Origin of the sequence: Burkholderia sp. AU33545, from assembly GCF_020419685.1 — a bacterium.
GTDB classification, from domain to species: Bacteria; Pseudomonadota; Gammaproteobacteria; order Burkholderiales; family Burkholderiaceae; genus Burkholderia; species Burkholderia diffusa.
In genome coordinates this window covers 1-113686 of the sequence record NZ_JAIZRQ010000001.1, presented here as the reverse complement: position 1 = coordinate 113686, position 113686 = coordinate 1, and the positions used below count along the sequence as shown (strand labels likewise).

Below are 113686 nucleotides of genomic sequence, written 5' to 3'. Positions count from 1 at the left end.
TGCCGATCTCGCCGATCGGATCGGCCAGCGACGCAACCTGGCGCAGGCCTTCGACCATCGTCTTCAGCGCCTTGTCCGACAGCGTCAGGCGGTCGATGAACGCCGCATCGAGCCCCTTTTCACGGGCACGGACGACGTCGCGTGCATTCGCATCCTTCAGCGCCTGCGCGTCGCGCTCGATCGCGCGGGCCACGGCGTCGAGCGCCGCGTTCTTCGCGGCCGTGCTGGCGCGCGCCATCGCGCGCGAAGCGTGCCGGGCACGGCGGCCCAGGTCCGTCATGTACTGGTCGATATCCATCGTGTGACTCGAAAAGCGAGCCGCTTGGCGCGGCGTGAATTCGTGGGAAGCGTGGAGCGCGGCGGCAAGCGGGCCGCGCCAGCTATCGGAACATTGTAAGCGGGTTGCGATGCGTGCGCTGAAGGCCCGGACGGGGCTTAACGACGCACGCGACCCGCGGTCGGCGGTCGCTCGCCGCGCGCGCCCGCTACCGTCATCGCGAGCTGGAACAGGCCGTCCCACGGATCGGGCGGTGGATCGTCCTGCGTGCGGCGGCCCGGTGCGACGGCCGACAGCCCCTTCACCTGCCGGTCGAGCTTCGCGGCGAACGCGAGCGCCTTCTCGAGAACCGCTTCCGACACGCGATTCAGCGCAGGGCCGATCAGCCGTTCGCGCGGCCCCCATACGCGGTTCTCGCGCAGCAGCGTGGCGAGCGGCTTGCCGGCCGTCGCCCCGCGCTTGATCCGCAACAGCGTGCGCAATTCCTCTACGACGGCCCACATCACGAGCACGATCGCCTCGCCCTCGCCCTTCAACCCGTCGATCATCCGCGCGAGCCGTGCTGCGTCGCCCGCGAGCATCGCCTCATTCAGCTTGAAGACGTCGTAGCGCGCGACGTTCAACACCGCGTCGTGCACCTGCTCGAACGACAGCACGCCCTGCGGATAGAGCAGCCCAAGCTTCTGGATTTCCTGGTGCGCGGCGAGCAGGTTGCCCTCGACGCGCTCCGCGATGAACTGCAGCGCACGCCGGCCATCGTCGCCGGCCGCGACGCGCTGGCCCTGCATCGACAGACGCTGGCCGATCCAGTTCGGCAGTTGCGCGCGGTCGACCGGATCGATCTTCAGCGCGACGCCGCCGTTCTGCAGCGCGGTAAACCACGCGGATTTCTGCGTGGCCGCATCGAGACGCGGCAACGTGACGAGCATCAGCGCGTCGGGATTGGGCGTGGCCGCGAGCGTCTTCAGCGCGTCGGCGCCTTCCTTGCCGGGCTTGCCCGACGGAATGCGCAACTCGATCAGCTGACGCTCGCCGAACAGCGACATCGCCTGGGTCGCGCCGAGCAGCACGCTCCAGTCGAAGCCGCGCTCGACCGTGTGCACCGAACGTTCGGTGAAGCCGGCCGCGCGCGCAGCCGCACGAATGCGGTCGCACGCTTCCTGCGCGAGCAGCGGCTCGTCGCCGTAGACGGTGTAGAGTCCGGCCACCCCCTTCGCGAGGTGCGGCTCCAGCGCATCAAGTCGCAATTGCATCGGTGCGTGCGCCGTCGATCAGAGCGGCGGTGGCGGCAGGGGCGCGCCCGGCGCGACGCCCGGCACCACGTCCTCCGGCGCCGGCGTCAGCGAGTGGACGATCGCGAGACGCCGCATCAGCTGGTCGACCGCGTCGTTCTGCATGTCCGCGTACAGGATGTCGGCTTCCTGCGCCTTCGCGTTCGTGTACTGGTCGCTGTACGTCATCGCGCGGTTCAGCGCGATCGCGCTCGGCGGGATCAGCACGGTGCCGTCCTTGCTCGTCAGCGTGTAGTTCAGCGTATAGAACAGCGCGTATTCCTGCGCCGACCCATACTTGTTGAGCGTCAGCGTGTTCTGCCCGCGCGACTCCCACATGCGCAGCACGGCGTCGGCGTCGTCCGCCGACTTGACGATCTTCGTGTCGCTGCCGGCCTCGACGAGACGCGTCAGCCGCGCCTCGACGGGCGCGGGCGCGCCGGCCACCAGCAGGTGCTTGAACGCATAGTCCTGCTGGCCGCGCAGCTGGAAGCCGCATGCCGACAGCGCGACCGCGCTGCCGACGAGCATCAAAAACGATCTGCGGATCACCTTCGCTCCTTCTGGGTACGTCAGACGGCCGGCGGCCGTCAGACGACGATGTTCACGAGGCGGCCCGGCACGACGACGATCTTCTTCGCCGGCTTGCCGTCGCTGAACTTCGCGAACGCGTCGTCGGCCACCGCCGCTGCTTCGATCGCCTCGCGGCTCGCGTCCTTCGCGACCTTCAACGCGCCGCGCACCTTGCCGTTCACCTGCAGCACGAGTTCGATCTCGGCCTGCTCGAGCGCGGCCTCGTCGACCTTCGGCCACGGTGCATCGAGCAGCGGGCCGAATTCGTCCGCGTAGCCGAGCGCCTTCCACAGCTCGAACGTGACGTGCGGCACGACCGGATACAGCACGCGCAGCAGCACGCCGTACGTTTCGCGCAGCACGCCGGGCGTCGCGCCCTTCGCGCCGTCGATCGCGTTCAGCATCTTCATCGCGGCCGACACGACCGTGTTGTATTGCAGACGCTGGTAGTCGAAATCAGCCTGCTTCAGCACGCTGTAGATCTCGCGGCGCAGTGCCTTGTCGGCGTCGCCGAGCGCGGCCGCGTCGAAGCCCGCACGCGCGGCGAGCGCTTCACGATTCGTCGCGCCGAAGCTCCACACGCGGCGCAGGAAGCGGCTCGCGCCCTCGACGCCCGCGCCCGACCACTCGAGCTGCTGCTCGGGCGGTGCGGCGAACATCGTGAACAGGCGCGCGGTATCCGCGCCGTACTGGTCGATCAGCACCTGCGGATCGACGCCGTTGTTCTTCGACTTCGACATCTTCTCGATGCCGCCGAGCACGACCGGCTGGCCGTCGGTGTTCAGCGTCGCGCCGACCGGGCGGCCCTTGTCGTCGTGCGTGACCGTCACGTCGGCCGGGTTGTACCAGGTCTTCTTGCCCGCCGCGTCTTCGCGGTAGAACGTCTCGTTCAGCACCATGCCCTGCGTCAGCAGGTTCTTCGCCGGCTCGCCGAACTTCACGAGGCCGAGGTCGCGCATCACCTTGGTCCAGAAGCGCGAATACAGCAGGTGCAGGATCGCATGCTCGATGCCGCCGATGTACTGATCCATCGGCATCCAGTAATCGGTGCGCGCGTCGACCATCGTCTCGGCGTCCGGCGCCGTGTAGCGCGAGAAGTACCACGACGAATCGACGAACGTGTCCATCGTGTCGGTTTCGCGCTTCGCGGCCGCGCCGCACTTCGGGCACGTGCAGTTCAGGAACGCCTCCGACTTCGCGAGCGGGTTGCCCGAGCCGTCCGGCACGAGGTCTTCCGGCAGTACGACCGGCAGGTCCTGCTCCGGCACCGGCACGTCGCCGCACGACGGGCAATGGATGATCGGGATCGGCGTGCCCCAGTAGCGCTGGCGCGACACGCCCCAGTCGCGCAGGCGCCACGTGACCTGCTTGTCGCCGAAGCCGCCGGCCTTCAGGTCGGCCGCGATCGCATCGACCGCCGCGCCATATGCCAGGCCGTCGTACTTGCCGCTGTTGACGCAGACCGCGACTTCCTTGTCGCCGTACCACTCCTGCCAAGCGTCGAGCGAGTACGTCTGGCCTTCGGCCGCGATCACCTGCTTGATCGGCAGGTCGTATTTCTTCGCGAACGCGAAGTCGCGCTCGTCGTGTGCCGGCACGCCCATCACCGCGCCTTCGCCGTAGCTCATCAGCACGTAGTTGCCGATCCACACCTCGACGGGTTCGCCCGTCAGCGGATGCGTGACCGAGAAGCCCGTCGCGACGCCTTTCTTCTCCATCGTCGCGACGTCAGCCTCGGCGACGCCGCCGCGCTTGCATTCGTCGATGAACGCCTGCAGTTCCGGCTTGCCCTGCGCAAGGCGCGTGGCGAGCGGATGCTCGGCCGCGACCGCGCAGAACGTGACGCCCATGATCGTGTCGGCACGCGTCGTGAACACGCGCAGCAGCTTCTTCTCGCCGTCGAGTTCGTACGGGAAGCCGAAGTTCACGCCGAAGCTCTTGCCGATCCAGTTCTGCTGCATGATCTTCACGCGCTCGGGCCAGCCGAGGCCGTCGAGATCGTTCAGCAGCTCATCCGCGTACTGCGTGATCCGCAGGTAGTACATCGGAATCTCGCGCTTTTCGACGAGCGCGCCCGAGCGCCAGCCGCGGCCGTCGATCACCTGCTCGTTCGCGAGCACGGTCTGGTCGACCGGGTCCCAGTTCACGGTGCCCGTCTTCTTGTACGCGATGCCCTTCTCGAGCATCTTCAGGAACAGCCACTGGTTCCACTTGTAGTAGTCGGGCTTGCACGTCGCGATCTCGCGCGACCAGTCGATCGCGAGGCCCATCGACTGCATCTGGCCCTTCATGTAGTCGATGTTGTCGTAGGTCCACTTCGCGGGCGGCACGCCGTTCGCCATCGCGGCGTTCTCGGCCGGCATCCCGAACGCATCCCAGCCCATCGGCATCAGCGTGTTGTAGCCGTTCATCCGCAGATAGCGGTACATCACGTCGTTGATCGTGTAGTTGCGCACGTGACCCATGTGCAGCTTGCCGGACGGGTACGGCAGCATCGACACGCAGTAGAACTTCGGCTTCTGCGAGTCTTCCTTCGTCTTGTAGGCATCGGCTGCGCGCCAGTCGCCCTGGGCGGCGGCTTCGACGTCGGCGGGTACGTATCTCTCGTGCATGGTGTGGTTCGGACTAGGCTTTAAGCGGCGCGCCACGAGGCGGGCACGCGGAAGTGGACGAAATCGGGCAGCCCGGCGGCGGGAGCAGGCTCACGGTTCTCGGGCCTGCCTCATGGTTCCGGATATTCGCCGGGTAACCCGGAGGGTCTCCAGGTTACCCGGCGAAACCCTGCCAACCGGGCGGAAACGACGATTATACCGTCCGTGGCGGGCGGGACGGCCGGTCTCGCGGGCCGGCCATGCATTCTTGCCCGCCCCCGGCGCGCGGGCGGGCTGCGCGTCAGCGTGCCGCGCCCGTGGCCGCCGGTGCGGCGGCACCCGTCGGCGGCACGTCGGTGACGAAGCCGATCCGCGTGAGGCCCGCGGCCTGCGCGGCGCCCATCACCTGCGCGATCACCTCGTAGCGGGTCGCGCGCGATGCGCGCAGCCGCAACTCGGGCGGCGCGGCGCCCGCGGCGGCGGCCCGGAAGCGCGCCGGCAGCGCGTCGAGTGCGACGGGCGCGTCGTCCCAGTAGAGTTTGCCGGCGTCGTCGATCGACAGCGTGACCGATTGCGGCGTGTCGCGCGCGACGCTGGCCGCGACCTTCGGCAGGTCGAGCCGGATCGCGTGCGTCATCAGCGGCGCGGTGATGATGAAGATGACGAGCAGCACGAGCATCACGTCGATCAGCGGCGTCATGTTGATCTCCGCCATCGGCGCGGACGTCTTGTGGTGCTCCAGTCCGCCGAATGCCATGGTCGCTCCTCCGGAATGCGCGCGTCAGGCTTCCTGCGCGCACACGAACACGTGCAGGTCGCGCGCGAAGCCGTCGAGTTCCTCGGCGAGCTGGCGCACGAGCCGCCCGAGGATGTTGTAGGCGAGCACTGCGGGGATCGCGACGACCAGCCCGAACGCGGTCATGATCAGCGCCTCGCCGACCGGCCCCGCGACGTTCTCGATCTGCGCCTGCCCGCTCGCGGCGATGCTGCCGAGCGCGTGATAGATGCCCCATACGGTGCCGAGCAGGCCGACGAACGGCGCGGTGCTGCCGATCGACGCGAGCAGCACCTGACCGAACTCGAGACGGCGCTGCGAGCGCAGCATCGCGTGACGCAGCGCGCGCAGCACGCGTTCGCTGCGCTCGACACGCGCGGCGAGCGCGGCCGGATCATGTTCGTCGGCCGCATCGCGCGCCGCTTCGGCGAGCGGTACGAACACGCGCTCGCGATCGGCACCGGCGAGCGCGGCGATGCCCGCGTCGAGCGACGCCGCGCGCCAGAAAGAGGCGAGCGCCCGCGGCCCCTGGCGCTTCGCGCGGACCAGCAGCCAGGCTTTCATGAGGAGGAAGCACCAGCTGGCGACGGACATCGCCAGCAGCACGTAGGCGACGGCGTGCGTGATCGCATCGCCGCTTTCGAGGTAGTGGACAACGCCGGTGGGAATCGCCATCGGAGTTTCCCCGTGAGGGTCAGCGCAGGCCGAGCACGTCCTGCATGTCGAACAGGCCGGCGCCGCGCGCCGACAGGAAACGGACCGCACGCAGCGCGCCCTGCGCGTACGATACGCGGCTCGACGACTTGTGCGTGATCTCGATCCGTTCGCCGATCCCGGCGAACAGCACGGTGTGATCGCCGACGATGTCGCCGCCGCGCACGGCCGCAAAGCCGATCGTCGACGGATCGCGTTCGCCCGTCACGCCCTGGCGGCCGTACACCGCGCATTCGTCGAGCGAGCGCCCGAGCGCGCCGGCAACGGCCTCGCCCATCATCAGCGCGGTGCCCGACGGCGCGTCGACCTTGTGACGGTGGTGCGCCTCGATGATCTCGATGTCGTAGCCGTGCGAGAAATGCTTTGCCGCGAATTCGAGCAGCTTCAGCGTGACGTTCACGCCGACGCTCATGTTCGCCGCGAACACGATGCCGATCTTGCCTGCCGCGGCCTGCAGCTCGGCCTTCTGCTCGGCGGTGAAGCCGGTCGTGCCGATCACGAGCTTCACGTCGTGGCGCAGCGCGGCCGCGACGTGCGCGATCGTGCCTTCCGGCCGCGTGAAGTCGATCAGGTAGTCGGCCTGCGCGAATACGGCGTCGAGGTCGTCGGTCAGCTTGATCCCGGTTTCCTTGCCGAGGAACGCGCCCGCGTCCTGACCGAGGAACGGCGAATCGGCGCGGTCGAGCGCGCCGACGAGCTGCGCGTCGGAATCGTTGAGAACGGCTTCGATCAGCATACGGCCCATACGGCCCGATGCACCGGCAATCGCAATCTTCATGGCTTTCTACACGACAGGTCTAAAAGCGGGCGGCGCATGCCGCCCTGTTTCCGCTCGCCGGCCGCTTACTGCGACTGGGCCGGCGCGGTGAGCGGCTGGTTCTGCAGGTTGTCCGAACCCCGCGGGCCGACCGGCGGCGACGCCTCGTTCGACACGTTCGGCTGCGGCGGGCGATGGAACTGGAATTGCGGCTGGATCGCCGGCGCGGCGCCCGGCGGCTGGCCGCCCGGCACCGGCGCGCCGCCCGAAGCCTGCGCGGACGGCGTGAAGCGGCGGGCGGTCGTGCCCTGCCCCGACACCTGGTTGGTCGCGCGGTTCGCCGCGCGCGCCGCCTGGGCGTTGGCATCCTGGTCGACCGCCACGCCGGAAACCGGCTCGGCGGATGCGGTCGCGGCCGCCTGCGCGGCGCTCGCGGCAGCAGCGGCTTCGGACGCCTTCTTCGCCGCGGCCGCGGCCTTCGCCTTCTTGCCGCCGCGATCGCCGTCGATATCGGCCAGCAGGTCGAGTTCGGAAGGCAGGTTCTCGGCACCCGTCCAGCTCGCGAGGCGATCGCCCGAGAACGTCAGCACGAGGTCGCGCTGCTGGACGATCGACGTCGAGCCGCGCTTGAAGTAAAAGAGGTAATCCCAGCGGTCGGCATGAAACATGTCCGACAGCAGCGGCGTGCCGAGCAGCGCGCGGACCTGCTCGCGCGTCATTCCGGCCTGCAGCTGCGCGGCCTTCTCCTGCGACACGAAGTTGCCCTGCACGACAGTGATCCGATAGGGCGTGATGCTCTGCGCGATGCGCTGCGTCACGCTGTCGTACGACGAACAACCAGCCAGCGCGGCAACGGCGGCGGCAGCGATGATGGCACTCCGCATGCGACTCCTCTGAAGGTGCGAAAGAGATTCCGGGAACATTTCCGTCACCGTGCAGGCCCGCGTCGCGGGCCGCGCGTGTTTCTGGAACGGCGAAAAGCCGGTAACATTGAAGCCCTGCATTGTACTCTAGGGATGCCTAGCCATGACCAATCCGACGGATCTCAAGAATATCGGGCTAAAGGCCACCCTACCGCGCCTCAAGATTCTCGAGATCTTCCAGCAAAGCCCGGTGCGTCACCTGACGGCCGAAGACGTCTACCGGAATCTGCTCAACGAGCAGCTCGACATCGGGCTCGCCACCGTTTATCGCGTGCTGACGCAGTTCGAGCAGGCCGGCCTGCTCACGCGCAGCAACTTCGAATCCGGCAAGGCCGTGTTCGAACTGAACGAAGGCTCGCACCACGATCACCTCGTCTGCCTCGATTGCGGCCGCGTCGAGGAATTCTTCGACGCCGAGATCGAAGGTCGCCAGCAGGCGATCGCGAAGGAGCGCGGCTTCCGGCTCCAGGAACACTCGCTCGCGATGTACGGCTCCTGCACGACCGAGAACTGCCCGCACCGCAAGCACTGATCCGCACGCATCACGCCTGCGCCACGGCCCGGCCGGCATCTCGCCGCCCGGGCCGTGTTGTTTTCGGGATCGGAATGGAAAAGGCCCGCACGTTGCGTGCGGGCCGGTTCGGGAAAGTTTCCAATTGTGAGCGGCGAGCCATGCCGCCGCCGCACGGTGCGCGATGCTCGACGCCCGATGCCACCTTCGCCGCGCGTCAGGCCGCGCTCGCGCACGCCGGCGCGAACTCGAGCGCCCACGCGTCGTCGAGCGGAATCTCGTCGCAGTTCGGCTGCGGGCCGCCGCGGTCGACGATCACGAAGTCGCTGACCGCGTCGAGCGCAAGCAGCGGATGGTGCCAGACGCCCTTCGCGTAGTTCACGCCCTGCCAGCCTTCGGCGAGAAACGCGCGCATCGCGTCGGGCCGGAACTCGCCGGCCGGCGCGACGACGATCGCGTAGCGCGACACGGCCGCGAGCGGAATGAACGCCTGGCTGCCGTGAGGATGGCGCTCCATCAGCGTGATCGCGACCGGCAGCGCGCGCGGCTGCGCGCGAAACACGCTGACGAGCGGCCGGCCGCCATCCGCGCAGACGTCGATCGTCGCGAGATCGTGGAAGCGCTCGGTCGTGCCGCCGTTGATCGGGAAGTGCCGCGCGCCTTCGAGCGCGATCACGTCGCCGAACGGCGCGAACGCCTCGCGGGTCAAGCGCTCGACGCGCAGGATGTGTGGTCCGCTCATGCCGATGCCTCCTTCAAGCCGGCTCGCCCCACAGACGCAGGCGCGACACGCCGCCGTCCGGGAAGATGTTGAAACGCACGTGCGTGACGGGGCCGAGTGCCGCGAGCTGGTCGAACGTATGCACGTGGTCCATCTGCAGCTTCTGCTCGCCGAGCAGCTCGGCCCAGAACATCGACTGCGTGACGAGCGAATCGTCGGTGCCACCCACGACCCGCGCGGCCTGCAGCGAACAGCGGTCGGGGAAGTTGCCCTTGAAGAACGCCGTATCGACCTCGACGCGCCGGATGATGCCCGGCCGCGCCAGCGCGACGATCGCCCAGTCGTTGCCGGGCTCGCGGCGGCGCCGCGTTTCCCAGCCGTCGCCCATGTTCGCGCCGCGCCCCGGCATCAGCATCTGCGAGGCCGGACCGAAGTGCTGGTTGTTCGCGGCCACCAGGTAGCCGCCGTTCTCGATCGCCGCGAGATCGACGAGCTCGCCGGCCGGCACGTGGCGCCAGTCGCGCTGCGGCTGGCCGTACACGCGCAGCCGCGCGAGCCCGCCGTCCGGATACAGGTTCACACGCAGATGCGTGACCGGCTGCGCATCGTCAACGCTCACGTAGTGGTGCGAATTGCCCTGCAGCGTCGTCGCTGGGACGATCGTGCGCCATTCGGCGTCGTCCGGCGGCGTGTCCCCGTCCACCGCGCATGCCTCGATCGACGCGGCCGGCGGGAAGTTGCCGGTGAAGTGGCTCGTATCGAGATCGACGCCGTGAATCACGCCCGGCCGCGCGAGCCGGACCACGCAGAAGTCGTGGCCGGTGGTGCGCTTGCGGCGCGTTTCCCAGCCGTCCATCCACTTGCCGTGGTCGTCGTACTTGCCGGGAATGAAGACGGCCGGCTCGGGATTCAGCATGCGCTCCTTCGGCGCGAAGAATTCGTCGCTGGCGAAAAGCGCCTGCGCGCCCAGGCGCGGGTCGGCGAGGTTCATGTAGCGCCGCGTGAAGGCCGGCGCGTTCGGATCGAGGATGGGGGCTGCCATGTCGTCTCCATTATCTTGATGAGGGCCGGCGCATCGTCGCGTCGGCCGCAGGGAATTCGTTCGCGCGAAGCGGCCGGGGAAGCCGCTTCGCGCGAGGGCGCTCAGAGCGCGTGGGCCTGGTCGCCGGCGACCGGTGCGGCGCTCGCCTGTTCGTCGGCCACGTAGCGCAGTTCGCGGTTCAGCACGCGCGTCGCGCGGGCCCGGTCGATGTCGTTCTCCCACACGGCGACGACCACCGTCGCGACGCAGTTGCCGATCAGGTTGGTCAGCGCGCGGGCGATGCCGACGAACCAGTCGACCGGCAGGATCAGCACGAGGCCGAGCACCGGAATCGCAGGAATCGCCGACAGCGTCGCCGCGAGGATCACGATCGCCGAACCCGGAATCCCGTGCGCGCCCTTCGACGTGACGAGCGACACCAGCAGCACGACGATCAGGTCATGCGTGGACAGCGGCGTATTGGTGGCCTGCGCGATGAACAGCACGGCGAGCGTCAGGTAGATCGAGAAGCCGTCGAGGTTGAACGAATAGCCGGTCGGGATCACCAGGCCGACCGTCGAATCCTTGATGCCCATGTATTCGAGCTTGCTCATCACCTGCGGCAGCACCGCGTCCGACGACGCCGTGCCGAGCACGATCGACAGTTCCTCGCGCAGGTAGCGGATCAGCTTGAACACCGAGAAGCCCGCGATGCGCATCACGATGCCGAGCACGACCGTGACGAACACGATGCAGCTCAGGTAGAACACCGCGACGAGGTAGCCGAGCTGCTTGAGCGACGCGACGCCGTACTTGCCGGTCGTGAACGCGATCGCGCCCAGCACGCCGAGCGGAGCGAGCTTGATGATGAAGCCGATGATGCGGAAGAACACGTGCGACAGCTCCTCGATCAGGCTGTTCACGCGCTGCGCCTTGTCGCCGAGCAGCGACAGCGCCGAGCCGAACAGCACCGCGAACACGAGGATCTGCAGGATGTCGCCCTTCGCGAACGCGTCGATCGCGGTCTCGGGGATGATCTTCATCAGGTAGCCGGCCGTGTCCTTCAGGCTTTCGGCGTTCTTCGCGTACGACGAGAGCGAGGCCGCGTCGAGCGAGTGCAGGTCGATGTTCATCCCGACGCCCGGGCGCGTCAGCCACGCGAGGACGAGCCCGATGCCGAGCGCGATCGTCGTCATCACCTCGAAGTAGACGACCGCCTTCAGGCCGACCCGGCCGACCTTCTTCAGGTCGCCCGCATTGGCCATCCCGCTGACCACGACGCAGAACACGATCGGGCCGATGACCATCTTGATGAGCTTCAGGAAGCCGTCGCCGAGCGGTCGCAGCGACTCGGCGAAATGCGGGAAGAACGCGCCGAGCGCGACCCCCAGGATTAATGCGACGACTACCCGGCCAAACAGCGAATTGAGGAATTTCGACACGGCGCTCTCCCGATCCAACGGTTGCAGTTTCGTCTGTTCATACTGGTAAGACCAGTGATGTTATGGTGGATAGTAGGAAGCCGATATAGTCGCGTCAAGGGCGAACAAAATAGGGATTTCCCGCCCATGCAGGGGCGGATCGTGACTTTCCCGTAGGCCGGTCATGCACCGCGCGCAGGCGGATTACAATGCCGGTCAGACCGGCCATCGTTCACATCATGAAAAACGTTCCGCACACCGTGACCGACGCCGCCATCGCGACGATCCGCGACCGGATCGAGGCAGGCGTGTATCCGGTCGGCAGCCTGCTGCCGGCCCAGCGCCAGCTCTCCGAGGAGCTGGAGATCAGCCGCGCGTCGCTGCGCGAGGCGCTCTCCACGCTCGAGGCGCTCGGGATGCTGCGCATCCGCGCCGGCAAGGGCGTGTATGTCGAAAGCGCCCAGGCGACGGCCGCCCATCCGTGGCAATTCGCCGAGCAGTCGTCGCCGCCCGACACGTACCAGATGCGCTATGCGCTCGAAGGATTCGCCGCGCGGATGGCCGCGCACGTCGTCACCGACGACGACATCGCATGGTTCGAGGACAACCTCGCCGATCTGTACGTCGCGCTGACCGACAGCGCACTCGACGAAGCGTCGCGGCTCGACTTCGACTTCCACATGCGGATCATCCATCTCGCGGGCAACGCGGCGATCGAGTCGGTGCTGCGCAGCAGCGCGGACATCATGAAGGAAAGCCAGCGCATGCCGTTCTACCGGCGCGAGCTGCTACTGTCGACGTGGCACGAGCACCGCGCGATCGTCGACGCGCTGATCGCCCGCGATGCGGCCGCGGCCGGTACGGCGATCGAGACGCACATCGAGAACGCCGCGCAACGCGCGGGCATCTTCTTCCCGACGCCGGGCACCTGACGCGGCCGTCGGCCGGCGGTCCCGGCCGCCGCGGCAGCTCATTCTCCGGTCGTGCCCGGTCATCCCCGCCGAAGGATCGCGATACGCGAGCGCGCGCGTGACGCGCATGGACCTCGCCGAATTCGGTGAGCTGCACCGCGCGGCAAGTCACGCAGTCGCCCGCTTTCGCGCCGGCCAATGAAACAGGCGCGCTCCGCAAATCGCGGGCGTGCCTTTTCTGCATGCGCGCCGTCGCGCCATCAGCAGGCGATCATGCCCCCTCGTGCGTGAAATCGATCAGCACCTTCATCGCACGCTGCCGGTCACCGGCCAGCTCGAACGCGCGGTTCGCGTCGCGCATCGGGAACACGCCCGTCACGGCCGGGCGCAAGTCGACGCGCTGCGCATTGATCAGCTGCACCGCGAGCGCGAATTCCGCATGGAAGCGGAATGAACCGCATATCGACAGTTCCTTCGCGACCACGACGTTCTGCGGCAGGCTGACATCGCCGCCGAGCCCGAGTTGCACGACGACGCCGCGCGGCCGCATCACGTCGAGGCCGTCGCGCAATGCGCGCCCGTTGCCCGAACACTCGATCATCACGTCGAACGTCCCCTTGTCGGCACCGTAGCGCGCGACCCAGCCGGTGTCCGTCGACGCGTTGATCGCGTGATCCGCGCCGAGCGCGCGGGCAACCCGGAGCGGCGCATCGACCACGTCGGTCGCGACGATCTCCGCCGCGCCGTGCACGCGCGCCGCCGCGACCGCCAGCACGCCGATGGGCCCGCACCCGGACACGAGCACGCGGCGGCCGATCAGCGGGCCCGCGCGCGACACCGCATGAAGCCCGACCGCGAACGGCTCGGCGAGCGCCGCGAGCGACAGCGGCACATGGTCCGACACCTTCACGCACTGCGCGGCATCGCACACGAGCGCGTTGCGAAATGCGCCCTGCACGTGCGGCATGCGCATCGCGCTGCCATAGAAGCGCATGTCGAGACACTGGTTCGGAAGCCCTTCCAGGCAGTAGCGGCACGCGCCGCACGGGCGGCTCGGATTCACCGCGACGCGATCGCCGACCGTCACCGACGTCACGTCCGGCGCAACGGCCGCCACCGTGCCGGCCACTTCATGGCCGAGCACCATCGGCTGCTGCAGCCGGATCGCGCCGAAGCCGCCGTGCCGGAAGTAATGGAGGTCGGAGCCGCAGATGCCGCCCATTGCGACATCGACGCGCACCTGGCCCGGGCCGATCTCGCCCGCGTCCTGCTCTTCGAGCCGCAGGTCGTTCGGACCGTGAATCACGAGACACATGCAACGCATACGCATGACGTTCTCCTATACGGCGCTGGTCAGGCCGCCGTCGACGAACAGCGTCTGGCCGTTCACGAAATCGGATGCGGCCGATGCGAGGAAGATCGCGGCGCCGCACAGCTCGTCGACGCGTCCCCAGCGGCCGGCCGGCGTGCGCTTGCAGAGCCATTCGGAGAACGCCGCGTCGTCGACCAGCGCGCGGTTCAGCTCCGTCTCGAAATAGCCTGGCGCGAGGCCGTTCGCCTGGATGCCGTGACGCGCCCAGTCGGCGCACATCCCTTTCGTCAGCATCCGCACCGCGCCCTTCGTCGCCGCATACGGCGCGATCGTCGGCCGCGCAAGCTCGCTCTGCACCGAGCAGATGTTGATGATCTTGCCGCGGCCGCGCGCGATCATGTGGCGCGCCACCGCCTGCGCGACGTTGAACACGCCGTCGAGATTCACGCGCATCAGCGCGTGCCAGTCGTCCGGCTCGAATGCATCGAGCGGCGCGCGGCGCTGGATGCCCGCGTTGTTCACGAGGATGTCGATCGCGCCGACGCGCGCCTCGAAATCGTCGATCGCCGCACGCACCTGCGCATGCTCGGCGACGTCGAACACCGCGTAATCGGCCGCGAAACCTTCCTCGCGGAAATGGTGCGCGAGCGTCGCGGCCTTCTCCTCATTACGGTCGTTGATCACGATCGCCGCGCCGGCTTCCGCGAGCCCGCGGGCGAGTGTCAGCCCGATCCCGCGTCCGGAACCCGTGATCAGTGCGCGGCGGCCGTCCAGCCGGAACCGGTCAAGCGCGTTGCTCATGCATGTCTCCTCGTGCCATCGAGCCGACCGCCGGTCGCGGCCGGTCTCGCGATGAGCGTATCTTCGGCGCTCGGCCGGGGCCGCGCCAATGGTCTTTTTTGATCCGGTTATCATGAAATCCGATCACCGTCCGCTGCCGCCCGCCCACCATGGAACTCAAGCAATTGCGCGCCTTCGTCACGCTCGCTGAAGAGCTGCATTTCGGGCGCGCCGCGCAGCGCCTGTTCATCGTGCAGTCCGCGCTGAGCATGCAGATCAAGGCGCTCGAGGAAGATCTGGGCGCACGCCTGTTCGAGCGCGACCGCCACAAGGTCGAACTCAGCGATACCGGACGCGTGTTCCTGCCCGAGGCGCGGGCGACGCTGCAGCAAGCCGCGCGTGCGGAGCAGATGGCGCGGCTGTCGAGCCGCGGCGAGATCGGCACGCTGCGCATCGCGTTCGTGTCGTCCGTGCTGCCGGCGCTGCTGCCGGCCGTGCTGCGCACGATGCGCGAGCGCTATCCGCTGATCGCGCTCGAATTGAAGGATCTGCCGACGCCCGACCAGATCGCCGCGCTGCGCGACCGGCGCATCGATTTCGGAATGATCCGGCTGCCGGCCGCGTATGCGGGAATCGACACGCGCGTGGTGCTCGAGGAAGGCTCCGTCGTCGCGCTGCCGCTCGACCATCCGCTTGCCGCGCACGAGACGATCACGCCGGCCGCGTTGCGCGGACAGCCCGCGTTCGTGCTCGCGCGCCGCTACGCGCCTGGCTTTCACGACGACATGCTGCTCGCGCTGAACCGCGCGGGCACGACGCTCGAGATCGCGCAGGAGTTCGGGGAATTCACGACGATGCTCGCGCTCGTCGCGGCCGGGATGGGAATCGGGCTGATGCCGGCGGAAGCCGCGAGCGCGTTGCCGCCGAACGTGCTCGCGCGGCCGCTCGACCTGGCCGGGCACCGGACCGGCATCGGGCTCGCGTGGACCGACCTCGACAGCCCGCTGAAGCGCGCGTTCGTCGACGCGCTCGAACACGTGACGGCGAACGCCGGGCAATAAAAAAGCCCGGCCGGAAAAACAGGGCCGGGCTCGTTCGTCACGCCGGCCGCCTTGCGGCGGCCGCGCGACGTGCGGGATTACTTCGCGTTCGCGAACGCGACTGCCGTATCCAGCATGCGGTTCGAGAAACCCCACTCGTTGTCGTACCAGCTCGACACCTTGACGAGGCGGCCCGACACCTTGGTCAGCGTCGCGTCGAACGTCGACGAAGCCGGGTTGTGGTTGAAGTCGATCGACACCAGCGGCGCATCGTTGTAGCCGAGGATACCCTTCAGCGCGCCTTCCGATGCTTCCTTCATGATCGCGTTGACTTCCTCGACCGTCGTGTCACGCTTCGCGATGAACGACAGGTCGACGATCGACACGTTGATCGTCGGGACGCGGATCGCGTAGCCGTCGAGCTTGCCGTTCAGTTCCGGCAGCACGAGGCCGACGGCGGACGCAGCGCCCGTCTTCGTCGGGATCTGGCTGTGGGTGGCCGAACGCGCGCGGCGCAGGTCTTCGTGGTACACGTCCGTCAGCACCTGGTCGTTCGTGTACGCGTGGATCGTCGTCATCAGGCCGGTTTCGAGGCCGATCTTGTCGTTCAGCGGCTTGACGAGCGGCGCGAGGCAGTTCGTCGTGCACGATGCGTTCGAGATGACGGTGTGCTCGGCCTTCAGCACGTCGTGGTTCACGCCGTAGACGATCGTCGCGTCGACGTCCTTGCCGCCCGGCGCCGAGATGATCACCTTCTTCGCGCCGCCCTTCAGGTGCGCGCTCGCCTTTTCCTTCGTCGTGAAGAAGCCCGTGCATTCCATCACGACGTCGACGCCCAGCTCGCCCCACGGCAGTTCGGCCGGGTTGCGGTTCGCCAGCACGCGGATCTTGTCGCCGTTCACGACGAGGTAGTCGCCGTCGACCGACACTTCGCCCGGGAACTTGCCGTGCGCGGTGTCGTACTGGGTCAGGTGCGCGTTGGTCTTCGCATCGCCCAGGTCGTTGATCGCGACGATCTCGAGATCGTGCTTCTTGCCGTTTTCATAAAACGCGCGCAGCGTGTTGCGGCCGATACGGCCGTAGCCGTTGATTGCGACGCGAATCGTCATGGTCTATCTCCTGATGGCTGAAAAAATTCGTTTCGTGCAGCTTCACGGTGCGACGCGCGCGGGGGTAGCGCGCGTCGCGAATGGTTTTAGGCCAGCACGGCCTTCGCGGTCTCGACGACGTGCTCGACAGTGAAGCCGAAGTACTTGAACAGCACGCCGGCCGGGGCCGATTCGCCGAACGTGTCGATCCCGACGACGCCGCCTTCGAGGCCGACGTACTTGTGCCAGAACGCGGTCACGCCCGCTTCGATCGCGACGCGGCGCACGCCGTGCGGCAGCACGCGTTCGCGGTATTCGGCGTCCTGGCGGTCAAACACGTTGGTCGACGGCATCGACACGACGCGGGCTGCGATGCCCTGCTGCGCGAGCGGCTCGACGGCCTTCATCGCGAGTTCGACTTCCGAGCCCGTCGCGATCAGGATGATCTTGCGCGCGACGATCTCTTCGTCCCAGTCCTTCAGCACGTAGCCGCCCTTCTCGATGTTCGCGATCTGCGAATCCGTGCGCGGGTTGAACGCGAGGTTCTGGCGGCTGAAGATCAGGCTCGACGGACGGTCTGCGGCAACCGCGTGGGTCCATGCGACGGCCGTCTCGACCGTGTCGGCCGGACGCCATACGTCGTGGTTCGGGATCAGGCGCAGGCTCGACACGTGCTCGATCGACTGGTGCGTCGGGCCGTCTTCGCCGAGGCCGATCGAATCGTGCGTGAACACGAAGATCGACGGGACCTTCATCAGCGCGGCGACGCGCAGCGCGTTGCGGCTGTAGTCGGAGAACGTCAGGAACGTGCCGCCGAACGGCTTGTGGCCGCCGTGCAGCGCGAGGCCGTTGATCGCGGCGCTCATGCCGAATTCGCGCACGCCGTAGTTGATGTGGTTGCCCAGCACGACGCCCGCGCCTTCCGGATTCGCGCGGACCGCCTTCGACGCCTTCCAGTTGGTCAGGTTCGAGCCGGTCAGGTCGGCCGAGCCGCCGAGCAGTTCCGGCAGTGCGGCAGCCAGCCCTTCGATCGCCTGCTGCGATGCCTTGCGGGTCGCGACCGTCTCGGCGCGCTCGTTCGCGCCGGCGATGATCGCCGCGGCCTTCTCGGCCCAGTCGGCCGGCAGCTTGTTGGCCATCCGGCGCTCGAATTCGGCGGCTTCTGCCGGGAATTTCGCGCGATATTGCGCGAACGTCGCGTCCCAGTCGGACTCGGCACGCTTGCCGGCTTCCTTCGCGTCCCATGCCGCATAGACTTCCTGCGGAATCACGAACGGCTCCCACTTCCAGCCGAGCGCTTCGCGCGTCTTCGCGATTTCTTCCGCGCCGAGCGCAGCGCCATGCACGTCGTGGCCGCCGGCCTTGGTCGCCGCGCCCTTGCCGATCACCGTCTTGCAGCAGATCAGCGTCGGCTTGTCCGACAGCTTCGCCTTCGCGATCGCCGCGTCGACCGCGTCGACGTCATGGCCGTTCACGTTCGGGATCACGTTCCAGCCGTAGGCCTCGAAACGCTTCGGGGTGTCGTCGTGGAACCAGTTGACGACGTCGCCGTCGATCGAGATGCCGTTGTCGTCGTACAGCGCGATCAGCTTGTTCAGCTTCAGCGTGCCCGCGAGCGAGCAGGCTTCGTGCGAGATGCCTTCCATCAGGCAGCCGTCGCCGAGGAATACGTACGTGTGGTGATCGACGATCTTCGCGCCGTCACGGTTGAACTCGTCGGCCATCAGCGCTTCGCCGAGCGCCATGCCGACCGCGTTCGCGAGACCCTGGCCGAGCGGGCCGGTGGTCGTCTCGACGCCCGGGGTGATGCCGTATTCCGGATGGCCCGGCGTCTTCGAATGCAGCTGGCGGAAGTTCTTCAGTTCTTCCATCGGCAGGTCGTAGCCGGTCAGGTGCAGCAGCGCGTAAAGCAGCATCGAGCCATGGCCGTTCGACAGCACGAAGCGGTCGCGGTCTGCCCAGTGCGGGTTCGTCGGGTTGTGCTTCAGGTGGCGCGACCAGAGCGCAACGCCGATTTCGGCCATGCCCATCGGCATGCCGGGGTGGCCGGAGTTCGCTTGCTGGACGGCGTCCATCGCGAGCGCACGGATCGCGTTGGCCATCAGGGTGGTAGAGGCGGGAGACGAAGTCGTCATGTCGAGTCCGGAGAACGAGTCGAGGAAACGGGGGCACGGCGGCATCCGGAAGCTCGAGCGTCAATCGTTCCCGGCGCGCGGTGCGGCGCCTGACGGACGCGAAGCGGACGGAGCCTACGGACGGGGCTGCAAAGCTCGTCATTTTAACAGATGGGCTGACATTTCCCTTGTCGGCGCGCGCTGTTCCGGCACGCTTTTCCGCGGAACCGCACGCCTCCTATAATTCAGGCGTCGGAACTGCCCGCCCCGAGCGGCCCGCCCGTGAACACGACCCTTCTCTTCCATCCCACGCCCGACGCCGCGTACGGCTTCCCGAACGCACGCCGGCTCGCGCACGTCGCGTCGCCGCACCAGCGCATCGAAGTCTGGGACACCCCGCAGCTCGGCCGCCTCTTCACGCTGGACGGACGGCCGATGACGTCGGTCGGCGACGAATACGTGTACCACGAGTGCATGACGCATCCGGCCGCGCTCGCGCATCCGTGCCCGCGCAAGGCGCTCGTGCTCGGCGGCGGCGATGGCGGCGCGGCGCGTCAGCTGCTCAAGCACGCGTGCATCGAGCGGATCGTCGTCGCGGAACTCGACGACGAGGTGGTCGGCATGGCGCGCCGCTATCTCGACGACGTGCATCAGGGCGCGCTCGACGACCCGCGCGTCGAGGTCGTGATCGGCGACGCCGCGCGTTTCGTCACGTCGACCGTCGAGCATTTCGACCTCGTCGTGTTCGACCTCACGCCACCCGATTCGCCGGCGGCGGGCCTCTATACGCGCGAGTTCTACGCGCGACTCAAGCGGATCCTCACGCCGTGCGGCGCGATCTCGATGCATCTCGGCTCGCCGGTGTTTCACACGGCGCGCATCGCCGCGCTGCTCGCCGACCTGCGCGCGAGCTTCGCGGTCGTCGATCCGTTGTCCGCGCACGTGCCGCTATACGGATCCCAATGGCTGATGGCGATCGCGAGCGACACGCTCGATGCGGCCGCGCTGTTCGCGCACGACATCGACGAGCGTCTCGCCGCGCGCCGCGTGCAGGGACTGCGCTACTACGATGCGCGACTCCATGCAGCCCTCTTTGCCCTGCCGCGCGCGCTGCGCGATACACTGGGCGCTCGCCGCTGAGCTTCCGGGCGGACGCATCGTTCTGCGGGCTGGCCGCGCTTTCTCCCCCGCTCGACCCGCGACGAACGGGCCCGGAACGATGCACGCGGGCAGCCGGCGTATCCTCGGCACCGTACCGGGCGCCCGCGCGCCAATACCCGTTGGACTGCAAAACATGGGACCGGAGTAACCGCTCAAGCGCCAACACCGTTCGACAGGAGATTTCATGACCGATCCACGTCCGGCCGACGTGCCTTGGTTGACGCCTTACCTGGCCGTGCGCAATGCGCATGCGGCCATCGAGTTCTTCCAGGCCGCATTCGGCTTCGAGTTGCGCGACGTCCTCGACGAGGACGGCGCGATCATGCACGTGGAGATGACCTACCGCGGGCAACTGATCGTGATGTTCGCGCCCGAAGGCGCGTTCGGCTCCACCGCGCTCACGCCGAAGAGTGCGGGCGCAACCGCCCCGCAGTCGTTTTACCTGTATGTCGACGACGTCGACGCAACCTGGCAGCGCGCGCTCGATGCGGGCGCGAAATCGCTGACCGCACCACAAGACCAATTCTGGGGCGACCGCTTCGCGCAGATCGAGGATCTCGACGGCTATCGCTGGGCGCTCGCGCGCCGCCTGAGCGCATGAACGGAGCCGCGATACGCATGAGTGAAGCCACCACCACCGCGGCCGTGCCGCGCTTTTTCGTCGAGGCGGCGCTGCGCACCGACGCGACGCTCGCGTTGCCGGCCGACGTCGCGCGTCACGCGCAAGTGCTGCGGCTGCAGCCCGGCGACGCGCTGGCGCTGTTCGACGGCAGCGGCGGCCAGTACCGCGCGCGGCTCGTCGAGATCGACAAGCGCAGCGCGCTCGCGCAGATCGAAGCGTTCGACCCGTCCGAGGCCGAGCCGCCCTATCGCGTGACGCTCGCGCAAGGCATCGCCGGCGGCGACAAGATGGACTGGGTGATCGAGAAGGCCGTCGAGCTCGGCGTCGCGGCGGTCGTGCCGCTGTCGACCGCGCGCGGCGTCGTGAAACTGTCGGGGGAGCGCGCGGACAAGCGCGTTGCGCACTGGCGCGGCGTCGTGCGCGCGTCGTGCGAACAATGCGGGCGCAACCGCGTGCCCGACGTCGCGCCGGTACGCGGCTTCGGCGCCTGGCTCGACACGCTGCCGGCCGCGCCGTCCGACGGCGAACTGCGGCTGCTGCTGTCGCCGCGCGCGAGCATCCCGTTCGCGTCGCTGCCCGACGCGCCGCCCGCGGCGGCAGTCACGCTGCTGATAGGCCCCGAGGGCGGGCTGTCGCCGGACGAGGAAAATGCGGCACGCGCACACGGGTTCACCGCATTGTCGCTCGGCCCGCGCGTGCTGCGCACCGAGACGGCCGGCGCGGCTGTGCTCGCGGCGCTGGCCGCGCGCTGGGGCGGCTGGTGACGAACCCGACGTGCCGCGACCCGCGGCGCCCCGGCACGCGGGGTCGCCACTTGAATGCGGCGCGTTTCGATCTTGCGGCTTGCTGCGACTTGCCGCTCGACGAGCGGTGCGGCATCAGGTTGGACAATGCGTCGAGCACCGGCGTCAGCACGTGTTGCACGCGGCCGGTTGCCCAGTCGACATCGAGGCCGTCAAGATCGATCGTGCCCGTCATCGAGCGCGTCACCGGCGACGCATCCGGCACCTCCGTCCTGCCTGCGTCGCGCGGACGCAAAAAAGCCCGCGCGAGGCGGGCCTTTTGCCGGATCGGCCGCGTTCGGGCGGCCGACAGATTCGCGCTTTACGCGAACGAATAGAACACGCGGAACGCGACCTTGCGCTCGGCCCAGAATTCGGCGGCTTCGCGGAACACGTCGAGCAGCGTCTCGCGCCCTTCCTTGTCGAATTTCTGCGCGATCGGCAGCCCTTCCAGGACGATCACGAAACCGGGCTGCGCGCCGGCCTTCGCGACGAGGTCGGTCAGGCAGTCGTACAGCGCATCGTAGTTCTTCCCGAAATGCTTCGGAAACAGGAACGACGTCGCGATCGTCTCCATCACTTCCTGCTTCGACTGCGCGGCGCCGCAATATGCATACAGGAAATGCTGGCCGAGCCGGCTGGCTTCGTCGGCAAGATCCTGCACGCGGAACGCGCGGATCGACTGCACGAGATTGGGTCGCACGGTCGTGAAAAGGCTCATAGGCTCCTCGTTCGATGAAAGCCCGGGCTCGGCTTCCTGTTGCTCCGGGCCGCCGCCGGCCTGTGCCGCCGCGTGGAGTTGCATCACGCGCTGAAACAGATTGCCGTCGCCGGCCGCGAACAGTTCCGCCGCCGCCGTATCGTGCGCGTAGATGGAGTCGCTCATGCCGTTCATCCCGAAGTCATTCAACAATACGTTTAAAACTGTTGTAGTGGTCGTCCGTGTAATAACAGTTGTCGATCCGGCGCAATGGCCCGCCGCAGACGATCCGGCGCGCGCCGCGATTGCGTGCGCGCGGCGTCGGCACCGTGTACTCGTGGTAGTAGCCGCGCTTCGCCTTCGGCAGGATCCGCTCGCGGTTGCCGAAGACGACGCCGTCTTTCTCGTACGGATAGGGGCCACCGGCGCCGATCAGGCCAAGCGTGGTCACGGCCTCGCGCGGCAGACGGGCGGTCGGGATCGTATCGACCCCGCCGACGGCCAGGTCGGCCGAAACGGCCTGCCGTGCGTAAGCGGCGGAAACCAGACTGCCCGTCGGCGTACCGACGATACCCATCGCGAACATCGCGAAGACGGACGCGAGCGCGCCGTTGCGGAGCCACTTGCGTGCCATGAACCAGGGTTCCCGCTGTTAAATCAAGTAGTTGACGACCAACCAAAGGCGTTAGCGTAGCGCTATTGTCCGCGCGAATCAATGTTCGTTTGGGAATCGAAAGGCTGGCGCCGCCCGGAATCGTGCATTTTTTACCGAAACAAGACTACATATATCTTACATGAGATAAAATACCGGCGGCATCTCTCGTATGGCAAGACCCTGCCTCCTTGCCACGCTCGCTACCCGGAGTGGAGAGATGCTGCTGCTGCTTGCGGGAAGCGCGTTTGCGCCCTGCCCGACGGCGTGCCCTTTGCGGGCACGCCTCTTTTTGCTTTTGTTTACAATTTCGCCCGGCGCGCGGCACCGGTTCGACCGTTGCCGCGCGGTTCGTTCCGGCTCAGCGTGCGGCGTTCACGTCGGCGACCAGCAGCGCCGCCATGTTGACGATGCGGCGAACGGTCGCCGATTCGGTCAGCACGTGCACCGGCTGGGCTGCGCCCAGCAGGATCGGCCCGATCGCGATGTTGTTGCCGGCGGCCGTCTTCAGCAGGTTGTACGCGATGTTCGCGGCATCGATGTTCGGCAGGATCAGCAAGTTCGCATCGCCTTCCAGCGTCGATTCGGGCAGGATTTCCTTGCGCAGCGCCGCGTCGAGCGCGACGTCGCCGTGCATTTCGCCGTCGACCTTCAACTCCGGCGCACGTTCCTGCAGGATCGCGAGCGTATCGCGCATCTTCTGCGCCGAAGGCGCGTTGCTCGTGCCGAAATTCGAGTGCGACAGCAGCGCGACCTTCGGCTCGATGCCGAACCGGCGCACTTCTTCCGCGGCCATGATCGTGATCTCGGCAAGTTGCTCCGGGGTCGGATCGACGTTCACGTGCGTGTCGACGAGGAAGATCTGGCGGCCCGGCAGCACGAGGCCGTTCATCGCCGCGTACACGCTGCAGCCAGGGCGCTTGCCGATCACCTGGTCGATGAAGTGAAGGTGGCGGTGGGTGGTGCTGATCGTGCCGCAGATCATCCCGTCCGCTTCGCCCTTCTTCACCAGCATCGAGCCGATCAGCGTCGTGCGGCGGCGCATCTCGACACGGGCCAGCTGCTCGCTGATGCCCTTGCGCGCCATCATCTTGTAGTACGTCTGCCAGAAGTCGCGGTAGCGCTCGTCGTGTTCGGTGTTGACGACCGTGAAGTCGGTGCCCGGCGTGAGGCGCAGGCCGTAGCGCTGGATACGGTGCTCGATCACCGACGGACGGCCGATCAGGATCGGCGTCGCGAGCTTCTCGTCGACGATGATCTGGACGGCGCGCAGCACGCGCTCTTCCTCGCCTTCCGCGAACACGACGCGCTTCTTCTCCGCCGGCGCGCTGCGCGCGAGCTGGAAGATCGGCTTCATCGTCGTGCCGCTGTGGTACACGAATTGCTGGAGGTGAACGCGGTACGCCTCCATGTCCTCGATCGGGCGCGTCGCGACGCCACCGTCCATCGCGGCCTGCGCGACGGCCGGCGCGATCTTGACGATCAGGCGCGGATCGAACGGCTTCGGAATCAGGTATTCGGGCCCGAACGACAGGTCCTGGATCCCGTATGCGGTCGCGACGATGTCGCTCTGCTCGTGCTGCGCGAGTTCGGCGATCGCGTTGACGGCCGCGATCTCCATTTCACGCGTGATCGTCGTCGCACCGACGTCGAGCGCGCCGCGGAAGATGAACGGGAAGCACAGGACGTTGTTGACCTGGTTCGGATAGTCGGTGCGGCCGGTCGCGAGGATCGCGTCGGGGCGCACTTCGAGTGCCGCTTCCGGCAGGATTTCCGGCGTCGGGTTCGCGAGCGCGAGGATCAGCGGGCGCTCGGCCATGCCCTTCACCATCTCCGGCTTCAGCACGCCGGCGGCCGACAGGCCGAGGAAGATGTCCGCGCCGTCGATCACCTCGGCCAGCGTGCGGGCGTCGGTTTCGCGGGCGAAACGCTCCTTGTCCGGATCCATCAGCTCGGTGCGGCCCTTGTAGACCACGCCGGCCAGGTCGGTCACGGTGATGTTCTCGAGCGGCAGGCCGATGTCAACCAGCAGGTCCAGGCACGCGAGCGCGGCCGCACCCGCGCCGGACGCGACGAGCTTCACCTTCTTGATGTCCTTGCCGACGACCTTGAGGCCGTTCGTGACGGCCGCGGCCACGACGATCGCGGTGCCGTGCTGGTCGTCGTGGAACACCGGGATCTTCATCCGCTTGCGCGCTTCGCGCTCGACGATGAAGCAGTCCGGCGCCTTGATGTCTTCCAGGTTGATCCCGCCGAAAGTCGGCTCCAGCGCGGCGATCACGTCGACCAGCTTGTGCGGGTCCGACTCGTTCAGCTCGATGTCGAACACGTCGATGCCGGCGAACTTCTTGAACAGTACGGCCTTGCCTTCCATCACCGGCTTCGACGCGAGCGGGCCGATGTTGCCGAGCCCGAGCACCGCGGTGCCGTTCGTGACGACGCCGACCAGGTTGCTGCGCGCGGTGAAGCGCGCGGCGTTCAGCGGGTTCTCGACGATCTCCTCGCACGCGTAGGCGACACCCGGCGAATATGCGAGCGCGAGGTCGCGCTGGTTGATCATCTGCTTGGTCGGGGCGATCGCGATTTTCCCCGGCGTCGGGAATTCGTGATAGTCGAGTGCGGCTTCGCGGAGCTTGGCTTTGGAGGAGGCTTGGGTCGACATGTGTCTCTTGACGGGCGGATTAGAATAACTGTTCGACGGCATTGTAGCGCCAATCGAAGGCCCCCAGACCGGCGATTCGGGTGCGACAGCCGCGACAAAAATGTACTGAACGGTGCAGGAACGGCGCCGTTCGCTGCGTACAATGCCGTTCCCTTCACCGCTTCCGGGTCCGTCCGCCGTGCCAGCCGCCCTGTCCGAGTTTTCGCTGATCGATCGCTTCTTCGCGCGCCGCGCGGCCCGGGGGGCGCGTGCGTCGACGCTCGGCATTGGCGACGATTGCGCGCTGATCGCCCCTCGATCCGGCAAATTGCTGGCCATTTCGACGGACATGCTGGTCGAAGGCCGCCATTTCTTCCCCGATGTCGCGCCCGACGCGCTCGGCCACAAGACGCTCGCGGTCAACCTGTCGGATCTCGCGGCGATGGGTGCCGAGCCGCGCGCGTTCACGCTCGCGTGCGCACTGCCGCGCGCGGACGCGGCGTGGCTCGAGGCGTTCAGCAACGGGCTGTTCGCGCTCGCCGAGCGGTTCGGCTGCGAACTGATCGGCGGCGACACGACGAGCGGGCCGCTGAACCTGTGCGTGACCGTGTTCGGCGAAGTCTCGCCTGACGCGGCGTTGCGGCGCGATGCCGCGCGTGACGGCGACGACGTCTGGGTGTCCGGCACGCTCGGCGACGCCCGTGCTGGGCTCGGACTCGCGCGCGGCGAATGGACCGCCGGCGCGGACGAAGCCGCCGTGTTCCGGCAGGCGCTCGAGCGTCCCGAGCCGCGCATCGCGCTCGGGCTTGCGCTCGCGGGCGTCGCACATGCGGCGCTCGACATCTCGGACGGCCTCGCCGGCGACTTGCAGCACATCCTGACCCGCTCGAACGTGCGCGCCGAGATCGACGCCGACGCGGTGCCGCGCTCGGCCGCGCTCGCGACGCTGCCGCCCGACGTGCAGCGACGCTGCATGCTCGCCGGCGGCGACGACTACGAACTGTGCTTCACCGCGCCGGCCGCGGCCCGCGCGACGATCGAGGCAGCGGGCGCGAGCGCCGGCGTCCGGGTGACGCGAGTCGGTACAATACGCGCGTTGTCCTCGCCGTCGGAGCAGCCCGCGATCGCGTGGCGCGACGCCGCCGGCGCCCCCCTGACTCTCACGTTGCACGGTTTCGACCACTTCCATGCAGACTGACCCGACCGGGCAATCCGCGGCCGCGCCCGGCGCCGCCCGGAACGTGCCGCAGCGCGCCACGGCGCGATTCATGCTGTCGCACCCGGCGCACATCGTGTCGCTCGGCTTCGGCAGCGGGCTCGCGCCGTTCATGCCCGGCACGTTCGGCTCGCTGTTCGGCTGGCTCACGTTCGTGGTGCTCAATCGCTACCTGACGGTGCCCGAATGGTGGGCGCTGATCGCGGTCGGCTTCGCGGCGGGCACGTGGATCACCGGTTTCACCGCACGAAAGATGGGCACGTCCGATCCGGGCGCCGTCGTCTGGGACGAAATCGTCGCGATCTGGCTCGTGATGCTGTTCGTCACGCCCGCGACCTTCATCGGCCAGTTGTGGGCGTTCGTCGTGTTCCGCTTCTTCGACATGCTCAAGCCGCCGCCGATCCGCTATTTCGACCGTCGCGTGAAAGGCGGGCTCGGCATCATGGTCGACGACCTGATCGCCGCGTTCATGACGCTGCTCGTGATCGCCGCCTGGCGCTCCGTCGTCGGCTGACCGATTTCCCGACTCCCCGTTCCCGACGCGCATGCCAACCGATTCCGTCGTCCATCAGCTTGCGATCCGCGCAGGCAACAAGCTGCGTGACGAGCACCTGTCGCTCGCCACCGCCGAATCCTGCACGGGCGGCATGATCGCTGCCGCGATCACCGACATCTCCGGCAGCAGCCAGTGGTTCGAGCGCGGCTTCGTCACCTACTCGAACCAGGCGAAGATCGACATGATCGGCGTTCCACCCGACCTGATCGAGAAACACGGCGCCGTCAGCGAGCCGGTCGCACGCGCGATGGCCGAAGGTGCGCTGCGCAACAGCCGCGCGCAGGTCGCGCTGTCCGTCACCGGCATCGCCGGTCCCGCCGGCGGCAGCGAGAAGAAGCCGGTCGGCACCGTGTCGTTCGCATGGAGCAACCGGCTGCATACCGACGTCGAGACCCTCGTGTTCAAGGGCGACCGCGAGCAGATCCGCGCACAGGCGGCCGCGCATGCACTGCGCGGGCTGCTGAAGCTGCTCGACGAGCGCGAAGGCTGATTCGCCGGCGCAGCGGCAGGGGCGGCCGCCCCTGCCCGCCGACTGAATTGCGTCGGGCTTCACGACGATCCAGTTCTTGTCCGCCGTGACCGGCAGGCCGAGCGCCTTCTGCCGCGCGGGCATGCGGTGGGCAAGCGACGGGAAAGTTGTTCGCGTGCGCCAGGATGGCAGACACGCGAAGCAGGCGCGCGGCCCGCGGATGCGGGCTCGGCGGTGAAAGGCCGCCCGGGCGGGCGGCCTGCGTTTCAGCGCTATTTCAGCGATGCGCGTTGATCGTATCGCGCGTCTTCTGCGCGGCGAGCGCGGCGGCTTCGGCGAAGTCCTCGCCCTTGCTCGCGTACAGGATCGCGCGCGACGAGTTGATCATCATCCCGGTGCCGTCGGCGGTGCGGCCCGCGTTGACGGTCGCCTGCACGTCGCCGCCCTGTGCGCCGATGCCGGGGATCAGGAGCGGCATGTCGCCGACGATCCCGCGCACGATCTCGATTTCCTTCGGGAACGTCGCACCGACCACGAGGCCGAGCTGGCCGTTCTTCGCATTCCACTTGTTCGCCGCGAGGTCGGCCACGACCTGGTACAGCGGCCGGCCGTTGGTGTCGAGGAACTGCAGGTCCGACCCGCCCGGGTTGGACGTGCGGCACAGCACGATCACGCCCTTGCCTTCATGCTCGAAGTACGGCTCCACCGAGTCGTAGCCCATGTACGGGTTCACCGTGACCGCGTCCGCGCGATAACGCTCGAACGCCTCGCGCGCGTACTGCTCGGCCGTGCTGCCGATGTCGCCGCGCTTCGCGTCGAGGATCACGGGCAGCCCCGGATGCTGGAGGTGGATGTGCGCGATCAGGCGCTCGAGCTGATCTTCCGCGCGATGCGCGGCGAAGTACGCGATCTGCGGCTTGAACGCACTCGCGTATTGCGCGGTCGCGTCGACGATCTGCCGGCAGAATTCGAAGATCGCGTCGGGCTGGCCGTCGAACTGCACGGGAAAGCGCGACGGCTCGGGGTCGAGGCCGACGCACAGCAGCGAATTCGTGCGCTGCCACGCGGCGCGCAGCGATTCGATGAAAGTAAGCGGGGAAGACATGGCGGATACTCGCGGCAAACCGTTGGTAGACCGCGTATTTTACCCGCGTCGCCGGCGTCCTTCGCGCGCGGCGGCGTCGATGCGCGCATCGGACCGCTCGACGGTGAATGCGAAACGCCGCGTGAGCCGCTCGCCCGGCGCGAGCAGCGTCATCCCGTGCGCGGCCGCGCCGCCCGGCAGGTTCACCGCATTGATCGGATGATCGACCGGCTCGAAGCAGAAAAAATGCTCGCCGGGCGGCGTATAGAGCACGTACGCATCGGCGTCGGCCGCGATCGTCAACAACAGCCCGCGGCGCGGCCAGCTCACCGTCGCGTGGCCGCCCCAGCCGGTGAACGCATGATTGACGAGCGTCGCCGGCAACGGATACGCGACGCCGAACTGCCAGGCCGGCGGCACGCTCACGTGCCGCACCGGCAGGAAATCCGTACCCGACAGCCACAGGCCGCCCGCGGCCGCGGCCAGCTCGGTCGCGTCGTCGCGCACGAGGAACGGATGCATGCCGAGCCCGAACGGCAGCCGTGCACGCCCCGCGTTTTCGATCGTCAGCGCGATCGACAGCGTCGTATCGTCGAGCGCGAACGACTGGATCGCGCGAAACGCGTACGGCGCGCCGCTCGCGCGATCGAGCGACAGCTGCAGCGTCGTGTCGGTTGCGTCGTCCACCTGCCACGGCGCGAGCCAGCCGTCGCCGTGAATCGGCAATGGTTCGTCGCGGCGGTTGCGCGGCACCGCGACGCTGCGCCCGTCGCATTCGAAACGGCCGTTGCCGATCCGGTTCGAGTACGGCAGCAGCGGATAGCAGGCGAGCGCGTTCGGATCCGTCGCCGTTTCCGGGTGCTCGCAACGCCGGAACACCGGCACCAGCGCGCCGTGATCGCCGCGCCAGTCGAAGCGCGCGATGCCGCCGCCCAGATGCGGCAGCACGTCGAGCCGCAGCGCCGCATTCGACAGCGTGACGACCGCCGCATGCGCGGTGCCGACGCCCTGCGCGAACGCGGCGGTCTGCGGGCCGGCGCTGACGGGCTGCGCGGCGGCAGCCAGGCGCGCGCGGCGCGACTGGCTCGTGGACGACGATGCGCGCGAGGACGTGGCGGTCATGGTGAGCTCCTTTCCTTCGTCGATGAAGTGATACGGGTCGTCGCGCGATGCCGCGCGAATTCGAACATCGGCAATCAGGCCCAGCCGCCGTCGACCACCACGTCCTGCGCGGTGATCATCCGGCTGTCGTCGGCCGCGAGAAACAGCGCCATGCGCGCGAGATCGTCCGGCAGCAGCTCGGCGTCGATGCACTGGCCGGCCTTGATCGCCGCACGGCCCGCGTCGTCGAGCCAGAGCTTGCGCTGCTTGTCGGTCATCACCCAGCCGGGCACCAGCGAATTCACGCGGATTCCGAACGAGCCGAGATCGCGCGCGAGCCCACGCGTGAGGCCCTGCACGGCCGCCTTCGCCATCACGTAGACGGGGTAGCCGCCGTTCTTCAGCATCCAGCTGATCGAACCGAGATTGATGATCGCGCCGCCGCCGCGCTGCTTCATGTCGTCGATCACCGCCTGCGCGGCGAAGAACTGATGGCGCAGATTCACCGCGATGCCCGCGTCGAACGACTCGGGCGTCACGTCGCCGATCGCGTGGCGCGTATCGTTCGCCGCGTTGTTCACGAGCACGGCGATCGCGCCGATGCGCGCGCGGATCGCGTCGATCGCATGGCGCAGCGCGTCGATGTCGGTCAGGTCGCACGGGATGAACAGCGGCGCGTGGTGCACGTCCTGCGCCTGCGCGAGGGTTTCCGCGAGCGCCTGGCCCGCGTGCGCGTCGAGATCGACGAACGCCACGCGCGCGCCCTGCCGCGCGAAATGCTCGACGAACGCCGCGCCGATCCCGGTCGCGCCGCCGGTGATCAGCACCGCGCGATCCTCGAGGCTCGGGTAGCGCGCATAGCGTGCGTCGCTCGCGGCGCGCGAATCCTGCGCGGAAGTTTCGATGGTCATGCGAATCGTCTCCGTGGAATCGGTCAGTCGCGTACGCCGCGGTTCTTCAGCTGGTCGAGCAACACGGCCGCGAGCAGGATCGCGCCGCGCACCAGATACTGATAGAACGCGTCGATGTTCAGCAGGTTCATCACGTTCTCGACGGTGCCCATGATCAGCACGCCGATCACGACGCCCGAGATCGTCGCGCGGCCGCCCATCAGCGACACGCCGCCGAGCACGCACGCGGAGATCACGTTCAGCTCGAAGCCCTGCGCCGCGTTCGGCTGGCCCGACGTGATGCGCGATGCGAGGATCACGCCGGCGAGCGCCGTCACCGCGCCCTGGATCAGGAAGATGTAGACGCGCGTGCGTTCGACGTTGATCCCCGCGAGGCGCGACGCCTCGGGGTTGCCGCCGATCGCGAGCGTGTTGCGGCCGTACACGGTCTGGTTCAGCAGCACGCCGAACACGATGAAGCACATCAGCGTGACCCAGATCGGCAGCGATACGCCGAAGAGCGACAGCCCGCCGAGCGCGATGAACGTATCCGACGACACGCCGACCGCCTGCCCCTTCGACACGATGAAGCCGAGCCCGCGCACGATTTCCATCGTCGCGAGCGTCGTGATCAGCGCGTTGATGCGCAGGTACGCGATCACCGCGCCGTTCACGAAGCCGATCGCCGCCCCGGCCGCGACCGCCGCGACGATCGCGACGAACGTGTTGTCGGTCGCATTCAGCACCATCGCGCACAGCACGCCCGAGAACGCGACGGTCGAGCCGATCGACAGGTCGAAGTCGCGCGAGGCCAGACAGAACATCATCGTGCACGCGACCATCCCGATCTGCGAGATCGACAGCGCGAGGCCGAGCATGTTGTCGATCGAGAAGAAGTGATCGACCGTCAGCGACATCGTCACGAACATCACCGCGAAGATCGCGATCAGGCTGTATTCGGTGAGGTGCTGCCACCACTTCTGGCGGTCGCTCTGTTGTGGAACCAGCGCGTCGGCCGACGGCTTCACGGCTGCGCTGGCGAGGTTTTCCCTGACTTGCATGTTGTGTCTCCTGCTCCTGCGTCGCGCGGCCCGCGCCGCGCTTGATCGATTCGAATGTCGTGCGTCGCCCGAGGCGACCTGAAACCGCGTCAGGCCGCCTCGACGACGCTGGTCTGCGGCAGCGCGAGGCTCAGCACCGCATGCTCGTTCGCCTGCTCGCGCGGCAGCTCGCCCGCGATGCGGCCTTCGCGCATCACGACGATGCGGTCGGACACGCCGAGCACTTCCGGCAGTTCCGACGACACCATCACGATCGCGCAGCCGCGCTCCGCGAGCCGGTAGATCACGTCGTAGATCTCGTGCTTCGCGCCGACGTCGATGCCGCGCGTCGGCTCGTCGAGGATCACGACCTTCAGGTCGGGCTCCGCGAGCCAGCGCGACAGGATCGCCTTCTGCTGGTTGCCGCCCGACAGGAAGCGGATCTTCTGCCGCCGGTTCGGCGTCTTGATCTTCAGCCGCTGGATGAAGCGGTCGGCCGTTTCGTTTTCGGTCTTGCGGTCGATGAACAGGCCCGCGCGCAGCGAATGACGGCGGCAGCTGATGTTGATGTTCTCCGCGACCGACGCCATCGCAATGATCCCTTCCTCCTTGCGGTCTTCCGGGCACAGCACGATGCCGTGACGGATCGCGTCGCCGGTGCGCTTCACGTCGATGCGCTTGCCGTCGAGCGTCAGCGCGCCCGCGCGTCGGCGGTCCGCGCCGTACACGAGCCGCATCAGTTCGCTGCGCCCCGCGCCGACCAGCCCGAAGAAGCCGACGATCTCGCCCGCACGCACCGAGAAGCTCGCCGGTTCGCGCAACGCGGGGCCGTCGACGCCTTCGGCCGAAAACCGCACGTCGCCGAGCGCACGCGGCGCGTAGTGGTAAATGTCCGCGATCTCGCGCCCGACCATCTCGGCGACCAGCCGCTCGCGCGGCACGTCGGCGAGCGATTCGTGCGACGCGATCTTGCGCCCGTCGCGAAAGATCGTGCACGCATCGCACAGCCGGTAGATCTCGTCCATCCGGTGCGAGATGTAGATCAGCGCGCGGCCCTGCGCGCGCAGGTCGTCGACGAGCTTGAACAACACCTCGGTCTCGCGATGCGACAGCGAGCTCGTCGGTTCGTCGAGCGCGATCACGCGCGCGTTGCGCATCAGCGCCTTGCAGATCTCGACCATCTGCCGCTGCGCGATCGACAGCCGCCCGAGTTTCGCGTCGGGATCGAGATCGACGCCCATCGCCTCGAGCCGTTCGCGCACATGGCGCTTCGCCTCGCCCTTCCTCACCCAGCCGAGCGCGTTCGGCAGGCGGCCGAGCAACAGGTTCTCCGCGACCGTCAGGTCGGGCACGTACTGCAGTTCCTGGTGAATCACCGCAACGCCGGCCGCGATCGACGCGGCCGCACTCGAAAAATGCACGGGCTGGCCGTCGACCAGCACGCTGCCCGCATCGGGCTGGTATTCGCCGCCGAGAATCTTCAGCAGCGTCGACTTGCCCGCGCCGTTCTCGCCCATCAGGCCATGCACCTCGCCCGCGTGCACGTCGAACGAGATGCCGTCGAGTGCGCGCACGCCGGGAAATACCTTGCCGATATTGTCAAAACGCAGTGCCGCTGACACGTCGTCTCCCTACTTGCAGTTCCATCGATCGCCGGCCGCCGCATCGCCGCGGCAGCCGGCGGGCGGCTTACTTCGATGCGAGCCCCATCTCGTCGCGCACCTTCGACACGTTGTCGCGCGTCGCGAGCATGCCCGTCGTCAGCGTCAGCGCCGGCGGTGCCTTGCCCTGCGTGATCCACGCGTACATCAGGTCCGAGGTTTCCTCGCCATGGCGCTTCGGGCTGATGATCACGGTGCCGTAGAAGCCCGTCGGCTGCGGCTTCTTGAATTCGTTCAGCGCCGATTCGGAACCACCGATGCCGATGCCGATCATGTTGTCCGCCTTGAAGCCGCGCCCTTCGGCCGCGCGCACCGCGCCGAGCACGGCCTCGTCGTTCAGGCCGTACGCCACCCAGTGCTTGAACTGCGGGTTCTTGGTGAGCGCGATGTTCGCTGCGTTGAACGCGTTCTCGGTGTCGGTCTTCGCCTGCGGCGCCGCGATCACGTTCGCCTTCGGGAAGCCGGCCGCCACCAGCGCGTCGGTCGCGCCGCTCGTGCGGTCGTGCGCGGTCGGCAGCTGCTCGTAGGTGATGTCGATCGCGCCGACGTCCTTCATGTCCCAGCCGCGCTTCTTGATCTCGGCCGCGATGCCGTCGCCGACCTGCTTGCCGATGTTGTACGCGGAGATCCCCATGTGCGGCACCGCCTCGATCGGCTTGCCCGCGCCGTCGACGAGGCGGTCATCGACCGTCATCATCTTCAGGTTGTGCGACTTCGCCTTCGCGACGATGCCCGGCCCGAGCTTCACGTCGGGCGTGCAGATGATGAAGCCCTGCGCCTTCTGCGCGGACAGGTTGTCGATCGCGCTCATCACCTTCTCGCCCGACGGCGCGCCGATCTTCACGAGCGTGAAGCCCTTGTTCTTCGCCGCGATCTCGGCGAACTTCCACTCGTCCTGGAACCACGGCTCTTCCGGCTGCTTCACCAGGAAGCCGATCTTGACCGGGTCGGCCGCATGCGCGACCGGGCTTCCGATCACCACTGCCGCCGCGGCGGCCAGCGTTACGAAGGTTCTGCGTTTCATCTCCAGTGTCTCCTTGTCTTCATCGAACGGAATACAGCCGCTTGTTGGTTTCGACGCAGCGTGCGCGCGGCCGTCGCACGTGCGGTCTGTCGAATCGTTGCGTCAGTCGTGGTACAGCGCCGCGCGCCCGCCGTCGACGGTGATGCAAGCCGCATTGATGAACGGCGCCTCGTCGGAGGCGAGAAACACGGCCGTCATCGCGACTTCTTCCGGCTTGCCGATCCGCTTCATCGGCTGCAGCGCGAGCGTCTCGGCGCGCGCCGCGGCCGGGTCGGCCTGCGCGTCCCACCAGTCGCGCGTGAGCTGCGTCTCGATGTAACCGGGCGCGATCGCGTTCACGCGCACGTTGCGCGCCGCGTATTCGATGCCGAGCGCACGCGTGAGGCCCAGCACGCCGTGTTTCGCGACGGGGTACGGAAAGCAGCCCGGGATGATCCGGAACGCATGCGTCGACGCGATGTTCACGATGCTGCCGCGGCCGCGTTCGACCATCCCAGGCAGCGCCGCGCGGCAGCCGTGCCATACGCCGTCGAGGTCGACCGCGAAGCAGCGGCGCCAGTCTTCGTCCGTCATCGTCAGCGGATCGGCGAACACATTGATGCCCGCGTTGTTCACGAGCACGTCGAGCGGGCCGAATGCGGCTTCGGTCTGCGCGAGCGCGTCGCGCACCGAATCCTGCCGCGCGACATCCGCATGCAGCGGCAGCACGCGCGCGCCGTCGACGTCGTCGGCGATCGCCGCGGCCGTACGCTGCGCTTGCGGGAAATCGAGGTCGACGAGCGCGACGGCCGCGCCCTCGCGCGCGAACGCCTGCGCGATCGCGGCGCCGATCCCGCGGCCGGCGCCCGTCACCATCGCGACCTTGCCCGCGAGACGTCCCATCATGCGGCTCCGCCGCGCGCCACGCGCAGGCCGGCCTGGAACGCGCGCGCATTCGCCACGGTCGCCTCCGCCGACTGGCCGGGCCGGTACAGCGCCGAACCGAGCCCGAAGCCGTTGGCGCCGGCCGCGAGGAACGGCTGCATGTTGTCCGGAGAAATTCCGCCGACGGGAATCAGCGGCACCGCGCGGTCGATCACCGCACGCCACGCCTTCACGACGGGCACGCCGAGCTGCTCGGCCGGGAACATCTTCAGCACGTCGGCGCCGTTCGCGAGCGCGGCAAACGCCTCGGTCGGCGTCGCGACGCCCGGTGCGCTCGCGAGCCCGCGCTCGCGCGCACGGCGGATCACGGCCGCGTCGCTGTGCGGCATCACGATCAGCGTGCCGCCCGCGTCCTGCACGCGGTCGACATGCTCGGCGCGCAGCACGGTGCCAGCGCCGACGATCATGTCGTCGGGTAGCGCGCGGCGCAGCGCCGCGATGCTGCCGAACGGATCGGGCGAGTTGAGCGGCACCTCGACGATCCGGAAGCCAGCTTCGTGCAGCGCAAGCCCGTGGTCAGCCGCTTCGGCGAGCGTGATGCCGCGCATGATCGCGATCAGCGGGCACGCGTCGAACGCGCGCATCAGTGCGGCGTGCGGCGTGTATGGTGCGGGCAGCGTAAGGTCGGACGACATCGGCGGTTCCTCTTCAATCGATTCATTGGTCAGCGCAGACGGGCTCGCCATCCGCGCGCACGAGCCCGGCGCGCGACGCGATCCACCACAAGCCGCGCTCTGTCGCCTGAGCGACGACACGCGCATGCGTGCAGCCGAACACGCTCAACGCGTCGACGTAGCGCGCGCACAATCCGTCGTCGCCGATCAGCAGCAGCGGCTGGTTCGCGAGCGCGACACCGCGTTCCGCCAGCATCGCGTCAAGTGCGTTCAGCTCATGGCCGATCAGCAGGCCTGACAGGTAATCGCCCTGCGCATCGGGCGCGAGCCGGTCGGTCAGGCCGAGCGTGCGCGTGCTGAAGATCGTCGCGAGCAACCCCGCGCGCTGCGCACCGCGGGCCACCGCGACGCCGCGCGCGAATGCCGCGCGGTCGGGCGACGCGCTCGCGCGCATCGTGCGGCCGAGGATCGTGTGATCGCGCAGCGCCGCGAACAACTCGCCGGTCATGAAGGTCTGGAAGCGCTCGATGAGCCCGTCCTTCACCCATGCCCACTTCGCATGCGTGCCCGGCAATCCGATCAGTACGCCTGAACGATCTGCATCAAGCATGGGATCGTTCGCGAGTGCGCCGAATATCTGCGTTTCTTCGCCGCGCATCACGTCGGGCAACTCGCCCGTCGCGATCACGCCCGGCACGATCGACACCGTCGTGCCGCGCGACGTCGTCACCGTGACGAGCCCCGCGACGAGCGCGTCGGCACCGGCCGGCACCTGGACGTACGGCGCCTCGCGCCAGCCCTGTGCGCTGCCGACCATCCCGGCGGCCAGCACCGGCACGCCCGGCGCGCGGTCGAGCCAGTCGCCGCACGCTTCCTCGAACACGACGTCGAAGGCTCGCGCGCCGCCGGCCGGCACATGCATCACGCCCGCGGCGCGGCTGCGCGTGTCGAGCAGCGCACCGTGCGCGTCGAACAGATACGCGCGCAGCGACGTCGTGCCCCAGTCGAGCGCGATCAGCGACGGTGCGGCGCAGGAGGCGTCCGGAGCGGTCCGGGTCGAATTGGTCATCGTTTGATCCTGCGGGTACCCTGCGGCGGGCTCCAGCCCAGTTCCGCGGAAATGGCTCGCGCTTCGCGCTGCACGAGCGGAATCAGTTCGTCCATCCGGTCGTGCGGCATGTACGGAATCGTGCTCGCGACCGATACGGCCGCGACGATCGCGCCCGACGCGTCGCGGATCGGCGCGGCTACGCAACGGATCGACGCCTCGTTTTCCTCGAGGTCGAACGTGTAGCCGCCGGCCGCGTAATGCGCCATGCGCTGCAGGAACGCGCTCGTCTCGGGCCGGTTGTCCGGCTTGAAGTTGACGCCGGCCAGCGCGCGCCGCGCGGCTTCGAACAGCGAGCGCCACAGGTCCGGATCGAGGTCGAGCATCATCGCCTTGCCGATGCCGGTCGATGCGAGCGGCATCCGGTGGCCGACACGCGAGCGCATCTCGAGGCCGCGCGTGCCGGGGATCTTGTCGATGTACAGCACGTCATCGCCGTCGCGCACGCCGAGGTGGATCGTGTCGAGCGTCGCTTCGGCGAGCGCCTCGAGGTGCGGCCGCGCGACCGCCGTGAGCGGCATCTGTTCGAGCGCGATCGTGCCGAGCTCGATCAGCTTCGGGCCGAGCAGGTAGCCGCCCTGCACCTGGCGCAGGTAGCGCGCCTGCACGAGGCTGCTGACGAGACGGTGCGTCGTGCTGCGCGTCGTGCCGAGCGCGGCGCCGATCGCACGCATGTCGCGCGCGCCGTTCGCGATCGCTTCGAGGATCGCGAGACCGCGCAACAGCGTCTGCGTACCGGCCTGCTGCGCGGTGAGGTCGAGCGGCGTGCTGGTCGCGCCGATGGAGTCGGTGAGCGGCGCATCGCCCGGCGTCGCGCGCCGGGCGTCGAGAGCAAGGGAATCGGGCATCTTGGTCATGGAACGGGTTTCTTCAGCCGAATCGGTGAAGCCGCTGTCGCGACGCCGGAACGAGGCCGGACGTCGCGGCAACGCGGCGGTCGATGCACCGAGGAAAGCGCCCGGCGAACTTCATGGAATGTGTCTCCGTGTGCGTCGGGCGCCGCGCGATGCGTGGGTCCGAAGCTGTCGATGTGCTTCGGATTGTAGGAGCGCACGCACTCGTCTCCAATATTTGAATGCGTTGCCCAGATAATGAGATAAACCGACAAAGGTCGCGAAACGGTCGCGCCATGCGCACGGGGGCGGAACCCGACGCGTCGCGGGTCCCGCCCCCGTTGGTCATGCACGCCGCGCTTACTGCTGGTTCGTGCTGCGCGCCTGCATGTAGCGCTGCACGTCGGAGAACGACACGCGACCGTTACCGCTCGCGTCGATCTGCCGGAAGTGATTCGCGACATAGCCGAGGCCGGCCGCGCGCGCCTGCGCTTCGGTGATCGAACCGGTGTTCTGCGTATCGGCCGCGCCGAACTGCCGCGCGAGTTTGCGCACCACCTGCGCGTGCAGCGCGGCGCCCGTCGTCTGCGTGCCGGCGGTCGGCTTGCGCGCGGCCGGCGGCACGTACGGATCGCCGAGCTGCGCCTGGCGCGCGCGCGCCGGGGTGGCGGCGTCGCTCGCCTGCGCGAACGCGGACACCGATGCGGATGCTGCAACGCCGGCGCATGCGAGCGCGGCGGCAACGACGATGAAACGTTTCTTCATGTCAGGCTCCAGTCTGGAATGGGGTCGTCGACGGCCGGCGAACGGCGCCGCCACGGGCGCGCGTCGCCAGGCCCGCACATCGCATCAGTGCGCGGCCGCGTTGTAGAAGGTCACGAGGTCGGCCTTCTCCTGCGGACGCGACGTATCGTCGAGATAGACCATGTGTCCACCCTGATAGTCCTTGATCGTCAGGTTCGGTTGCGAGCCGAGCCGGGCGAGGTCGAGCTCGGTCTGGTAGAACGGCGTCGCGATGTCGTGATACCCGTTCAGCGACAGCACCTTCAGCGACGGATTCAGCGTCAGCGCAGCCGCAAGATCGGGAATCGTGTCGGGCATCGCGAGGCCGTCGTGCGTCCAGTCCCAGGTCTGGATCGCATTGCTGCTCAGCGAATACGCCGACTGCGCGCTGTACTTGAGCACGTTCGGCAGGTAGCTGCCGATCGTGTCGGTGAACGGCTTCGTGATGAACGTGCTCGACGGGTCGCCGTCCGCCGCGAGCGGGCTCGACGACGGCACGTTCACGCGCGCGTCGTAGCGGCCGATCAGCGTGCCCGGAATCAGCGACACCTGGAAGCTGTTGTCGAAGAAGGTCGGGACGACGTTGAAGTCCGCGTTCCACAGCGTCTGCTTCACGCCGGTCGAATTCACCATCGTCGTGACGAGCGTCGGCGGGGGCGGCGTGTGGCTCGCGAGATACGCGTTCACGGCGGGCACGTAGCTGCCGGCCGTCAGCTGACGCATCTGGTCCGCATATTGCGGCAGGCTCGACGGGTTCGGGTTGTCGAGTTGGTAGTACGCGCCGACCGTGCCGTAGGACGGCACGAAGCCCGCGCAACTCACGGGGCTCGCCCCGTTGTTCGAGTTGCCGACATAGTCGCTCGCCATGTCGCAGTTCGCGTTGTAGTTCAGGATCGACGACTGCAGCACGATGCCGTCGAGCTTCACGCCGGCCGTCTCGAGCAGGTTCGCGAGCACGTCGGTGCGCGGCGTGCCGTACGACTCGCCGAACAGGTACTTCGGCGAATCGTTGCGCTGGTTCACGGCGATGTAGCGCGTCACGAAGTCGCGGAACGCGCCGCCGTCCTGGTCGACGCCCCAGAACGTCTGGTTCGTGTTCGGCGCGATCGCCTCCGAGAAGCCGGTGCCGATCGCATCGACGAACACGAGGTCGGTCGTGTCGAGCAGGCTTTCCGCGTTGTCGACGAACGGGAACGTCGACGCGTTCGCGTTCGGGTCGCCCGTCTGGATCCGTTTCGGACCGAACGAGCCGAGATGCAGCCACACTGATGCGGAGCCGGGGCCGCCGTTATACAGGAACGTGACGGGCCGCTTCGCCGCGGGCTGGTTGTCGGCGGTGTACGCGACGTAGAAGAACGATGCTTCGGGCGCGCCCGTCTGCGGATTGCGTGCGACGAGGTGGCCGGCGGTCGCCGTGTAGCGAATCGTCTTGCCGTTCAGCGTGATCTGGTGATGGGTGACGGCGGCCTTTTCGACCGCGGCGGACGCGTCGAGCGACGCGGTCGCGCTCGACGAATAACTGTTGGGATCGTTGTACGGCTTGTCCACCTGAGCGGCGGGATCGGCTGAATTGTCGGTACCTGCTGCCGAGGACGACGTCACGTCGTCGTTGCAGGCCGTCAGAATCAGCGAAGAGAACACAACCCCCAACAACAGCTTCGCTTTGCTCGCTGGCATCGTCGCTTTCCTTCTCTCGAATGTTTTTTGTGTCGAGCAGCCGGGTGAGCCGCCCCCCGCCTCGATTGCGGCCGATAAGCCGAGGCGCTGGCCAATATACGTGAGCGGGTCGGCTTTGAAAAATTTGGAAATATTTGATCGACGCTCGGTGCGGCGCACACCTTTCAGGAATACTTCAATTCACGAACCGTTGTGTTTCAACAGTCTTTCAATTGCTTTCGCCTCTACCCGAAAACACTCAAACCGCGCGGATTTCGTGCCATATCGGCAAACAAATTCTCGCGCGGGCGGGCATTGCTCAGTAAAGCGAAATAGATGAATTCGTCTAATGGATGCGTCCCGAAATGCGGGCGACACGAATGCGCTGCAGCGCACCAATGGCGCGCCGGCGACGGAACGGACAATGTCACGGCGCGAGCGCGCCGCTCACTGCGATTGCGGAAGTTCGGCCGCGCCCATCCGGCGGGCAATCACGGCCGCGCGCTGCGCCTGGTAGGCCGAGCCGCGGTGCGCGTCGAACCAGCGCGGCTTCGGCAGCATCACCGCGAGACGCGCCGACTGCCACGCGCCGAGCCGGCTCGCGGGAATCCTGTAGTAATAGCGGGCGGCGGCCTCGGCACCGTACACGCCGCGGCCCCATTCGACGGAATTCAGGTAGATCTCGAAGATCCGCTCCTTGTCGAGCACCGTCTCGAGCATCCACGTGATGATCAGCTCCTGCCCCTTGCGGATGTAGCTCTTCTCGCGCGACAGGAACAGGTTGCGCGCGAGCTGCTGCGTGATCGTCGACCCGCCCGCGACGATCCGTCCGCGCGCCTTGTTCTTCTCCCACGCCTGCAGGATCGCGTCGACGTCGTAGCCGTTGTTGGTCGCGAAGGTCGAATCCTCCGACGCGATCAGCGCGCGCTTCAGGTTGCGCGAGATCTGGTCGTACGGCACCCACTGGTGCTGGATCCGCGCGGGCGGATTGTCGCGCGACAGCCACCATGCGTCGGTCCGCATGAACGCGGTGGAACCCGGATTGATGAACGACCACAGCGCGATCTGCACGAGATAGAACAGCTGCGTCGCGAGCCACGCGCCCGCGAACACCGAACCCGCATAGACGATCCAGCGGGTCGGGCTGATGGTCCGCGTGCGCTGCGTGCCGCTTACCGCCACCACCTGTCGCGCTCCGGTCAGGCCGCCGCGAGCGCCTGGCGCAGCGCGGCCAGCACCGGTGCACCGTCCGGCCGCACGCCGCGCCAGATGAAGAACGATTCGGCCGCCTGCTCGACCAGCATCCCGAGCCCGTCGGCCGTGCGCGCGCCGAGCGACGCCGCATGCTGCATGAACACGGTCGGCTGCGCGCCGTACATCATGTCGTACGCGAGCGTGCCCGGGCCGAACGCGGCCGCGTCGCACTCCGGCAGCGCCGCGTCGAGGCTGCCGGCCGTCGCGTTGACGATCACGTCGTACGGCTCCGCACGCACGGTGTCCGGGCCGCCGCCCGACAGCACGCAGCCCGCATCGTGCGCGGCCTGCGTGAACTGACCGACGAGCGCCTCGGCCTTGCTCGCGGTGCGGTTCACGATCGTGATCGACAGCGGCGCGCGCTCGAGCATCGGCAACACGACGCCACGCGCCGCGCCGCCTGCGCCGAGCAACAGGATGCGCGCACCCGCAAGCGACACGCCGAGGTTCGATTCGATGTCGCGCACGAGACCCACGCCGTCCGTGTTGTCACCGTAGATGCGGCCGTCGGCTTCGATGCGCAGCGTGTTCACCGCGCCCGCCGCCGCCGCGCGCGGCGACAGTGTATCGGCGAGCGCATGCGCGTCGAGCTTGAACGGCACCGTCACGTTCGCGCCGCGTCCGCCTTCGGCGACGAACGCGCGCACGGCGGCCCCGAAGCCGTCGACCGGCGCGAGCCGGTGCTCGTAGACGATCGCCTCGCCCGTCTGCGCGGCGAACTGCGCGTGGATGAACGGCGACTTGCTGTGCGCCACCGGATTGCCGAACACCACGTAGCGGTCGGCGCCGCTCGTCGACGCGGCTGCGTTCATGATGCGCGCCCCTCTTCGCTTTCCTGGCCGGTGCCGTTCGCGGCCTCGCCGTCTTCGACCGCCGCGCCGTCCGCTTCGGCGAGTGCCTCGGCCTCGGTTTCGGCCGACGCGTCTTCCGCATCGACCAGCGTGTCGTCGCCGCCTTCGGTCTCGTCTTCGTCTTCGGCCGCGTCGCCGCTCGTCACGGTCGGCGCGTCAAGCACGTTCAGCAGTCGCACCGACGCCTCGATCGTCAGCTCGTCGAGCGACATCACGTCGAGCAGCACGCGCGTGCCGCGCGCATGCACGCCGAGCCCCGGCACATGCAGCAGCAGCGGAATTTCCTCGAGGCGCACCAGGTCGCCCTTCACGACGCTCGCGACGACCTGCTTCTTCTGCTCCTGCGCGAGCCAGCGCAGGCACCAGAAGTACTCCATCCGGCGCTGGTAGTCGGCGTAAGCGGTATAGGTGTCGTCGAAGCCCTGCACGACCGCGTACAGGTCGGCGTCCTTCGGCTTGAACGGCGCGGCGAGCTTGGCCGTGACGCCGTGCTGCACGCATGCGAGCAACTGCCACTGGTTCACCAGGTCGACATAGCGGCGCAGCGGCGACGTGCTCCACGCGTACTGAGCGACACCGAGGCCTTCGTGCGGCGCGGCCGTCGTCTGCATCCGCGTGCGCTTCGGGCCCGGCGCGCCGAAGCCGCGCTGCGAGCGGTAGATGCCCGGCACCGTGTGATCGTGCAGGAACGCGCCCCACGTCGAGTTCGCGAGGATCGCGAGCTCCGACACGATCAGGTCGAGCGGCGACCCGCGGCGGCGCGGCGTGATCGTCACGTGCTCGCCTTCGACGTAGAAGTTGTAGTCGGTGTTGCGCTGCACTTCGCGCTTCAGGCCATAGCCCGCGCGCGCGACCTGGCGCTTCTCGAACAGCGCCTGCGCGAGCGGCCACAGCACGGCGATGTCGTCCTTGTGCGGGTAGTCGCCGGTGCCGGCCGCGAGCGTCTCTTCATTGACGAGCTCGTCGAGCGTGTTGTGGCGCAGGTTGTTCTTCACGAACACGAGTTCGGCACGCGTCTCGTTCGCGACGATCTCCTGCGTCTCGCGGTTGACGATGATGTACAGCGACAGCGCCGGACGGTAATCGCCTTCCTTCAGCGTGAACACGTCGACGACGTCGTCCGGCAGCATCGTGATCTTGTCGCCCGGCATGTAGACGGTCGACAGGCGTGCGCGCGCGATCGCGTCGACCGCGTCGCCGCGCACGATGCCGAGCGCCGGCGCCGCGATGTGCACGCCGATCCGCACGCGACCGTCGGACAGGTGTTCGACCGAGAACGCGTCGTCGATTTCGGTCGTCGTGATGTCGTCGATCGAGAACGCCTCGACGTCCGCGCGCGGCAGGTCGTCCGGCAGCGGGCCGACCGTGACGGCGGGGAAGCCCGTGCCGTGCGGGAAGAATTCCGCGAGGAAGCGCGCCTCGTGCAGCGCACGCGGCGACGCGATGCCGCCGCAGTCGAGCATCAACCGCGCCGGCGACACGCCGCGCGCCCCGGCCGCCGCTTCCATCGCCTTGTATTCGATCGCGTTCTTGTCCGGCCGCGTCAGCAGCCCGAGCACCTTGCCCGCGAACGCTTCCGGCAGCTTGCCGGCCTTCAGTTCCTCTTCATACTGCGCCTGGACGAGCGCCTGCTGACGCTTGCGCTCGAGCGACGCGAGCGCCATCTTGAGCTGATCTTCCGGCGCCCGCTGATACTGGCCGCGCCCCTTGCGGCGGAAGTAGACGGGCGAGCCGTGCAGCCGCAGCACCAGCGCCGCGCGCTCGACCGGGCCATAGGTCGCGCCGAAATATTCCGAGGCCAGCGCCGTATACGCGAACTCCTCGGCCGGCGCGCATTCCCACAGGAAATCCAGGTCGATCTGCTGCGCGGCCGTGTCGGCTTCCTGCATCAGCTCGCCGGCGGCCGGCTTCTCGAATTCGATCAGCACGTCCTTTGCACGCACCTTCGCGCGCCGCCCGCCGGGCAATTCGACCTGAAACGCGTCGCCCTGGCGCGACAGCACGCTGCCCGCCTTGAAACTGCCCGATTCCTCGAAGAAAACGTTCACTCAGTACTCTCGTTCAGACTGCCGGGCGCCGCATCGGCGGCGCCGCATGATGATGGGAATTCGATCGGCATGACGCCGGGTTCATGACGTTCTTTCGTCGCAAAAGGCGAGAACGTCGTCGATATAGTCGGCAAATTCACTGATTCCATGATCGCTGCCTTCGATCACGCGCGTTTTCGCGCCCGGGTAATGGGCGAGCATCTCGCGGTAGTCCAGCACTTCGTCGCCAGTCGCCGCGAACAGATAGTAGCGTTCGGGCCGCGAAATCGCCGGCACGCGCAGCGCATCGAGCTCGTGCAGGTGACGGCGTTCGACGACGATCGACCCGCCGCCGTGCCACAGCGGCTGTTCGCCCAGATACTGTTCGAGGTCGCGCTGCGGCACGATCGCCGGATTCAGCACCACCGCCTTCCAGCCGTGCTTTTCGGCGAGCCAGGTTGCGTAGTAGCCGCCGAGCGAGCTGCCGATCACCGTCACGTCGCGCGCACCGGCCACCTCGGCTTCCGCGACGGCGATCGCCTCGAGCGGCGATACCGACAGCGACGGGCAGCGCCACTCGTGCGTGCGACCGAGTTCGGCCATGCGCGCGGCGAGGAGCCGCGACTTCTGCGACTCCGGCGACGACCGGAATCCGTGCAGGTACAGGATCACGCGCGGCTCCCGAGCGCGTCGAGCAGCTTCTGGTGCACGCCGCCGAAGCCGCCATTGCTCATCACGAGCACGTGGTCGCCCGGGCGCGCGGCCTCGACGACCGATTTCACCAACAGGTGGAGATCGTCGAACGCGCGGGCCTTGTCGCCGAGCGGCGCGAGCGCGTCACCGAGGTTCCAGCCGAGCGCGTCGCGCCCGGTCGGGGCACCGTAGCCGAACACCAGGTCGGCGTCGGCGAGGCTTGCCGGCAATTGCGCCTTCATCACACCGAGCTTCATCGTGTTCGAACGCGGCTCGAGCACGGCGAGAATGCGGGAATTTTGGCGGCCGATGCGTGCACGAAGGCCGGCGATCGTCGTTTCGATCGCGGTCGGATGGTGCGCGAAGTCGTCGTAGACGGTCACGCCGTCCACGCTGCCGCGCACTTCCATGCGCCGCTTCACGTTGCGGAACGATGCGAGGGATTCGGCGGCCTGCGCGGGCGGCACGCCGACGTGGCGCGCGGCGGCGATCGCCGCGAGCGCGTTCATCCGGTTGTGGTCGCCCTGCACCTGCCACGCGACTTCACCGACGCGCTCGGCCTGCGCGTACACCGCGAAACGCTCGTCGACCGGCACGCCGTCTTCGGCCGGGAGCGCCTGCCAGCCGCCGTCGACGCCGAAGCGCTCGACCTCGCTCCAGCAGCCGCGCGCGAGCACGCGCTCCAGCGCGTCCGAGCGGCCGTTGGTCACGATCCGGCCGACGCCCGGCACGGTGCGCACGAGGTGATGGAATTGCGTCTCGATCGCGGCGAGATCCGGGAAGATGTCGGCGTGATCGAATTCGAGATTGTTGAGCACCGCGGTGCGCGGCCGGTAGTGGACGAACTTCGAGCGCTTGTCGAAGAACGCAGTATCGTATTCGTCGGCCTCGATCACGAAGAAACTCGAATCGGTCAGCCGCGCCGACACACCGAAGTTCAGCGGCACACCGCCGATCAGGAAGCCCGGGTTCAGGCCGGCATCTTCCAGCAACCACGCGAGCATCGACGACGTGGTCGTCTTGCCGTGCGTGCCCGCGACCGCCAGCACCCATTTACCGGCCAGCACGTGCTCGCCGAGCCATTGCGGGCCCGATACATACGGCAGGCCGCGATCGAGGATCGCCTCCATCAGCGGGTTGCCGCGCGTGACGACGTTGCCGATCACGAACAGGTCGGGCTTCAGCTCGATCTGCTCGGCGCCGTAGCCCTCGATCAGCGTGATGCCCTGCGCCTCGAGCTGCGTGCTCATCGGCGGATAGACGCCCGTGTCGCAACCCGTCACCGTGTGGCCCGCCTCGCGCGCGAGCACGGCGAGACCGCCCATGAAGGTGCCGCAGATGCCAAGAATGTGGATGTGCATAGATGAATGCTTTCGCGCCGCCGGGCGCCGTCGATTCGGAAAGGAAGGTCTGCGGCACGCCGGACAGGCCGCCCGGCCAACGACTTTCGCCGCGACACAAAGACCGTCATTGTAACTGACGGCCCGCCCTGCCCGGCGGCCCGAACGATGGATCCGAACGCCGCGCGGCGCGGCGGGCGGCACCCGGCCGCACCGCGTTCGGCCGTGGCGGCGATCGAGTATGATTGCCGGATCATGTCTCGCAAACCTCTTGTCGACCCGCGGCGCGCCCGCGAGGAAATTGCCCAGTCCGCCGCCCGCCTGATCGCGGAGGACGGCCTCGATTACGCCAGCGCGAAACGCAAGGCCGCGCGCCAGTTGTTCGGCGATACGCGCGTTGCCGGCGAATGGCTGCCTGATAACGATCTGATCGAGGAAGAACTGCGCGAGTACCTCGCCCTGTTCCAGAGCGACACGCAGCCGGACGAGCTGCGCCGCCTGCGCGAGATCGCGCTCGACTGGATGCGCCGGCTCGCCGAGTTCAATCCGTACGTGACGGGCGCGGTGCTGAACGGCACCGCGAACGCGCATTCGGACATCCATTTGCAGATATTCACCGACAACCCGAAGGACGTCGCGATCTATCTGCTGAACCAGAACGTTCAGTACGACGTGTCCGAAACGCGGCATTTCGCCGGTCGCGCCGACGTCGAGACGCTCAGCTTCCTGTGGCGCCCGCGGCGCGACGTGGACGCGATCGGCATTCACGTCGCGCTCTACGCGAGCGACGACCTGCGCGGCGCGGTCAAGGCCGACGCCCGCGGCCGGGTCGCCCGGGCCGACGCCACCGCGTTGCGCGCGCTGCTCGAGGCCAGCAACGCCCCTTCCGAACCGGAATGATTCAACGATGATGATGAAACGCATGTTGGCGCTCGCGGTGGTCGCGGCCGCCGCCGTCGCCGGCGGAATCGCCGCCGGCCATTGGTTCCGCGGCGGCAGCGCCGATGACGGCGTCGCCGTCGCCGCACCCGCCGCGAACGGCAGCCCGGTCGACCAGCTCTGGGCCGCGTCGCTGACCGGTGTCGACGGCAAGCCGGCGTCGCTCGCTTCCTTCAAGGGCCAGAAGGTCGTGGTCAATTTCTGGGCGTCATGGTGCGGTCCGTGCGTCGAAGAGATGCCGGAGCTCGTCGCGCTGTCGCACCAATACAAGCAGAAGGGGATCCGTTTCATCGGGATCGGCGTCGATTCCGACCAGAACGTGAAGAACTTTCTGCAGAAGGTGAAGGTCGACTATCCGGTTTTCGTCAGCGGTTATGCGGGCGCCGATCTGGCCCGTAATTTTGGAAATACCGCCGGCGCGCTGCCGTTTACGGTCGTCATCGACGAAACCGGCAAGATTCGCGAGACAAAATTGGGACAAATCCAACCGGCCGAGCTGAAAAAGACCCTCGACGCGTTGTGATCGCCCTGAACGGCTGCCTGCGCGTTGGCGGCGATTTGTGCGTCGATCGCCGCAATTTCACGTGAATTCGCTGATACTTTGCGGCCGCACCGGTAATTCTTGCAGGTCCGGCGCGCCCGGCCGTTCGGCAAAACTAGACAAATTTCTCTAAATAGCGCTAAAGTTCGCGCAATTCCGCAGAAATAGAAGCGACCATGACACGATTGCTGGTGCTGCACGGCCCCAACCTGAACCTTCTCGGCACCCGGGAACCGGAGGTGTACGGCCGCGTCACGCTCGCGCAGATCGATCAAGCGCTTGCCGCGCGGGCGCAGGAGGCCGGCGCCGAACTGTCGTCGTTCCAGAGCAACCATGAAGGCGCGCTCGTCGACCGCATCCAGGCCGCGCGGGAGGAACAGACCGATTTCATCCTGATCAATCCCGCCGCGTATACGCACACGAGCGTCGCGATCCGGGACGCGATCGCCGGCGTTGGCATCCCGTTCGTCGAGGTTCATCTGTCGAACGTGCACCGCCGCGAAGCCTTCAGGCATCACTCCTACTTTTCCGACCAGGCCGAAGGCGTGATCTGCGGGCTCGGCTGGAAAGGTTATCTGTACGCGCTCGAGTACGCGCTCGACAAGCTGCAAGGCGCGTCGCGCGGCTGATTTCGCGATCTAGATTCAGCGCCGGTCCCACCGGCGCTTTCACGTATTGAAAGGGGAATTCCCGATGGATCTTCGTAAGCTGAAAACTCTGATCGACCTCGTCTCCGAATCCGGCATCTCCGAGCTGGAAGTGACGGAAGGCGAAGGCAAGGTGCGTATCGTCAAGAACGCGCCGCCGGTCTATGTCCAGCCGACGGGCGGATTTGCCCCGCAGGTCAGCGCGCCGGCCCCGGCGGTCGCGCTGCCGGCCGAAGGCGCGGCTGCCGCGCCGGCCGCGGGCGCCGCTGCTGCGCCCGCCGTGCCGCAAGGCCACGTCGTGACGTCGCCGATGGTCGGCACGTTCTATCGCGCGCCGTCGCCGGGCGCGGACCCGTTCGTCCAGGTGGGCGACACGGTCAAGGAAGGCCAGACGATCTGCATCATCGAAGCAATGAAGCTGCTCAACGAGATCGAATCGGACAAGGCCGGCGTGATCAAGGAAATCCTCGTCGAGAACGGCCAGGCCGTCGAATACGGCCAGCCGCTTTTCGTGATCGGCTAAGTCCGCCGCGCGGCCTGCGGGCCGCGCGCCGCCGATGCTCGCCAGGCGCCGTTCGCGCGCCCCTCGAAGAGACGAATACTCGCTATGTTTGAAAAAATCCTCATTGCCAACCGCGGTGAAATCGCGCTGCGCATCCAGCGCGCGTGCCGCGAACTCGGCGTCAAGACGGTGGTCGTCTACTCGGAAGCCGACAAGGAAGCCAAGTACGTGCGCCTCGCGGACGAAGCCGTCTGTATCGGCCCGGCCCCGTCGAACCTGAGCTACCTGAACATGCCGGCGCTGATCAGCGCCGCGGAAGTCACCGATGCCGAGGCGATCCACCCCGGCTACGGCTTCCTGTCGGAGAACGCCGACTTCGCGGAACGCGTCGAGCAGTCGGGCTTCACGTTCATCGGCCCGCGCCCGGAAACGATCCGCATGATGGGTGACAAGGTCACCGCGAAGCAGACGATGATCAAGACCGGCGTGCCGTGCGTGCCGGGCTCGGAAGGCGCGTTGCCGGACGATCCGAAGGAGATCGTGAAGATTGCGCGCGCGATCGGCTATCCGGTCATCATCAAGGCGGCGGGCGGCGGCGGCGGGCGCGGGATGCGCGTCGTGCACACCGAGGCCGCGCTCGTCAACGCGGTCAACATGACCCGCGAGGAAGCCGGCCGTGCGTTCGGCAACCCGCAGGTGTACATGGAGAAGTTCCTCGAGAACCCGCGCCACATCGAGATCCAGGTACTGTCGGACGCGCACAAGAACGCGATCTGGCTCGGCGAGCGCGACTGCTCGATGCAGCGCCGTCACCAGAAGGTGATCGAGGAAGCGCCGGCGCCCGGCATTCCGCGCCGCCTGATCGAGCGCATCGGCGACCGCTGCGCGGACGCGTGCAAGAAGATGGGCTATCTCGGCGCGGGCACGTTCGAATTCCTGTACGAGAACAACGAGTTCTACTTCATCGAGATGAACACGCGCGTGCAGGTCGAGCATCCGGTGTCGGAGCTGATCACGGGCGTCGACATCGTCCAGGAACAGATCCGCATCGCGGCCGGCGAGAAGCTCGCGCTGCGCCAGCGCGACATCCAGTTCCGTGGACATGCGATCGAATGCCGGATCAACGCCGAAGATCCGTTCAAGTTCACGCCGTCGCCGGGCCGGATCACGTCGTGGCATACGCCGGGCGGTCCCGGCGTGCGCGTCGATTCGCATGCGTACAATGGCTATTTCGTGCCGCCGAACTATGATTCGATGATCGGCAAGCTGATCACCTACGGCGCGACGCGCGACCAGGCGATCCGCCGGATGCGCATCGCGCTGTCGGAGATGGTCGTCGAAGGCATCCAGACCAACATCCCGCTGCACCGCGAGCTGATGATCGACTCGAAGTTCGTCGAAGGCGGCACCAGCATCCATTACCTCGAAAACCGGCTCGCGCAGAAGCAGCAGGTCGCACCGGAAGAAGCGTAAGCATGAGTTATCGCGAACTCGTCGTCGAACTGGCCCGTGAGCATGCGGAGGCGCTGTCCGACGCACTGCTCGACCTCGGCGCGCTGTCGGTGTCCGTCGAGGACGCCGACGCCGACACGCCCGACGAACAGCCGCTCTTCGGCGAGCCGGGCCTCGTGCCCGAACGCACCGCGTGGCAGCACTCGCGCGTGATCGCGCTGCTGTCGCCCGATCACGAGCCGGCCGTGCTGCTCGCGGCGGCCGCGAACGAGATCGGCATCGCCGATACGCCGAAGTTCGACGTGCGCGAAGTCGAGGAGCAGGACTGGGTGCGGCTCACGCAGTCGCAGTTCGAGCCGATTCCGATCGGCGAGCGGATCTGGGTCGTGCCGTCGTGGCACGACGCACCCGACCCCGACGCACTGATCCTCGAACTCGACCCCGGTCTCGCATTCGGCACGGGCAGCCACCCGACCACGCGCCTGTGCATGGAATGGCTCGAACAGTCGGTCAAGCCCGGCCAGTCCGTGCTCGACTACGGCTGCGGCTCGGGCATCCTCGCGATCCTCGCGAAGAAATGCGGGGCGAACCCCGTGGTCGGCATCGACATCGATCCGCAAGCGGTCGAATCGGCGCGACAGAACAGCGAACGCAACCATGCAGAAGTGACGTACGGGCTGCCCGACGCGTGCCCGGGCGGAGAATTCGACATCGTCGTCGCCAACATCCTGTCGAACCCGCTGAAGCTGATGGCGTCGATGCTCGCATCGAAGGTGAAACCGGGCGGGCGCATCGCGCTGTCGGGCGTGCTCGCGCGCCAGGCGGACGAAGTCGCGGCCGTCTATGCGCGCTATGTCGACATCTCGGTCTGGCGCGAACACGAAGGTTGGGTATGCCTCGCCGGAACGCGGCGGGAAAGCCATTAGAATAGCGCTGTCCTTCACTTTGGCCAGCAGGCCGCCCGGCTCGACATGCTTCTTGCGACGCGCTGCCCTCATTGCGAAACCGTCTTCCGGCTGCAGCAGGAACAGCTCTCGCTGCATGACGGGCTCGTGCGCTGCGGACACTGCCATCAGGTCTTCAACGCGTCGCAGTCGCTCGTTCCCGAACCGGCACGGCAGCCCGAGCCGGCGCTGACCGAAGCGGCACCGGCCGGGCCGGCCGCCGCCGAACCGCAACACGAAGCCGCGCCCGTGCGGCTCTTCACCACCGACGCACCGGTCGAGCCGGCGCCCGGTTCCGACTACAAGCCCGAAGGCTGGGACATGTGGGCGCCGTGGCTCGATGCCGGCGTCGACCCATCCCTGCAGCACAACGTACAGACCGTGCGCACCGAGCCGCTGGTGCCGCTCGCGCTGCCGGCCATGGACGCCGGTGTCGTCCACCTCTCCGGCACGCCCGCCCCGATCGCATCGGCCCCCGCCGAACTGCACGCTGTCGCGTCGGCCGAGCCGGACTTGGCGGGGCACGAAACCGATTCATCCGGCACGTCGCGGGCCACGGCATCCGCCGAACCCGACCTGCGCGAACCGCGCTTCGTCGCGCACACGCCGTCGGCCACCGACGCGGACGAACCCATCGGCAACGCGCACTTCTCCGTACCCGACGACGAACACGCACCGCGCGAACCGCGCTTCGCATTCACGCCGGCGCAAGCCGTCCCTGAATACGATGCCAACGCCGACGCGCGCGCCGCCGGACCGGCCGCGGCCGCCAGCGAAACGGCTGCCCAACCGGCCGCCAGATCGGCCGCGCCCTTCCCCGCCACACTGGCCGACGACGATCGCCCGCACTTCGCCGTGACCCGCGAGACGCGCGCGCCCGAGCGACGCGGGATGCTCGGCGGCTTTTTCGGCGGACTCGTCGCTGCCGCGCTCGCGGTGCTGCTCGTCGCGCAACTCGCGTGGTGGCAGCGCGAAACCGTGATGATCTACTGGCCGGTCACGCAGGGCTGGTTCCGGCAGGCGTGCGCGCCGCTCGGCTGCACGGTCACGCCGCCGCGCGCGATCGACGGCCTGCGGCTCGACGCGGCCGACCTGCGCCAGCTCGACGGCCCGCGCGTGCTGGAGTTGAAGGTACCGCTGACGAACCGCTACCGCGTCGCACTCGCCTATCCGTCTCTCGAGCTGACGCTGCTCGACGACACGAATCACGTGACCGTGCGCCGCGTGCTTGCGCCGCGCGACTACGTCCGCCCGGGCACGCCGATCGACGCCGGGCTGCCGCCCGGCACGACGCGGACGATGGTCGTCCGTCTCGACACGAACGGCGCGCCCGCCTCGAATTTCCGCGTCCAGATCTTCTATCCGTGACGCCCCGCGGCGCGTGCATGCGCGCCGTCTCAACCCGCGCGCCGCAGCGGCGCGCTATTTCGGAGCACGAACATGAGCAAAGTTACGCTGGGTGGCAACCCGATCGATCTCGCCGGCACGTTCCCGGCCGTCGGCTCGCAAGCCCCCGACTTCAAGCTGGTCGGCAAGGACCTCGCCGATCTGTCGCTCGCCAGCTTCGCCGGCAAGCGCAAGGTGCTGAACATCGTCCCGAGCCTCGACACGCCGACCTGCGCGACGTCGACCCGCAAGTTCAACGAAGCCGCGTCGTCGCTCGACAACACCGTCGTGATCGTCGTATCCGGCGACCTGCCGTTCGCCGCCACGCGCTTCTGCACGACGGAAGGCCTCGCGAACGTCGTGACGGCTTCGACGTTCCGCGGCGCCCGCGCGTTCGCGAACGCGTACGGCGTCGACGTGACGAGCGGCCCGCTGAATGGCCTGACGGCCCGCGCGGTCGTCGTGCTCGACGCGCAGGACAAGGTGATCCACGCGGAACTCGTCGGCGAGATCAAGGACGAGCCGAATTACGACGCAGCGCTCGCCGCACTGAAGTAACCCGCTGCCACCCGGCCCTGCCGCGCGAGGCCCGACGGCCTCGGCGCACCGGCCGGGCGGCCGCTTCCTTTTGCTCTCTACAGGAACGCACGCCTTGACTACGCTGATTTGCGGCTCGCTCGCCTACGACAACATCATGACCTTCGAAGGCCGGTTTCGCGAGCACATCCTGCCCGACCAGGTTCACCTGCTGAACGTGAGCTTCCTCGTGCCGACGATGCGTCGCGAATTCGGCGGTTGCGCGGGGAACATCGCTTACGCGCTGCACATGCTCGGCGGCGACGCGCGCATCATGGCGACGGTCGGCGCGAACGACGCCGATCGCTATCTCGAGCGTCTCGACAGCCTCGGCCTGTCCAAGGCCAGCGTGCGCGTGGTGCCCGAAACGCATACCGCGCAGGCGATGATCACGACCGATCTCGAGAACAACCAGATCACCGCATTCCACCCGGGCGCGATGATGCAGTCGCACCTGAACCGCGCGGACGAAGTGTCGGGCGTGAAGCTCGGCATCGTCGCGCCGGACGGCTTCGACGGGATGGTCCAGCACGCCGAGCAATTCGCGAAGGCCGGCATCCCGTTCATCTTCGATCCGGGCCAGGGTCTGCCGCTGTTCGATGGTGCGACGCTGCGCCGCATCATTGAACTCGCGACCTTCGTCGCGGTCAACGACTACGAAGGCAAGCTCGTCAGCGACAAGACGGGCTGGTCCGAACAGGAAATCGCCAGCCGGGTTCATGCGTTGATCATCACGCGCGGCGAGCACGGCGCCACCATTCTTCACAAAAACGGCGAAGAACAGATTCCGGTTGTGCAAGCCGAGCGTGTCGTCGATCCGACCGGCTGCGGCGACGCCTTCCGGGGCGGCCTGCTGTACGGCATCGAGAATGGCCTCGACTGGGCAACGACGGGCCGCCTCGCGAGCCTGATGGGCTCGATCAAGATCGCCCACCAGGGGCCTCAAACTTACGCACTGACGCGCGCCGAAATCGACGCGCGTTTCGAGGCTGCCTTCGGGTACAGTCTCAAATGAATATTGTGGGAGAGTAAAAATGTTGACCAAGAAAACCCTCACGCTCACCGCCATGCTGACGGCCACGCTCACGCTCGCGGGCTGCTTCACGGCGCCGGGCTCCGCAGATGTCTATAGCGTCGGCCAGGCGCAGCGCGAACAAACCGTTCGCATGGGCACCGTCGAGAGCGTCCGTGCCGTGCGCATCCAGTCCGACGGCGGCGGCAGCGCGATCGGCACGCTCGGTGGCGGTGCGCTCGGCGCGGTCGCGGGCAGCGCGATCGGCGGCGGCAAGGGGTCGATCCTGACGGCCATCGCGGGCGGTCTCGTCGGCGCGGTCGCGGGCAACGCGGTCGGCGAAAACCTCAGCACGGCGAACGGTGTCGAAATCACCGTGCGCCTCGACAACGGCGACCTGCGCTCGATCACGCAGGCGGCGAGCGGCGAAATGTTCCGCGCCGGCGAGCGTGTGCGACTGCTGTCGAGCGGCGGCGTCACGCGCGTCACGCACTAACGAGCATCCTCAGCACGCGGCGCAAGCCGCGGTCGAACGCATGTGCGAAGCTGCACATGCGTTTTTTTTCGTTCGTGCCCGGCAACCGGTCGACACATCGATGAATACGGACGAAAAAAATCCCGCCACCTGAGCCAGATGGCGGGACCGATTGAGTAGCGCTACTCAACCCGCGGACACCACGTGAGTGTCCGGGTGGTACTGGTCAGCCGCGATTACGGACGGCTGCCGGTCGGGAACGGCCATGCCGCTGCCGGGTTGAGCGCGGTCTTCACGCCCGATGCCGGCGCGACCGATGCGGTCGACGCGGTGGTTGCCGGTGCAGCCTTCTTCACGACGGCCTTCTTCGGAGCAGCAGCCTTCTTCGCAGGGGCGGCGGCCTTCGGTGCGGCAGCAGCCTTCGGTGCGGCGGCAGCCTTCTTGGCAGGCGCAGCCTTCTTCGCAGGGGCAGCCTTCTTCGCAGCAGCCTTCTTCGCAGGCGCAGCCTTCTTGGCGGCAGCCTTCTTCGCCGGTGCTGCCTTCTTCGCAGCAGCCTTCTTAGCCGGTGCTGCCTTCTTCGCAGCAACCTTCTTCACTGCGACCTTCTTCGCAGCAACCTTCTTCGCTGCGGCCTTCTTCGCCGGTGCTGCCTTCTTCGCGGCAACCTTCTTCACCGCGACTTTCTTCGCAGCGACCTTCTTGGCTGCAACCTTCTTCGTTGCGACCTTCTTTGCCGCGACCTTCTTCGCAGCGGCCTTCTTCGCCGGTGCTGCCTTCTTCGCGGCAACCTTCTTCACCGCGACCTTCTTCGCAGCAACCTTCTTCACTGCAGCGGCCTTCTTCGCCGGAGCAGCAGCCTTCTTCGCAACGGTCTTCTTGGCAGCGACCTTCTTAGCAGCCGGTTTCTTCTTGGCAGTAGCCATGTTGTTCTCCTTCAGGTTCAGATGAGAGTCAGTTCAAACTACACCCTTCGTCAAAACCCGCTTCCCGCGGACGCTGTTCAGGACGTGCGCTTCGAAGCGGGCTATTCATCGGCGTACGCGGATACCACGCGCTTACGCTAATGAATACGGTATGGCGCGCGTGACCCCATGGCCTCGCGCGCCAAATCAAGTCGGTAGCCGGCGCACCTCGCGCCGCTACCCCTAATCGCTTGATCAAGCGGACCGCCACACGGCTGCCCGCTTTTTCCGGAGGGAAGTTTGCCCATCCCACTGAAGGGTTCGCAAAGTGCCGATCATGTCGTTGGGCCGTTAAGGCACCGGGCATGCTTTGCATCAGGCGTTCTTGCTCCTAAACCTTGGGCCGGGGCCGAGAGGCCGCCGGCTGCTCCATCATGTGACGGGTTCGCTGCTGCGGGTTATTCCCAGGACAGCGCACCGCCCGTCTGATACTCGATCACACGCGTCTCGAAGAAGTTGCGTTCCTTCTTCAGGTCGATCATCTCGCTCATCCACGGGAACGGGTTTTCCTCGTTCGGGAACAGCGGATCGAGGCCGATCTGCTGGCAACGACGGTTGCTGATGAAGCGCAAATAGCTCTTGAACATCGACGCGTTCAGACCCAGCACGCCGCGCGGCATCGTGTCCTCGGCGTAGCGGTATTCGAGTTCGACAGCCTGCTTGAACAGCTCGCGGATCTCGGCACGGAATTCCGCGGTCCAGAGATGCGGGTTCTCGAGCTTGATCTGGTTGATCAGGTCAATGCCGAAATTGCAGTGCATCGACTCGTCACGCAGGATGTACTGATATTGCTCTGCAGCACCCGTCATCTTGTTCTGGCGGCCGAGTGCGAGGATCTGCGTGAAGCCGACATAGAAGAACAGGCCTTCCATGATGCAGGCGAACACGATCAGCGACTTCAGCAGCTTCTGATCCGCTTCGAGCGTGCCGGTCTTGAAGGCCGGATCCGTCAGCGTGTGGATGAACGGGATCAGGAATTCGTCCTTCGCGCGGATCGACGTGACCTCGTGGTACGCGTTGAAGATCTCGCCTTCGTCGAGACCGAGCGATTCGACAATGTATTGATACGCGTGCGTGTGGATCGCTTCCTCGAACGCCTGGCGCAGCAGAAACTGCCGGCATTCGGGCGCCGTGATGTGGCGGTACGTGCCGAGCACGATGTTGTTCGCGGCGAGCGAATCGGCCGTCACGAAGAAACCGAGGTTGCGCTTGACGATGCGGCGCTCGTCCTCGGTCAGACCGTTCGGGTCCTTCCACAGTGCGATGTCGCGGGACATGTTGATTTCCTGCGGCATCCAGTGGTTCGCGCAACCCGCCAGATACTTTTCCCACGCCCACTTGTACTTGAACGGCACCAGCTGATTGACGTCAGTCTGGCCGTTGATGATGCGCTTGTCGGCGACATTGACCCGCGCTTCCGAACCGCCAGCGGGAACAGCCGATGCTTGCGGCGGCACCGCAAGATCGCCTTCGAAAATGTCGCGGACCTGATGGGCGGCAGGCGTTGCAGCCTGCAGTCCGACAGCCATCCCTGCGGAGGTGCGCATCGCGTTTTGCTGCGCTCCGCTCGCGGGGGTTACGGCAGTCTTCTCGTCATCCCAGTTGAGCATAAATTCTCACCATCAATTTAGAACGGTTTGTACCATCTTTTCCTGAGCGATAAAAGGGTTCGCTCACGAAAAATCCTTTTTTCGATTCGCGTTGCGACCTCGATACAACACTTTGAGCAACGCATCGTCGTTCATGCAGAGCGCGACGCGTGTCACGCATGTATCGCGAGGTGCGCTCGACGCATCGAACGCTGATCGAAACGCGACGTCGTCGGGGATGTTTCGATCGCTTGTCACTGCCTGCAACGCAAGTGTCGCGTTACAGATTCCTTATCATTTTTTTAGTTGAGAGCGGCGCACACTTCAACCTCGATCGGTTGCCGTGCGCGCCGCCCGAACCTTCTTCAGGTCATGCGCGCCAGTGTTACTGGCAGGCTTCGCACTCGTCGAAGCCCGGATCGCCCGGACGCATCGTGCACACCGGACCATCTGCTTCGACAGGCGCCAGCGCCGGTGCCGCATTGACCGCGCCCGACGATGCATCGCCGCCCGCCGCACCGAAGCCGCCTGCCGCGCCTTGCGCGCCGCCGCTGCTCGAGCCGCCGCTCGTCGGCACTGCGTTCAGCGCGCCGTGTGCGACCGTCGACTTCTCGACGTGCGTCGCCGCCATCGTGCGGAGGTAGTAGGTCGTCTTCAGGCCGCGCAGCCATGCGAGCTTGTAGACCTCGTCGAGCTTCTTGCCCGACGCGCCGCCCATGTAGATGTTCAGCGACTGCGCCTGGTCGATCCACTTCTGGCGACGCGACGCCGCTTCGACCAGCCACGTCGGGTCGACTTCGAACGCGGTCGCGTAGATCGCGCGCAGGTCGGCCGGGATGCGGTCGATGCGCGACAGCATGCCGTCGAAGTACTTCAGGTCGGCGACCATCACTTCGTCCCACAGGCCGCGTTCCTTCAGGTCGCGAACGAGGTACTCGTTTACCACCGTGAATTCGCCCGACAGGTTCGACTTCACGTACAGGTTCTGGAAGGTCGGCTCGATACAGGCCGACACGCCGATGATGTTCGAGATCGTCGCCGTCGGGGCGATCGCGACGCAGTTCGAGTTGCGCATGCCGTGGGCGGCGATCCGCGAACGCAGCGTCGTCCAGTCGAGCGACTCGGACGTGTCGACCTCGACGTAGCCGCCGCGCGCTTCGGCCAGCAGCTTCAGCGTGTCCTGCGGGAGGATGCCGCGATCCCACAGCGAGCCGCGGTAGCTCGAGTAGCGGCCGCGTTCCTCGGCCAGTTCGGTTGACGCGTGGTACGCGTAGTAGCAGACGGCTTCCATCGAACGGTCGGCGAACTCGACCGCCGCTTCCGACGCGTACGGCGTGCGCAGCAGGTGCAGGCAGTCCTGGAAGCCCATGATGCCCATGCCGACCGGGCGGTGCTTCAGGTTCGAGTTACGCGCCTTCGGCACCGCGTAGTAGTTGATGTCGATCACATTGTCGAGCATACGCATCGCGACGCTGATCGTGCGCTTCAGCTTGTCGTGGTCGAGCGCGTAGCTGCCGTCTGCCTGCTTCACCAGGTGAGCGACCAGGTTCACCGAGCCGAGGTTGCACACCGCGATTTCGGTGTCGCTCGTGTTCAGCGTGATTTCCGTGCACAGGTTCGACGAGTGGACGACGCCGACGTGCTGCTGCGGCGAGCGCACGTTGCACGGATCCTTGAACGTGATCCACGGGTGGCCCGTCTCGAACAGCATGCCGAGCATCTTGCGCCAGAGCTGCGCCGCCGGGATCTTCTTGAACAGCTTGATCTCGCCGCGCGCGACCTTCTCTTCGTAAGCCGTGTAAGCCTTCTCGAAATCGGCGCCGAACTTGTCGTGCAGGTCCGGGCAGGTCGACGGCGAGAACAACGTCCAGTCGGCGCCTTCCATCACGCGCTTCATGAACAGGTCGGGAATCCAGTTCGCCGTGTTCATGTCATGCGTACGGCGGCGATCGTCGCCCGTGTTCTTGCGCAGCTCGAGGAACTCCTCGATGTCGAGGTGCCAGGATTCGAGGTACGCGCAGACCGCGCCCTTGCGCTTGCCGCCCTGGTTGACCGCGACGGCCGTGTCGTTCACGACCTTCAGGAACGGGACCACGCCTTGCGACTTGCCGTTCGTACCCTTGATATGCGAGCCGAGTGCGCGCACGCGCGTCCAGTCGTTGCCGAGACCGCCGGCGAACTTCGACAGCAGCGCGTTTTCCTTCAGCGCTTCATAGATGCCGTCGAGATCGTCCGCGACCGTCGTCAGGTAGCACGACGACAGTTGCGAGCGGTGGGTGCCCGAGTTGAACAGCGTCGGCGTCGAGCTCATGAAGTCGAAGCTCGACAGCACGTTGTAGAACTCGATCGCGCGCGTTTCGCGGTCGATCTCGTTCAGCGACAGGCCCATCGCAACGCGCATGAAGAAAGCCTGCGGCATTTCGATGCGGGTGCCTTCGACGTGCAGGAAGTAGCGGTCGTACAGCGTCTGCAGGCCGAGGTAGCCGAATTGCAGATCGCGGTTCGCGTCGAGCGCTTCGCCCAGACGCTTCAGGTCGAACTGCAGCAGCTTGTCGTCGAGCAGGCCGGCGTCGACGCCGCGCTTCAGGAACTGCGGGAAGTATTCGGCGTAGCGGGTCGACATCTCGGCCTGGAGCACTTCCTCGCCGAGGATCTCGCGACGGATCGTGTGCAGCAGGATGCGGGCCGTGACCTGGCTGTATGCCGGATCCTTTTCGATCATCGTGCGCGCAGCGAGGATCGCCGAGTCGTAGACCTGGCTCATCGGCACGCCGTCGTACAGGTTCTTCACCGTTTCGGCGACGATCGGGTCAGGGTTAACCGCAGCGCCGAGGCCGTCGCACGACGACACGATCAGCGCACGCAGCGCGTTCAGGTCGAGCGGACGCGTGACGCCGTTGTCGACGACGTTGATACCGGTGCTCGACTCGCCGCCCGCGGCTGCTGCTTCCTCGCCCGCATGCTGACGCTCCAGGTGACGCTTCTCGCGATACAGCACGTACGCACGCGCGACGTTGTGCTCACCGCCGCGCATCAGCGCGAGCTCGACCTGGTCCTGGATGTCTTCGATATGGAACGTACCGCCGTTCGGACGGCTGCGCACGAGCGCGCGCACGACGTTGTGCGTCAGTTGCTCGACGAGTTCGCGTACGCGCGCCGATGCCGCGCCCTGCCCGCCGTTGACGGCCAGGAAAGCCTTGGTCACCGCAATCGCGATCTTCGAAGGCTCGAACGACACCACGCTGCCGTTGCGGCGGATCACCTTGTAGTCGGCGAACGTGGCCTGCGGCGCGAGCGCCTGCGCGCCCTGTTCGGTCCCGCCGAGCGGACGGCTCGAGGCGCTCTCGTACTGGGACGTCGCGTTGTCGGTGGTTTGCATGTGCAAAGCTCCTGGTGTTGGATGGTGCGGAGAGAACCGCGGATTAAAACGAACGCTGCGCAATGGCGTGCGCGAGCGGTAAGAGGCGAGCGATGCGTCGGGGAAGCCGGTTCGGTCGATGCGCGACAACCGTTCCGGTCGTGTGCTTCGTCATGTGTACCCTGCCCCGTCGAAGTTCGCTGCGCTTGATCGCGACGCCCGGACCGCCCGGCCTGGCGCGCCGCCCTGAGAACCCTGTCCGCCGGCGTTGCCCGCCGGCCGGTGCCGCTCGGGTTTCCCCTGCGACACACACTATATCTAGTACAGAACCGCTCAACTGGCACCAAGTATAGTGGACATTCGGACGAGGTCAAAACGGATAATTTGCGATGGAGGTCTTGACATCGCTCGCGCGCAGACACGACAAGGCATTGGTCGGAGAAAAAACTTTCCCCGGTCAAAAAACCCTGCGCTCAGTGCTGACGGAAAGGAAAGTATTCGGCGGAAAAGCCGGCATCGCCCGCGAAGCGTTGCCAATCGAAGTGCGGACCCGGGTCGGTCTTGCGGCCCGGCGCGACGTCGGAATGCCCGGCCACTGCATCGATCGGGTAGCGCGCGGCGAGCGTGCGCGCGAGCACGCCGAGCGTCGCGTACTGCGCCGCGTCGAACGGCACGTCGTCCGCGCCTTCGAGCTCGATGCCGATCGAGAAGTCGTTGCAGCGCGGCCGGCCGAAGAACTCGGACGCGCCCGCATGCCAAGCGCGCTCGTCGCACGACACGAACTGCACGAGCTCACCGTCGCGACGAATCAGGAAGTGCGCGGACACGCGCACGCCGCGCAGATGGCTCTGGTAATAGGGGTGCGCATCGCAATCGAGGCGATTCAGGAACAGCGCCTCGATCGCGTCGCCGCCGAACTCGCCGGGCGGCAGGCTGATGTTGTGGACGACGACGAGCGTCGGCACCGCGCCTGCGGGCCGCGCCTCGAAATTCGGCGACGGCGCGTGGCGCGCTTCGCGCACCCAGCCGTGCGCGTCGACCGACAGCAGCGCTGCGTCGCTCATCGGGCGTCGCGGCCGCTCGCGTGTGCGCCGTGGCGCTGCGCGTGCTCGGTGCTGCAGAAATATTCGCCACCCGCGGCGACGGCATCGCCCTTCGGCGTATGCACGCCGCATTCGGCGCAGCGCACCATCGGTTCGGGCAGCGAGCGCGCATCGCCGTTCGGGCGTGCCGTCCCGGCGCCGCCGGAACCGGGTGCGCCATCAAAGCCGCCGCCGCGGCCGGTGCGCGCCTGTGCGTGCTCCTGGGCCTGGCGCAGCTTGCGCGTGAGCCACGAACCCGCGAAGAAGAGAAGAATCAGGAGAAGAATCTGTCGCATCGGAGACCTGCGTTCAAACCACGGAGCGGTGCAGCAGCACCTCGAAAACGAACCGGCTGCCGACATACGCGAGCAGCAGCGCGGCAAACGACACGAGCACCCAGCGCGCGGCGCCGCGTCCACGCCAGCCCGACGTCTTGTGGGCGACCAGCAGGCCGCCGAACATCAGCCACGACAGCACCGCGAACACGGTCTTGTGATCGAGCCGCAGCGCGCGCGCATCGATCTGCTCGCTGAACAGGATCCCCGACGCGAGCGTCAGCGTGAGCAGCACGAAGCCGGCGCCGATCAGGCGGAACAGCAGTTTCTCGAGCGTGAGCAGCGGCGGCAGTGTCTCGAGCCAGCTCGCGATCCAGCCGGTCGAGCCGTCGCGCCCGCCGCTCCTCAGCGACTGCAGGCGCCGCTCGACCATCAGCATCAGGACCGCGTGCAGCGCGGCGATCGCGAAAAGGCCGTACGCGATGTTCGCGATCAGGAAGTGCATCTTGAACAGCGGCGCTGCGGCATAAGGCAGCACCCGCACGCCGCCGAACACGAGCGGCAGCAGCGACGCGCCGCACGCGAGCGGCAGCACCAGCAGGCGCAGGCTGTCGAGCGGGAAGAAGAAGCTCTCGATCCAGTAGATGCCGGCGCCGAGCCAGAACATCGCGGACAGCGCGAACGCGAAGCCGAAGATCATCGCGTCGTTCGGAAAAATGGTCATGTGCAGCAGCACGCCGTGCGCGACGAGCGCCGCGAACAGCAGCGCGCGGCCGGCCCCGCTCATCCCCGACGCGGCGAACGCCGGAACCGGCACGGCCGGCACGCTCGCGACGAGCGAGGTCGCGCCCTGGCGGTGGGTGCGCCAGCCTGCGACGGCGAGGCCGCCGTACAGGAATGCGGTGAGGGCATACAGTACAATATCCATGTTCGAAGTTTACACTAGGCCCCCTTCCCGCGACGGCTCCCTTTGTTCGGTTCCGTTGCGCCTTCGGGCCCCACTGTCCATCGCTCCCCATGCTCGACAATCTCACTCAACGGATGGCGCGCGTCGTCAAGACGCTGCGCGGCGAGGCCCGGCTCACCGAGGCGAACACCCAGGAGATGCTCCGCGAGGTGCGTCTCGCGCTGCTGGAAGCCGACGTCGCGCTGCCCGTCGTCCGCGAATTCATTGCCAAGGTCAAGGAAAAGGCGCTCGGCGAGGAAGTGATCAGCAGCCTGTCGCCAGGTCAGGCGCTCGTCGGCGTGGTCCAGAAGGAACTGACCGCCGTGATCGGCGGCGACTACGAAGGCAAGGCCGCCGAGCTGAACCTTGCGGTCACGCCGCCCGCGGTGATCCTGATGGCCGGCCTGCAGGGCGCCGGCAAGACGACGACCGCCGGCAAGCTCGCGAAGCTGCTGCGCGAGAAATACAAGAAGAAAGTGCTGACCGTGTCGTGCGACGTGTATCGCCCGGCCGCCATCATGCAGCTGAAAACGGTGAGCGAACAGGTCGGCGCCGACTTCTTCCCGTCGACCCCGGACCAGAAGCCCGTCGACATCGCACTCGCGGCCGTCGACTGGGCGAAGCGCCACTACCATGACGTGCTGATCGTCGACACGGCCGGCCGCCTCGGTATCGACGAGGCGATGATGCAGGAAATCGCCGCGCTGCACGGCACGCTGAAGCCGGCCGAAACGCTGTTCGTCGTCGACGCGATGCTCGGCCAGGACGCGGTCAACACCGCGAAGGCGTTCAACGACACGCTGCCGCTCACCGGCGTCGTGCTGACCAAGCTCGACGGCGATTCGCGCGGCGGTGCCGCGCTGTCGGTGCGCCACATCACGGGCAAGCCGATCAAGTTCGTCGGCGTCGCCGAGAAGCTCGACGGCCTCGAGGTGTTCTACCCGGACCGGATGGCGAACCGGATCCTCGGCATGGGCGACATCCTCGCGCTCGTCGAGGAGGCGCAGCGCGGCGTCGACGTGCAGGCCGCGCAGAAGCTCGCCGACAAGGTCAAGAAAGGCGGCGACTTCGACCTGAACGATTTCCGCGCGCAGATCTCGCAGATGAAGAACATGGGCGGGCTGTCCTCGCTGATGGACAAGCTGCCCGCGCAATTCCAGCAGGCGGCGGCCGGCGCCGACATGGGCCAGGCCGAGAAGTCGATCCGCCGGATGGAAGGCATCATCAGCTCGATGACGCCGGCCGAGCGCGCAAAACCCGAAATCATCAAGGCGACGCGCAAGCGCCGTATTGCAGCCGGCGCGGGCGTGCCGGTGCAGGAAGTCAACCGGATGCTGAATCAGTACGACCAGATGCGTACGATGATGAAGAAGCTGAAGGGCGGCAACATGCAGAAGATGATGCGCGGCCTGAAGGGCATGATGCCCGGCATGCGCTGATTCCGCCCGCCGGTCGGCGCGCGGGTTTTTGCCGTAGCGCGCGCCGGCCGTTCTGCTTCATCCTTATTTGTATACCGACTGCCCGCCAGAACACATGAACCGCGAAGAAGCCCTCCACATTTTCGACCACTCCGAAGAGATCGTCTCGGCCGATGCCGTCAACGCATCGATCGCCCGGATGGCCGACGCGATCCGCGCCGACATCGGCGACGCGTTTCCCCTCGTGCTCTCGGTGATGGGTGGCGCCGCGGTGTTTACCGGGATGCTGCTGCCGCATCTCGATTTCCCGCTGGAGTTCGACTACATCCACCTGACCCGCTACCGCAACACCACGCAGGGCAGCCCGGAGATGCACTGGCGCGTCGCGCCGCGCGAATCGGTGAAGGACCGGATCGTGCTCGTGCTCGACGACATCCTCGACGAAGGCGAGACGATGGCCGCGATCCGCGACCGCATCCTCGACATGGGTGCAAAACGCTTCATGTCCGCCGTGCTGTGCGAGAAGACGCTCGCGAAGGCGAAACCGCTGCATCCCGACTTCTGCGGCTTCTCGGTGCCGGACCGCTACGTGTTCGGCTGCGGGATGGACGCAAAGGGCTACTGGCGCAATCTGCCGACGATCCGCGCACTGACCGCGAACGTCTGACCGCCCTGCCCGCTACAAAGAAAAGCGGCGCCCCGGTTTCCCGGAGCGCCGCTTTTTTTTCGTCGGCACGCGCCGCGCCGCCCGCGCTACAACTGGTGCACGAACGCCCGGATGCCGGCCAGCAGCATCTCGACCGAGATCGCGACGAGCACCAAACCCATCAGCCGCTCGAACGCCGCGACGGTCCGCTCGCCGAGCCACTGCTGGATCCGTTCGGCCAGCACCAGCGTGATCGCGCAGACGATCATCGTGACCGTCAGCGCGCCGACCCACTCGAACATCTTGCCCGGCGCCTGCGACGTCAGCAGCATCACCGTCGCGAGCGCGGACGGCCCGGCAAGCGCCGGAATCGCGAGCGGCACGATGAACGGCTCGCCCCCGGCGCGCGGATCGCTGCCGAGCGCGCCGTCCGGATGCGGGAAGATCATCCGCAGCGCGATCAGGAACAGCACGATCCCGCCGCCGAGCCGCAGCGACAGGTCGGTCAAGCTCATCATCCGCAGGAAGCGGTCGCCGACCACCATGAAGAACAGCAGGATCACGAACGCGATCCCCACTTCACGCAGGATCAGCTTCACGCGCCGCTCGCGCGGCACGTCCCGCATCGCCGTGATGAACAGCGGGATGTTGCCGAGCGGATCCGTGATCAGCACGAGGAGCACGGTGGCCGACAGGAAGGTGTATTCCACCGTGTTCCCCTGTTGTAGCGCTTAGCGCGCGAGCGCAGCGCGGATCTTCTCCGTCACCGTCGCCGCGGCGGCGTCGGCCGGCAGCAGCGTCGCTTCGGCGTCGCGGCGGCCCTGGTACTCGATCTTGCCTTCCTTCAAGCCGCGCTCGCCGATCACCAGGCGATGCGGCACGCCGATCAGTTCCCAGTCGGCGAACATCACGCCCGGGCGCTCGCCGCGATCGTCGAGGATCACGTCGATGCCGGCGGCGGTCAGTTCCGCGTACAGCTTGTCGGCCGCCTCGCGAACCATGTCGCTGCGATCGTAGCCCATCGGGCACAGCACGACCTCGAAGGGGGCGATCGACTCGGGCCAGATGATTCCGCGATCGTCGAAGTTCTGTTCGATCGCCGCGCCGAGAATACGCGTGACGCCGACGCCGTAGCAGCCCATCAGCATCGGCTGCGGCTTGCCCGATTCGTCGAGGAACGTCGCGCCCATCGCTTCCGAGTACTTGGTGCCGAGCTGGAACACGTGGCCGACTTCAATGCCGCGGCAGATGTCGATCACGCCCTTGCCGTCCGGCGACGGATCGCCCTTCTGCACGTTGCGCACGTCGGCAACGTCAGGCTCGGGCAGGTCGCGGCCCCAGTTCACGCCAGCGATGTGATAGTCCACCTCGTTTGCGCCGACGACGAAGTCGCTCATGTTCGCGACCGTGCGGTCCGCGATCACCTTCACGGGCTTCTTCGTGCCGACCGGGCCGAGATAGCCCGGCGGCGTGCCGAACCACTCGACGATTTCCTGCTCGGTCGCGAAGCGGTGGCTCTTCAGCCCCGGCAGCTTCGACACCTTGATCTCGTTCAGGTCGTGATCGCCACGCAGCATCACGAGCCAGATGGTCGGCTCGGCGCCTTCGTTGTCGGTCGCGAGCACGATCGATTTGATCGTGCGCTCGAGCGGGATCGCCAGCAGTTCGGCGACGGCTTCGCACTTCGCCTTGCCCGGCGTCGCGACCTTCTCCATCGCTTCGGCCGGCGCCGCGCGCTCGGCAATCAGCGGCAACGCTTCGGCCGCCTCGATGTTCGCCGCGAAGTCGGACGTCGGGCAGTAGGCGATCGCGTCCTCGCCGGTGTCGGCGATCACGTGGAACTCGTGGGAGAAGTTGCCGCCGATCGAGCCGCTGTCGGCAGCGACCGCGCGGAACTCGAGGCCGAGGCGCGTGAAGATGCGCACATATGCGTCATACATCTTGCGATACGACTCGTTCAGACCGGCCGCGTCCTTGTCGAACGAATACGCGTCCTTCATGATGAATTCGCGGCCGCGCATCACACCGAAGCGCGGACGAATCTCATCGCGGAACTTCGTCTGGATCTGGTAGAAGTTCACCGGCATCTGCCGGTAGCTCTTGATCTGGTTGCGCGCGATGTCGGTGATGACTTCCTCGTGCGTCGGCCCGATCACGAAGTCGTTGTCCTTGCGGTCCTTGAAGCGCAGCAGCTCGGGGCCGTACTGTTCCCAGCGCCCCGATTCCTGCCACAGCTCGGCCGGTTGCACGGCCGGCATCAGCAGCTCGATGGCGCCTGCCCGGTTCATTTCCTCGCGCACGATCGCCTCGACCTTGCGAATCGAACGCAGGCCGACCGGCAGGTAGTTGTAGATGCCGCCGGCGACGCGACGGATCATGCCGGCGCGCACCATCAGCTTGTGGCTGACGATCTCTGCGTCGGCCGGTGCTTCTTTGAGGGTGCCGATAAAGAAACGGGAAGCTTTCATGCGGACGGTTCCAAATACGGCGCCCCAAGGCGGGGCGCCCGAAAAAGTTTCAAGGTGAAAAAGCTGCGCGCGGCGAACAACGAGGGACGACGATGGCGCAGATGACGTAGCAGACTAATCAGGGACAATTCAGCCGGTGCACCCCGCGCGGATTCGCTCCGTCACGGTGCGCAGCGCCCGTTATCTGTTTATAATCAAAGCAATTTTAAAGGATTCGAAGGTGGTTGTATGCTGGATCGTGAAGGCTTTCGCCCGAACGTCGGCATCATCCTCTTGAACGCGCGCAACGAGGTGTTTTGGGGCAAGCGGCTCCGCGAGCATTCCTGGCAGTTTCCTCAAGGTGGGATCAAGTACGGCGAGACCCCCATGCAGGCGATGTACCGGGAACTGCACGAAGAGACCGGCCTGCACCCGGAACACGTCAAGATAATCGGCCGCACCCGCGACTGGTTGCGTTACGAGGTGCCTGACAAGTTCATCAAACGCGAAGTACGCGGCCATTACCGCGGCCAGAAGCAGATCTGGTTCCTGCTGCGGATGGTCGGACGCGATTGCGACATTTGCTTGCGCGCGACCGATCACCCGGAGTTCGATGCGTGGCGCTGGAACGAGTACTGGGTGCCGCTCGATGCGGTGATCGAGTTCAAGCGGGATGTCTATCAGTTGGCGCTGACGGAACTGTCGCGCTTCCTGCGCCGCCCGGCGCAGCGAGCCGAAAAGCCGCGTGGGCCGCGTCCGTCGCGCTATCCGCGCGTCATCGGTGCGCAGGTCCAGCAGACGCTGACGATTGTCGACACATCGTTAGTCTGTTCGGAGATCGAAGTGGAGGCGAGCACGCTCGACGAGATGCCGCCCCGCGAGATCGTCGGCAAATGACGAGTCGGACTGCATGACCGGGCGCGACCTTGTGTCGCGCCCTTTTTTTACGAGGAATGCATATTGAAAGCGATTGCTCTCGCGCTCGCATCGATTGTCGCGGCGGCCACGCTGGCCGGTTGCGCAAATTCGAAGACGCCGACCAACAAGGATGACAGCGAGTTCGTGTACCTGCTGGACCGCCAGGGCAACTGGAAGGAAAACCCGGTCGACACGCTGCCGCCGCTTCCGCAAGCGGGCGACCTGCTACCGTTCAACGTATCGCAGAACACGCCGCTCAAGTTCTCCGTCGATGCGAAGTCGCTCGCGGTCGGCACCGACGGCGTCGTGCGCTATGCGGTCGTCATCACGAGCCCGGCCGGCGCACGCAACGTGAACTACGAAGGCATCCGCTGCGACACCTACGAATGGCGTCAGTATGCCGGCCTGAATTCGGATCACGACGGCTGGGACCGCACGGTCGAGAACGACTGGCGTCGCATCGAGAACGGCGAGTTGAACGCGTACCACTCGGCGCTGTACCAGGACTACTTCTGCTCGAACAAGATGCCACAGGGCACGACCCAGCAGATTCTCGAGAACATCCGGTTCCACCGCACCGCGATGAGCCAGCTGCGCTGACTGCGCGACGCAGGCCACCGGCCCTGCCCCGCCAATCCCAACAAAAAGCCCGCACAACGCGGGCTTTTTTAGTATCTCGGGACGTCTGGCCGAATGGTTACACGAGCACGAGGTTGTCGCGGTGAATCAGCTCCGGTTCCAGCATGTAGCCAAGCACCGTCTCGATCTCGCCGCTCGGCTTGCGGTGAATCAGCTTCGTTTCCGCACTGCTGTAGTTCGTGAGACCGCGCGCCACTTCGCGTCCGTCGGGGCCGACACATGCGATCACCTCGCCGCGCGCGAACGCTCCCTGCACGCCAATCACGCCGATCGGCAGCAGGCTCTTGCCGCCGGCCGTCAGCTTCTCGACCGCACCGGCATCGATCACGACGTGCCCGCGTACCTGCAGATGGTCGGCCATCCATTGCTTGCGCGCGGCCATCCGCGCGGTGCGCGCGATCAGCTGCGTGCCGATCGCCTCGCCCGCCGCCAGCCGCACCAGCACGTCGGCTTCGCGGCCGCTCGCGATCACGGTGTTCGCGCCGCTGTGCGCTGCGCGCTTCGCCGCGAGGATCTTCGTCAGCATTCCGCCGCGGCCGAGGCTCGAGCCGGCCCCGCCCGCCATCGCCTCGAGTTCCGGTGCGCCCGCGCTGGCTTCCGCGACCAGCGTCGCGTTCGGATCCTTACGCGGATCGGCGGTGAACAGCCCCGACTGATCGGTCAGGATGATGAGCGCATCGCCTTCGATCAGGTTCGCGACCAGCGCGCCGAGCGTGTCGTTGTCGCCGAACTTGATTTCGTCGGTGACGACCGTGTCGTTCTCGTTGATGATCGGCACGACGCCGAGCCGCAGCAGCGTGAGCAGCGTCGAGCGCGCATTCAGGTAGCGCTCGCGATCGGCAAGGTCGGCATGCGTCAGCAGGATCTGCGCGGTGCGGATATCGTGCTCGGTGAAGCGGCTTTCATAGACTTGCGCGAGCCCCATCTGGCCAACCGCGGCGGCAGCCTGCAACTCGTCGATCTCGCGCGGACGCTTGCTCCAGCCGAGCCGCTGCATCCCTTCAGCGATCGCGCCCGAACTGACGAGCACCACTTCCTTGCCCTGCGCGCGCAGCGCGGCGATCTGGGCCGCCCAGCGGCCGATCGCAGCATGATCGAGCCCCTTGCCGTCGTTGGTTACGAGGCTCGAGCCCACCTTCACCACCAATCGCTTCGAATCCGCGATGATCGAACGCATCGTGCGCCGTCTCCTGTATCTGATGCCTGCCCGACCGGGCGCGCTTAAATTCCGGCACCGGGCGCGACGCCCGGTGCGTTCCGGCCACGCTCAGGCGTCGTCGCCGGGCGTCGCGCCGCCAGCGGCGGGCGGCGCATCGCGGAATCGCACGTCCGCGGCCAGATCTTCCTCTTCCGCCGCGCGATGCGCGTCCGAATGCTGGGCGAGGTAGTCGTAGATCGCGTAGCACAGCGCTTCGCAGCCCTGGCCCGTGAGCGCCGAAATCTCGAACACCGGGCCGTCCCAGCCGAAACGGTCGAGGAAATCGGCGACGCGCGCCTCGCGCTCGTCTTCCGGCACCATGTCGAGCTTGTTGAGGACGAGCCAGCGCGGCTTCTCATAGAGCGCCTCGTCGTACTTGCGCAGTTCGCCAACGATCGCGGTTGCTTCCGCGACCGGATCGACGCTTTCGTCAAACGGAGCCAAATCGACGAGATGCAACAGCACGCCGGTGCGCTGCAGGTGTCGCAGGAACTGGTGGCCGAGGCCCGCACCTTCAGCTGCGCCCTCGATCAGCCCCGGGATGTCGGCGATCACGAAGCTCTTGCTCGGGCCGACCCGCACGACGCCGAGGTTCGGCGCGAGCGTTGTGAACGGATAGTCGGCGATCTTCGGCTTCGCGTTCGACACCGACGAGATGAAGGTCGACTTGCCAGCGTTCGGCATGCCGAGCAGACCGACGTCGGCGAGCACCTTCAGTTCGAGCCTCAGCATGCGCCGTTCGCCCGGCTTGCCGTCGGTCTTCTGGCGCGGCGCGCGGTTCGTGCTCGACTTGAAATGCAGGTTGCCGAGACCGCCTGCGCCACCCTTCGCGAGCATCACCTGCTGATCGTGTTCGGTCAGGTCGGCGATCAGTTCGCCCGTGTCCATGTCGGTCACGACCGTGCCGACCGGCATGCGCAGCGTGACGTCGTCACCGCCCTTGCCATAGCAATCCGATCCGCGACCGTTTTCGCCGTTGCGCGCCAGGTGCTTCTTCGCGTAGCGATAGTCGATCAGCGTGTTGATGTTACGGTCAGCGATCGCGTAGACGTTCCCGCCCCGGCCGCCGTCGCCGCCGTCCGGCCCGCCGAACGGAACGAATTTCTCGCGGCGCATCGACGCGCTGCCATCGCCTCCGTCGCCGGCGATGACTTCGATTCGTGCTTCGTCAATGAACTTCATTCGTCACTCCGACCAGTATTTCCGCTATTGTGCCGCGCGCCGGCGCGCTTGAACAATCTGCCGTTCGGCCAATTGCCCGCCGTTTCGCGACAGCCGCCGGTGCGCACATGCGCCCGGCGGCCAAATAAAAAAAGGCCCCGCGAAGACTGCGGGGCCTTTCGGCTACGAAGCCCGTGGGTGCCTAAAATTAGGCAGCCGCCGGGACAACGATGACCAGATGCTTCTTGTCCGCGCCCTTGGTCGCGAACTTGACGTGACCGTCGACCAGCGCGAACAGGGTGTGATCCTTGCCCATGCCGACGTTCTCGCCAGCGTGCATGCGCGTACCGCGCTGACGCACGATGATGCCGCCGGCATTGATTGCCTGGCCGCCATACACTTTCACGCCGAGACGTTTCGACTCGGAGTCGCGGCCGTTCCGGGAAGAGCCGCCTGCCTTTTTGTGTGCCATCTGATTGCTCCTTTACCGAGGCGCTTACGCGTTGATCGCGTCGATGCGCAGCTCAGTGTAGTTCTGGCGGTGGCCGCCGTGCTTTTGGTAGTGCTTCCGGCGACGCATCTTGAAGATGGTGACCTTGGCATGACGACCGTGCGACACAACGGTGGCCTTGACGGAAGCCCCACTGACCAGCGGCGTACCGAACTTAATCGATTCGCCTTCGCCCACTGCGAGAACCTGGTCGAGCGTGATTTCAGCGTCAATGTCAGCCGGTATCTGTTCTACTTTGAGTTTTTCGCCAACGGCAACCTTGTACTGCTTGCCGCCGGTTTTTATGACCGCGTACATTGAGAACCTCACTCTGGATCCAAATTTTCCGCACACCACGCGCGGAAAACACGTGATTATACATGGGGTTAGCACCCAAGTCAAAGCCGATCCGCGATTGCCGCGCGCAAGACCTGGCCGGACGGCCAAAATCACGGTGCCGGCACGTCCGACAGACCGGGATATCGTGGATTCGACTTATAATCCGCGGCATCACCCATTTCGATCATCATGTCGTCGTCCACCGCCTCCCCCACCCTCAGCGCCGCCCACCTGCTCGCCCCGATCGCCAGCGACATGGAGCAGGTGAATCGCGTTATCCGGCAGAGCCTCGCGTCCGACGTGCTGCTGATCAACCAGATCGCCGAGTACATCATCGGCGCGGGCGGCAAGCGGCTGCGTCCGGCCCTGCTGTTGCTCGTCGCCGGTGCGCTCGGCGAGACGTCGCACCAGCGGCACGTGCTGGCTGCCGTCGTCGAGTTCATCCACACCGCCACGCTGCTGCATGACGACGTCGTCGACGAATCCGAACTGCGGCGCGGCCGCCAGACGGCCAACGCGCTGTTCGGCAATGCGGCGAGCGTGCTGGTCGGCGACTACCTCTATTCGCGCTCGTTCGAGATGATGGTCGGCGTCGGCAAGATGCGCGTGATGGAAATCCTGTCGGAAGCGACGACGATCATCTCCGAAGGCGAAGTGCTGCAGCTTCTGAACATGCACGACGCGGACGTCGACGAGTCGCGCTACATGCAGGTGATCCGCTACAAGACGGCGAAGCTGTTCGAGGCATCGGCCCGCCTGGGCGCGGTGCTCGCCGGCGCCGATGCGCCGACCGAAGCCGCCGCTGCCGAATACGGCCGGCGGATCGGCACCGCATTCCAGATCATGGACGACTGGCTCGACTACGCTGGCACGGCCGAAGCGATGGGCAAGAATGCCGGCGACGATCTGCGCGAAGGCAAACCGACGCTCCCGCTCATCTACCTGATCGAACGCGGCACGCCAGAACAGTCGGCGCTCGCGCGCGAGGTGATCGAACAAGGCGGCACCGATCGCTTCGATACGATTTTCGATGCAATCACCCGCTCGGGCGCGCTCGACCATACGCTCGAATGCGCGCGCAAGGAAGCACAGGCCGCTGCGGCCGCGATCGCCGCGTTCCCGGATTCGATCTACAAGGAAAGCCTGCTCGCGCTGTGCTCGTACTCGACGTCGCGACAGTCGTAAACGCGCCGCGAAGGGGACGCGATACCTTGTCTCGAAAAATTTCTTCAACAAGGTATTCCCTTTTAGAAAAAACATCGTTATAGTTACGTTCTTGCTTGAGACGACGCAGCGATCTTCACGAAGACGCTAGAGTCGGAAGAGCAAAAAATCGGGGTGTAGCTTAGCCTGGTAGAGCGCTACGTTCGGGACGTAGAGGCCGGAGGTTCGAATCCTCTCACCCCGACCAGATTTGAAAAAACCGTGCACCATGTGCACGGTTTTTTTTTGCCTTCCTTTTGCCCGGTCACGCGAGCCCGATGCCGCGTGCGATACATCCCGGCCGCCGGCCTCTGCTATATTCCCTCCATCCCTGTCCTTCACTGCCCTTCTGACGCGTGGACCAAATTCCCTTATGGGCGCAAATCGGCGCCGTCTTCCTGCTTCTCCTCTGCTCCAGCTTCTTTTCCATTTCCGAGACCGCGATGATGGCGCTCAACCGCCATCGGCTGAAGCATCTCGCCGGTCAGGGCGTGCTCGGCGCGAAAACCACGCAGGGTCTTCTCACACGCACCGACCTGCTGCTCAGCGTGATCCTGATCGGCAATAATCTGTTCAACACGATCATCCCGGTTCTGACGACCTCGCTCGCGCTACACACGTTCGGCCGCAACAACCTCGCGCTGTCGATCGCGACCGGCATCGTCGCGTTCCTGATCATCGTGTTCGCGGAAATCGCGCCGAAGATCGTCGGCGCGACCTTCCCCGAGCGCATCGCGCTGCCCGCCAGTCTCGTGATCGCGCCGCTGATGCGCGTGTTCAAGCCGATCGTGTGGTTCGTCAACGCGCTCGCGAACGGCGTGCTCTGGGTGCTGCGCATCAACACGAAGAAGGGCCGCGACCAGCGGATGTCGGCCGACGAGCTGCGCGCGATCGTGCTCGAATCGAGCAGCTTCATGCCGACCAAGCACCGCAGCATCCTGCTCAACCTGTTCGACCTCGAGAACATCACCGTCGACGACGTGATGGTGCCGCGCCGGCAAATCGAATCGCTCAACTTCCACGCGCCGCTCGACGACATCCTGCATCAGCTCGAGACCTGCTATCACAACCGCCTGGTCGTCTACGAAGGCGACATCGACAAGGTGCTCGGCGTGTTGCACGTCCGGAAGACACTCACGGCACTGCACAACCAGGATTTCGACCGCGAAACGTTAAGCACGCTGCTCGCCGAGCCGTACTACGTGCCGTCGGGCACGCCAGTCGTCCAGCAGCTCCAGTATTTCCAGGAAAGCCGCCAGCGAACCGCGCTTGTCGTCAACGAGTACGGCGAACTCGAGGGGCTCGTCACGCCCGAGGACATCATCGAGGAACTGATCGGCGAATTCACGACGTCGATGCCGCGCGGCGAACGCGCGGGCGGCTGGAATCAGAACGGCGAATGCATCGTCGCCGCCAGCATGCCGCTGCGCGAACTGAACCGCTGGCTGCACCTGCAACTGCCAACCGACGGACCAAAAACGTTGAACGGCCTGATCCTCGAAATCCTCGAGGAAATTCCCGAAGGCGACGTGTGCCTGAAAATCCGTGACGTGATGCTCGAGGTCATGCGCAGCGACGACCAGGCCGTTCGCACCGTCAAGCTCTTCAAGCCGCGCAGCACGCGCGCACGCGCCACGCGCTAGCCGAACGGCCGACTGTCAGCACCGCTCGCGATACGCGACCATTTGCAGGTCACGATCAACAGGCGGCCGAGCGCCGGCTCACATGCACCTCCCACCTCCTGGGGCGCCGCTGCACACGCAGCGGCCGCCTGCCTCCATCGACGCATCGCCCGCTGAAACGCCCCGGTCGCTCGATGCGGCGCAGCTCGACGATTCGCCCGCCGTGCGGCTGCTGACCGACACGCTGCACGCCGCCCGCGTGCGCGACGCGTCCGACGTCCACGTCGAACCGTTCGAAGCAGGCTGGCGCATCCGCCTGCGCATCGACGGCGTCCTGCACGAACACGCGCGGCCGCCTGCTCATCTGCGCGACGCACTCGTCACACGGATCAAGGTGCTCTCCCGCATGGACATCGCCGAGCGCCGGCTTCCGCAGGACGGCCGGCTGCGCATCGCGGTCGACGGCGGCATGCGAGGCGACTACCGGGTCAGCTCGCTGCCCACGCTGTTCGGCGAGAAACTCGTGTTGCGTCGCCTCGAAACATTACCGCCCGACCTCACGCTTGCGCGCCTCGGCTTCGACGCGCGGCAGGCGGCGGCGATGGAGGCCGCGATTCGCGCGCCACACGGCCTCGTGCTCGTCACCGGGCCGACCGGAAGCGGCAAGACGCTGTCGCTCTACTGCGCGCTGCAGATGCTCGACCGCGATGCCCACAACGTGTGCACGGTCGAGGATCCGGCCGAGATTCAGCTCGACGGCATCAACCAGGTCGGCGTGGCGGAAAAAGCCGGGCTCACTTTCGCCACTGCGCTGCGCGCGCTGCTGCGGCAGGACCCGGATGTCATCATGGTCGGCGAGATTCGCGATGCGGAGACGGCCGACGTCGCGATCAAGGCCGCGCAGACCGGGCACCTCGTGCTGTCGACGCTGCACACGAACGACGCGCCGACAGCCGTCGCGCGACTGCTCGACATCGGCGTCGCGCCGTACAACCTGGCGGCCGCATTGCGCCTCGTCACCGCGCAACGCCTCGTTCGGCGCCTGTGCACCATCTGCCGCGTGCGTTCGGACGCATCGGCACGCGCGCTGCGCGAAGCTGGCTGCGATTCGGCAGCGCTGGAATCCGGATGGCGTCCGTTCGTCGCGCGCGGCTGTGCCGCCTGTCACGGCATCGGTTATCGCGGCCGGATCGGCCTGCATCAGACAATGCCGGTTTCACCGGCAATGGCGGAGCGCATCGTCGCGCGCGCTAGCGTCGGCACGCTCGCACAATGCGCGGCGTCCGAGGGCGTATGCAGTCTGCGCGACGCGGCACTTGCGCACGTCCGCGACGGCACGACGAGCATCGCGGAAGCGCTGGCCGCGACGCCTGACGCGTGACCGCCATGCGTGCACCGCCAAACGAAACCTGCTTCGCGTGGCGCGGCCGTCGTCGCGACGGCACGCCATGCCGCGGGAACGTCATCGCCTTCGATGCCGCCGCCGCACGAGCAGCGCTCGCGCGCGACGGCGTCGCGGTGCTGTCGCTCGACGTCCGCGGCGCGGCCCGACCACCAGCGGCCGGCGCAAGGGAGGTCACGCGCTTCACGCGTCAGCTCGCGAGCCTGCTGCAAGCCGGACTACCACTCGCACCGTCGATCGAGATGCTCGCCCGCACCCGCACGCGCGACGGGCTGCCGCGCATCGCCGCCGGTCTCGCGCGCGAGATCGTCGGCGGGCAACGCTTCGCCGCCGCGCTCGCACGCTATCCGTCCCAGTTCGGCATGCTGTATCGCCAGTTGATCGAGGTGGGCGAGGCATCGGGTGCGCTCGGTACCGTACTGACCCGCGTCGCGGAGCACCGGGAACGCGCCGACGCGCAATGGCGCAAGCTGCGTGCCGCACTTGCGTACCCGGTCGCCGTCATCGTGTTCGCGCTCGCTATCTCGGCCGCGCTGATGGTGTGGGTCGTGCCGACGTTCCGACAGATCTTCGACGGTTTCGGCGCGGCACTGCCTGCACCGACCCGCGCCCTGCTCGCCCTCTCGTCCGCGACATCGGCCTGGGGTGGCACGTTGGTTGCCGGCGCAGCCGTCGCAGTATTCACCGCGCGCCACGCGCTGCGGCGCTCGCCTTCGCTGCGCTATACGGTGGCACGGCATCTGCTGAATCTGCCGTTCGTCGGCAGCGCGCTCACGCGCTTCGCGACCGCGCGCTGGTGCCGCTCGCTTGCAACGCTGCTCGGTGCCGGCGTCCCGCTCGCCGATGCGTTCGCCACGCTCCAGCGCACCGCCGGCCATCCTGTGTTCGAACAGGCCACCGCACAGATTGCGACGCGCGTGCTGCGCGGCGCGCGTCTGGCCGATGCGATGCACGCGACGGGATGCTTTCCGGACGACGTCGTGCAGCCGATCGCCGTCGCCGAGGAAACCGGCGCGCTCGACACGATGCTCACCGATATCGCCGCGCTATGCGAGCGCCAGCTCGACGCGCGTCTCGATGCGCTCGCCGCGCTCGGCGAGCCGCTGATCGTGATCGTGCTGGGCGCACTCGTCGGCGGCCTCGTGATCGCGATGTATCTGCCCATCCTTCAGCTGGGCAACGTGGTGTAGCATCGCAACCGATTCTGTCGCCTTTCATGCCCGAACCCGAGCCCCATGACGCCCGCGCCCCTGATCACCGTTTTCGACTCGCCCGACAGCATGTTGCTCGCGCTGGCGATGCTGCCGCATGCGGTGCAGTATGCGTTCGCCGTCGTGCTCGGCCTGTGCGTCGGCAGCTTCGTGAACGTCGTCGTGCACCGGGTCCCGGTGATGATGCAGCGCGCCTGGCAGGCCGAGATCGCCGAAGCGACCGGCAGCGCAAGCACGCCGCCGGACGACGGTTATCCGCAGCATTACGATCTGTGGCGCCCGCGCAGCGCCTGTCCACATTGCGGTCACGTGCTGCGTGCGTGGGAGAACATCCCGCTCGTGAGCTACTTGCTGTTGCTCGGGCGCTGCCGTCAGTGCGGCCATGCGATCGGCGTGCGCTATCCGCTCGTCGAGCTCGCCGGTGCGCTGCTCGCCGCCGGTTCGCTCGCCGCGTTCGGCCCCACCGTCGCCGCGCTCGCCGCGTTCGGACTGTGCGCGGCACTGCTGGCAATGAGCGCGATCGATATCCAGACCGGGTACCTGCCCGATTCGATGACGCTGCCGTTGCTGTGGGCCGGGCTCGCACTGAACCTCGGCGGCACGTTCACGTCGCTGCGTTCGGCCGTGGTCGGCGCGATGGCCGGCTACCTGTTCCTATGGTCGGTCTACTGGCTGTTCAAATGGTTGCGCGGCATCGAGGGCATCGGCTTCGGCGACCTCAAGCTGCTCGCCGCGCTCGGCGCATGGATGGGCTGGGCCGCGCTGCCGCAGGTCGTGCTGTTCGCCGCGGTGACGGGCGCGCTCGTCGGGCTCGTCGCGACCTGGCGCGGACGCATGCGCTTCGAGGAGCCGATTCCGTTCGGCCCGTTTCTCGCGGCAGGCGGCGTCGCGACGCTGTTTTTCGGCACCCCTTTCTACTCGGCACTCGGCGGCTGACATGACGCACCGCCTGCGGCCGCCATGTTCGCTGCGTCGCGGGGAGGCGCTTCGCTGCCTCGCGACGGCCCGGCGGAGGCTCACATGTTTTCAATAGGACTCACCGGCGGCATCGGCAGCGGCAAGACGACCGTCGCCGACATGTTCGCCGCACGCGGTGCATCGCTCGTCGATACCGACCTGATCGCGCACCGCATCACCGCACCGGCCGGCCTCGCGATGCCAGCGATCGAACAGGCATTCGGACCGGATTTCGTCGCAGCCGACGGCTCGCTCGACCGCGCGAAGATGCGCGCACTCATTTTCAGCGACGACGACGCACGTCGGCGCCTCGAAGCTATCACGCATCCGCTGATCCGCGCCGAGACCGAGCGCGAGGCCCGCGAAGCGCAGGGCCCATACGTGATCTTCGTCGTGCCGCTGCTCGTGGAGTCAGGTAACTGGAAGGCGCGCAGCGATCGCGTGCTGGTCGTCGACTGTCCGGTCGAAACGCAGATCGCACGTGTAATGCGGCGCAATGATTTCACGCGCGAACAAGTCGAAGCGATCATCGCAAGACAAGCGACGCGCGAAGCGCGTCTCGCCGCGGCCGACGACGTGATCGTCAACGACGCGACGACACCCGCTGCTCTCGCCGCACAGGTCGATGCACTGCACCAACGCTATCTTGCATTCGCGGCTGCCGCACACTGACCGCCGCGCGCGATCGTGATGGTGTACGAAATTGGTGCGTTGCTAGGGTAGACAGTGAGCATTAGAATGTCCTGCATTGTTTCAATCCCTACCCTAGAGGCGAGCGCGCTTGATTCTTTACGAGTATCCGTTCAACGAGCGAATTCGCACGCTATTGCGCCTCGAAGACCTGTTCGAGCGCTTCGCGTTCTTTTTGGCTCAGGAGGACCCGCGTGAACATCACGTCGCGCTGACGACGCTGTTCGAAATCGCTGAGGTCACAGGCCGCGCGGACCTGAAATCGGATCTGATGAAGGAGCTCGAACGTCAACGCCAGACGCTCGCCCCCTTTCGCGGCAATCCGGGCATCGAACAGAATGCGCTCGAGGCCGTGCTCGGTGAAATCGAGCAGACGCTCGCCAATCTTGCGCAGATGCAGGGCAAGACCGGGCAGCATCTGGTCGACAACGAGTGGCTCGCCAGCATCCGCAGCCGCGCGGTGATTCCCGGCGGCACGTGCAAGTTCGACCTGCCGTCGTACTATGCGTGGCAGCAATGGCCCGCGGAACAGCGGCGCCAGGACATCGCGAAATGGATCCTGCCGCTGCTGCCGCTGCGCGATGCCGCTGCGATCGTGCTGCGGCTCGCACGTGAATCGGGGCAGGCTTCGAAAGTGATGGCGATGCAGGGCAGCTACCAGCAGATGCTGTCGGGGCGCTCCTACCAGCTGATGCAGGTCCGCGTGCCCCCGGAGCTGCGCGTGATTCCCGAAGCGAGCGCCAACAAATACATGCTGTGGGTACGGTTCACCATGCAGGACGGCGACGTGCGGCCGCGCGCGGTGGACATCGACGTGCCGTTCCATCTGACACTGTGCAATCTGTAACGGCCGCGTGCCGGTTCGACGCTTTCGTATGACTACCGTTGTGAAATGTCCTTCGTGCGGCGCAGAAGTGCGCTGGACGCCTGAAAACAAATTCCGTCCCTTCTGTTCGGCCCGCTGCAAGCAGCTCGACCTCGGCGCGTGGGCCGCAGAAAAGTACCGGATCGGCGGCGCCGCCGACGAGGGTCCGTCGTCGGAGGAAGATGGCGCCGACGGCCGCCGCGACAGCTGAGCGGCGCGCGACACCGCCCGCCCTGCGGGATATGGCCCGCCTTTCAGGCGAGCCGCCACGGCGTCATTGCGACGCCGCCTCCTTCTCGAGCAGCTCCAGCACCGGCAGCGCCGCCGGCAACAGCGGCGCGACCTCGACCGGCAGTTGCTGCCACACGAACGCCTGCCCTTCCTTGCTGTGCGGCTCGCCCGTCCAGCCCGTCACCTTGCAGAAATAGAGCCGCACGTACGCGTGCGGATAATCGTGCTCGAGCGTATGCCAGCGGTGGCTGGCTGTGACTTCGATGCCGAGTTCCTCGTGCAATTCGCGCGCCAGCGCGTCCTCCACGCTCTCCCCGGCCTCCAGCTTGCCGCCGGGAAACTCCCAGTAGCCCTCGTACGGCTTGCCCTGCAGCCGCTGCGCGAGCAGGTAACGACCGTCCGCCTGCACCATCACGCCGACCGCGACCTCTGTCACCTTGCGTCCATCGGGCGCGCGCACGCTGCCCGCTGCGAAATCCGTACTCATGCCTGCTCCTTGCGACCCGACCAGTCGCGCGCGAACTGCCATGCGACGCGCCCCGAACGCGAACCGCGCTCGAGCGCCCAGACGAGCGCGTCGCCGCGCGCCGTCTCGATCTCCGCGTCCGCGCAGCCGAAATGGCGCAGCCAGTGCGCGACGATGTCGAGGTAGTCGTCCTGCTTGAACGGGTAGAAGCTGACCCACAGGCCGAAGCGCTCCGACAGCGAGATCTTTTCCTCGACGACTTCACCGGGGTGGATCTCGCCGTCCGGCAGATGCTTGTACGACTCGTTGTCGCTCATGTACTCGGGCAGCAGATGGCGGCGGTTCGACGTCGCGTAGATCAGCACGTTGTCGGACTGCGCGGCGATCGAGCCGTCGAGTGCGACCTTCAGCGCCTTGTAGCCCGATTCGCCCTCCTCGAACGACAGGTCGTCGCAGAACACGATGAAACGCTCCGGACGCTCAGAGATCAGATCCACGATGTCGCCGAGATCGTGCAGGTCGTCCTTGTCGACTTCGATCAGGCGCAGCCCGTCCTTCGCATACGCGTTCAGGCAGGCCTTGATCAGGGACGACTTGCCAGTGCCGCGCGCACCTGTCAGCAGCACGTTGTTCGCCGGCTTGCGCTGGACGAACTGTCGCGTGTTCTGCTCGATCAGCCCTTTCTGTCGATCGATGTTGTGCAGGTCGCCCAGCGTGATCGACGACGCTGCCGGCACCGGCTGCAAATAGCCGCGCCCCTGGCGCTTGCGCCAACGGAACGCGGTGGCGGCGTTCCAGTCGATGGCCGCCGGCGCGGGCGGCAGCATCCCCTCGAGGCGGCCGAGCAGCGCTTCCGCGCGCGTCAGAAACTGTTCGAGCTTGTCCATGTCGTTCGAGCGCTCCGGATCAGGAGCGATAATCCGCGTTGATGCTCACGTAATCGTGCGAAAGATCGCACGTCCAGATCGTTGCCTGCGCGTCACCGCGGCCGAGCAGCACGCGGATCGTGATTTCGCTCTGCTTCATCACGCGCTGGCCGTCCTCCTCCTGGTAAGCCGGGTTGCGGCCACCGGCCTTCGCGACGAGCACGTCGTCGAGATAGAGATCGATCTTGCCGACGTCGAGATCCGTGACGCCCGCGTAGCCGATCGCCGCGAGGATCCGGCCCAGGTTGGGGTCGGATGCGTAGAAGGCCGTCTTCACGAGCGGCGAGTGCCCGATCGCATAAGCGATCTGGCGGCACTCGGCGACGCTCTTGCCGCCTTCGACCTGCACCGTCATGAATTTCGTCGCGCCTTCGCCATCGCGCACGATCAGCTGCGACAGCACCTGAGCGACCTGCGTGACCGCATCGCGCAGCGCTGCATAGGCCGGTGAATCGGTCGACGTGATCGCGGGCAGCGTGCTCTTGCCGGACGCGATCAGGATGAACGAGTCGTTCGTCGACGTGTCGCCGTCGATCGTGATGCAGTTGAACGAGCGGTCGGCCACTTCCTTCACGAGCGTGTCGAGGACCGGCTGCGCCACGGTCGCATCGAACGCGAGGAAGCCGAGCATCGTCGCCATGTTCGGCTTGATCATGCCCGCACCCTTGCTGATGCCTGTCAGCGTGACCGTGTGGCCGTCGATCGTCACCTGGCGAGACGTGGCCTTCGGCAGCGTGTCGGTCGTCATGATCGCCTGCGCGGCGTCATACCAGTTCGCGGCCTTGCGGTTTGCGAGCGCGGCCGGCAGCCCGGCCTTCAGGCGGTCGATCGGCAGCGGCTCGAGGATCACGCCGGTCGAGAACGGCAACACCTGCGCGGCGTCGATGCCCGCGAGGCGCGCGAGTTCCGAGCAGGTCTCGCGCGTGTTCACGAGGCCCGGCTCGCCGGTGCCCGCATTCGCATTGCCCGTGTTCACGACGAGCGCGCGGATGCCCGCGCCGCCGGCACGCACCGTTGCCAGGTGCTCGCGACACACCGTCACCGGCGCGGCGCAGAAGCGGTTCTCGGTGAATACGCCGGCGACCGTCGCCCCTTCGTCGACGGAAATGACCAGCACGTCCTTGCGATTCGGCTTGCGGATGTTCGCTTCCGCCCAGCCGAGCGTGACGCCGGCGACGGGATGGAGTTGGGCGGGATCGATCGACGGAAAATTGACAGCCATGGGGCACACCTGCCGGATGGAAAATGCCGGCATCCGCCGGCATCGATTGGAAGAACCGGCGGGCCGCACGCGGGCCGCCGCAACTCACATCACTGACTCGAAGCTGCAAACGAAGCGGCACGCGGATGCGCGCCGCCGTCGATCATGACAGCTTCCCGTGACATTGCTTGTACTTCTTGCCGCTGCCGCACGGGCACGGGTCATTGCGGCCGACCTTCGGCATCTCGCCGCCGGGGCCGCTGTGGGTCATCGCGCTGCCGACCATGTCGGCCGTCGCGGTCGCCGCGGTGGCGGCCGCGACGTTCGCGACCGGGGCACCGGATTCCGCGTAGTCGGCATGCTGATACTCGACGTTTTCGAGCTGACCGCCGCGCTCCTCGATCTGCTCGGCGGCTTCCTCGAGCTGCTCCGGCGACTGGATCTGCACGTTCATCACGATGCGCGTGACTTCCTGCTTGATCGCCTCGAGCATCGCGGCGAACAGTTCGAACGCCTCGCGCTTGTACTCCTGCTTCGGGTTCTTCTGCGCATAGCCGCGCAGGTGGATGCCCTGGCGCAGGTGGTCGAGCGCCGCGAGGTGCTCGCGCCACAGGCGATCGACCGTCTGCAGCATCACCGAGCGCTCGAACGCGCTGAACGATTCGCGGCCGACCATCGCGACCTTCGCCTCGTACTGCTCGTCGGCGGCGGTCGTCACCGCTTCGAGAATCTCCTCGGCGGTGATCGACGACGACTCGTTCACCATTTCCTGGATCGCGAGGTCGAGCTGCCAGTCGTTGCGCAGCGCTTCCTCGAGCTCGGGCACGTCCCACTGTTCCTCGATGCTGCCTTGCGGCACGAACTGGTGGACGACTTCGGCGATCACGCCATGACGCATTGCCGAGATCGTCTCGGTGATGTCGTGGGCTTCGAGCAGTTCATTGCGCTGCTGGTAGATCACCTTGCGCTGGTCGTTCGACACGTCGTCGTATTCGAGCAGCTGCTTGCGGATGTCGAAGTTGCGCGCTTCGACCTTGCGCTGCGCCGATTCGATCGAGCGCGTAACGATGCCGGCCTCGATCGCCTCACCTTCCGGCATCTTCAGTCGATCCATGATCGAGCGCACGCGGTCGCCCGCGAAGATGCGCAGCAGCGGATCGTCGAGCGACAGGTAGAAGCGCGACGAGCCCGGGTCGCCCTGGCGGCCCGCACGGCCGCGCAGCTGGTTGTCGATCCGGCGCGATTCGTGGCGCTCGGTGCCGATGATGTGCAGGCCGCCCGCGGCCTTCACCTGCTCGTGCAGCGTTTCCCACTCGTCGTGCAGCTGCTTGATGCGGCGCGCTTTTTCGTCGGCCGGGATCGCGTCGTCGGCGTCGATGAACGCGGCCTGCTTCTCGGCGTTGCCGCCGAGCACGATGTCGGTACCGCGGCCCGCCATGTTGGTCGCGATCGTGATGCGGTTCGGACGGCCGGCTTCCGCGACGATCGCGGCTTCACGCTCGTGCTGCTTCGCGTTCAGCACCTCGTGCGGCAGGCCGGCCTGCTTCAGCAGGTGCGACAGCAGTTCCGAGTTCTCGATCGACGTCGTGCCGACCAGCACCGGCTGGCCGCGCTCGTAGCAGTCGCGAATGTCGCGGATCACCGCGTCGTAACGCTCCTTGGCCGTCTTGTAGATCTGGTCCTGCTTGTCGATCCGCTTCGGCGGGCGGTTGGTCGGGATCACGACCGTCTCGAGGCCGTAGATCTCGTTGAATTCGTACGCTTCGGTGTCGGCCGTACCGGTCATGCCCGCGAGCTTCGCGTACATGCGGAAGTAGTTCTGGAACGTGATCGAGGCGAGCGTCTGGTTCTCGCTCTGGATCTTCACGTGTTCCTTCGCCTCGACCGCCTGGTGCAGGCCGTCGGACCAGCGGCGGCCCGCCATCAGGCGGCCCGTGAATTCGTCGACGATCACCACTTCGCCGTTCTGCACGACGTAGTGCTGGTCCTTGTGGAACAGCGTGTGCGCGCGCAGCGCCGCGTACACGTGGTGCATCAGCGTGATGTTCTGCGGCGCGTACAGGCTCTCGCCCTCGCCGATCAGGCCCCACTCGGCGAGCAGCCGCTCGGCCTTCTCGTGGCCCGACTCCGTCAGGAACACCTGGCGCGCCTTCTCGTCGAGCGTGTAGTCGCCCGGTTTCTCGACGCCCGTGCCGTCGGCCTTCTCCTCGCCGATCTGCCGCTCGAGCAGCGGCGGCAGCGCGTTCATCCGGACGTACAGTTCGGTGTGATCTTCCGCCTGGCCCGAGATGATCAGCGGCGTACGCGCCTCGTCGATCAGGATCGAGTCCACTTCGTCGACGACCGCGAAGTTGAGTGCCCGCTGCACGCGCGCGTCGGTCTCGTAGACCATGTTGTCGCGCAAGTAGTCGAAGCCGAACTCGTTGTTCGTGCCGTAGGTGATGTCCGCCGCGTAGGCCTGCTGCTTCTGGTCGTGCTCCATGCCGGACAGGTTGATGCCGACCGACAGACCAAGGAAGTTGTAGAGGCGCGCCATCCATTCGGCGTCGCGCTGCGCGAGGTAGTCGTTGACCGTCACGACGTGCACGCCACGGCCGGCCAGCGCATTCAGGTAGACGGGCAGCGTCGCGACGAGCGTCTTGCCCTCGCCGGTGCGCATTTCCGCGATCTTGCCGTAGTGGAGCACCATGCCGCCGATCATCTGCACGTCGAAGTGGCGCATCTTCAGCACGCGGCGGCTCGCCTCCCGGCAGACCGCGAACGCCTCGGGCAGCAGCTTGTCGAGCGACTCGCCGCCCGCGATCCGCTGGCGGAACTCATCCGTCTTGCCGCGCAACTGGTCGTCCGTCAGCTTCTCGATCTGCGTTTCGAGCGCATTGATCGTCGCGACGGTCTTTTGGTATTGCTTGACGAGCCGTTGGTTGCGGCTGCCAAAAATTTTCTGGAGAAAACCGGTTGTCATCGGATCGGATCCTGCGTCGCAGCACCGGCGCCCGGCGCGCGTTGCGCGCCCCGACGCCCGAGCCTCGGCGGCTTAGCGAATTAGTGGAATCAAACGAGGAATTTTAGCACGCGAGGAAGCATGCGCCGGTGTCCCGGCTGGACTCACGCTGCACGCCAAACCCGCGCGGGCCACCGGCCACGTGGCCCGAAAGCCGCCCGTGCGCGAGCCGGCGCGGGTACAATCGGCGTCAACGTCCGCGCCCGTGCGCGCCCGAAGAATGCCTCGATGAACCGATTTTCCAAGCGTTTCGGCCCGTTCGCCGCGTATCGCCCGCAACCCGTGTCCGAAGTGCTCAACCGCACCGACGCGTTCGCGGCGCTGCGCGCCGGCGTCGAACAAGTCGCGTCGCTGCAGCGCGACCTCGCCGCGCTCCTGCCCGACTATCTTGCGAATCACGTCGAACCGGGCTCCATCAAGGACGGCACCCTGACCCTCTTTGCCGCGCACAATGCGCTCGCCGCCCGGCTGCGGCAGGTCGAGCCGCGCCTGCTCGCCGATCTCCAGAAGCGCGGCTGGCCGGTCTCGGCGCTGCGCGTGCGCGTGCGTCCGAAGGACGCGCCGGAACCACCGCACGTGAAGCAGGCGCGTATGACGACCGTCGGCGCCACCGCGTTGCGCGACCTCGCCGATCACCTCGAGCCGTCGCCGCTGCAGGCTGCACTCGCGCGGATGGCCGCGCGCCACGGTGCGAAGTCTTCGCGCTGAACCCGCGCCGACCGCGCAGGCGGCCGCCCAACGAAAAAGCGACCCGAAGGTCGCTTTTTTTATCGCGGGTGCCGAACGCCGATCAGGCGAAGGCCGTCTGCGTGTCGAACGCGAAGCCGCTCGGCGCGGCTTGAGGATCGTCGAACGTGACGATCTCGTATGCGTCCTCGTGCGCGAGCAGTTCGCGCAGCAGCGCGTTGTTCAGCCCGTGACCCGACTTGTATGCGGTGTACGACGCCAGCAGCGGATGGCCGACCACGTACAGGTCGCCGATCGCGTCGAGCATCTTGTGCTTCACGAACTCGTCGTCGTAGCGCAGCCCGTCGTTGTTCAGGATCCGGTATTCGTCGAGCACGATCGCGTTGTCCATGCTGCCGCCGCGTGCGAGACCCAGCTCGCGCATCATTTCGACTTCATGGGCAAAACCGAACGTGCGCGCACGCGCGATCTCGCGTACGTACGACGTGTTCGCGAAGTCGACCTCGAGTTCCTGGCCGGTCTTGTCGACGGCCGGGTGACGGAAGTCGATCGTGAACTTCAGCTTGAAGCCGAAATACGGATCGAGACGCGCAAACTTGTCGCCGTCACGGATTTCGACCGGCTTCTTCACCTTGATGAAGCGCTTCGGCGCGTTCTGCTCCTCGATGCCCGCGGACTGGATCAGGAACACGAAGGACGCGGCGCTGCCGTCCATGATCGGGATTTCCTCGGCCGTCACGTCCACATAGAGGTTGTCGATGCCGAGGCCGGCACACGCCGACATCAGGTGCTCGACGGTCGACACGCGCGCACCATCCTTCTGCAGCACCGACGCGAGCCGCGTGTCGCCGATCGACATCGCGGATGCCGGGATGTCGACAGGCGTGGGCAGGTCGACGCGCGAGAAAACGATCCCCGTGCCCGGCGCCGCCGGGCGAAGCGTCAGTTCGACCTTGCGGCCCGAGTGGAGACCGATGCCCACGGTCTTCACGATCGATTTGATGGTGCGCTGCTTCAGCATGATGTTCTTCATCTTGATTGAGATTATCAATCAGGAGTTATATTCGATAGGTGGGATTATAGCGTAATTCCCTATTCAACGCTGTTTGAAACTGCGTATCAATCTGTTTCGACTGTTTACCCGCGCCGATACGGGACGGGCCGATGCCCGGAACGGAGGCGTTTCCGGTCATCGGCCCGTGTTACAACTGCCCTGAGGCCGGTGCGCAGCGTTGCCCGCAGGCAACGGCGCACCGCACGATCAGGACATCAACGTCGCGAGCACGCTCGCCGCATCGCTCACTTCGAACTTGCCCGGCGCTTCGACGGCCAGCGTCTTGACCACACCGTCGTCGACCACCATCGCGTAGCGCAGGGAACGGATTCCCATGCCACGCGCGGACAAATCCTGCGTCAGCCCCAGCGCATGAGTGAAAGCAGCGCTGCCGTCCGCCATCATGCGCACCTTGCCCGCGGTGTGCAGATCACGTCCCCATGCGCCCATCACGAATGCGTCGTTGACGGACACGCACCAGAGCTCGTCGATGCCCGCCGAGCGCAGTTGCTCGGCGTGCTCGACATAGCCCGGCACATGCTGCGCCGAACAGGTCGGCGTGAACGCGCCCGGCAATCCGAAGATCACCACCCGCTTTCCCGCAACCTGATCGCGCACGCTGAAGGCATTCGGCCCCAGCGTGCAGCCTTCGCGCGCGTCGTCGATGAATTCGAACAGTTGCGCGTCGGGCAGCGCGTCGCCCACTTGAATCATGGCTGGTCCCTCATAGCGATACGGTTTTTCGGCGTATTGCGGACAGCACGTCCCATCCCGCTCCGCTCATGCGAAGAGGGCACGTTTCCCGGCCCGGCGTCGCATCCGACGCGGCCTGTCGTGGTCCGTGGCATCCGTCACGCCGGCGTTACCGCGGCAATCTCATCGATTGCGCCGCGGCTTCGCCTGTGTGTGCTTCGTCAGTCAGCCTGCTTGCGCAGGAAAGCCGGGATGTCGTACGTGTCGACACCCTTCTCCTGCAGCGCCTGCACGTGCGATGCCGCGGTTTCGCGCGAGTTGCGCCACACCGCCGGCGTATCGAGCGCGCCGTAGTCGGCCGTGCTGACGTGTTGCGGCTGCGCATAGCCGTGCGAGATCGCGCTGACCGGCTGGTTGTCGGTACCCGTGCGCAGCAGCGTCATCGGAGCCGATTGCTGCTTCTTCGCCGCACGGCCCAGACCCGTCGCCACGACCGTCACGCGCAGTGCATCGCCCATTGCGTCGTCGTACACCGCACCGAAGATCACCGTGGCGTCTTCCGCCGCGTAGCTCTTGATCGTGTTCATCACTTCGCGCGTTTCCGACAGGCGCAGCGAACGGCTCGACGTGATGTTGACCAGCACGCCGCGCGCGCCCGACAGATCGACGCCTTCGAGCAGCGGGCTCGCCACGGCCTGTTCCGCCGCGAGGCGTGCGCGATCGACGCCGGCGACCGTCGCCGTGCCCATCATCGCCTTGCCCTGCTCGCCCATCACCGTCTTCACGTCTTCGAAGTCGACGTTCACGAGGCCATCGACATTGATGATTTCAGCGATGCCTGCGACCGCGTTGTTCAACACGTCGTCCGCGCACTGGAAGCACTTGTCCATCTCGGCGTCATCGCCCATCACGTCGAACAGCTTGTCGTTCAGGACGACGATCAGCGAGTCGACGTGATCCTCCAGTTGCTGCGAGCCTGCTTCGGCGACGCGCATGCGCTTGCCGCCCTCGAATTCGAACGGCTTGCTGACGACACCCACCGTCAGGATGCCCATCTCCTTCGCGATCTGCGCGACCACCGGCGCCGCGCCCGTGCCCGTACCGCCACCCATGCCGGCCGTGATGAACACCATGTGCGCGCCACGCAGCGCGTCGGCGATGCGCTCACGCGCCTCTTCCGCTGCCGCCTTGCCCATTTCCGGCTTCGCGCCGGCGCCGAGGCCGGTGTTGCCGAGCTGGATCACGGACGGTGCGCGCGCGCGCGACAGCGCCTGTGCGTCGGTGTTCATCACGATGAAGTCGACGCCCTGCACGCCACGGTTGATCATGTGCTGAACGGCATTGCCGCCAGCGCCGCCAACGCCGACCACCTTGATGATGGTGCCGTTGGTTTCGGTTTCCAGCATTTCGAATTCCATTGTTGCCTCCGTCAAGAGAATAAAACTACTCGGCCGTTATTCGGCAGGAGATCGGGCAACCCCCTGTCGCGCGCCAGCCGCCGGCACCGGCGCGAATTTCGATTCGGTTCGTCCCCAAGAAAACGCCGGGCCACCCCGGGTTTTCTTGGCCCCCTCGGGGGGGCAGGCTCGGCATGCCGAGCCGTGGGGGTACTCAAAAATTGCTCAGGAACCATTCCTTCATCCGCGAGAAGATCTGCCCCGCGTTGCCGGACTGCACGGCGACCTTGCGACCGCGCATGCGCTGTGCGCTGCCTTCGACGAGCAGGCCCATCGCCGTCGAGTAGCGCGGATTGCGCACCACATCGGCGAGGCCGCCTGCGTATTCCGGCGCGCCGATGCGCACCGGTTTCAGGAAAATGTCTTCGCCGAGCTCGACCATGCCCGGCATCATCGAAGCCCCGCCGGTAATGACCACGCCGGAGCTCAGCAGTTCTTCGTAACCCGACTCGCGCACGACCTGCTGCACGAGCGAGAACAGTTCCTCGACGCGCGGCTCGATCACGGCCGCGAGCGCCTGGCGCGACAGCGTGCGCGGGCCGCGTTCGCCGAGGCCCGGCACTTCGACCATCTCGTCCGGATCGGCGAGCGCCTGCTTCGCGATCCCGTAGCCGACCTTGATGTCTTCCGCGTCCGGCGTCGGCGTGCGCAGCGCCATCGCGATGTCGCTCGTGATCTGGTCGCCGGCGATCGGAATCACCGCGGTATGGCGGATCGCGCCTTCGGCGAAGATCGCGATGTCGGTCGTGCCGCCGCCGATGTCGACCAGCACCACGCCGAGATCCTTCTCGTCTTCCGTCAGCACGGCCAGCGACGACGCGAGCGGCTGCAGGATCAGGTCGTTCACTTCCAGCCCGCAGCGGCGCACGCACTTGACGATGTTCTGCGCGGCACTGACCGCGCCCGTCACGATGTGCACCTTCACCTCGAGGCGGATGCCGCTCATCCCGATCGGCTCGCGCACGTCTTCCTGCCCGTCGATGATGAATTCCTGCGTGAGGATGTGCAGCACCTGCTGGTCGGTCGGGATGTTGATCGCCTTCGCGGTCTCGATCACGCGCGCGACGTCGGTCTGCGTGACTTCCTTGTCCTTGATCGCGACCATCCCGCTCGAGTTGAAGCTGCGGATGTGGCTGCCGGCAATCCCCGTGAACACGTTGGTGATCTTGCAATCGGCCATCAGCTCGGCTTCCTCGAGCGCGCGCTGGATCGACTGCACGGTGGCCTCGATATTGACCACCACGCCCTTCTTCAGACCCTTCGATTCGCTCTGGCCGAGGCCGATCACCTCGTAATGGCCTTCGCCCTTCAGCTCGGCGACGATGGCCACCACCTTCGACGTGCCGATGTCGAGGGAAACCAGCAGATCCTTGTAGTCTTTGCTCATAAAGTGCTCTTGCGTGTGATCTCTCGTTACTTCTTGCGCTTGTCGGTATCGGTCAGGAACCGCATGCCTGCCGCACGAATCGCGAATCCGTTCGGATAACGCAGGTCCGCATACTCGATGTCGTTGCCCCAACGCTCCGTGACGGCCGGCCACGCGGCGACGAGGCGCTGGCTCCGGTCATGCAGGGTCTCGCTGGTGCGCTCCTTGCCCAGTTCGACCTGCATGCCGTTCGACAGCTTCACCGTCCACGCGTAGCGCGCCGACAGCGTCACTTCTTCCGGCGCCGCCTTCAGCGGCGCAAACCAGTTCGTGAAGTCGCGATACCGCGTGACGACTTCCTTCGCACTACCCTCCGGGCCGTCGAACGCCGGCAGTTCCTGATCCAGTTCGCCCTGGTTCGCGGTGAACAGCTCGCCGTCGACGCTCACGAGCTGCGCGCTGCCCCAGGTCCCGAGCGGTTTGTACTCCTCGAGCGTGACAGCCAGCGCATTCGGCCACACCCGGCGCACGCTCGCGTGGCGCACCCACGGCATCTGCTCGAACGCGGCACGCGCCGTATCGAGATCGACCGTGAAGAAATTGCCCTTCAGCCGGCCGACCACGCCCGCACGCACCGTCGGCGTGTTGATGTGCTCGGTGTCGCCGTCGATCCGGATTTCGCGCAGCGCGAACGTCGGACGCTGGATCAGCCAGTAGCAGCCGGCCGCCGCCAACACGAGCAGCAACAGCGCGTACAGCGCGCTGGCGGCAAGGTTGAGTTGGCGAACGTTGTTCCACATACGTCGTTCCGTTCCTGCGTCAGTCGTTGAGCGTAAGCGACAGCACCTTCACGACCAGCTCCGAATAGCTGATGCCGATCGACCGCGCGGCCTTCGGCGGCAGCGAGTGGTCGGTCATTCCGGGGGCCGTGTTCACTTCCAGGAAATACGCGTTGCCGGCGGCATCGAGCATGAAGTCCGCCCGCCCCCAGTCGGTGCAGCCGAGCACGTCGAATGCGCGGCGCGCGATGCGCTTCAGTTCCGCTTCCTGTTCCGCCGGCAGCCCGCACGGAATCAGGTACTGCGTATCGTCGGCGACATACTTCGCGTGGTAGTCGTAGAACTCGCCGGCCGGCACGATCTTGATCAGCGGCAAGTCGAGATCGCCGGCGATGCACGCGGTGTATTCACCGCCGCCTTCGATGCTCTTCTCGACGATCACGATCTTGTCGTGCGCCGCGGCTTCCGACAGTGCGGCGGGCAACGCGTCGGCCGTCTTCACCTTCAGCACCGCGACGCTCGAGCCTTCGCTCGCCGGCTTCACGAACAGCGGCAGGCCGAGCTTCGCGACGATGTCCGCCGCACGGGCCGCGTAATCGTCGCCGCGCATCACCGTCTCGAACGGCGGCGTCGGCACGCCCGTCTGTTGCCACACGAGCTTCGTGCGGAACTTGTCGAGGCCGAGCGCCGAGCCGAGCACGCCGCTGCCCGTGTAGCGGATACCGTAGAAATCGAGCGCGCCCTGGATCTGGCCGTTCTCGCCGTAGCCACCATGCAGCGCGTTGAACGCGCGCACGAAGCCTTCGTCCTTCAGCGCCGACAGCGGCCGCTCGGCCGGGTCGAACGGATGCGCGTCGACGCCCGCGTCACGCAGGCCCTGCAGCACGAGACGGCCCGAGGTGAGCGACACCTCGCGCTCGGCGGATTCGCCACCGAACAACACCGCCACCTTGCCGAAACGTTTCGGATCGATCCCGCTCATGTCATGCCTTCTGTTGTGTGTGTTGCACGAGCTTCGCCGGCACGCCGCCGATCGAACCCGCGCCCATCGTGATCACCACGTCGCCGTTCTGCGCGACCCTGGCCAGTGCGTCCGGCACGTCGTCGACCGTCGCGACGAACACCGGGTCAACCTTGCCCACCGCGCGCAGCGCACGCGACAGCGCGTCGCCGTTGGCCGTCGCGATCGCCGCTTCGCCCGCGGCATAGACTTCCGTCAGCACCAGCGCGTCGACCGTCGACAGCACATTGACGAAGTCGTCGAAACAGTCGCGCGTGCGCGTGTAGCGGTGCGGCTGGAACGCCAGCACGAGGCGGCGGCCCGGGAACGCGCCGCGCGCGGCCGCGATCGTCGCGGCCATCTCGACGGGGTGGTGGCCGTAGTCGTCGATCAGCGTGTAATGGCCGCCGTCCGCGCTCGGCACCTCGCCGTAGCGCTGGAAGCGTCGGCCGACGCCGTTGAATTCCTCCAGCGCCAGCTGGATCGCGTCGTCCGCCACGCCGAGATCGGTCGCGATCGCGATCGCCGCGAGCGCGTTCTGCACGTTGTGCAGGCCCGGCATGTTCAGCACCACCGCGAGCGGCGCGCGCCCTTCGCGAATCACCGTGAAATGCATCCGGCCGTCGCGCGCATCGATGTCTTCCGCGCGCACCTGCGCGTCGGGCGACAGCCCGTAGCGCACGACCGGCTTCGAGATGAACGGGATGATCTGCCGCACGTTCGGATCGTCGACGCACACCACCGCGCTGCCGTAGAACGGCAGGCGTTGCGTGAATTCGATGAACGCCTGCTTGAGCCGCGCGAAATCGTGGCCGTAGGTGTCCATGTGATCGGCGTCGATGTTCGTGATGACTTCGATCACCGGATACAGGTTCAGGAACGACGCGTCCGACTCGTCAGCCTCGGCGACGATGAAGTCGCCCGTGCCGAGCCGCGCGTTCGCGCCGGCGCTGATCAGCCGGCCGCCGATCACGAAAGTCGGGTCCAGCCCGCCCGCCGCGAGTACGCTCGCGACGAGGCTCGTCGTCGTGGTCTTGCCGTGCGTGCCGGCGATCGCGATCCCCTGCTTCAGGCGCATGAGTTCCGCGAGCATCACCGCGCGCTGCACGATCGGCACGCCCTGGTGGCGCGCGGCCAGCACTTCGGGGTTGTCCGAGCGCACGGCCGTCGACACGACGACCGCGTTCGCGCCCTCGATGTTCGCCGCGTCGTGCCCGATCGCGATCCGCGCGCCGAGCGCCGCGAGACGGTCGGTCACCGCGTTGCGCGACAGGTCGGAGCCGCTGACCTCGTAGCCGAGGTTGACGAGCACTTCGGCGATGCCGCTCATGCCCGCGCCGCCGATCCCGACGAAATGAATGTGTTTGACGATGTGTTTCATTGCAATTGTTCCAGGTTCGCGCCGGCCACCTTCGCGCAGACGCGCGCGACTTCGTCGGTGGCCTCGGGCTTCGCCAGCGAGCGCGAACGCTCCGCCATGTCCGCGAGCGACGCCCGCGACTGGCCGCGCAGCCAGTCGGCAAGCAGTTCCGCCGACAGGTCGCGTTGTTGCACCAGCACCGCCGCGCCCGCATCGGCGAGGAACGCGGCGTTGGTCGTCTGGTGGTCGTCGACCGCGTACGGGAACGGCACGAACAGCGCCGCCACGCCCACCGCCGCGATTTCCGATACCGTCATCGCGCCGGAGCGGCAGATCACGAGATCCGCCGCCGCGTACGCGGTCGCCATGTCGTCGATGAACGGCACGAGCCGCACGTCGTCGCCGCCGGCAAATCCGGCCGCTTCGTAATTCGCCTTCAGCGCCTCGATGTGCTTCGCGCCGGCCTGGTGCACGATGCGCGGGCGCTCGCCCGGCGCCAGCAGCGCCAGCGCGCGCGGCACGACTTCGTTCAGTGCGGCGGCGCCGAGACTGCCGCCGACGACCAGCACGTTCAGCGGACCGCTGCGCGACGCATAGCGTGCTTTGGGCGTTTCCGTGCGCGCAAGTTCCGCGCGAATCGGGTTGCCGGTCCATTCCGCGTGCGGCAGTGCGCCGGGGAACGCGACGAGCACGCGTTTCGCGAATTTCGCGAGCACCTTGTTCGCCAGACCGGCGATCGAATTCTGTTCGTGCAGCACGAGCGGGCGGCCCGACAGCGCGGTCATCACGCCCGCCGGGAACGTGATGTAGCCGCCCATCCCGAGCACGACGTCCGGCCGCACGCGGCGCAGCGCGCCGAGACTCTGCCAGCATGCGCGCAGCAGGTTGAACGGCAGCGTCAGCTTGGTCTTCAGGCCCTTGCCGCGCAGTCCGCCGAAGCGCACGTATTCCATCGGAATGCCGTGCTTCGGCACGAGCGTCGCTTCCATCCCGGCCGGATTGCCGAGCCATACGACGCGCCAGCCCGCCGCTTCCATCCGGTGCGCGACGGCGAGCCCCGGGAACACGTGGCCCCCGGTGCCGCCTGCCATCACCATCAGCGTGCGTCGCGACGCGGTCATACCTTCCCTCCCCGCATCAGTACGCGATTTTCATAGTCGACCCGCAACAGCACCGCAAGCGCGACACAATTCAGCAGGATGCCCGAGCCGCCGTAGCTCACGAGCGGCAGCGTCAGGCCCTTGGTCGGCAGCAGGCCGAGGTTCACGCCCATGTTGATGAACGTCTGCGCGCCGAACCAGATGCCGATGCCCTTCGCCATCAGGCCCGCGAACGTGCGGTCGAGCGCGAGCGCCTGACGGCCGATCTCGAACGCGCGGCGCACGATCCAGTAGAACAGCAGGATCACGACCAGCACGCCAACGAAGCCGAGTTCCTCGCCGATCACCGCGAGGATGAAGTCGGTATGCGCTTCGGGCAGGTAGTTCAGCTTCTCGACGCTGCCGCCGAGGCCGACGCCGAACCACTCGCCGCGGCCGAATGCGATCAGCGAGTGCGTGAGCTGGTATGCCTTGCCCTGCGCATAGCGCTCGTCCCACGGATCGAGGTAGGCGAAGATCCGCTCGCGACGCCACGGTGACAGCCATACGAGCATCGTGAAGGTGCCGACCGCCGTCGCTACCAGGCCGCCGAACAGCTTGCCGTTCACGCCGCCGAGAAACAGCACGCCCATCGCGATCGCGGCGACCACCATGAACGCGCCCATGTCCGGCTCGAGCAGCAGCAGCGCGCCGACGAGACCGACCGCGAACGCCATCGGCAGGAAGCCCTTCGCGAAGCTCTGCATGTACTCCTGCTTGCGCACCGTGTAGTTCGCCGCGTAGATCGTCACCGCGAGCTTCATGATTTCCGATGGCTGCATGTTCGTGATGCCGAGCGGAATCCAGCGGCGCGCACCGTTCACACCCTTGCCTACGTGCGGGATCAGCACGATCACGAGGCCGACCAGTGCGATCAGGAAGAGATGCGGCGCGTATTTGTCCCAGGTCGACACGGGCACGCGGAACGCGATCACCGCCGCGATGAACGCGACGACGAGCGACACGCAGTGGCGCATCAGGAACGCGTAGTCGTGATACGACGCGTATTTCGGCGAATCGGGCATCGCGATCGACGCCGAATACACCATCACGACGCCGAGCCCGAGCAGCGCGATCGCGACCCACAGCAGCGAGTAGTCGAAGTCGAGCATGCGCGAGCGGCTCGGCCGAACGCCGTTCACGACGCTCGCGAGGCCGCCGGTCGCGGCGCGCGTGGCCGACGCGACGCGGCCGCCGGCGGCATTGCCGCCGGCGTCGCGCCGGTCGTTGAAACGGGACACGAGGCGATCGGACCAGCTCATGGCGTCGCTCCTTTGTCGATGGCGATTTCATCCACCGCCGCGCGGAACACGTCCGCGCGATGGGCGTAGTTCCTGAACATGTCGAGGCTCGCGCACGCGGGCGACAGCAGCACCGCATCGCCCGGCTCGGCAAGATCGGCGGCGGCACGCACCGCGCCTTCGAGCGTCGCGTGGTCGGCGAGCGGCACACCGGTTTCGGCGAGCGTGTCGCGAATCGCCGGCGCGTCGCGGCCGATCAGCATCACGGCACGGCACCAGCGCGCGACCGGCGCAACCAGCGGCGCGAAATCCTGGCCCTTGCCGTCGCCACCGGCGATCAGCACGATCTTCTGCGCGAGCCCGTCGAGCGCGGCCACCGTCGCGCCGACGTTCGTTCCCTTGCTGTCGTCGACGTAGTCCACGTCGTCGATCGTCGCGATCACTTCGACGCGATGCGCCTCGCCGCGATACTCGCGCAGCGCGTGCAGCAGCGGCGCGGCCGGCAGGTCGATCGCGCGTGCAAGCGCGAACGCGGCCAGCGCGTTCGCCGCGTTGTGCAGCCCGCGGATGCGCAGCGCGTCAGCCGGCATCAAGCGCTTCTGCGCGATGTCGGGCGTATGCGCGGCGTCGCGCTTGCGGCGACGGCTCGTCGTCTCGTCCGGCGCGTCGCGGTCGACCGCTTCGACCAGCCACGCAATGCCGTTGTCGCGCGACAGGCCGTAGTCGCCGTCCTGCGTCGGTTCGTTCAGGCCGAACGTGACCGTGCGCGCCGCATCGGCCGCGCCGGGGGCCGGTGCGAACTTCATCACGGCCGCATCGTCGCGATTGAGCACGCGCGTGGTCGTCGCGCCGAAGATCCGGCCCTTCGCGGCCGCATAGGCGTCGAAGCTGCCGTGCCAGTCGAGGTGATCCTGCGTGATGTTGAGGATCGCGGCCGCATCCGGCGCGAACGTGCGGGCCGTCTCGAGTTGGAAGCTCGACAGTTCGAGCACCCAGACGTCGGGCAGCGCCGTATCGTCGATCGCACCCGCGAGCCGGTCGAGCATCGCCGGGCTGATGTTGCCGGCGACGGCGACCTTCTTGCCCGAACGCTGGCACAGCAGGCCCGTGAGGCTCGTCGTCGTGGTCTTGCCGTTGGTGCCGGTGATCGCGAGCACCTTCGGCTGATAGCCGCTCGTGCCGAGCGCGCGCAGCGCCTGCGCGAAGAATTCGAGTTCGCCCCACACCGCGATCGCGCGCTCGTTCGCGGCCGCGATCAGCGCCGCCAGTGCCGGTTCGAGCGGCGACAGGCCGGGGCTCAGCCCGACGATCTCGACGCCGCCGTCGAGCAGCGCAGGCGTGAACGGGCCGCCGACGAACTCCGCATCGATGCCTTCGGCCTGCAGCGCGGCAAGGTTCGGCGGCGCCTCGCGGGTATCGGCAATACGCAGCCGGCACCCGTGCCTCGCGCACCATCGCGCGATCGCGAGACCCGATTCCCCGAGCCCCAGTACGAGCACCATCGGCCGCTGCCGATCTCCAAACATCTCGCCAGACATCCTTGTTACCTTTCCTTTACCGCAGCTTGAGGGTGGACAGACCGAACAGGCACAGCATCAGCGTGATGATCCAGAAACGCACCACCACCTGCGTTTCCTTCCAGCCGGACAATTCGAAATGGTGATGCAGCGGTGCCATCTTCAGCAGGCGCCGCCCTTCGCCGTAACGCTTCTTCGTGTACTTGAACCACGACACCTGCAGCATCACCGACAGTGTTTCCGCGACGAAGATGCCACCCATGATGAACAGCACGATTTCCTGGCGCACGATCACCGCGACCGTGCCGAGCGCGCCGCCGAGCGCCAGCGCGCCGACGTCGCCCATGAACACCTGCGCGGGGTGCGTGTTGTACCAGAGGAACGCGAGCCCTGCCCCGCCCATCGCGGAACAGAAGATCAGCAATTCACCGGCGCCCGGGATGTGCGGGAACAGCAGATATTTCGAATAGACCGAGCTGCCCATCACGTACGCGAACACACCGAGCGACGCGCCGACCAGCACGACCGGCATGATCACGAGACCGTCGAGGCCGTCGGTCAGGTTCACCGCATTGCTCGCGCCGACGATCACGAAGTAGGTCAGCACGATGAAGCCCCACACGCCCAGCGGGTAGCTGATCGACTTCAGGAACGGCAGCATCAGGTCGGCGCGCGCCGGCAGCCCCATCGACAGGCCGCTCCTCACCCATGCCATGAACAGGTCGAACACGCGGACGTTGTTCGCTTCGGACACGCTGAAGGCGAGGTAGACGGCTGCGAACAGCCCGATCACCGACTGCCAGAAATACTTCTCGCGCGACGACATCCCGCGCGGGTCCTTGTGGACGACCTTGCGGTAATCGTCGACCCAGCCGATCACGCCGAAACCGAACGTGACGAGCATCACGATCCAGATGAAACGGTTCGTCAGGTCGCCCCACAGCAGCGTCGCGACCGCGATGCCGATCAGGATCAGCACGCCGCCCATCGTCGGCGTGCCGGACTTGACCAGGTGCGTCTGCGGGCCGTCCTTGCGCACGGCCTGACCAACCTTCATTTGCGTCAGCTTGCGGATCACCCACGGTCCGCACACGAGCCCGATCCCCAGCGCGGTGATGGTGGCCATCACCGCACGGAACGTGAGGTACGTGAACAAGCGCAAAAAGCTTGCGTCTCCTTGCAGCCATTGCGCCAGCGCCAGCAGCATGCTTCCTTCCTTCTACTCAGTGTGCAGCGGGCACCGTGCCCGCCGCGGGTTGTTTCGTCAGCGCGTCGACCACGCGCTCCATCTTCATGTACCGCGAGCCCTTCACGAGCACCGTCGCCTGCGCGCCGTAGCCCGCAGCGAGCAGTGCCGTCACCAGCGCGCCGACGTCATCGAAATGGCGGGCCGTGTCGCCGTACGCGGTACAAGCATCGCGCGACGCGTCGCCGTGTGCGAACAGCGCATCGATGCCGCGCTCGCGCGCATACGCGCCGATCTCCCGGTGAAATGCCGGGCCTTCGTCGCCCACCTCGCCCATGTCGCCGATCACCAGCACGCGCGGCTCAGGTTGCGCGGCCAGCACGTCGATCGCCGCGCGCATCGAATCGGGGTTCGCGTTGTAGGTGTCGTCGACGACCGTCGCGCCCGCGAGGCTGCCGACGACCGCTCGCCGGACCTGCAAGCGGCCCTTGACCGGCTCGAACGATTCGAGCCCCTGCTTGATCGCGGCCAGCTCGATACCGGCCGCGAGTGCCGCGGCCGTTGCCGCCAATGCGTTGCGTGCGTTGTGCTCGCCGAGCGCGCGCAGCCGCACCGTCACCGGGCCGGACGGCGTGTCGATTGCAAGCTCGCCGCCGTGCAAACGGCCCGTGACCTGCGCTTCGACCTGTCGTTCGGCGTCGTGCAGCGCGAAATCGAGAATCCGGTTGCCGGTCGCCGCGACACGCCAGATACCGGCGTACGCATCGTCGGCCGGAAACACCGCGACGCCGTCCGGCGTCAGCGCGTGGATCACGGCCGCGTGTTCGAGCGCGACCGCCTCGACCGTCGCCATGAATTCCTGGTGTTCGCGCTGCGCATTGTTGACGAGCGCAACGGTCGGCGCCGCGAGGCGCGCGAGAACTTCGGTCTCGCCCGGGTGATTCATCCCGAGCTCGATCACCGCGACGCGATGTGCGCCCGACAGGCGCAGCAGCGTCAGCGGCACGCCGATGTCGTTGTTCAGGTTGCCGGCCGTCGCCAGCCGCGCGTCGGCGCCGACTGCAGCCGCAAAGATCGACGCGATCATTTCCTTGACGGTCGTCTTGCCGTTGCTGCCCGTCACCGCGACGAGCGGCACCGCGAAGCGCTTGCGCCAGCCGTGCGCGAGTGCGCCGAGCGCGGCACGCGTTTCACCGCCCTCGATGACCGGCATCGCGAGGCCCGCGGGCGCGTGCGCGACGAGCGCCGCGGCTGCGCCGCGCGCGGCCACGTCGCCGAGGAAGTCGTGCGCGTCGAAGCGCTCGCCCTTCAACGCGACGAACAGGTCGCCCGGACCGACCGTGCGGCTGTCCGTCGACACGCGCTCGAACGTGGTATCCGAATCGCCGCGGACGGTGGCGCCGGGAATCAGGCGCGCGGCTTCGCCGAGACTGAGCATCGTCATTCGCCGCCTCCCTTGCCGTGCGTCGCGCGTGCCGCGAGCGCGAGTCGCGCGTGATCCTGATCGGAGAACGTGCGCTTCTTGCCCATGATTTCCTGCGTTGCCTCGTGCCCCTTGCCGGCCAGCACGACGACATCCTCGCGGGCCGCGCCGCGCACGGCCTGCAGGATCGCGCTCGCGCGATCCTCGATGCGGCGAGCGCGATCGGGCGCGGTCATCCCCGCGATGACCTGATCGATGATGCGCTGCGGATCCTCGCTGCGCGGATTGTCGCTCGTGACGACGACTTCGTCGGCGAGCCGCTCGGCGATCGCGCCCATCAGCGGGCGCTTCGTCGCATCCCGATCGCCGCCGCAGCCGAACATGCAGACGAGCCGCCCACCGCGCGCCGCCGCGATCGGGCGCAACGCGTCGAGCGTCTTGTCGAGCGCATCGGGCGTATGCGCGTAGTCGATCACGACCAGCGGTTCGTCGTTCTGCAGCCGGCCGCCAAGGCGCTGCATGCGCCCGTTGACGGACTCGAGCCGCGCAATCTCCGCGACGGCCGCGTCGAACGGCACGTCGGCCGCAAGCAGCGAGCCGAGCACCGCGAGCAGGTTGCTGACGTTGAACGTGCCGAGCGTGCCGACCTCGACGTCCGCGTCGCCCCACGACGAGCGCAGACGGAAGGCCGTGCCCGTCGTGGTCGCGCGCACGTCGCGCGCGACCAGTTCGCGATCGGCGTCGGCCGCCTGCGCGTCGCCGATCCCGTATGCGATCGTGCGCACGCGGCCGGCCAGCTTGTCGAGCAGGCGGCGGCCAGCTTCGTCGTCGCGATTGACGACCGCTGCGCGCAGACCGCGCCACGCGAACAGCTTCGACTTCGCGGCTTCGTACGCGTCGAACGTGACGTGATAGTCGAGGTGATCCTGCGTGAGGTTCGTGAAGACGGCGATGTCGAATGCCGTGCCGTTCACGCGCCCCTGATGCAATGCGTGCGACGAGACTTCCATCGCGACGGCTTTCGCGCCCGCGTCGTGCAGTTGCGCGAGGCTCCGCTGCAGCTGCGGCGCGTCCGGTGTCGTGAAGCCCGTCGGCACCAGTTGCCCCGGCATGCCGCTGCCGAGCGTGCCGATCAGCGCGCACGGCTGGTGCAGCGCCGTCAGCGCGGCCGCGATCCATTGGGTGCAGGACGTCTTGCCGTTGGTGCCGGTCACGCCGATGGCGAGCAGGCTGTCGCTCGGGTCGCCGTACCAGCCGCTGGCGATCTCGCCGGCCAGCTGGTCGAGCGCCGGCACCGCGAGTGCGACGGGTACGGCCGGTGCGGCTTCGAGACCTTCCGGCTGATACAGCACGGCGGCCGCGCCGCGCGCGACGGCATCGGAAATGAAGGCGCGATTGTCCGCCCCGTCGACCGCATAGCCGAGGAACACGTCGCCAGCCTGCAGGCTGCGCGTGTCGGCATGCAGTTGCGCCGCGGGGGCCACATGCTGGCGCAGCCACGCAAGCGCGGCCGCGATCTGCTGATGCGCCGGATGGGAACTGCGAGCGGCGCTCATCGAACAACTCCTGGTGAATTACGTGTCGTGCTGGATACGATCATATGCTTCGCACCGGCGCCCGCGGCGAGCTTTTGCGGGCCCGTCGCGGCGGGCGCGCCGGGCGCGTCGTCGGACACGACGAGCTGCTTGATCGGCATGTTCGGCGGCACGTTCAGCGCGCGCATCGTATCGCCTGCGATCGCCGAGAATACGGGGCCGGACACCTGGCCGCCGAAGTGGCTGCCGGCGGTCGGTTCGTCGACCGACACGGCGACGACGATGCGCGGGTTCGGCATCGGCGCCATGCCGACGAACGACGCGCGGTACTTGCGCGTGTAGCCGTGGCCTTCGTGCTTGTAAGCGGTACCGCTCTTGCCGCCGACGCGATAACCCGGCACGGCCGCATCGGGCGACGTGCCGCCCGGCGCCACCACCGTTTCGAGCATCGCACGCACCTCGCGCGCGGTGGTCGGGTTGAACACCTGCGTACCCACGACCGGCTGGTTGGGGTCGGCCTTGAAAATGGTTACGGGCATCAGCTCGCCGTCATGCGCGATCGCCGTGTATGCGCGCGCGAGCTGGAACAGCGACACCGACAGGCCGTAGCCGTACGACATCGTCGCCTGCTCGATGCGACGCCAGCTCTTCCACGGACGCAGGCGGCCAGCCACCGCGCCCGGGAACCCGACCTTCGGCGCCTGGCCGAGGCCGATGCTCGTATACATATTCCACATTTCCTCGGGCCGCATCGTCATCGCGATCTTCGTCGCGCCGATGTTGCTCGACTTCTGGATCACGCCGCCGACCGTCAGCGTGCCGAAACCCGCGTCGTCGGTGATCGGTGCGCCGTCGAGCACGAAATGCCCGTTGCCCGTCTCGACGAGCGTATTCGGCGTCACGCGGTGCAGGTCGAGCGCGAGCGACACCGTAAACGGCTTCATGATCGACCCCGGCTCGAACACGTCGGTCATGATCCGGTTGCGCAACTGCTCGCCCGTCATGCGCGAGCGGTCGTTCGGGTTGTACGTCGGGTAGTTGACGAGCGCCAGCACCTCGCCGGTGCGCACGTCGACGACCATCGCAGCGCCGGCCTTCGCCTTGAACTTCTCGACGGCGGCCTTCAGGTTCGCATACGCGATGTACTGGATCTTGCTGTCGATCGACAGGTCGACGTCCGTCCCGTTGTGCGGCGGAATCTGTTCGGCGACGTCCTCGACGATGTGCCCCATCCGGTCCTTGATCACGCGGCGCACACCGGACGTGCCGGACAGCATCTTCTGGTCGCCGAGTTCGACGCCCTCCTGCCCTTCGTCCTCGACGTTCGTGAAGCCGATCAGGTGAGCGGTAATCTCGCCTTCCGGATAGAAGCGCTTGTATTCATTGCGCTGATAGATACCGGGAATGTCGAGCGCGGCGACCTTGTCCGCGACGTCGATCGGCACCTGGCGCTTTACGTAGACGAAACCCTTGTCTTGCGACAGCTTCACGCGCAGTTCCTTCGGCGTCATGCCGAGGAGCTTGCCGAGCTGGTTGACCTTGCCGGCGTCGAGATCGTCCGGCACGGCGTCCGGAATCGCCCAGATCGCGCGCACGGGCAGGCTCGTCGCGAGCACGAGCCCGTTACGGTCGAGGATCTTGCCGCGCGTTGCCGGCAGCTCGATCGTGCGCTGGTAGCGGCTCTCGCCCTGCTTCTGGTAGAACGCGTTGCCGGGCCCCTGGATCCAGAACGCCCGCGCAGCGAGCGCGACGAACGCCATGAACAGCAGGAACACGACGAGTTTCGAGCGCCACATCGGCAGGTGCACGCCGAGCACGGGGCTCGACGAGAACTTCACGTCCTGGCGCTTTTGCGACGGTTTCATCGCGCGCCTCCGTTGCCCTTGCTGGCCGTATCGGCCGACGCGGGAATCGGCGCGTCGATCGCCTTCGCGGCGCCCGGCGGCAGCGTCAGGTACTGGGTGCGGCCCGTCGTGATCGGCTGCATCTTCAGCGAATCGTTCGCGAGCTGCTCGATGCGGGACGTCTTGGACAGCGCGCTCTGCTGATATTGAAGCTGCGCGTAGTCCTGCTGGAGCTGACGCTCCTGCGACTGCGCGCGCTGCAGCTGGATGAAGATCTGGCGCTGCTGGTTCGTCGAGTTGACGACCGACAGCGCGCAGCCCATCACGATGATCAGCAGGAAGATGTTGAAGCGGCTCATGGCGTGACGCGCTCCGCGATGCGCATCACGGCCGACCGGGCGCGCGGATTCGCGGCGACTTCCGCCTCGCTCGGGAATTGACGGCTGATGATCTTGAGCGGCGGGCTCGGGAGGTCGACGGCACGGATCGGCAGGCGACGATCGACGGCAGGCGCACTCGCGTGCGCCTGCATGAATCGCTTGACGATCCGGTCCTCGAGTGAATGAAAGCTGATGACCACCAGCCGCCCCCCTTGCTCCAGCAAAGACAATGCCGCGTCTAGTACGACTTGCAGGTCCGCAAGCTCTTGATTGACGTGAATCCGTATAGCCTGAAAGGTGCGGGTTGCCGGATCCTTGCCCTTCTCACGGGTTTTGACGACGTTACCCACGATTTGGGCAAGCTCGCCCGTGGTGTCGAGAGGCCCAAGACGGTCGGACTCTGCCCGGCGAGCAACAAGCGCCTTTGCAATCTGAAAAGCAAACCGTTCTTCCCCATAATCCCGTATCACCTCCGTCAATTCCTGCACCGAAGCGCGCGCGAGCCATTCGGCCGCCGACTCGCCGCGCGTCGGATCCATTCGCATGTCCAGCGGGCCATCCGCGCGAAAGCTGAAGCCGCGCGCCGGATCGTCCACCTGCGGCGAGGACACGCCCAGGTCCAGCAACACACCCGACACCTTCTCGACACCGCGCGCCGCAAGCGCGTCGCGCATCGATGCAAAGCTGTCGTGCACGATCGAGAAGCGCCCATCCTCGATGCGCTGCGCCGTCTCGATCGCCCTCGGATCCTTGTCGAACGCGATCAGCCGGCCGGCCGGCGCCAGCCGCGCGAGCACCGCGCGGCTATGACCGCCGCGCCCGAACGTGCCGTCGACATAAATGCCGTCTGGCCGCGTCACGAGCGAGTCGACCGCTTCGTCCAACAGTACGGTCCGATGCTGCAATTCGTTTCCCATCGCGGGCGTCTCCGTCACCGCAATCAGAACGTGAAGTTCTTCAGCGCGTCGGGCATGCCCTGCGCCATCGCTGCCTGCTCCTTCGCGATGTAGGTCTGCGAATCCCACAGCTCGAAGTGACTACCCATTCCCAACAACATGACTTCCTTTTCCAGTCCGGCCGCCATCCGCAGCTCGGGCGATACGAGAATCCGGCCTGCGCTGTCGAGATCGACATCCATCGCATTGCCGAGAAAAATTCGCCGCCACCAATGAGCGTCCATCGGCAGCGCGGCGATCTTGGCGCGGAACACTTCCCATTCGGGGCGCGGAAACAGCAACAGGCAGCCGTCCGGGTGCTTGGTCACAGTCACCCGTCCTTCTGCCTGTCCTTGCAGCGCTTCGCGATAGCGAGCCGGCACCGACATCCGCCCTTTCGCATCGAGCGTCAGCGCCGACGCCCCTTGGAACACTTTCCGCTCTCCCGTTCAGGGCACCGAAGCACCCGCTCAATGCTCAAGAATTTAGCCGGAATAGCCCGCCAAATCACACAAAAATACACTTTCTCACACTGTCTCCCACTTTAGTGGAAGGGTTTTGCACGGTCAAGGGAGCGGCCCGGTTTTTTGACGAATTTTGTTAGTTAGAACAAGGACTTACGCGCGCATGCTCATGCGGCCTTTCATGCTAAAAATCGTTATAAATGAATGAGCTAGTGCAACTTGTGAAGGTGATACGTGAGAAAGGCGGGCCAGACTGGCGTGCGGACGGGGCTTTCGGGGGCGGGAAAACGCGGAAAAAACGGGCGGTATCGGGAACGGCGGACCAGGGCGACGTCACACGCCGCCCCGGCCCGAATGTCAGAGATAGTATGCAGTGCTCGTCATGACTTTCGATGCGGCGCGCATCAGCATCCGCGCGGGCAGCGGCAGCTCGATCCCGCCGGCATCGGTCGCGGCCTTGCCGTGCTTCACCTCGTCGAGCCGCATCTGCTCGACGATCGCACGCGACGCCGTGTCGGTCGCCGGCAGCTCGGACAGGTGCCCGTCGAGATGGCTCTCGACCTGGCGCTCCGTCTCCGCCATGAAGCCGAGGCTGACCTTGTCGCCCAGCGTTCCGGCGACGACGCCGATCGCGAGCGCGCCAGCGTACCACAGCGGGTTGAGCAGGCTCGGACGCGAATCGAGTTCCTTCAGCCGATGCGCGGTCCACGCGAGATGATCCTCCTCCTCGCGCGCGGCTTCCTCGAACATCGCCTTCGACGACGACGAGCGCGCGGTCAGCTTCTGCGCCTGATAAAGCGCCTGCGCGCAGACCTCGCCGACGTGGTTCACGCGCATCAGCCCGGCGGCATGCGTACGCTCCGCGGGCGTCAGTTCGCCGGCCGGCGGCTCTGCCGGCGCAGGCACCGGGCGGCTCATCCGGCTAATGCCGGTCAGCGATCGCAGGCCGCGATCGAATTCGCTGATCAGTTCATCCAACACCATCCTGTTCTCTTGGCTGCGTGTGCTGCCGCGGGCGGCAAAGGCACGTGCTCCGCTGCGTAACCGACTTGATTATTCAGCGGAAATTGCGGTTAACCCGTGATTTTAACCATTGTTGCATAAAGGAAACATGGCAGCCTTGCGCCAAGGCATTTCGCTTTGTCGGAAAAATCGGCTTTGCTACATTACGTGCGACTTCTTGCGAAGTTGATGGGGCCTGTCAACACAACATAACTATCCGCCCCGCCAAAAAAATTCAGTGATTCTTGGAGATCCGTTAATGAAAAAGTCGCTTCTCGCGCTCGTCGCGCTGGGCGCGTTTGCTGGCGCAGCTCATGCGCAAAGCAGCGTGACGCTCTACGGCATCATCGATGAAGGCTTCATCTTCAACAACAACGCCAAGGGCGGCCACCTGTACGGTCTGGCAAGCGGCGTGATGCAAGGCAGCCGCTTCGGCCTGCGCGGCACCGAAGATCTGGGCAGCGGCCTGAAGGCGATCTTCGTGCTCGAAAACGGTTTTGACGTCAACTCCGGCAAGCTGGGCCAGGGCGGCCTGATGTTCGGCCGCCAGGCTTACGTCGGCCTGTCGAGCCAGTACGGTACGGTCACGCTGGGTCGCCAGTACGACTCCGTCGTCGACTTCGTCGGCCCGCTCGAGGCAGGCGACCAGTGGGGCGGCTACATCGCTGCTCACCCGGGCGACCTCGACAACTTCAACAACGCATACCGTGTGAACAACGCGGTCAAGTACACGAGCCCGACCTACGGCGGCTTCTCGTTCGGCGGCCTGTACAGCTTCGGCGGTCAAGCCGGCCAGTTCTCGAAGAACCAGGTCTGGTCGCTCGGCGCCGGTTACAACAACGGCCCGCTGGTGTTGGGTGTCGGCTACTTGAACGCACGCACGCCGGCGAACTTCGGCGGCATGTTCAACACCGGCGCGTCGGCTGCGGCGACGGCCGTGTCGTCGCCGGTCTACGGCGCATATGCGAACAGCGCGAACACGTACCAGGTCATCGGTGCGGGCGGTGCGTACACGTTCGGCGCAGCGACGATCGGCGCGACGTACTCGAACACGAAGTTCAAGGGCTTCTCGGTCGGTCCGTTCGTGAACCAGACCGCGACGTTCAACAACGGCGAAATCAACTTCAAGTATCAGCTGACCCCGGCGCTGATCGTCGGCGCGGCGTATGACTACACGCAAGGCAGCAAGATCGACGGCAACTCGGCAGCCAAGTACCACCAAGGCTCGCTGGGCGTCGACTACTTCCTGTCCAAGCGCACGGACGTCTACGTGATCGGTGTGTACCAGCATGCGTCGGGCAACACGCTCGATTCGGCAGGCAACGTCGTTCAGGCACATGCGTCGATCAACGGTCTCGACCCGTCGAGCACCAGCAACCAGGTCGCAGCGCGCGTCGGCATCCGTCACAAGTTCTAATCAGCTTGCCTGACAAGCCGCAGCATATTGAAGGCGCCTTCGGGCGCCTTTTCTTTTGCGGCTGCGAAGCGGTGAGCGGAGAACAGGACGATCGCCGGGCGGCCCGTTCACGGCGGCGAACCGTTCCCAACGCCTCATCGACGTGAATGCCACCGCTGTCGGCGGGCAGCATGCGTCGTGGTATCGCGCCATCCGAATCGCGGATCGCGGCCGCCGGCGGCGCCCCGGTCGAGCCGCTCCGTCAGCCACGGCGCATCTCGGTAGAACGCGTGCGGTTCCTGCGACCGTCGAACCACGGCGCGGCAACCTCGGTGCCGACACCACGAATAAAAAAGCCCGGCATCGGCCGGGCTCGTTCGTTCGACTTCGGTGTTATGCGCGTCCGTCGCGCAGTTCGCGCCGCAGGATCTTGCCGACATTCGTCTTCGGCAGTTCCGTGCGGAACTCGACGAGTTTCGGCCGCTTGTAGCCAGTAAGCCGCTCCTTGCAGTACGCGAGGATGTCCTTGTCGGTAAGCGCCGGGTCCTTCTTCACGACGAACAGCTTCACGGCTTCGCCCGAGTGCTCGTCCGGCACGCCGACCGCCGCCACCTCGAACACGCCCGGGTGCGACGCCACCACGTCCTCGACCTCGTTCGGATACACGTTAAAACCGGATACCAGGATCATGTCCTTCTTCCGGTCGACGATCTTCACGTAACCGCGCGCGTCCATCACGCCGACGTCGCCGGTCTTGAAGAAACCGTCCGGGAACATGACCTTCGCGGTTTCGTCCGGACGGTTCCAGTAGCCGGCCATGACCTGCGGCCCGCGGATGCAGATCTCGCCCGGCTCGCCGAGCGCGACGTCGTTGCCTGCGTCATCGCGGATGGCCACTTCTGTCGACGGCAGCGGCAGGCCGATCGTCCCGCTATATTCGGTCGCGGTTACCGGGTTGCAGGTCGCGACCGGCGAGGTCTCCGACAGGCCGTAGCCCTCGACGATCGCCGTATGGGTCTTCTCATACCAGCGCTTCGCGACGCCTTCCTGGATCGCCATGCCGCCGCCGTTGGCGATCACGAGCTTCGACAGGTCAAGCTGGTTGAATTCGGGATGGTTCAGCAGCGCGTTGTACAACGTGTTGACGGCCGGAATCGTCGAGATCTGGTAACCCTTCAACTCCTTGATCATCCCGCCGATGTCGCGCGGATTCGGGATCAGGATGCCCATGCCGCCCGTGCGCATCGTCAGAAAGCCGCAGACCGTCAGCGCGAACACGTGATAGAGCGGCAGCGCGACGACCGTCACGAACTGCTTCACCTCGGGGTACTTCTCGTGCGCGGGATGGTGCCATGCGCCGGCCTGCAGCACGTTCGACACGATGTTCCGGTGCAACAGCGTCGCACCCTTCGCGACACCCGTCGTACCGCCCGTGTACTGGAGGAACGCGACGTCGTCGGGGCCGAGCTTCTGCGGCTTGAAGGTTTGCCGCGCACCTTCGGACAGCGCGGCCTTGAAGCGCGTGTACGACGGAAGCTGCCAGGCCGGTACCATCTTCTTCACGCTGCGCACGACGTAATTGACGAGCCAGCCCTTGATGCCCAGCAGATCGCCCATCGACGCGACCACGACATGCTTGACCGCGGTGTTGGCGATGACGGCCTGCAGCGTCGACGCGAAATTCTCGAGGATGACGATCGCCTCCGCCCCGCTGTCCTTCAGCTGATGTTCGAGCTCGCGCGGCGTATAGAGCGGGTTGACGTTGACGACGGTGAAGCCCGCGCGGAGCACCGCGACGATCGCTACCGGGTACTGCAGTACGTTCGGCATCATGAGCGCAACGCGCGCGCCGCGCTTCAGGCCGCGCGACTGCAGCCACGCGCCGAACTGGCGCGACAGCGCATCGAGCTCGCCGTACGTGATGCTCTTGCCCATGCAGACGAACGCCTTGCGGTCACGATACTGCTTGAAGCTTTCGTCGAGGAGATCCGGGATGGATGGATACGGGGACGCGTCAATTTCGGCTGGAACGCCGGGTGGGTACGATTTCAGCCAAATTTTGTTCATACTGCGCGTCTCCTCACAGATTTTCGAATGGTCGTGCTAAAACGCATCGTAGCGGCTCGTCCTTGCCGAGACAACCGGGTTAGATGCCCACTTCGAACTTTCGAATATATTTGTCTGATCATATCAAGAAGTTCGGTCAAATCCGCTCAACTTCCACCAGACAATCGTAAAACGTCGCCGAGTTGCCGAGATCGGTCAGCGCCTGGCTCGTCACCTCGTTCGCGTTCCGTCCATCCGCCGACAATTTCTTCCACCAGATCGACAGTCCGACGACGAGCCCTGCCCGCGCACGATCGGTCACTCTCGCGACCGCCTGCATCGATCCGCGGTCGTTGAAGATACGCACGATGTCGCCCTCCCCGATGCCGCGCGCGTCGGCGTCGGCCGGGTGTATATCGAGGTGCGGCTGGCCTTCCGTACTGCGCAGGCTGTCCACGTTCACGAACGTGCTGTTCAGGAAGTGGCGGGCCGGCGGGGAAATCATCGCCAGTGGATAACGAGCGGCGAGTTCAGGGGCGGCCTCCGCCGATTCGAACGGCGGCAGATAATCGGGCACCGGGTCCATGCCCATCTGCTCGAGTCGCGCACTGTAGAACTCGCATTTGCCGGACGGTGTGCGGAAGCCGCCATTCGCGAAAGGCGCGTCCGCCACCTTGAGCTTCAGCCAGCCGGCCCGCTTCAACGTCTCCCAATCGCTGTCGAGCGTCGAATCGTCCCAACGGAGCGCCGTCTGCGCGACCTCTTCGTCGCTGTGATAAAGCGCGGGCTCGTCGAGCCCCATACTGCGTGCGATGCCGCGAAAGATTTCCGTGTTCGGCCGTGCGTCGCCGACTGGCGGAATCGCCGGTAGATTCGCCATCACATAGGTGTGGCCGTATGACTTGTGGACGTCGAGATGCTCGAGTTGCGTCGTGGCAGGCAACACAATGTCGGCAAAATCGACCGTATCTGTCTTGAAGTGCTCGAGAACGACCGTGAATAGATCTTCGCGCGCGAACCCGGCGGCGACTTTCGACGAGTCGGGCGCGACCGCGACCGGATTCGAATTGTAGACAATCACCGCTTCGACCTTCGGCCCGAAGGTGGCGTCGCCCGGATGCAGCAGTGCATCGCCGATCGCATTCATGTTGATGATGCGCGGCAGTTTGTGTGGCCAGCCTGGCATCAGATCCGGACGCAGCAGCGCCGACTGATTGACCGGAGCGAATTCCGACGACGACAGCAGCAGCCCACCGGCCCGGTCGCGCCACGCGCCTGTCAGCGCAGGCAAACTCGCAATCGCACGCACGGCATTGCCGCCACCGCGCACACGCTGCATGCCGTAATTGAGGCGAATCGACGCCTTGCGGGTCGCGCCGTAACGACGTGCGAGTTCGATCAGTTCCGACACTTCGATGCCGCAGATCTGGGCGACACGCTCCGGCGGATAGGACAGGGCTCGCGCCTTGAGCGCATCGAAGCCGAGCGTATGACGCGCGATGTAGTCGTGATCGAGCAGGTCTTCGGTAATCAGCACATGCATCATGCCGAGCGCGAACGCGCCGTCGGTGCCCGGCTTCAGCGCGAAGTGCTGATGGCATTTCTCCGCCGTCAGCGAACGGTAGGGATCGATTGCGACCAGACGGGCGCCTCGACGCTTGGCTTCCTGCGCTCGGGTCCAGAAATGCAGGCTGGATGCGATCGGGTTGGCGCCCCAAATCAGGATCAGCTCGCTTTCCTCGAAATGCTCGAGATGCATACCGATGCTTCCGCCATACGTATAGCGCAGCCCTGCTGCACCGGCCGCGGCGCAGATGGTCCGCTCAAGCCGGGACGCACCGAGTTTATGGAAGAACCGCTGCGCGATGCCTTCGCCCTGCACGAGTCCCATCGTTCCCGCGTAGCTGTACGGCATAATCGCCTCCGGCGCACGCGCAGCTATTTCCCCGAGACGACGACCGATCTCGTCAAGTGCTTCGCTCCAGCTGATCGGCACGAAGCGCCCTTCCCCCTTCGCGCCGATGCGCTTGAGGGGCACGGTGAGCCGGTCGGGATGATGGACGCGGTCGGCATATCGGCTGACTTTCGTACACAACACGCCCTGCGTGGGCGGATGGTCGGGATCACCCGTGACCTTGATCGCACGGCCGTTTTCGACGGTCACGCGCATCGCGCATGTGTCCGGACAATCGTGCGGGCAAACGGCCCGAGCTATCTGAGTGGCGACGTTCATCATTCTGGATGCGACTGGGGTGGAGGTTCGCAAATTTTACGAGGATGGACCGACTAAGACCTCATTTCGCACGAATTTCCCGCCTGTTCAGCGAAAAGACTGGAATAACGGATGAAAAATGTCGACGCTGGACCGGCTCCGAACTGCCGATGCGACGATACGGACGTGGGGGCGGGTGTGAAAAGTGCCTTGACGGCGGCTTCGCCGAGCGGACACGAGTCACCTCCCTGGCCGGAGATTGCAGCGAATAAGCGGGTGATTGGTCCGGGATGATGGAGAGCGGCGGGGTCGGGTTACGCGCTTGAGCAACAACCGGAGAGGCTCGATTGCCTGCACTCGCGCTTTCCGCCGCTCAAATGCAAAAACCCCCGCCTTGTCGGGCGGGGGTTTCTGGCTTAGGGAGCCTGACGATTACCTACTTTCACACGGGAATCCGCACTATCATCGGCGTAGAGTCGTTTCACGGTCCTGTTCGGGATGGGAAGGGGTGGGACCGACTCGCTATGGTCATCAGGCAAAGAGGGTTGTTCTGCTGGCGTGGCCAACAGAACCAATCTTGGAAGAAGCAGTAATTTAGGTTGTGTGTATCACACACGAGAATCAACCAGTCCGACGCGCTCTGTAGCGCGAGACAGACTTGTTATAGGATCAAGCCTTACGGGCAATTAGTATCAGTTAGCTGAACGCATTACTGCGCTTACACACCTGACCTATCAACGTCCTGGTCTCGAACGACCCTTCAAGGGGATC

Annotated in this window: 105 protein-coding genes, 1 tRNA gene and 2 rRNA genes (1 of these 108 cut by a window edge); 34 read left to right on the top strand and 74 right to left on the bottom strand. The window is 66.6% G+C overall.

The genetic code is table 11. The annotated features are described in order from the left end of the window. The 8 genes from LGM71_RS00540 to LGM71_RS00505 all read right to left on the bottom strand — a co-directional run. A protein-coding gene (locus LGM71_RS00540; protein WP_226113503.1) for a glutamate-5-semialdehyde dehydrogenase crosses the window boundary here: on the bottom strand, positions 1–298 show its 5' end (the start). The gene continues 974 nt to the left of window position 1, outside the view; only the first 298 of its 1272 coding nucleotides appear in the window; its start codon is at positions 296–298; its stop codon lies beyond the left edge, outside the window. 137 nt (positions 299–435) lie between these two features. Beyond that, positions 436–1530: a DNA polymerase III subunit delta gene (gene holA, locus LGM71_RS00535; RefSeq protein WP_226113501.1), complete on the bottom strand. Its 1095-nt coding sequence runs from the start codon at positions 1528–1530 to the stop codon at positions 436–438. Positions 1531–1548: 18 nt separating this feature from the next. Further along, a complete protein-coding gene (lptE, locus tag LGM71_RS00530) occupies positions 1549–2100 on the bottom strand; it encodes an LPS assembly lipoprotein LptE (RefSeq protein WP_059608233.1) in 552 nt (183 codons plus the stop codon). A 38-nt stretch (positions 2101–2138) separates the two neighbouring features. Next, positions 2139–4733 carry a leucine--tRNA ligase gene (gene leuS / locus LGM71_RS00525; RefSeq protein ID WP_124624823.1) on the bottom strand — a complete coding sequence of 865 codons (2595 nt, stop codon included), beginning with the start codon at positions 4731–4733 and terminating at the stop codon, positions 2139–2141. 280 nt (positions 4734–5013) lie between these two features. Then, positions 5014–5469: an ExbD/TolR family protein gene (locus LGM71_RS00520; protein ID WP_124903760.1), complete on the bottom strand. Its 456-nt coding sequence runs from the start codon at positions 5467–5469 to the stop codon at positions 5014–5016. 24 nt (positions 5470–5493) lie between these two features. Next, on the bottom strand, positions 5494–6162 hold the full coding sequence (locus LGM71_RS00515; protein WP_059682572.1) for a MotA/TolQ/ExbB proton channel family protein: 669 nt from the start codon (positions 6160–6162) through the stop codon (positions 5494–5496). Positions 6163–6181: 19 nt separating this feature from the next. Next, complete coding sequence (gene dapB / locus LGM71_RS00510; RefSeq protein ID WP_059608229.1) at positions 6182–6979, bottom strand: 4-hydroxy-tetrahydrodipicolinate reductase; 798 nt, start codon at positions 6977–6979, stop codon at positions 6182–6184. A gap of 65 nt (positions 6980–7044) precedes the next feature. Then, positions 7045–7842, bottom strand: a complete 798-nt coding sequence (locus LGM71_RS00505) for an outer membrane protein assembly factor BamE (RefSeq protein ID WP_174910539.1) — start codon at positions 7840–7842, stop codon at positions 7045–7047. A 142-nt stretch (positions 7843–7984) separates the two neighbouring features. Between LGM71_RS00505 and fur the strand changes: the two genes are divergently transcribed. Next, a complete protein-coding gene (fur, locus tag LGM71_RS00500) occupies positions 7985–8413 on the top strand; it encodes a ferric iron uptake transcriptional regulator (RefSeq protein ID WP_011350926.1) in 429 nt (142 codons plus the stop codon). A 196-nt stretch (positions 8414–8609) separates the two neighbouring features. On the opposite strand, the gene LGM71_RS00495 is transcribed toward fur, so the two are convergent. From LGM71_RS00495 to LGM71_RS00485, 3 genes are all read right to left on the bottom strand, one after another. Then, positions 8610–9134: an ureidoglycolate lyase gene (locus LGM71_RS00495; RefSeq protein ID WP_059535280.1), complete on the bottom strand. Its 525-nt coding sequence runs from the start codon at positions 9132–9134 to the stop codon at positions 8610–8612. Between the two features lie 13 nt (positions 9135–9147). After that, positions 9148–10155 carry an allantoicase gene (gene alc / locus LGM71_RS00490; protein ID WP_226113499.1) on the bottom strand — a complete coding sequence of 336 codons (1008 nt, stop codon included), beginning with the start codon at positions 10153–10155 and terminating at the stop codon, positions 9148–9150. A 101-nt stretch (positions 10156–10256) separates the two neighbouring features. Further along, positions 10257–11576, bottom strand: coding sequence for a C4-dicarboxylate transporter DctA (locus tag LGM71_RS00485; protein WP_124624817.1), 1320 nt, complete (start codon positions 11574–11576; stop codon positions 10257–10259). A gap of 188 nt (positions 11577–11764) precedes the next feature. On the opposite strand from LGM71_RS00485, the gene LGM71_RS00480 reads away from it, so the two are divergent. After that, positions 11765–12487 (top strand): FadR/GntR family transcriptional regulator, encoded by a 723-nt coding sequence (locus LGM71_RS00480; protein ID WP_226113497.1) that lies wholly within the window; start codon positions 11765–11767, stop codon positions 12485–12487. Positions 12488–12737: 250 nt separating this feature from the next. Here the strand turns inward: LGM71_RS00480 and LGM71_RS00475 are convergent, their stop codons facing one another. Continuing rightward, entirely contained in the window at positions 12738–13796 is a 1059-nt protein-coding gene (locus tag LGM71_RS00475; protein ID WP_226113489.1) for an L-idonate 5-dehydrogenase, read from the bottom strand. A gap of 9 nt (positions 13797–13805) precedes the next feature. Beyond that, complete coding sequence (locus LGM71_RS00470; protein ID WP_059608222.1) at positions 13806–14579, bottom strand: SDR family NAD(P)-dependent oxidoreductase; 774 nt, start codon at positions 14577–14579, stop codon at positions 13806–13808. A gap of 149 nt (positions 14580–14728) precedes the next feature. Between LGM71_RS00470 and LGM71_RS00465 the strand changes: the two genes are divergently transcribed. Beyond that, on the top strand, positions 14729–15619 hold the full coding sequence (locus tag LGM71_RS00465; protein ID WP_226113488.1) for a LysR substrate-binding domain-containing protein: 891 nt from the start codon (positions 14729–14731) through the stop codon (positions 15617–15619). A gap of 77 nt (positions 15620–15696) precedes the next feature. On the opposite strand, the gene gap is transcribed toward LGM71_RS00465, so the two are convergent. Beyond that, on the bottom strand, positions 15697–16707 hold the full coding sequence (gene gap / locus LGM71_RS00460) for a type I glyceraldehyde-3-phosphate dehydrogenase (protein WP_006485712.1): 1011 nt from the start codon (positions 16705–16707) through the stop codon (positions 15697–15699). An 86-nt stretch (positions 16708–16793) separates the two neighbouring features. After that, positions 16794–18866 (bottom strand): transketolase, encoded by a 2073-nt coding sequence (gene tkt, locus LGM71_RS00455; RefSeq protein ID WP_174910555.1) that lies wholly within the window; start codon positions 18864–18866, stop codon positions 16794–16796. A gap of 216 nt (positions 18867–19082) precedes the next feature. Between tkt and speE the strand changes: the two genes are divergently transcribed. From speE to LGM71_RS00440, 3 genes are all read left to right on the top strand, one after another. Then, positions 19083–19940, top strand: a complete 858-nt coding sequence (speE, locus tag LGM71_RS00450) for a polyamine aminopropyltransferase (RefSeq protein WP_226113487.1) — start codon at positions 19083–19085, stop codon at positions 19938–19940. 205 nt (positions 19941–20145) lie between these two features. Continuing rightward, on the top strand, positions 20146–20562 hold the full coding sequence (locus LGM71_RS00445; RefSeq protein ID WP_124903776.1) for a VOC family protein: 417 nt from the start codon (positions 20146–20148) through the stop codon (positions 20560–20562). A 17-nt stretch (positions 20563–20579) separates the two neighbouring features. Continuing rightward, positions 20580–21347 carry a 16S rRNA (uracil(1498)-N(3))-methyltransferase gene (locus LGM71_RS00440; protein ID WP_124903778.1) on the top strand — a complete coding sequence of 256 codons (768 nt, stop codon included), beginning with the start codon at positions 20580–20582 and terminating at the stop codon, positions 21345–21347. 340 nt (positions 21348–21687) lie between these two features. On the opposite strand, the gene LGM71_RS00435 is transcribed toward LGM71_RS00440, so the two are convergent. The 3 genes from LGM71_RS00435 to LGM71_RS00425 form a co-directional block, all read right to left on the bottom strand. Then, positions 21688–22251 carry a barstar family protein gene (locus LGM71_RS00435; RefSeq protein WP_059608342.1) on the bottom strand — a complete coding sequence of 188 codons (564 nt, stop codon included), beginning with the start codon at positions 22249–22251 and terminating at the stop codon, positions 21688–21690. Positions 22252–22267: 16 nt separating this feature from the next. Next, positions 22268–22699, bottom strand: a complete 432-nt coding sequence (locus LGM71_RS00430; RefSeq protein ID WP_006760307.1) for a ribonuclease — start codon at positions 22697–22699, stop codon at positions 22268–22270. 379 nt (positions 22700–23078) lie between these two features. Next, on the bottom strand, positions 23079–25421 hold the full coding sequence (locus tag LGM71_RS00425) for an NADP-dependent malic enzyme (protein WP_269467503.1): 2343 nt from the start codon (positions 25419–25421) through the stop codon (positions 23079–23081). A 100-nt stretch (positions 25422–25521) separates the two neighbouring features. Here LGM71_RS00425 and thiL point away from each other — a divergent pair, with 100 nt between their 5' ends. The 3 genes from thiL to LGM71_RS00410 are packed head-to-tail and all read left to right on the top strand — an operon-like array spanning position 25522 to position 27620. Further along, the gene (gene thiL, locus LGM71_RS00420; protein WP_108064731.1) at positions 25522–26556 is read left to right on the top strand and encodes a thiamine-phosphate kinase; all 1035 of its coding nucleotides are present in this window, start codon (positions 25522–25524) and stop codon (positions 26554–26556) included. Then, positions 26546–27088 (top strand): phosphatidylglycerophosphatase A, encoded by a 543-nt coding sequence (locus LGM71_RS00415; RefSeq protein WP_059608215.1) that lies wholly within the window; start codon positions 26546–26548, stop codon positions 27086–27088. Before thiL ends, LGM71_RS00415 begins: the two co-directional genes overlap by 11 nt. A 31-nt stretch (positions 27089–27119) precedes the next feature. Further along, complete coding sequence (locus tag LGM71_RS00410; protein WP_151051949.1) at positions 27120–27620, top strand: CinA family protein; 501 nt, start codon at positions 27120–27122, stop codon at positions 27618–27620. Between the two features lie 256 nt (positions 27621–27876). Here LGM71_RS00410 and pyrF read toward each other — a convergent pair whose 3' ends face one another. The 17 genes from pyrF to mpl form a co-directional block, all read right to left on the bottom strand. Continuing rightward, positions 27877–28704 carry an orotidine-5'-phosphate decarboxylase gene (gene pyrF, locus LGM71_RS00405; protein ID WP_011350899.1) on the bottom strand — a complete coding sequence of 276 codons (828 nt, stop codon included), beginning with the start codon at positions 28702–28704 and terminating at the stop codon, positions 27877–27879. 39 nt (positions 28705–28743) lie between these two features. Next, positions 28744–29805, bottom strand: a complete 1062-nt coding sequence (locus tag LGM71_RS00400; protein WP_124624787.1) for an aldose 1-epimerase — start codon at positions 29803–29805, stop codon at positions 28744–28746. Positions 29806–29879: 74 nt separating this feature from the next. Then, a complete protein-coding gene (locus LGM71_RS00395; RefSeq protein WP_226113486.1) occupies positions 29880–30695 on the bottom strand; it encodes an SDR family NAD(P)-dependent oxidoreductase in 816 nt (271 codons plus the stop codon). 23 nt (positions 30696–30718) lie between these two features. Continuing rightward, positions 30719–31735 (bottom strand): L-arabinose ABC transporter permease AraH, encoded by a 1017-nt coding sequence (gene araH / locus LGM71_RS00390; RefSeq protein WP_059465359.1) that lies wholly within the window; start codon positions 31733–31735, stop codon positions 30719–30721. A gap of 89 nt (positions 31736–31824) precedes the next feature. Further along, a complete protein-coding gene (araG, locus tag LGM71_RS00385) occupies positions 31825–33336 on the bottom strand; it encodes an L-arabinose ABC transporter ATP-binding protein AraG (RefSeq protein WP_226113483.1) in 1512 nt (503 codons plus the stop codon). Positions 33337–33403: 67 nt separating this feature from the next. Beyond that, a complete protein-coding gene (locus LGM71_RS00380) occupies positions 33404–34399 on the bottom strand; it encodes an arabinose ABC transporter substrate-binding protein (RefSeq protein ID WP_124624778.1) in 996 nt (331 codons plus the stop codon). A gap of 102 nt (positions 34400–34501) precedes the next feature. Continuing rightward, positions 34502–35281: an SDR family oxidoreductase gene (locus LGM71_RS00375; protein ID WP_226114232.1), complete on the bottom strand. Its 780-nt coding sequence runs from the start codon at positions 35279–35281 to the stop codon at positions 34502–34504. Continuing rightward, complete coding sequence (locus tag LGM71_RS00370; RefSeq protein WP_226113481.1) at positions 35281–35958, bottom strand: 2-dehydro-3-deoxy-6-phosphogalactonate aldolase; 678 nt, start codon at positions 35956–35958, stop codon at positions 35281–35283. Before LGM71_RS00370 ends, LGM71_RS00375 begins: the two co-directional genes overlap by 1 nt. A gap of 22 nt (positions 35959–35980) precedes the next feature. Next, positions 35981–37006 (bottom strand): 2-dehydro-3-deoxygalactonokinase, encoded by a 1026-nt coding sequence (locus LGM71_RS00365; protein ID WP_226113479.1) that lies wholly within the window; start codon positions 37004–37006, stop codon positions 35981–35983. Then, the gene (locus LGM71_RS00360) at positions 37003–37902 is read right to left on the bottom strand and encodes an IclR family transcriptional regulator (protein ID WP_059608207.1); all 900 of its coding nucleotides are present in this window, start codon (positions 37900–37902) and stop codon (positions 37003–37005) included. The genes LGM71_RS00365 and LGM71_RS00360 overlap by 4 nt, the downstream gene beginning before the upstream one ends. 336 nt (positions 37903–38238) lie before the next feature. Beyond that, complete coding sequence (locus tag LGM71_RS00355) at positions 38239–38643, bottom strand: EF-hand domain-containing protein (protein ID WP_174910578.1); 405 nt, start codon at positions 38641–38643, stop codon at positions 38239–38241. An 84-nt stretch (positions 38644–38727) separates the two neighbouring features. Then, on the bottom strand, positions 38728–40338 hold the full coding sequence (locus LGM71_RS00350) for a S10 family peptidase (RefSeq protein ID WP_124903790.1): 1611 nt from the start codon (positions 40336–40338) through the stop codon (positions 38728–38730). 426 nt (positions 40339–40764) lie between these two features. After that, positions 40765–41502 carry a monofunctional biosynthetic peptidoglycan transglycosylase gene (mtgA, locus tag LGM71_RS00345; RefSeq protein ID WP_059681846.1) on the bottom strand — a complete coding sequence of 246 codons (738 nt, stop codon included), beginning with the start codon at positions 41500–41502 and terminating at the stop codon, positions 40765–40767. A 14-nt stretch (positions 41503–41516) separates the two neighbouring features. Beyond that, on the bottom strand, positions 41517–42383 hold the full coding sequence (aroE, locus tag LGM71_RS00340) for a shikimate dehydrogenase (protein ID WP_226113477.1): 867 nt from the start codon (positions 42381–42383) through the stop codon (positions 41517–41519). After that, the gene (locus LGM71_RS00335) at positions 42380–44470 is read right to left on the bottom strand and encodes an RNB domain-containing ribonuclease (RefSeq protein WP_059608202.1); all 2091 of its coding nucleotides are present in this window, start codon (positions 44468–44470) and stop codon (positions 42380–42382) included. The genes aroE and LGM71_RS00335 overlap by 4 nt, the downstream gene beginning before the upstream one ends. An 81-nt stretch (positions 44471–44551) precedes the next feature. Next, the gene (locus LGM71_RS00330; protein ID WP_059608201.1) at positions 44552–45121 is read right to left on the bottom strand and encodes a YqiA/YcfP family alpha/beta fold hydrolase; all 570 of its coding nucleotides are present in this window, start codon (positions 45119–45121) and stop codon (positions 44552–44554) included. Further along, the gene (mpl, locus tag LGM71_RS00325) at positions 45118–46503 is read right to left on the bottom strand and encodes a UDP-N-acetylmuramate:L-alanyl-gamma-D-glutamyl-meso-diaminopimelate ligase (protein ID WP_264160305.1); all 1386 of its coding nucleotides are present in this window, start codon (positions 46501–46503) and stop codon (positions 45118–45120) included. Before mpl ends, LGM71_RS00330 begins: the two co-directional genes overlap by 4 nt. Before the next feature lie 234 nt (positions 46504–46737). On the opposite strand from mpl, the gene LGM71_RS00320 reads away from it, so the two are divergent. From LGM71_RS00320 to LGM71_RS00275, 10 genes are all read left to right on the top strand, one after another. Beyond that, a complete protein-coding gene (locus LGM71_RS00320) occupies positions 46738–47382 on the top strand; it encodes a hypothetical protein (RefSeq protein WP_059681884.1) in 645 nt (214 codons plus the stop codon). A 7-nt stretch (positions 47383–47389) separates the two neighbouring features. Beyond that, entirely contained in the window at positions 47390–47944 is a 555-nt protein-coding gene (locus LGM71_RS00315) for a TlpA family protein disulfide reductase (RefSeq protein WP_059608199.1), read from the top strand. Between the two features lie 194 nt (positions 47945–48138). After that, on the top strand, positions 48139–48591 hold the full coding sequence (gene aroQ / locus LGM71_RS00310; RefSeq protein ID WP_040143361.1) for a type II 3-dehydroquinate dehydratase: 453 nt from the start codon (positions 48139–48141) through the stop codon (positions 48589–48591). A 64-nt stretch (positions 48592–48655) separates the two neighbouring features. Beyond that, positions 48656–49132: an acetyl-CoA carboxylase biotin carboxyl carrier protein gene (gene accB / locus LGM71_RS00305; RefSeq protein ID WP_124624755.1), complete on the top strand. Its 477-nt coding sequence runs from the start codon at positions 48656–48658 to the stop codon at positions 49130–49132. Positions 49133–49216: 84 nt separating this feature from the next. Then, a complete protein-coding gene (gene accC, locus LGM71_RS00300) occupies positions 49217–50584 on the top strand; it encodes an acetyl-CoA carboxylase biotin carboxylase subunit (protein WP_059608197.1) in 1368 nt (455 codons plus the stop codon). Between the two features lie 2 nt (positions 50585–50586). After that, positions 50587–51489, top strand: a complete 903-nt coding sequence (gene prmA / locus LGM71_RS00295) for a 50S ribosomal protein L11 methyltransferase (protein WP_226113475.1) — start codon at positions 50587–50589, stop codon at positions 51487–51489. Positions 51490–51534: 45 nt separating this feature from the next. Further along, the gene (locus LGM71_RS00290) at positions 51535–52875 is read left to right on the top strand and encodes a DUF3426 domain-containing protein (RefSeq protein WP_226113473.1); all 1341 of its coding nucleotides are present in this window, start codon (positions 51535–51537) and stop codon (positions 52873–52875) included. 72 nt (positions 52876–52947) lie between these two features. Next, positions 52948–53451 (top strand): thiol peroxidase, encoded by a 504-nt coding sequence (gene tpx / locus LGM71_RS00285; RefSeq protein WP_059535219.1) that lies wholly within the window; start codon positions 52948–52950, stop codon positions 53449–53451. A 94-nt stretch (positions 53452–53545) separates the two neighbouring features. Beyond that, positions 53546–54484: a carbohydrate kinase family protein gene (locus tag LGM71_RS00280; RefSeq protein WP_226113471.1), complete on the top strand. Its 939-nt coding sequence runs from the start codon at positions 53546–53548 to the stop codon at positions 54482–54484. A 19-nt stretch (positions 54485–54503) separates the two neighbouring features. Continuing rightward, positions 54504–54977 carry a glycine zipper 2TM domain-containing protein gene (locus LGM71_RS00275; protein ID WP_059608193.1) on the top strand — a complete coding sequence of 158 codons (474 nt, stop codon included), beginning with the start codon at positions 54504–54506 and terminating at the stop codon, positions 54975–54977. A 215-nt stretch (positions 54978–55192) separates the two neighbouring features. Here the strand turns inward: LGM71_RS00275 and LGM71_RS00270 are convergent, their stop codons facing one another. From LGM71_RS00270 to LGM71_RS00240, 7 genes are all read right to left on the bottom strand, one after another. Continuing rightward, positions 55193–55879, bottom strand: a complete 687-nt coding sequence (locus LGM71_RS00270) for a histone H1-like DNA-binding protein (RefSeq protein ID WP_059608192.1) — start codon at positions 55877–55879, stop codon at positions 55193–55195. Between the two features lie 28 nt (positions 55880–55907). Continuing rightward, the gene (locus tag LGM71_RS00265; protein WP_081334211.1) at positions 55908–56234 is read right to left on the bottom strand and encodes a hypothetical protein; all 327 of its coding nucleotides are present in this window, start codon (positions 56232–56234) and stop codon (positions 55908–55910) included. Between the two features lie 82 nt (positions 56235–56316). After that, the gene (locus LGM71_RS00260; RefSeq protein WP_059535212.1) at positions 56317–57528 is read right to left on the bottom strand and encodes a ribonucleotide-diphosphate reductase subunit beta; all 1212 of its coding nucleotides are present in this window, start codon (positions 57526–57528) and stop codon (positions 56317–56319) included. Between the two features lie 364 nt (positions 57529–57892). Next, positions 57893–60886: a ribonucleoside-diphosphate reductase subunit alpha gene (locus LGM71_RS00255; protein ID WP_226113469.1), complete on the bottom strand. Its 2994-nt coding sequence runs from the start codon at positions 60884–60886 to the stop codon at positions 57893–57895. 452 nt (positions 60887–61338) lie between these two features. After that, positions 61339–61929 carry a 1,6-anhydro-N-acetylmuramyl-L-alanine amidase AmpD gene (ampD, locus tag LGM71_RS00250; protein ID WP_059608190.1) on the bottom strand — a complete coding sequence of 197 codons (591 nt, stop codon included), beginning with the start codon at positions 61927–61929 and terminating at the stop codon, positions 61339–61341. Beyond that, a complete protein-coding gene (locus tag LGM71_RS00245; RefSeq protein WP_059608189.1) occupies positions 61926–62243 on the bottom strand; it encodes a PP0621 family protein in 318 nt (105 codons plus the stop codon). The genes ampD and LGM71_RS00245 overlap by 4 nt, the downstream gene beginning before the upstream one ends. 13 nt (positions 62244–62256) lie before the next feature. Beyond that, positions 62257–63150 (bottom strand): inner membrane protein YpjD, encoded by an 894-nt coding sequence (locus LGM71_RS00240; RefSeq protein WP_226113467.1) that lies wholly within the window; start codon positions 63148–63150, stop codon positions 62257–62259. An 89-nt stretch (positions 63151–63239) separates the two neighbouring features. On the opposite strand from LGM71_RS00240, the gene ffh reads away from it, so the two are divergent. Both ffh and LGM71_RS00230 read left to right on the top strand, forming a co-directional pair. Further along, positions 63240–64607 carry a signal recognition particle protein gene (gene ffh / locus LGM71_RS00235; protein WP_059608187.1) on the top strand — a complete coding sequence of 456 codons (1368 nt, stop codon included), beginning with the start codon at positions 63240–63242 and terminating at the stop codon, positions 64605–64607. A gap of 94 nt (positions 64608–64701) precedes the next feature. Continuing rightward, the gene (locus LGM71_RS00230; RefSeq protein WP_059465332.1) at positions 64702–65253 is read left to right on the top strand and encodes a hypoxanthine-guanine phosphoribosyltransferase; all 552 of its coding nucleotides are present in this window, start codon (positions 64702–64704) and stop codon (positions 65251–65253) included. 86 nt (positions 65254–65339) lie between these two features. On the opposite strand, the gene LGM71_RS00225 is transcribed toward LGM71_RS00230, so the two are convergent. Together LGM71_RS00225 and LGM71_RS00220 are read right to left on the bottom strand one after the other, a co-directional pair. Next, positions 65340–65942, bottom strand: a complete 603-nt coding sequence (locus tag LGM71_RS00225) for a MarC family protein (RefSeq protein WP_012363042.1) — start codon at positions 65940–65942, stop codon at positions 65340–65342. A gap of 21 nt (positions 65943–65963) precedes the next feature. Continuing rightward, the gene (locus LGM71_RS00220; protein ID WP_226113458.1) at positions 65964–67700 is read right to left on the bottom strand and encodes a proline--tRNA ligase; all 1737 of its coding nucleotides are present in this window, start codon (positions 67698–67700) and stop codon (positions 65964–65966) included. 228 nt (positions 67701–67928) lie between these two features. On the opposite strand from LGM71_RS00220, the gene LGM71_RS00215 reads away from it, so the two are divergent. Then, the gene (locus LGM71_RS00215; protein WP_059608184.1) at positions 67929–68576 is read left to right on the top strand and encodes an RNA pyrophosphohydrolase; all 648 of its coding nucleotides are present in this window, start codon (positions 67929–67931) and stop codon (positions 68574–68576) included. Positions 68577–68639: 63 nt separating this feature from the next. Further along, positions 68640–69197, top strand: a complete 558-nt coding sequence (locus LGM71_RS00210) for a CNP1-like family protein (protein WP_059465329.1) — start codon at positions 68640–68642, stop codon at positions 69195–69197. Positions 69198–69294: 97 nt separating this feature from the next. On the opposite strand, the gene proB is transcribed toward LGM71_RS00210, so the two are convergent. The 4 genes from proB to rplU all read right to left on the bottom strand — a co-directional run bounded on the left by proB (position 69295) and on the right by rplU (position 72403). Continuing rightward, positions 69295–70413 (bottom strand): glutamate 5-kinase, encoded by a 1119-nt coding sequence (proB, locus tag LGM71_RS00205; RefSeq protein WP_059465328.1) that lies wholly within the window; start codon positions 70411–70413, stop codon positions 69295–69297. Positions 70414–70503: 90 nt separating this feature from the next. Beyond that, entirely contained in the window at positions 70504–71616 is a 1113-nt protein-coding gene (gene cgtA, locus LGM71_RS00200; RefSeq protein WP_059608182.1) for an Obg family GTPase CgtA, read from the bottom strand. A 187-nt stretch (positions 71617–71803) separates the two neighbouring features. Next, complete coding sequence (rpmA, locus tag LGM71_RS00195; protein ID WP_006476999.1) at positions 71804–72067, bottom strand: 50S ribosomal protein L27; 264 nt, start codon at positions 72065–72067, stop codon at positions 71804–71806. A 24-nt stretch (positions 72068–72091) separates the two neighbouring features. Beyond that, positions 72092–72403, bottom strand: a complete 312-nt coding sequence (gene rplU, locus LGM71_RS00190) for a 50S ribosomal protein L21 (protein WP_006025184.1) — start codon at positions 72401–72403, stop codon at positions 72092–72094. Positions 72404–72613: 210 nt separating this feature from the next. Here rplU and LGM71_RS00185 point away from each other — a divergent pair, with 210 nt between their 5' ends. The 9 genes from LGM71_RS00185 (at position 72614) to LGM71_RS00145 (ending at position 80585) form a co-directional block, all read left to right on the top strand. Further along, positions 72614–73609, top strand: a complete 996-nt coding sequence (locus LGM71_RS00185; RefSeq protein WP_059608181.1) for a polyprenyl synthetase family protein — start codon at positions 72614–72616, stop codon at positions 73607–73609. 149 nt (positions 73610–73758) lie between these two features. Beyond that, positions 73759–73835, top strand: a tRNA-Pro gene (locus LGM71_RS00180). Positions 73836–73983: 148 nt separating this feature from the next. Next, a complete protein-coding gene (locus LGM71_RS00175; RefSeq protein ID WP_124624732.1) occupies positions 73984–75270 on the top strand; it encodes an HlyC/CorC family transporter in 1287 nt (428 codons plus the stop codon). 82 nt (positions 75271–75352) lie between these two features. After that, positions 75353–76630: a GspE/PulE family protein gene (locus LGM71_RS00170; RefSeq protein ID WP_226113456.1), complete on the top strand. Its 1278-nt coding sequence runs from the start codon at positions 75353–75355 to the stop codon at positions 76628–76630. Positions 76631–76635: 5 nt separating this feature from the next. Continuing rightward, positions 76636–77841 (top strand): type II secretion system F family protein, encoded by a 1206-nt coding sequence (locus tag LGM71_RS00165; RefSeq protein ID WP_226113448.1) that lies wholly within the window; start codon positions 76636–76638, stop codon positions 77839–77841. 45 nt (positions 77842–77886) lie between these two features. Next, entirely contained in the window at positions 77887–78798 is a 912-nt protein-coding gene (locus LGM71_RS00160) for a prepilin peptidase (protein WP_226113446.1), read from the top strand. A gap of 84 nt (positions 78799–78882) precedes the next feature. Continuing rightward, entirely contained in the window at positions 78883–79491 is a 609-nt protein-coding gene (gene coaE / locus LGM71_RS00155; protein WP_124624721.1) for a dephospho-CoA kinase, read from the top strand. A 109-nt stretch (positions 79492–79600) separates the two neighbouring features. Next, entirely contained in the window at positions 79601–80356 is a 756-nt protein-coding gene (gene zapD, locus LGM71_RS00150) for a cell division protein ZapD (RefSeq protein ID WP_059608176.1), read from the top strand. 28 nt (positions 80357–80384) lie between these two features. Further along, positions 80385–80585, top strand: a complete 201-nt coding sequence (locus LGM71_RS00145; protein WP_059608175.1) for a DNA gyrase inhibitor YacG — start codon at positions 80385–80387, stop codon at positions 80583–80585. A 63-nt stretch (positions 80586–80648) separates the two neighbouring features. Here LGM71_RS00145 and LGM71_RS00140 read toward each other — a convergent pair whose 3' ends face one another. From LGM71_RS00140 to secA, 4 genes are all read right to left on the bottom strand, one after another. After that, positions 80649–81092, bottom strand: a complete 444-nt coding sequence (locus LGM71_RS00140) for an NUDIX domain-containing protein (protein WP_059608174.1) — start codon at positions 81090–81092, stop codon at positions 80649–80651. Then, a complete protein-coding gene (locus LGM71_RS00135; RefSeq protein ID WP_124903820.1) occupies positions 81089–81958 on the bottom strand; it encodes an ATP-binding protein in 870 nt (289 codons plus the stop codon). Before LGM71_RS00135 ends, LGM71_RS00140 begins: the two co-directional genes overlap by 4 nt. A gap of 19 nt (positions 81959–81977) precedes the next feature. Next, entirely contained in the window at positions 81978–83219 is a 1242-nt protein-coding gene (argJ, locus tag LGM71_RS00130) for a bifunctional glutamate N-acetyltransferase/amino-acid acetyltransferase ArgJ (RefSeq protein WP_059608172.1), read from the bottom strand. A gap of 142 nt (positions 83220–83361) precedes the next feature. After that, positions 83362–86160 carry a preprotein translocase subunit SecA gene (secA, locus tag LGM71_RS00125; RefSeq protein ID WP_059608171.1) on the bottom strand — a complete coding sequence of 933 codons (2799 nt, stop codon included), beginning with the start codon at positions 86158–86160 and terminating at the stop codon, positions 83362–83364. Positions 86161–86427: 267 nt separating this feature from the next. Between secA and LGM71_RS00120 the strand changes: the two genes are divergently transcribed. Continuing rightward, positions 86428–86907 carry a DUF721 domain-containing protein gene (locus tag LGM71_RS00120; RefSeq protein ID WP_226113444.1) on the top strand — a complete coding sequence of 160 codons (480 nt, stop codon included), beginning with the start codon at positions 86428–86430 and terminating at the stop codon, positions 86905–86907. Between the two features lie 82 nt (positions 86908–86989). Here LGM71_RS00120 and lpxC read toward each other — a convergent pair whose 3' ends face one another. The 18 genes from lpxC to coq7 all read right to left on the bottom strand — a co-directional run bounded on the left by lpxC (position 86990) and on the right by coq7 (position 107243). After that, positions 86990–87907 (bottom strand): UDP-3-O-acyl-N-acetylglucosamine deacetylase, encoded by a 918-nt coding sequence (gene lpxC / locus LGM71_RS00115; protein WP_059506998.1) that lies wholly within the window; start codon positions 87905–87907, stop codon positions 86990–86992. Between the two features lie 240 nt (positions 87908–88147). Next, entirely contained in the window at positions 88148–88654 is a 507-nt protein-coding gene (locus LGM71_RS00110; RefSeq protein ID WP_124624707.1) for a peroxiredoxin, read from the bottom strand. A 200-nt stretch (positions 88655–88854) separates the two neighbouring features. Beyond that, positions 88855–90051: a cell division protein FtsZ gene (gene ftsZ, locus LGM71_RS00105; RefSeq protein WP_059608169.1), complete on the bottom strand. Its 1197-nt coding sequence runs from the start codon at positions 90049–90051 to the stop codon at positions 88855–88857. A gap of 193 nt (positions 90052–90244) precedes the next feature. After that, positions 90245–91477 (bottom strand): cell division protein FtsA, encoded by a 1233-nt coding sequence (gene ftsA / locus LGM71_RS00100; protein WP_006752447.1) that lies wholly within the window; start codon positions 91475–91477, stop codon positions 90245–90247. A 26-nt stretch (positions 91478–91503) separates the two neighbouring features. Further along, positions 91504–92256, bottom strand: coding sequence for a cell division protein FtsQ/DivIB (locus LGM71_RS00095; RefSeq protein ID WP_057926855.1), 753 nt, complete (start codon positions 92254–92256; stop codon positions 91504–91506). Between the two features lie 19 nt (positions 92257–92275). Further along, positions 92276–93217, bottom strand: a complete 942-nt coding sequence (locus LGM71_RS00090; protein ID WP_059608168.1) for a D-alanine--D-alanine ligase — start codon at positions 93215–93217, stop codon at positions 92276–92278. Position 93218: 1 nt separating this feature from the next. Further along, a complete protein-coding gene (gene murC / locus LGM71_RS00085; RefSeq protein ID WP_059608167.1) occupies positions 93219–94616 on the bottom strand; it encodes a UDP-N-acetylmuramate--L-alanine ligase in 1398 nt (465 codons plus the stop codon). Then, positions 94613–95716 (bottom strand): undecaprenyldiphospho-muramoylpentapeptide beta-N-acetylglucosaminyltransferase, encoded by a 1104-nt coding sequence (murG, locus tag LGM71_RS00080; RefSeq protein WP_059608166.1) that lies wholly within the window; start codon positions 95714–95716, stop codon positions 94613–94615. Before murG ends, murC begins: the two co-directional genes overlap by 4 nt. Further along, the gene (gene ftsW / locus LGM71_RS00075; protein ID WP_059528582.1) at positions 95713–96996 is read right to left on the bottom strand and encodes a putative lipid II flippase FtsW; all 1284 of its coding nucleotides are present in this window, start codon (positions 96994–96996) and stop codon (positions 95713–95715) included. The genes murG and ftsW overlap by 4 nt, the downstream gene beginning before the upstream one ends. Further along, on the bottom strand, positions 96993–98501 hold the full coding sequence (murD, locus tag LGM71_RS00070; RefSeq protein ID WP_175815284.1) for a UDP-N-acetylmuramoyl-L-alanine--D-glutamate ligase: 1509 nt from the start codon (positions 98499–98501) through the stop codon (positions 96993–96995). Before murD ends, ftsW begins: the two co-directional genes overlap by 4 nt. A gap of 28 nt (positions 98502–98529) precedes the next feature. Beyond that, positions 98530–99699, bottom strand: coding sequence for a phospho-N-acetylmuramoyl-pentapeptide-transferase (gene mraY, locus LGM71_RS00065; protein WP_059681765.1), 1170 nt, complete (start codon positions 99697–99699; stop codon positions 98530–98532). Between the two features lie 16 nt (positions 99700–99715). Beyond that, a complete protein-coding gene (locus tag LGM71_RS00060) occupies positions 99716–101122 on the bottom strand; it encodes a UDP-N-acetylmuramoyl-tripeptide--D-alanyl-D-alanine ligase (protein ID WP_226113442.1) in 1407 nt (468 codons plus the stop codon). Next, the gene (locus LGM71_RS00055; protein ID WP_226113435.1) at positions 101119–102657 is read right to left on the bottom strand and encodes a UDP-N-acetylmuramoyl-L-alanyl-D-glutamate--2,6-diaminopimelate ligase; all 1539 of its coding nucleotides are present in this window, start codon (positions 102655–102657) and stop codon (positions 101119–101121) included. The genes LGM71_RS00060 and LGM71_RS00055 overlap by 4 nt, the downstream gene beginning before the upstream one ends. Continuing rightward, positions 102654–104501 carry a peptidoglycan D,D-transpeptidase FtsI family protein gene (locus LGM71_RS00050; RefSeq protein ID WP_226113433.1) on the bottom strand — a complete coding sequence of 616 codons (1848 nt, stop codon included), beginning with the start codon at positions 104499–104501 and terminating at the stop codon, positions 102654–102656. Before LGM71_RS00050 ends, LGM71_RS00055 begins: the two co-directional genes overlap by 4 nt. Beyond that, entirely contained in the window at positions 104498–104839 is a 342-nt protein-coding gene (gene ftsL, locus LGM71_RS00045; RefSeq protein WP_124624687.1) for a cell division protein FtsL, read from the bottom strand. Before ftsL ends, LGM71_RS00050 begins: the two co-directional genes overlap by 4 nt. Beyond that, entirely contained in the window at positions 104836–105777 is a 942-nt protein-coding gene (gene rsmH, locus LGM71_RS00040) for a 16S rRNA (cytosine(1402)-N(4))-methyltransferase RsmH (RefSeq protein WP_059608159.1), read from the bottom strand. Before rsmH ends, ftsL begins: the two co-directional genes overlap by 4 nt. Positions 105778–105800: 23 nt before the next feature. Then, the gene (gene mraZ, locus LGM71_RS00035; protein WP_006400450.1) at positions 105801–106229 is read right to left on the bottom strand and encodes a division/cell wall cluster transcriptional repressor MraZ; all 429 of its coding nucleotides are present in this window, start codon (positions 106227–106229) and stop codon (positions 105801–105803) included. Positions 106230–106616: 387 nt separating this feature from the next. Further along, positions 106617–107243 carry a 2-polyprenyl-3-methyl-6-methoxy-1,4-benzoquinone monooxygenase gene (gene coq7 / locus LGM71_RS00030; protein ID WP_059608158.1) on the bottom strand — a complete coding sequence of 209 codons (627 nt, stop codon included), beginning with the start codon at positions 107241–107243 and terminating at the stop codon, positions 106617–106619. Positions 107244–107520: 277 nt separating this feature from the next. On the opposite strand from coq7, the gene LGM71_RS00025 reads away from it, so the two are divergent. Then, positions 107521–108678 carry a porin gene (locus LGM71_RS00025; RefSeq protein WP_124624679.1) on the top strand — a complete coding sequence of 386 codons (1158 nt, stop codon included), beginning with the start codon at positions 107521–107523 and terminating at the stop codon, positions 108676–108678. 372 nt (positions 108679–109050) lie between these two features. Here the strand turns inward: LGM71_RS00025 and LGM71_RS00020 are convergent, their stop codons facing one another. The 4 genes from LGM71_RS00020 to LGM71_RS00005 all read right to left on the bottom strand — a co-directional run. Next, positions 109051–110724: a long-chain fatty acid--CoA ligase gene (locus LGM71_RS00020; RefSeq protein ID WP_226113431.1), complete on the bottom strand. Its 1674-nt coding sequence runs from the start codon at positions 110722–110724 to the stop codon at positions 109051–109053. A gap of 136 nt (positions 110725–110860) precedes the next feature. Continuing rightward, the gene (locus LGM71_RS00015; protein ID WP_226114230.1) at positions 110861–112936 is read right to left on the bottom strand and encodes a molybdopterin-dependent oxidoreductase; all 2076 of its coding nucleotides are present in this window, start codon (positions 112934–112936) and stop codon (positions 110861–110863) included. A gap of 402 nt (positions 112937–113338) precedes the next feature. Beyond that, positions 113339–113451: ribosomal RNA gene (gene rrf / locus LGM71_RS00010) — 5S ribosomal RNA — on the bottom strand. A 129-nt stretch (positions 113452–113580) separates the two neighbouring features. Continuing rightward, positions 113581–113686, bottom strand: a 23S ribosomal RNA gene (locus LGM71_RS00005); the annotation flags it as partial.

Excerpts from the sequence above, each read along its gene's own strand:
- holA (WP_226113501.1), bottom strand. The coding sequence starts at position 1,530 with ATGCAATTGCGACTTGATGCGCTGGAGCCGCACCTCGCGAAGGGGGTG.
- leuS (WP_124624823.1), bottom strand. The coding sequence starts at position 4,733 with ATGCACGAGAGATACGTACCCGCCGACGTCGAAGCCGCCGCCCAGGGC.
- LGM71_RS00520 (WP_124903760.1), bottom strand. The coding sequence starts at position 5,469 with ATGGCATTCGGCGGACTGGAGCACCACAAGACGTCCGCGCCGATGGCG.
- LGM71_RS00515 (WP_059682572.1), bottom strand. The coding sequence starts at position 6,162 with ATGGCGATTCCCACCGGCGTTGTCCACTACCTCGAAAGCGGCGATGCG.
- dapB (WP_059608229.1), bottom strand. The coding sequence starts at position 6,979 with ATGAAGATTGCGATTGCCGGTGCATCGGGCCGTATGGGCCGTATGCTG.
- LGM71_RS00505 (WP_174910539.1), bottom strand. The coding sequence starts at position 7,842 with ATGCGGAGTGCCATCATCGCTGCCGCCGCCGTTGCCGCGCTGGCTGGT.
- fur (WP_011350926.1), top strand. The coding sequence starts at position 7,985 with ATGACCAATCCGACGGATCTCAAGAATATCGGGCTAAAGGCCACCCTA.
- LGM71_RS00495 (WP_059535280.1), bottom strand. The coding sequence starts at position 9,134 with ATGAGCGGACCACACATCCTGCGCGTCGAGCGCTTGACCCGCGAGGCG.
- alc (WP_226113499.1), bottom strand. The coding sequence starts at position 10,155 with ATGGCAGCCCCCATCCTCGATCCGAACGCGCCGGCCTTCACGCGGCGC.
- LGM71_RS00480 (WP_226113497.1), top strand. The coding sequence starts at position 11,765 with ATGCCGGTCAGACCGGCCATCGTTCACATCATGAAAAACGTTCCGCAC.
- LGM71_RS00475 (WP_226113489.1), bottom strand. The coding sequence starts at position 13,796 with ATGCGTATGCGTTGCATGTGTCTCGTGATTCACGGTCCGAACGACCTG.
- LGM71_RS00470 (WP_059608222.1), bottom strand. The coding sequence starts at position 14,579 with ATGAGCAACGCGCTTGACCGGTTCCGGCTGGACGGCCGCCGCGCACTG.
- LGM71_RS00465 (WP_226113488.1), top strand. The coding sequence starts at position 14,729 with ATGGAACTCAAGCAATTGCGCGCCTTCGTCACGCTCGCTGAAGAGCTG.
- gap (WP_006485712.1), bottom strand. The coding sequence starts at position 16,707 with ATGACGATTCGCGTCGCAATCAACGGCTACGGCCGTATCGGCCGCAAC.
- tkt (WP_174910555.1), bottom strand. The coding sequence starts at position 18,866 with ATGCCGCCGTGCCCCCGTTTCCTCGACTCGTTCTCCGGACTCGACATG.
- LGM71_RS00445 (WP_124903776.1), top strand. The coding sequence starts at position 20,146 with ATGACCGATCCACGTCCGGCCGACGTGCCTTGGTTGACGCCTTACCTG.
- LGM71_RS00440 (WP_124903778.1), top strand. The coding sequence starts at position 20,580 with ATGAGTGAAGCCACCACCACCGCGGCCGTGCCGCGCTTTTTCGTCGAG.
- LGM71_RS00435 (WP_059608342.1), bottom strand. The coding sequence starts at position 22,251 with ATGAGCGACTCCATCTACGCGCACGATACGGCGGCGGCGGAACTGTTC.
- LGM71_RS00430 (WP_006760307.1), bottom strand. The coding sequence starts at position 22,699 with ATGGCACGCAAGTGGCTCCGCAACGGCGCGCTCGCGTCCGTCTTCGCG.
- LGM71_RS00425 (WP_269467503.1), bottom strand. The coding sequence starts at position 25,421 with ATGCCGTCGAACAGTTATTCTAATCCGCCCGTCAAGAGACACATGTCG.
- thiL (WP_108064731.1), top strand. The coding sequence starts at position 25,522 with ATGCCGTTCCCTTCACCGCTTCCGGGTCCGTCCGCCGTGCCAGCCGCC.
- LGM71_RS00415 (WP_059608215.1), top strand. The coding sequence starts at position 26,546 with ATGCAGACTGACCCGACCGGGCAATCCGCGGCCGCGCCCGGCGCCGCC.
- LGM71_RS00410 (WP_151051949.1), top strand. The coding sequence starts at position 27,120 with ATGCCAACCGATTCCGTCGTCCATCAGCTTGCGATCCGCGCAGGCAAC.
- pyrF (WP_011350899.1), bottom strand. The coding sequence starts at position 28,704 with ATGTCTTCCCCGCTTACTTTCATCGAATCGCTGCGCGCCGCGTGGCAG.
- LGM71_RS00400 (WP_124624787.1), bottom strand. The coding sequence starts at position 29,805 with ATGACCGCCACGTCCTCGCGCGCATCGTCGTCCACGAGCCAGTCGCGC.
- LGM71_RS00395 (WP_226113486.1), bottom strand. The coding sequence starts at position 30,695 with ATGACCATCGAAACTTCCGCGCAGGATTCGCGCGCCGCGAGCGACGCA.
- araH (WP_059465359.1), bottom strand. The coding sequence starts at position 31,735 with ATGCAAGTCAGGGAAAACCTCGCCAGCGCAGCCGTGAAGCCGTCGGCC.
- LGM71_RS00380 (WP_124624778.1), bottom strand. The coding sequence starts at position 34,399 with ATGAAACGCAGAACCTTCGTAACGCTGGCCGCCGCGGCGGCAGTGGTG.
- LGM71_RS00375 (WP_226114232.1), bottom strand. The coding sequence starts at position 35,281 with ATGGGACGTCTCGCGGGCAAGGTCGCGATGGTGACGGGCGCCGGCCGC.
- LGM71_RS00370 (WP_226113481.1), bottom strand. The coding sequence starts at position 35,958 with ATGTCGTCCGACCTTACGCTGCCCGCACCATACACGCCGCACGCCGCA.
- LGM71_RS00365 (WP_226113479.1), bottom strand. The coding sequence starts at position 37,006 with ATGACCAATTCGACCCGGACCGCTCCGGACGCCTCCTGCGCCGCACCG.
- LGM71_RS00360 (WP_059608207.1), bottom strand. The coding sequence starts at position 37,902 with ATGACCAAGATGCCCGATTCCCTTGCTCTCGACGCCCGGCGCGCGACG.
- LGM71_RS00355 (WP_174910578.1), bottom strand. The coding sequence starts at position 38,643 with ATGAAGAAACGTTTCATCGTCGTTGCCGCCGCGCTCGCATGCGCCGGC.
- LGM71_RS00350 (WP_124903790.1), bottom strand. The coding sequence starts at position 40,338 with ATGCCAGCGAGCAAAGCGAAGCTGTTGTTGGGGGTTGTGTTCTCTTCG.
- aroE (WP_226113477.1), bottom strand. The coding sequence starts at position 42,383 with ATGAACGCAGCCGCGTCGACGAGCGGCGCCGACCGCTACGTGGTGTTC.
- mpl (WP_264160305.1), bottom strand. The coding sequence starts at position 46,503 with ATGCACATCCACATTCTTGGCATCTGCGGCACCTTCATGGGCGGTCTC.
- LGM71_RS00320 (WP_059681884.1), top strand. The coding sequence starts at position 46,738 with ATGTCTCGCAAACCTCTTGTCGACCCGCGGCGCGCCCGCGAGGAAATT.
- LGM71_RS00315 (WP_059608199.1), top strand. The coding sequence starts at position 47,390 with ATGATGATGAAACGCATGTTGGCGCTCGCGGTGGTCGCGGCCGCCGCC.
- aroQ (WP_040143361.1), top strand. The coding sequence starts at position 48,139 with ATGACACGATTGCTGGTGCTGCACGGCCCCAACCTGAACCTTCTCGGC.
- accB (WP_124624755.1), top strand. The coding sequence starts at position 48,656 with ATGGATCTTCGTAAGCTGAAAACTCTGATCGACCTCGTCTCCGAATCC.
- accC (WP_059608197.1), top strand. The coding sequence starts at position 49,217 with ATGTTTGAAAAAATCCTCATTGCCAACCGCGGTGAAATCGCGCTGCGC.
- prmA (WP_226113475.1), top strand. The coding sequence starts at position 50,587 with ATGAGTTATCGCGAACTCGTCGTCGAACTGGCCCGTGAGCATGCGGAG.
- LGM71_RS00290 (WP_226113473.1), top strand. The coding sequence starts at position 51,535 with ATGCTTCTTGCGACGCGCTGCCCTCATTGCGAAACCGTCTTCCGGCTG.
- tpx (WP_059535219.1), top strand. The coding sequence starts at position 52,948 with ATGAGCAAAGTTACGCTGGGTGGCAACCCGATCGATCTCGCCGGCACG.
- LGM71_RS00275 (WP_059608193.1), top strand. The coding sequence starts at position 54,504 with ATGTTGACCAAGAAAACCCTCACGCTCACCGCCATGCTGACGGCCACG.
- LGM71_RS00270 (WP_059608192.1), bottom strand. The coding sequence starts at position 55,879 with ATGGCTACTGCCAAGAAGAAACCGGCTGCTAAGAAGGTCGCTGCCAAG.
- LGM71_RS00265 (WP_081334211.1), bottom strand. The coding sequence starts at position 56,234 with ATGCAAAGCATGCCCGGTGCCTTAACGGCCCAACGACATGATCGGCAC.
- LGM71_RS00260 (WP_059535212.1), bottom strand. The coding sequence starts at position 57,528 with ATGCTCAACTGGGATGACGAGAAGACTGCCGTAACCCCCGCGAGCGGA.
- LGM71_RS00255 (WP_226113469.1), bottom strand. The coding sequence starts at position 60,886 with ATGCAAACCACCGACAACGCGACGTCCCAGTACGAGAGCGCCTCGAGC.
- ampD (WP_059608190.1), bottom strand. The coding sequence starts at position 61,929 with ATGAGCGACGCAGCGCTGCTGTCGGTCGACGCGCACGGCTGGGTGCGC.
- LGM71_RS00245 (WP_059608189.1), bottom strand. The coding sequence starts at position 62,243 with ATGCGACAGATTCTTCTCCTGATTCTTCTCTTCTTCGCGGGTTCGTGG.
- LGM71_RS00240 (WP_226113467.1), bottom strand. The coding sequence starts at position 63,150 with ATGGATATTGTACTGTATGCCCTCACCGCATTCCTGTACGGCGGCCTC.
- ffh (WP_059608187.1), top strand. The coding sequence starts at position 63,240 with ATGCTCGACAATCTCACTCAACGGATGGCGCGCGTCGTCAAGACGCTG.
- LGM71_RS00230 (WP_059465332.1), top strand. The coding sequence starts at position 64,702 with ATGAACCGCGAAGAAGCCCTCCACATTTTCGACCACTCCGAAGAGATC.
- LGM71_RS00220 (WP_226113458.1), bottom strand. The coding sequence starts at position 67,700 with ATGAAAGCTTCCCGTTTCTTTATCGGCACCCTCAAAGAAGCACCGGCC.
- LGM71_RS00215 (WP_059608184.1), top strand. The coding sequence starts at position 67,929 with ATGCTGGATCGTGAAGGCTTTCGCCCGAACGTCGGCATCATCCTCTTG.
- proB (WP_059465328.1), bottom strand. The coding sequence starts at position 70,413 with ATGCGTTCGATCATCGCGGATTCGAAGCGATTGGTGGTGAAGGTGGGC.
- cgtA (WP_059608182.1), bottom strand. The coding sequence starts at position 71,616 with ATGAAGTTCATTGACGAAGCACGAATCGAAGTCATCGCCGGCGACGGA.
- rpmA (WP_006476999.1), bottom strand. The coding sequence starts at position 72,067 with ATGGCACACAAAAAGGCAGGCGGCTCTTCCCGGAACGGCCGCGACTCC.
- rplU (WP_006025184.1), bottom strand. The coding sequence starts at position 72,403 with ATGTACGCGGTCATAAAAACCGGCGGCAAGCAGTACAAGGTTGCCGTT.
- LGM71_RS00185 (WP_059608181.1), top strand. The coding sequence starts at position 72,614 with ATGTCGTCGTCCACCGCCTCCCCCACCCTCAGCGCCGCCCACCTGCTC.
- LGM71_RS00170 (WP_226113456.1), top strand. The coding sequence starts at position 75,353 with ATGCACCTCCCACCTCCTGGGGCGCCGCTGCACACGCAGCGGCCGCCT.
- LGM71_RS00165 (WP_226113448.1), top strand. The coding sequence starts at position 76,636 with ATGCGTGCACCGCCAAACGAAACCTGCTTCGCGTGGCGCGGCCGTCGT.
- LGM71_RS00160 (WP_226113446.1), top strand. The coding sequence starts at position 77,887 with ATGACGCCCGCGCCCCTGATCACCGTTTTCGACTCGCCCGACAGCATG.
- coaE (WP_124624721.1), top strand. The coding sequence starts at position 78,883 with ATGTTTTCAATAGGACTCACCGGCGGCATCGGCAGCGGCAAGACGACC.
- LGM71_RS00145 (WP_059608175.1), top strand. The coding sequence starts at position 80,385 with ATGACTACCGTTGTGAAATGTCCTTCGTGCGGCGCAGAAGTGCGCTGG.
- LGM71_RS00140 (WP_059608174.1), bottom strand. The coding sequence starts at position 81,092 with ATGAGTACGGATTTCGCAGCGGGCAGCGTGCGCGCGCCCGATGGACGC.
- LGM71_RS00135 (WP_124903820.1), bottom strand. The coding sequence starts at position 81,958 with ATGGACAAGCTCGAACAGTTTCTGACGCGCGCGGAAGCGCTGCTCGGC.
- argJ (WP_059608172.1), bottom strand. The coding sequence starts at position 83,219 with ATGGCTGTCAATTTTCCGTCGATCGATCCCGCCCAACTCCATCCCGTC.
- secA (WP_059608171.1), bottom strand. The coding sequence starts at position 86,160 with ATGACAACCGGTTTTCTCCAGAAAATTTTTGGCAGCCGCAACCAACGG.
- LGM71_RS00120 (WP_226113444.1), top strand. The coding sequence starts at position 86,428 with ATGAACCGATTTTCCAAGCGTTTCGGCCCGTTCGCCGCGTATCGCCCG.
- lpxC (WP_059506998.1), bottom strand. The coding sequence starts at position 87,907 with ATGCTGAAGCAGCGCACCATCAAATCGATCGTGAAGACCGTGGGCATC.
- LGM71_RS00110 (WP_124624707.1), bottom strand. The coding sequence starts at position 88,654 with ATGATTCAAGTGGGCGACGCGCTGCCCGACGCGCAACTGTTCGAATTC.
- ftsZ (WP_059608169.1), bottom strand. The coding sequence starts at position 90,051 with ATGGAATTCGAAATGCTGGAAACCGAAACCAACGGCACCATCATCAAG.
- ftsA (WP_006752447.1), bottom strand. The coding sequence starts at position 91,477 with ATGAGCAAAGACTACAAGGATCTGCTGGTTTCCCTCGACATCGGCACG.
- LGM71_RS00095 (WP_057926855.1), bottom strand. The coding sequence starts at position 92,256 with ATGTGGAACAACGTTCGCCAACTCAACCTTGCCGCCAGCGCGCTGTAC.
- LGM71_RS00090 (WP_059608168.1), bottom strand. The coding sequence starts at position 93,217 with ATGAGCGGGATCGATCCGAAACGTTTCGGCAAGGTGGCGGTGTTGTTC.
- murC (WP_059608167.1), bottom strand. The coding sequence starts at position 94,616 with ATGAAACACATCGTCAAACACATTCATTTCGTCGGGATCGGCGGCGCG.
- murG (WP_059608166.1), bottom strand. The coding sequence starts at position 95,716 with ATGACCGCGTCGCGACGCACGCTGATGGTGATGGCAGGCGGCACCGGG.
- ftsW (WP_059528582.1), bottom strand. The coding sequence starts at position 96,996 with ATGAGCTGGTCCGATCGCCTCGTGTCCCGTTTCAACGACCGGCGCGAC.
- murD (WP_175815284.1), bottom strand. The coding sequence starts at position 98,501 with ATGTTTGGAGATCGGCAGCGGCCGATGGTGCTCGTACTGGGGCTCGGG.
- mraY (WP_059681765.1), bottom strand. The coding sequence starts at position 99,699 with ATGCTGCTGGCGCTGGCGCAATGGCTGCAAGGAGACGCAAGCTTTTTG.
- LGM71_RS00060 (WP_226113442.1), bottom strand. The coding sequence starts at position 101,122 with ATGACGATGCTCAGTCTCGGCGAAGCCGCGCGCCTGATTCCCGGCGCC.
- LGM71_RS00055 (WP_226113435.1), bottom strand. The coding sequence starts at position 102,657 with ATGAGCGCCGCTCGCAGTTCCCATCCGGCGCATCAGCAGATCGCGGCC.
- LGM71_RS00050 (WP_226113433.1), bottom strand. The coding sequence starts at position 104,501 with ATGAAACCGTCGCAAAAGCGCCAGGACGTGAAGTTCTCGTCGAGCCCC.
- ftsL (WP_124624687.1), bottom strand. The coding sequence starts at position 104,839 with ATGAGCCGCTTCAACATCTTCCTGCTGATCATCGTGATGGGCTGCGCG.
- rsmH (WP_059608159.1), bottom strand. The coding sequence starts at position 105,777 with ATGGGAAACGAATTGCAGCATCGGACCGTACTGTTGGACGAAGCGGTC.
- coq7 (WP_059608158.1), bottom strand. The coding sequence starts at position 107,243 with ATGGTGTTGGATGAACTGATCAGCGAATTCGATCGCGGCCTGCGATCG.
- LGM71_RS00025 (WP_124624679.1), top strand. The coding sequence starts at position 107,521 with ATGAAAAAGTCGCTTCTCGCGCTCGTCGCGCTGGGCGCGTTTGCTGGC.
- LGM71_RS00020 (WP_226113431.1), bottom strand. The coding sequence starts at position 110,724 with ATGAACAAAATTTGGCTGAAATCGTACCCACCCGGCGTTCCAGCCGAA.
- LGM71_RS00015 (WP_226114230.1), bottom strand. The coding sequence starts at position 112,936 with ATGAACGTCGCCACTCAGATAGCTCGGGCCGTTTGCCCGCACGATTGT.